A 115,343-nucleotide genomic window follows, 5' to 3' on the forward strand; every position below is an offset into this window, starting at 1 on the left:
GTCGGCCTCCTGCGCGGCCATCGTCCGGCGCATGTCAGCGAGGAGCTCGGGCGGATCCTGAAGGTCGGCGTCGATGATCAGGATCTGCTCGCCCGCGCACAGGTCGAGCCCGGCGGTGAGCGCCAGCTGATGGCCGTGATTGCGCGACAGGTTGATCGCGACGACGTGCCCGTCGGCGGCGGCGATCCGCTGCATGACGGGCCAGCTGTCGTCGCGCGAGCCGTCGTTGATCAGGACGATCTCGAAATCATCCCCCACCGCCGTCCGGGCGGCGGCGGCGACGCGCTGGTGCAGCGTGTCGAGGCACGCCGCCTCGTTGTAGCAGGGGATGACGACGGACAGCGCGGGACGGTGCATGGCCCGGTTGTAGCGCCGGCCCGCCGGGCCGTCATGCCCGTTGTGCGACGGGCCCTGTGGCGAGCGTCAGGACGCGACGACCAGCTTCACCAGCGTGCCCGGGCGGAGCGGCTGGTCGGAGGGGAGGCCGTTCAGCGTCAGGAACCGCTCCCGGCGGAGGTCGGGATAGGCCATGCGGGCGGACAGCTTGTCGATCGTGTCGCCGGCGCCGACGGTGACGATGCGGATCACCTTGCCCCGGATCGCGGCGGCGTCGGCGGCGGACAGCGGCGCGACGCTGGCGAGCAGGGGCTGGAACGGGCCGATGCCGCTGCCCGCCGGGGTCACCAGCGTGAAGGTGTAGATCGCGGCAGGAAAGCGATAGGCGACGACCGTCGCATCGACCGCGCGGCCGCCCGCGGCGGCGCGGACCGTGCGCCAGGCATAGCGCAGGCCGTTGGCGGTTCCCTCCTGCGTCTCTCCCTCCGCCGGCGCGCCCAGTGCCCGGAGGCGGGCGCCGACGGTCGCGGCGGGATCGGTGCCAGTCGCCGTCTGGAACTGGGCCTGGCCGCCATTGCCGACGATCGTGACGGCATCGTCGCCATTGGCGATGCGGTAGCCGGCGGGGGCCGCGAAGCGGACGCGCAGGCCGGGATGGCGGAACGTCTGCCCGTCGACGATCCCCTGCTGCGGATCGTCGTCATAGGGCAGGCCATCGAGCATGCGGAGGAAGGCGGTATCCTGCGGCGGCGAGCCTTCCGGTTTGCCGGTGGCGGCGGCGAGCTTCTCGGCGCGGCGGACGCGATCCTCGCTGTTGGGGTGGGTGGAGGCCCAGCTGGGCGTCGCGCTGGCGTCGCGCCCGGTCGCGCGGGCGGCGAGTGCGCTGGACGCACCGAGCGCGCTCAGCATGTCGGCGGCCGCATAGGGATCGTACCCGGCGGCGGCGATGTAGCGGACACCCAGCGCGTCGGCCTGATATTCCTGATCGCGGCCGTATTTGAGCGTGTAGAGCTGCGCGCCCTGACCGACGACCTGCGAGGCCAGGTTGCTGCCGGTCAGCAGACCCGCGCCGGCGGCCAGGATCGAGCCGATGGTGGATCGGGTGTTGCGGGATTGCGCGTGACGGGCGGCGACGTGGCCGACCTCATGCCCCAGCACCGATGCCAGTTCGGCCTCGGAATTCATCAGGCCGAGCAACTGGCGGGTGACGTAGACATAGCCGCCGGGGATGGCGAATGCGTTCTCCACCGACGAGTTGAGCGTGGTGACGGTGAAATCGCCGGTCGCATTCGACAGGCCCGACTGAACGGCGACCCGCTTGCCGACGCGTTCGACATAGGCGGCCTGCGGACCGGTGTAGCGGCCACCGAACTGCGCCACCAGCTGCGGGTTGGCCGCTGCGCCCTGCCGCTTGTCGGACGCCGAGATCGAGCGGGCCTGTTGCTGGGCGGCGAGCGGTGTCGCCGCCGTGGCGAGCAGGATCAGGCCGGTCAGGACGCGTGTCGTCATAAGCTTCATTCCCCTTGCAGCCGGAAAGCGCGGGAGCCGGGTTCGTTCCGGCCGGATGCGCCCCGGCGGCAGTGTGACATAAACAGGACAGTAACGTGGCGACACCGGTCAAGACCAGTGGCCGCCGCTAACCGCAGAAAAGGGCAGCAGTACAGCCCAATACTGTCGGGATACGGGGCATATGCGCAGCGGTACAGTAAACAGGTAACCGATGTTTACGTGTATCCGATCTGTCACAATGATTAGAATTATTCCGCGCCATTAGCACGCATATTGCTGCGGGTGCACAAAATGTGCTGCAATCCCAAATGGCTGTTCCGACACCGATCCTCGGGCGGGTGCAGCACATTGGGGGAATAATGAATGCGGAATAAGTTGCGGACGCGTCTGCTCGTATCGACGCTGTTCATCGCGGGAGGCATGGTCGGGGGCCACGCCGCCGCGCAGGTATCGCAGCCGGTCGAGGCATCGCCCGACGCACAGGCCGAAGCGACGCGGGACAATGAAGAGATCGTGGTCACCGGATCGCGCATCGGCCGGCCCGACCTGACCACCGCCAGCCCGGTCAACGTGATCGGCGCGGCCGAGATCGGTTACCGCCAGCCCGGCGCGGTCGAGGAACTGCTGCGCGACCTGCCGTCGGTACGTCCCGCGGTCGGCCCCGGCGTCAATAACGGTTCCGCCGGCGCGGCGACGATCGACCTGCGCGGCATCGGCGTCGAGCGGACGCTGATCCTGATGGACGGCCGCCGCATCGTGCCGTTCGGCCTGGACGGCATCGTCGATACCAACAACATTCCGGTCGGCCTGGTCGAGCGCGTCGACATCGTCACCGGCGGTGCATCGTCGGTGTACGGCGCAGACGCGGTCGCCGGCGTGGTGAACTTCATCACCAAGCGCGATTTCTCCGGCGTCGACCTTCAGGCGAACTATCGCATCTCCGAGCGTGGCGACGCGGCGCGCTTCCGTGCCGACCTGCTGGTCGGCGGCAATTTCGCCGACGGCCGCGGCAATGCGGTGCTGGGCATCGGCTATACCAAGGCCGATCCGCTGCTGCACACGCAGCGCTCGATCAGTGCCTTTCCGGTCAGCTCGGTCACCGGGCTGTTCTCGGGCGCGACGGCGGCGCAGGTGACGATCTTCGCCTCGCCGACCAACGCCGCGCTGGGCCTGCCGGCCGGTGCGAACCTGGGCGCGGTGGTGAACCCGACGACGGGGCGGTTGCAGACCGCGACGCCGGGCGACACGTACAACACCAACAACGGCACCTATTTCCAGACGCCGAGCAACCGCATCAACGCCTATGGCGCGGCGCGGTACGAATTCTCCGACGCGCTGGAGCTGTACGGCACCGCCCAGTTCACCCGCAGCGAGGTGCAGCTGCAGCTCGCCTCGTCGGGCACGTTCGGCAACACGTACCAGCTGCCGCTGAACAACCCGTACCTGCCGGCGGGCGTGCGCAGCCAGCTGTGCGCCGGTTTCGACACCGATACGCGCACCGCGGGCATCCAGCCGATCTCGGCGGCGGCATGCAGCGCGGCGGCCGCGGTCACGGGCGGGCCGGGCACGGCTGGCTATATCGAGATCCCGGTGGTCGCGCAGCGCCGCTTCACCGAGTACGGTCCTCGCCAGCAGAGCTATGAGTTCAACATGTTCCAGGTGCAGGGCGGCCTGCGCGGCACGATCCTGGGCGGCCTGAAGTACGACGTGTCGGGCCAGTACGGCGAAACCTCGCAGCAGCAGACCCGCGGCAACTGGGGTTCGTTCTCGAAGGTGCAGCAGGCGCTGCGCGCCTATCGCAGCGCGGCGGGTCAGCTGACCTGCTCGAACACGGCCAATGGCTGCGTTCCGCTGAACCTGTTCGGACCGAGCGGATCGATCACGCAGGACCAGCTGAACTTCATCGACTTGGATGCGATCATCAACCGCAAGGTCACGCTGGGCGTCGTCACGGGCAACATCGGTGGCGACCTGTTCGGCATCACCTCGCCGCTGGCGGATGCGCCGATCGGCTTCTCGGTGGGTGGCGAGTATCGCCGCCTGACCGCGTCGTCGCAGCCGGACAACCCCTCGCAGATCCAGGGCGAGGTGCTGGGCACCGGCGCGCGCACGCCGCCCGATTTCGGCGAGTACAACGTCAAGGAAGTGTTCGGCGAGATCATCATCCCGCTGGTCCAGAACGTGCCGTTCATCCACGACCTGCAGGCCGAGGGCGGCATCCGCCTGTCCGATTACTCCACGACGGGCAGCAGCACGACGTGGAAGGCGGGCGGCACGTACGAGCCGATCGAGGGCTTCAAGTTCCGCGGCATGTACCAGCGCGCGGTGCGGTCGCCGAATATCCAGGAACTGTTCCAGTCGCCCGTCCAGGGCCTGGGCAACCTGACCAGCGATCCGTGCCAGGGTACGGTGTCGGCCGCGCTGGGTGCGCTCTGCGTCGCGACGGGTGCACCGTCGGGCACGGTCGGATCGATCCCGGCGCCGACGTCGGGCCAGATCAACAACACCACGTCGGGCAACCGGAACCTGGATGTCGAACGGGCGACCACCTACACGCTGGGCGGCGTCATCGCGCCGGCCAACCTGCTGCCGGGCTTCTCGCTGACGGTCGATTACTTCAACATCCGGATCAAGCAGGCGATCACCCAGCCGGCACAGGGCGACATCCTGAACGGCTGCTACTCGACTGCGCTGAATCCCACCCAGACTCCGAATGCGTTCTGCGACCTGATCCAGCGTAACCCGCTGACGGGCAGCCTGAACGGCGCGGGCGAGACGCCGGGCGTGATCCTGAGCTACTCGAACCTGGGCGTGATCGAGACGGCGGGCATCGACATCGGCGTCAACCAGCGTGCCAAGCTGGACGACCTGGGCATCGCCAACGGCGGCAACATCGCCCTCGGCTTCAACGCCACGCGCCTGAACTACTACCACTTCCAGGCGACACCGAATGCGATCAACCGCGACTGCACCGGTTACTACAGCCCGTCGGGCTGCACCAACCCGCGTGCCAAGTGGCGGTGGAACGGACGCCTGACCTATGGCCGGGACACGTTCGACGTGTCGCTGCTGTGGACGCATGTCAGCCCCGTGTCGCTGGAGCCGTTCCGCGCCACCCGCCTGCCGGGCAACGTCGCCCAGCCGGGCGGCCCCAACCCGAACCTGACCGGCTCGGTCAACTTCGTGCTGGACGGCATCGCCTATACCAACCAGCCGACCGCGGGCGTGCAGCCGCGCTTCCGCTCGATCCCGGCATACGACTATTTCGACCTGGCGTTCCGCTTCATGCCGACCGACCAGATCGAGGTGTCGCTGACGGTCGACAACCTGTTCGACAAGGATCCGCCGCTGGTGGGTTCGGGCGTCGGCGGTACGTCGTTCAACAGCGGCAACACCTTCCCGACGATCTATGATCCGATCGGCCGTGCGTACACCATCGGTGCGCGCCTGAAGTTCTGATGCCGACCGGGGGAGCGGGCCATCCCGCTCCCCCGGCTATTTTCTCGCCAGCCCGGCCCGGCCACGGGCGTGGCGCTCCGCATGGGCGAGCAGCGCGTCGAGATCCTCGCGCGCAATATCGAAACTCTCGTGCATGTCCGCCAGCGCGGCGTCGACATCGCATGCCTGGAACGCCGACGGTGCGACCGGCAACGCGGGAGCCGGAACGTGCGGATAGGTGCGGGCGGTCGCGCGGTGCAGGAACATCGCGATCGACACCAGCGCCACCGAATTGATCCCGACCGGCGCGAAGGCGAAACTGTACCCCGCCGCATGGATGCCCTGGCTGCCGATCACCGCGGTCAGTGCCGCCGCCCCGCCCGGCGGGTGCAGGCACCTGAGCAGCGACATGACCAGGATCGCCGCGCCGACCGCGACGCCGGCGGCCAGCGTCAGGTTCGGGATCAGGTCGAACGTCGCGACCCCGACCAGTGTCGAGACCACGTTGCCGCCCAGCACCGGCCATGGCTGTGCCAGCGGACTGGACGGCACCGCGAACACCAGCACCGCCGATGCGCCCAGCGGCGCGACGATGATCGGCAGGTCGGCCGCGGTCAGCGGCAGTCCGGCACACACGACGATGGTCAGCGCGATGCCGATCGCGGCGCCGGCGCAGGCGATCAGGCGGTCGCGGAAGGTGGCGCCGGCGAGAAGGGGCTTGAAGAGAGACAAGGGCGGATCCGTTGCATGGCCGACGGCCGGGATCAGACCCGCTCGACGGCGTTGACCGCGTCGAGCGCGCGCAGGGCGGCCAGCAGGCGCATCAGCTGCTGTACGTCGTGCACCTCGACATCGATCGTGTTGGTGTGGAAGCGCATGTCGCGCGTGTCGAGGCGCAGGTTGATTATGTTGGCACGGTGCTGGCCGATCACCGTCGCGAGCAGGCCCAGCACGCCGGGTTCGTTCTTCACCGTGACCGAGATCCGCGCGACGGCACCCTCGGTCCGCTCGCCCCAGGACACGTCGACCCAGTCGGTCTCCTCGTCGGACCGGTCGGCCAGTTCTCCCAGCACGGCGCAGTCGATCGCATGGACCTCGATCCCCGCATCGGGACGGCGCAGGCCGACGATGCGGTCGCCGGGCACCGGGTGGCAGCACTGCGCCAGTTCATAGGCGACGCCGGGGGTCAGCCCCTTGATCGACAGGGCGCTGGACTGCGGCGCGAGCGCGGCGATATCGGCGCCGGCCGATCCGGGCATCAGCGCCTCCATCACGGCAACGTCGGACAGGGTGCGACGCGCGATCGCGACCATCAGCGCCGCCTCGTCCGGCAGCTTCAGCCGCTTCAGCGCATGGCCGAGCGCGTCGGCGCCGAGCTGCGCGGGCAGGCGCCGGATCAGATCCTCGTACAGCTTGCGGCCCAGCTCGATCTGCTCGGCCCGCTCGGTCTGGCGCAGGTGGCGGCGGATCGCGGCCAGTGCCTTGCCGGTGGTGGCGACGCCCAGCCACGCGGCCTGGGGCGTCTGCCCGGCGGAGCGCAGGATCTGCACCTGGTCGCCATTCTCGATCACCGTCGACAGCGGCACGACGCCACCGTTCACCTTCGCGCCGACCGCCTGGTCGCCCAGATCGGTGTGGACGGCATAGGCGAAGTCGACCGGGGTCGCGCCCTTGGGCAGCTGGATCAGCTCTCCCTTGGGCGTGAAGGCAAAGATGCGATCCTGGTACATCGCCATGCGGGTATGTTCGAGCAGCTCTTCCGGGCTGTCGGCGGTGTCGAGGATCTCGACCAGATCGCGGATCCAGCTGACCTGCGTGTCCGGCTGCGTCCCCTGCTTGTACGACCAGTGCGCGGCGAGGCCGAAATCGGCCTGCGCATGCATCGCGGCGGTGCGGATCTGGATCTCGACCCGGGTCTGCTCGGCGGTGATGATCGTGGTGTGGAGCGAGCGATAGCCGTTGCGCTTGGGGGTGGAGATGTAGTCCTTGAACCGCCCCGGCACCATCGGCCAGCGGCGATGGATCAGGCCCAGCGCGCGGTAGCAATCCTCCTCGGTCGGGACGATCGCGCGGAACGCCATGACGTCGGACAGCTGCTCGAAGCTGATGTGCCGCTCGCTCATCTTGCGGAAGATGGAATAGGGATGCTTCTCGCGCCCCGACACGTCCGCATCGATCCCGCCGCGCGACAGCAGCAGCTTGAGGCCCGAGGCGATCCGCGCGATGCGGTCGCCACCGCCCTGCTTCAGCTGTTCGAGCCGGCGGGTGATCGATTCGTACGCCTCGGGTTCGATCTGCTGGAAGGCGAGCGTCTGCATCTCCTTCATGAATTCGTACATGCCGACCCGCTCGGCGAGGGGGGCGTAGATGTCCATCGTCTCGCGCGCGATACGGCGGCGCTTCTCCGGCTTGGCGATGTGATGGAGCGTGCGCATGTTGTGGAGGCGGTCGGCCAGCTTCACCAGCAGGACGCGGATGTCGCCGGACATCGCCAGCAGGAACTTGCGCAGGTTCTCCGCGGCGCGTTCGTTATCGCTCTGTGCCTCGATCTTCGACAGCTTGGTGACGCCGTCGACCAGCCGCGCGACGTTGGGACCGAAGATGCGCTCGATCTCCTCGGGCGTGGCGACGGTATCCTCGACGGTATCGTGCAGGATCGCCGTCGCGATCGTCTCGTCGTCCAGCCGCAGGTCGGTCAGAATGCCGGCGACCTCGATCGGGTGGCTGAAATAGGGATCGCCCGAGGCGCGTTTCTGGCTGCCATGCGCGTGCATCGAGAAGACATAGGCGCGGTTCAGCAGCGCCTCGTCGGCTTCGGGGTCATAGTCGAGGACCCGGTCGACCAGTTCATATTGCCTGAGCACCGCCCTAGATGGCGGTGGGGAGCCGAGTTTGGCAACCCTATTGGTTCGATGGATGAAAGCGCCGGATCAAAAAGGTGGCGGCGCATCGCTCGCGGCGTCGGGCGGCAGGGTATCGCCCGGCCGGCCCATCGCGAAGCGGATCCGCTCGACGCACCCCGTGCTGCCGGTCTGCGACGCTGCCTTGCGTGCCGTGCGGAGCATCTGCATGGCCTGTTCGCCGAACGCGGCGGCGGGCTCTGCGGCGAGTACCCGGACATTGCCGACTTCTCCCCAGGGGGCGACGTCGAAGCCGACGATCGCCCAGCCCTCGATGCTGCGTCGGCGGAAGGGTTCGGGGTAGATCAGCCGCGGCGGCGTCGCCCAGGCGGCCTGACCGCCGGGGCACTGGCCCTGCGGCGTCGCGGCGGGATCGGCCATCGCCGGGGCAGGCATGATCTCGGGATTGCGATAATAGGGATAGAGGCAGCCGGTGCGCGCACCCTCGGTAAAGCGCGATTCCTTCATCGCCTTGACCGCCGCGGCGTCCAGCACGCGGTTGTGCGTGCCATAGGGGATGCGCACGGCGATCGGCCTGCCCCCCGCATCGGTGTCGTAGCCGATCATGGTCCACTCGCGCGCGCCCGGCGTACCGGCGAGCTTCGCGAAATCGGGGAGCACGCGGACGAGCGGCTGCGGCCGCGGTTCGTTCGCGCAGGTGCCGTCGGCGGGCATGATCCGGTCCCAGCCGGGCTTCGGCAGCGTACCCGCATCGGGGGCGAGCGTGTAGGAGATGAGATCCTCGACCGGCGTCTCGGCCAGCGGGGTGACGCGGAGGCGATAGCTGATCTCGCAGCCCTCACGCGGGGTGCCCGCGGCGAAGCGGCTGGCGGCGAGCGACGGGGCGACATCGCTCGGCGAGGGGCGGTTGGTATAGGTGCCGGGCGTGTCGGGCGCCTGCGCGATCGACAGCGGGCGGCCCTCCGCATCGATGCGGAACCGCAAAATTAGCGGTTCGGCCCTGATCGTGTCGGTCCAGCCGAGCGACACGAACGGCCGGCGCATCGCGGTCGGGGCGACGGGGGTGCCGTTGCAGGTGGCGGTATCCGCGATCCAGGCGATCATCGGGCGCTCCGCAACGACCGGTGGCGGCGGTAGTGGGGTGAGGGCGGCGGCGATCAGGAGCGGGAGGAGCATGGCGCCCATCCTGCGCGCGCGTCATGACGCCGGCAAGTCGATCAGCCGGTCGGCAGCGGTCCTTCGCCCGACTGGTCGGGATCGACGGGCCGGCGGCCCCAGTGGACCAGCGACCAGGCGCGTTCGTGGAAGTAGAACAGCGCGATCTTGGTGATCACCTCGGTGCCCGCGATGGCGCCGGCGACGTGCGCGTTGCCCGAGAAGATCATGCCGAGGATGAAGGTGTCGATCGAGCCGACGGTGCGCCACGACACCGCCTTCACGAAGCTGCGCGGATGGCTCTCGAGGCCGTTGAACAGGAACATCGCCGGGGGCACCTCTCGCGGGAATGGAGCAGAGGATAGGGCGCACCCCGGCGGCACGCGAGCAAAAGCGGCGTGGGTGGGGTGAAGTTTGGATTGTGCCGGCGGCCCGTGTGTTTGCCTCAAGATCCCGCTTCTTCCTTCGCACAGCGGGAAGAAGCCGGATCCCGGATCGAGTCCCGAAATATGAGGAGGGCAGCCCTTAGCCGGCGGCGCGGCCGCCGGGGGTGTTGACGCCCATCGACTGGAGATAGCGTTTCACGTTGCGGGCGGCCTGGCGCAGCCGCTGCTCGTTCTCGACCAGCGCGATGCGAACGAACCCCTCGCCGTTCTCGCCGTAACCGACCCCCGGTGCGACCGCGACCTTCGCCTCGGTGAGCATCTGTTTCGAGAATTCGAGCGAGCCGAGATGCGCCAGCGCCGGCGGCAGCGGCGCCCAGGCGAACATCGAGGCGCGGGGCGAGGGGATGTCCCAACCGGCGCGACCGAAGCTCTCGACCAGGACGTCGCGGCGCTTGTGGTAGAGCTGGCGGTTGCGCTCGACGATGTCCTGCGGGCCGTTCAAGGCGGCGCAGGCCGCCGCCTGGATCGGCGTGAACGCGCCATAGTCGAGATAGGATTTCACCCGCGTCATCGCCGCGATCAGCGTCCGGTTGCCGACCGCGAAGCCGATCCGCCAGCCGGCCATGCTGTACGTCTTCGACAGCGAGGTGAATTCGACCGCGACGTCCTTCGCGCCCTTTACCTGCAGGATCGAGGGCGTCGGATTGCCGTCGTAATACAGCTCCGAATAGGCGAGGTCGGAGATGATCCAGACCTTGTTCTCGCGCGCCCAGGCGACCAGCCGCTCGTAGAAGGCGAGGTCGACCGCCTCCGCGGTCGGGTTCGAGGGATAGTTCACCACCAGCACCGACGGGCGCGGCACGGTGAACGCCATCGCCCGCTCCAGGCTTTCGAAATAGGCCTCGTCCGGGGTCGTCGGCACCGCGCGGATCGTCGCGCCGGCGATGATGAAGCCGAAGGTGTGGATGGGATAGGATGGATTGGGCGCGAGCACGACGTCGCCCGGCGCGGTGATCGCGGTCGCCAAGCTGGCGAGCCCCTCCTTCGAGCCCATCGTCACCACCACCTCGGTCTCGGGATCGAGATCGACACCGAAGCGGCGGCCGTAATAGTTCGCCTGCGCGCGGCGCAGGCCGGGAATACCCTTCGACTGGGAATAGCCGTGGGCGTCGGGCTTGCGCGTGACCTCGATCAGCTTTTCGAGGACGTGATCGGGCGGCGGCAGGTCGGGATTGCCCATGCCGAGATCGATGATGTCCTCACCCGCCGCTCGCGCCGCGGCCCGCATGCCGTTGACTTCGGCGATGACGTAGGGCGGCAGGCGCTTGATGCGGTAGAATTCGTCGGACATGGCTTCCTCGCAAGTGAGGGGGTTCGTGTACGCCTTCGGCGGCGGAACGGCCATCCCTTCCCCAGCCTCATCGCCACTCCGGTTTCGTCATTTCCGCGCAGGCGGGGATGCAGAGACGCTGTCGTGTCGATCGTGCCGGAACGTCAGCGTGTCTGGATCCCCGCCTGCGCGGGGATGACGGACTCGGGAAACTAGCGCTTCGCGGCGATATAGGCGTCGACCTGCTCGCCCAAGACGTCGAGCGGCAGGGCACCCTGGGCCAGTACCGCCTCGTGGAAGTCGCGGATGTCGAACCTGGCGCCCAGTGCCTTTTCCGCCTTCGCACGCAGCTCCGCGATACGGATCTGGCCGATCATGTAGCTGGTCGCCTGACCGGGATTGTTGATGTAGCGGTCGACCTCCTTGCCGATGTCGCGCTGCGACAGGGGAGCGTTGGCGGTGAAGAAGGCGACGGCCTGATCGCGGCTCCAGCGCTTGGCATGGATACCGGTGTCGATCACCAGCCGGCACGCCCGCCACATCTGGAGCGAGAGCATGCCCATTTCCGCATAGGGATCCTTGTACGCCCCCATCTCCTTGGCGAGGCGCTCCGAATAGAGGCCCCAGCCTTCGGTATAGGCACCGTAATAGCCGAAGCGGCGGAACTTCGGCAGGTTCGGCAGTTCCTGCGCGCGGGCGATCTGGAAATGGTGGCCGGGCGCGCCCTCGTGATGGGCGATCCCCTCCACCTGCGGCTTCTGCACCTGCGTCATGTCGGCGAGGTTGACGTAGAAGATGCCGGGCCGCGAGCCGTCGGGCGCGGGCGGATTGTAGAAGGCGACCGAGGCGGTGTCCTGGCGCCAGGGCTCCACCGCGCGCACCTCCAGCGCAGCCTTGGGCAGGCGGTGGAAGTAGTGGGGCGCCGCGGCCATCGCCTGCGCGATCGCGGCGCGCGCATCGACCAGATATTGTTCGCGACCGGCCGCGGTGTTGGGATATTTGAATTTCGGATCGGTACGCAACGCGACGAACAGGTCGTCGAGCGATCCGGCGAAGCCCATCCGCGCCTTCACCGCCTCCATCTCGGCCCGGATCGATTTCACCCGGGCCAGGCCGATGTCGTGGATCTGGCCCGCGGTCAGGTCGGTGGTGGTGTAATAGGCGAGGCGCGCGTCGTAATAGGCGCCGCCGTTCGGCAGGCTCCAGGCGCCGTCGTTGCCCTTCGCCCTGGGCTCGATTTCGTCGAGGGCGGCGAAGAGGGTGTCGAAACCGGCGCGGAACGGACCCTTCAGCGCGGCGGTCGTGTCGGCGACCAGCGTCGCCTTCTGGGCGGCGGGGGCATCCAGCTTGCCGACCTTCGCCTTGAAGTCGGCCAGGAGCGTGCTGTCGGCCCCGCCGTCGAACGGGGCGCCGACCAGCACCTTCTTCGCGTCGGCGCGCGCGGGAGCGAAGACCATTTTGGGCGGCACGATGCCGAGGGTCGCCTGCTTGCGCATCCGTGCCGCGACTTCTGCCATCACGCGCTGCGAATCGCGCAGGCGGGCGATGTAGGCACGGGCATCGGCGACGCTGTCGACGCGGTGTTCGTTGATGAGGAAGACGGGGATGTTGCCCGCCGGGCTGCCGTTGGTCGAGACGGGGAAGCTGTAGTCGCGGAACGCGGCCTGCCTGCGGGCGGTGTCGACCTGCGCTTCGAACAGGCGGTAGCTGATCCGGCCGCCCGGCCCGAGCCGGTCCGGCGAGAAGCTGCGGCGCATCTCCGCCAGCTGTCGTTCCTGCAACGCCAGGCTGCGCGCGTCGGCGGCGTCGGTATAGTCGTCGAGACGGTCGTTGTCGGTCTTAAGTCCCAGGCTGGTCATGCTTTCCGGGCTGAGCGCGAGCGAGGCGTCGAACGCCTTGTCGAGGAAGGCGAGCAGCCGCGCATCCTCGGCCGCGGTGCCGGCGGGCGCGGCGGCGGCGGGAGCCTGCGCGGTGGCGGCGACGACCGGCGGCGCGACGGCGCCGAGCAGCAGCAGGGCGAGAGAGGTGCGCATGGTCAAGTGGCCGGTCCTTCGGTTCCAAGTCGTTGAAACGACGCTATCGGGCCGCGTCGGCAGCGGCAAGCCGCCCGGCCTCGAAAGCCGCTTCCGTGCCGGCGGCGGGCGGGGTACACCGGGCGCCACGACAGAAGAGGATGCCATGGCCGCTTCGCCGCCCGAGACCGACGCCCCCGCCGCCGGAACCATGCCGACGCTGGAGGAGATTCAGCACTGGACCTGGGTGGTCGGCCGTGCGCAGCAGATGATGATGGAGCAGGGGCTGGCATCGCTGCCGACCGTGCCCGGCGTCAACGATCCGGCGACGCTGGAGCGGCTGCACGATTTCTGGAGCGACAGCCTGAACCTGTGGCAGCGCTTCCTGACGCCGGGCGGCGATGAACCCGCCGCCGCCGCCCCCGCCGACAAGCGGTTCAAGGGCGAGGCGTGGCGCGAGCCGGCGTTCGACATGGTCCGGCAGAGCTATCTGACGATCGCCGATCACCTGCTGCGGGGCGTCGACGCGGTCGAGGGCGTCAATCCCAAGCAGAAGGAGCAGATGCGCTTCGCGACGCAGGCGTTCGTCGACGCGATGAGCCCGACCAATTTCGCGTGGACGAACCCCGAGGTGATCGAACGGACGATCGAGACCCGGGGCGAGAACCTGTTGAAGGGTTTGCAGCACATGATGGCCGATATCGGCCGCGGGCAGCTGACCCATACCGACGGCACCGCGTTCGAGGTGGGGCGCAACCTGGCGACGGCGCCGGGACAGGTGGTGAAGCGCACGCCGCTGTTCGAACTGATCCAGTATTCGCCGACCACCGAACAGGTGGCCACGGTGCCGCTGGTGATCTTCCCGCCATGGATCAACCGCTTCTACATCCTGGATCTGACGCCCGAGAAGAGCTTCATCCGCTGGGCGGTGGATCAGGGACTGACCGTCTTCATGGTGTCGTGGCGATCCGCCGACGCGACGATGAAGGACGTGGCGTGGGACGATTACGTTCGCGCGCAGCGGGAGGCGATCGACACGATCCGCGAACTGCTGGACGTGCCGTCGGTCCATGCGATCGGATATTGCGTTGCGGGCACGACGCTGGCGGCGACGCTGTCGCTGCTGGCCGCGCAGGGAGAGGCCGACAAGGTGGCGAGCGCGACCTTCTTCACCGCACAGGTCGATTTCGCCGACGCCGGCGACCTGCGTCATTTCGTCGACGACGAGCAGCTGAAGATGCTGGCGTCGCTGTCGCCGGATGGCTTTCTGGACGGCCGTTACATGGCGGCGACGTTCAACCTGCTGCGCGGGCGCGACCTGATCTGGAACTACGTCACCAACAACTATCTGCTGGGGAAGGATTATGCCCCGTTCGATCTGCTGCACTGGAACGGTGACACGACCAACCTGCCGAGCAAGTGGCACCTGTCGTACCTGACCGACCTGTACCGCGACAATCTGCTGGTGAAGCCGGGCGCGCTGAGCATCGACGGGACGCCGCTGGACCTGACGACGGTGCGCACGCCCAGCTATATCCAGGCGGGGCGCGAGGATCATATCGCGCCGGCGGAGAGCGTGTGGAAGCTGACCCAGCATTTCGCGGGGCCGCTGCGCTTCGTGCTGGCCGGATCGGGGCACATCGCCGGCGTCGTCAATCCGCCGTCGGCCGGCAAGTACCAGTATTGGATCAACGAGAGCGACGCCGCCACGCTGGCCGACTTCGTGGCGGGTGCGACCGAGGTGAAGGGCAGCTGGTGGCCGGACTGGCGGCGCTGGCTGGCGTCGACCGACGACGACACAAGGCCGGCGGACGGCGCGCGGATATCGGGCGCGGGATCGCTGCCCGCCTTAACCGCGGCGCCGGGCGAGTATGTGCGAATACGCTGAGTTATTGCTGCACCGCACAAAAAGCTTGAAACCACCCGATTGTCCATCTATGTTGCGCCGCAGCAGAGGTAGGAGACGGGTGCATGGCAGCATCAGGTAACAAGCGTCCGGGCCGCAAGGTGCCGCCGGCAGGTGTCGCGGAGATCCCCGGTATCGTCGCGCCGCTGGGCGACGCGTCGCCCGAGCCCATCGTTCCCGCCATCGAGCTGCCCACCCCGGTAGCGGCGTCGATCCCGCCTGCGCTGGCGAATACGGTCAAGCCGGCGTCGAAGCCGGTCCGCGTGAAGGCGCCGGCCAGGCCGGTCGCCGCGCCCGCGCCGGTGATGCCGGAGCCGGTCGTCGCCGAGGCGATCGAGCAGGCCGTCGAAGCACCTGCCGCCGCAGTCGCCACGAGCGCTCCCGTCGCCCAGAAGGCGATGGACGATCTGTCGACCGCCGCGACCGAGCAGACGCAGGAGCTGACCGGCCGGGCGGTGGAGCAGGTCGAGGCCGCTGCCGACACGATCACCGCTGCCGTCGAGGAGACGGCGGCCATCACCCACGACCCGGCATCAGCCGCCCAGACCCAACAGGAGAAGACGATCATGGACACGATTCAGACCGCCACCGACAAGAGCCAGGCGATGTTCGCGGACGCCAACGACCGCGCCAAGGGTGCCATGGAGAAGGGCGCGAAGTTCTTCCAGGAGATGACGGAATTCGGCAAGGGCAATGTCGAGGCCGTCGTCGAGTCGTCGAAGATCGCGGCCAAGGGCCTCGAGACGATGGGCCAGGACACCGCGGCTTACCTGAAGACCTCGTTCGAGGACGCGACGCAGGCGATGCGCACGCTCGCCACGATCAAGTCGCCGACCGAGCTGATGAAGTTCCAGGCCGACTACGTCCGCTCGGCGTTCGACGCGCTGGTCGCCCAGACCTCGCGCGGGACCGAGGCTTCGCTGAAGCTGGCTGGTGAGGTCGCGCAGCCGATCTCGAACCGCGTCGCGGTCGCGGCCGAGAAGATCAAGGTCGCGGCGTAAGCGGACCATCGATCGCCGGGGGCGACCCGGCGGTCGGGCAAGGGGGCGGCTGCGCGATTCGCGCGGTCGCCCCTTTCGCGTTGGCGATACGCGCGCCGATTATCGCCGGGCGGGGCGGCCGTTGCGCGGTCGGACCGGTCCGGCGGTGACCCAGGTCGCTTTTCGACGACGTCTGGGCGGATCGGGACTTGCCCGCCGCCGGTCCGATGCCATATTTCCACGACACATGCACAGGCAAGCGATCACCATGACCGAGCGCCGCGACGGCGACGGCAGCGACGACAATGGCGGCACCGGTGCCGGTCTCGCCACCAAGACGCGCACGCGGACCAAGCAGCCCACGCCGTATCGCGTGCTGATGCTGAACGACGATTACACGCCGATGGAGTTCGTCGTCCTCTGCCTGCAGCGGTTCTTCCGGATGGACATGGAAGAGGCGACGCGGGTGATGCTGCACGTCCATCAGCGTGGCGTGGGCGTGTGCGGCGTTTTCTCCTACGAGGTCGCGGAGACGAAGGTCGGGCAGGTCATGGACTTCGCGCGCCAGAACCAGCACCCGCTCCAGTGCACGCTGGAAAAGGCGTAAACCGGCCGCTCAGCCGGCGGACGTCGGCAGCCAGTTCAGGTCGAGCCGCGAATAGCGGTCGATGAAGTTGGCGGTTCGTGCCAGCCGCGCCTCGTTCAGCACGGTGAAGCGGCCGGTATCGCGGGCGATCATCCCCTCATCCTCCAGCTGACGCAGCATCCGGTTGACGTGGACCGCGGTCAGCCCGGTGGCGTCGCCCATCTCTTCCTGCGTAATGCCGGGCACGAAGCTGTCGCCGATGCCGGGATCGTTCGTGCGCAAGCGGTTGCGCAGTTCCAGCAACAGGGCCGATACGCGTGCCTTTGCCGAGGTGCGGCCGATCGCGGCCAGGCGATCGGTCATCGCCACGCGTTCCATCTGCTCGGCCGCCATGATCGCCAGCGCCAGTCGGGGATGGGCCGTGAACAGATCCGCCATCGCCGCGCGATCAAACGGGCACACGACGCTCTCGGTCAGCGCCATGATTGTCTCGGGCGAATGGGCATAGGCGAGCGCCGCGGTCGCGAGCAGGTCGCCGGGAAAGAGGAAGCGGAGGATCTGCCGGCTGCCGTCGTCGAGCAACACGTAGCTCATCATCATCCCGTGCTTCAGGATGAACATTTCGCCCAAGCGGTCATTCTCGCTGAGCAGCACGCCGTTACGGCGCACCCGCCGCTCGCGCTCCTCCAGCCGGAGAAGCGCTGCGCGTTCGTCGGGTCCAAGCGGGGTCAGGGCACCGAAACGGTCGGCAAAGCAGCTATCCGGCACGTTGTTGAATTTCCCCCAAAGTCTTGCAACTATGCGCGGGTTAAGGCGGGCCGCATTAAAATCGATCAACAAGCCCCGTCGCGACGCGCGTCTTTCTGGAGCTGACCGGATCGCGGGTCCTCTGCGGCTTGCGCCGCCCGCGGGAGGCGATAGGGACAGTCGGCATGGATCGTATCATCATCCGCGGCGGTAATCGCCTGTCCGGTCGCCTGCCGATTTCGGGGGCCAAGAACGCGGCGCTGACCCTGATGCCGTGCGCGCTCCTGACCGACGAACCGCTGACGCTGCGCAACCTGCCGCGGCTGGCCGATGTCGACGGGTTCGGCCATCTGCTGAACCAGCTGGGCGCGTCGACCGCGATCGAGGGGACGCGACCGGAGGATTTCGGGCGGGTGATGACGATCCGGGCCGGCAAGCTGACCAGCACCGAGGCGCCGTACGACATCGTGCGGAAGATGCGCGCTTCGATCCTGGTGCTGGGCCCGGTGCTGGCGCGCGCGGGCGAGGCGCGGGTGTCGCTGCCCGGCGGCTGCGCGATCGGCAACCGCCCGATCGACCTGCACCTGAAGGCACTGGAGGCGATCGGGGCAGAGCTGGAGATGGCGGCCGGATACGTCCGCGCCTCCGCACCCGGCGGACGGCTTGCTGGCGGGCGGTACCGCTTCCCCGTTGTGTCGGTCGGGGCGACCGAGAACGTCGTGATGGCGGCGGCGCTGGCCAAGGGCGGCAGCCGCATCGAGAATGCCGCGCGCGAGCCCGAGATCGTCGACCTGTGCCGCTGTCTGGTGGCGATGGGTGCCAAGATCGACGGGATCGGCACCGAGACGCTGGAGATCGAGGGCGTCGATCGGCTGCACGGCGCGACTTATGCCGTGATGCCCGACCGGATCGAGGCGGGCAGCTATGCCTGTGCGGCGGCGATCACCGGCGGCGACCTGACGCTGACCGGCGTTGCGGCGGACGACATGGGTGCGACGCTGGCCGCCCTGGTCGAGGCGGGCGTGACGGTCGAGCCGGGGCGCGACAGCGTCCGCATCGCCGCAGACGGCCCGCTGAAGCCGCTGACGCTGACCACCGCGCCGTTCCCCGGCTTCGCCACCGACATGCAGGCGCAGTTCATGGCGATGCTGTGCCGGGCCGAGGGCACCAGCGTGCTGACCGAGACGATCTTCGAGAACCGGTACATGCACGTCCCCGAACTGGCGCGAATGGGGGCCGACATCACCGTGTCGGGCCGGACCGCGGTGGTGAAGGGGGTCGACCGAATGGCCGGCGCGCCGGTGATGGCGACCGACCTGCGCGCGTCGATGAGCCTGATCCTGGCCGGGCTGGCGGCCGAGGGCGAGACGCAGGTCAGCCGCGTCTATCACCTCGATCGCGGATACGAGCGGCTGGAGGAGAAGCTGTCGGCAGTCGGGGCGGATATCGAGCGGGTCGGCGACGGCTGATGCGGACGGCCGCGACGCTGGTCGCTGCGGCGTTGCTGGCCGGGTGCGCGGCGCGGACGCCGCCACCCGGTGCTGCCGCGCAGGGGCCGATCGAGGTCCATGTCCTCGCCTTCAACGACTTTCACGGCAATCTGCAGCCGCCCGGTATCGCGATCGACGAGGTGCCCGCGGGCGGCGCGGCGTGGCTGGCGGCGACGATCGGTGGATTGCGCCGCGAGGCGCGGCACTCGATCACCGTGTCGGCAGGCGACATGACCGGAGCGAGCCCGCTGATATCGTCGATCTTCCTCGACGAGCCGAGCGTCGCGGCGATGAACCTGATCGGCGTCGACCTGAACGCCGCGGGCAATCACGAGTTCGATCGCGGTGCGCAGGAACTGCTGCGCCTGCAACACGGCGGTTGCGCCAGCGTGGCGGTGGGCACCAGCACCGCCAGGCCCTGCACGCTGGAGCCGTTCGCCGGGGCGGGCTTCACCTATCTGGCCGGCAACACCATCACCGCTGCGGGCAAGAGCCTGCTCCCCGCCACCGCGCTGCGCAGCTTTCGGGAGGGTGGTCGCACGGTGAAGATCGGCTTCATCGGGCTGACCACGCGCACCACCCAGACGCTGGTCAGCCCGGCGGGCATCCCCGGCATCCGCTTCGCCGACGAGGCGGAGACGGCCAACGCCGAGGCGGCGAAGCTGAAGGCGGCAGGAGCGGATGCCATCGTCGTACTGATCCACGAGGGCGGCGCGCAGGAGGCGGGGCCGAACGACTGCCGCGGGCTGTCGGGGGCGATCCGTCCGATCCTGGACCGGCTGGATACGCGGGTCGACCTGATCGTGTCGGGGCACACGCACCGCTCGTACATCTGCGATTATGCCGCCTATGCGCCCGGTCGCCCGTTCCTGCTGACCAGTGCCGGCAAGTACGGCACGCTGGTGACCGACGCGGTGCTGGCGATCGATCCGGCGTCCCACCGGGTAGTGGCGAAGCGCGCCCGCAACGTCACGGTCCGCAACCAGGGCGTGTCGGGCGAACCCCGGGTCGCGGCGCTCGTCGAGCGCTATGCCGCCGCCGCCGCGCCACTGGCCGCGCGGCCGAGCGGGCGACTGACGGAGGCGCTGCCCCGGCCCAGGGAGGGAGCAGGGATGGCGGAGACGCAGCTGGGCAACCTGATCGCCGATGCCGAGCTGGCGGCAGGCAGGGCGAGCGGCGCGCAGATCGCGTTCATGAATCCGTTCGGCATCCGCGCCGGCCTGACACCGGCGGCGGACCGGTCGGTGACATATGGCGACCTGTATGCGGTGCAGCCGTTCGGCAACACGCTGACCGTGCGCGCCTACACCGGTGCAGAGCTGCGCGCGGTGCTGGAGCAGCAGTTGGATCGCCGGATCGTGCTGAGCGTGGCCGGCATGACCTATGGCTATGATGTCGCCAAACCGGTCGGGTCGCGGATCATGGACGTGAGGGTGGGTGCCGCACCGCTGGATGCACGGGCGACGTACCGGGTGGTGCTGAGCGATTTCCTGGCGTTCGGCGGGGACGGGTTCACCACGCTGACGACCGGCCGCTACGTCGCGGGTGGACCGGTGGATGTCGAGGCCATGGCGGCGTATCTGTCCGCCGCCGGGCCGGTGGTGCCACCGGCGGTGGGACGGATCGAGGACCGGACTGCTCGATAATCGTCATCCCGCCCGTGCGCGGGTGACGATGTGAGGCGGGTGGGCGGGGCCTATCCGATCCGCTCCGGCACCTCTGCCGCATCCCGCTCGATCGCGACGGCGGGTGCCACCGCCTCCCAGGGGAAGACGAACCAGTCCTTCACCTCGCGCCGGTCGATGGTGCGATGGCGGTATTCGACCCGTTCCGCCGACGACACATTGTCGATCAGCGTCGCGAACCGGACCGCGCCCGCCACCGCGTCCGCCGCTGCCAGCGCGGCGCGCAGGTGGGTGATGGTGCGGCCCGAATCGTTGATGTCGTCGAGGAACAGCAGCCGCTCGCCGTCGCGGGTGCGGCGGGCGAGCTTGACCAGCGGTTCCTCGGCGAAATCCTCGACCTGGCTGGAATAATCGACCGACAGCATCGGCAGCCCGGCGGCATGGCTGAGGTACACGGCGGGAACCAGCCCGCCGCGGCCGATGCCGATGATGAAGTCCGGCCGCCACTCGTCCGCGGCGAGCTGCGCGGCCAGGTCGAGGATCGCGGCGACGAACGCATCCTGCGCGATGCCGGTGAAGACGGGCATCAGATCGCCGCGAGCGCCTGGTCGAAGTCGGCGATCAGGTCGTCGGCATCCTCCACCCCGATCGAGATGCGGACGAGGTTGTCGGTGATGCCCAAGGCCTTCTTGCGCGCGTCGGGTACCGACAGGTGGGTCATCGCGGCGGGATGGCTGGCGAGCGTTTCCGTGCCGCCCAGCGACACCGCCAGCTTGGCGATGCGCAGCGTATCGAGGAAGCGGAACGCCTCCGCCTCGCCGCCCTTCACCAGCAGCGAGAAGGTCGACCCGGCACCGGTGCAGTGGCGGGCGTAGATGTCCTGCTGGCGGGCATCCTCGATAAAGCCCAGATATCCCATCCGTTCGACCTTGGGATGCTGGCGGAGGAAGGCGCAGACCTTGGCCGCGTTCTCGCCGGCGCGGCTCATCCGCAATTCCAGCGTCTCCAGCGAGCGGAGCAGCATCCAGGCGGTGTTGGGATCGCAGATCGTGCCGATCGTGTTGCGCATCGAGCGGATGATGTCGATCTGCGGCTTCTTGCCCAGCACGCCGCCCGCGACGAGATCGGAATGGCCACCGGCATATTTGGTCAGCGAGTAGACGACGATGTCGGCGCCGTGGCGCAGCGGCTGCTGCCAGAGCGGCCCCAGGAAGGTGTTGTCGATCGCGATCGGCGGCTTTTCGGGCCGGTCGGCGAAGATCGCGTCGCGGCTGGCGGCGACCGCCTCGATATCGACCAGCGCGTTGGTCGGGTTGGCGGGCGATTCGAGATAGATCAGCGCGACGTTGCCGGTCGCCGCCTCTTCCAGCACCCGGTCGATCTCTTCACGGGTGGCGCCGGCCGGAAAATCGAGCCACTTGACCCCGAACTTGCCGAGGATGCGGCCGATCAGCGTCTCGGTCGCGGCATAGAGCGGGCCGGAATGAACGATCGTGTCGCCGGGCTTCACCATCGAGAGGAACAGGGTGGCGATCGCCGACATGCCGCTGGAGAAGGCGAGCGCGTCCTCCGCCTCTTCCCAGATGCCCAGCCGGTCCTCGAGGATTTCCTGGTTCGGGCCGTTGAAGCGCGAGTAGACGAGCCCCTCGGCGCCACCCGGCCGCTTGCCGGTGACCCCCTCGAAATGACGCTTGCCGGCGGCGGCGTTGGGGAAGACGAAGGTCGAGGTCAGGAAGATCGGCGGCTTCAGCGATCCCTCGGACAGGGCCGGGTCGAAGCCATGGCCCATCATCATCGTCGACGGCTTCAGCTTGCGGCCGGCGATCGTGTGCGGCTCGGCCTTGCGGGCCGTGCTGCCGGCCTGGGGTGCCGGTACGCCGCTCAGGTCGGCTTCGGTTTCGTCGGGCATGCGTTATCTCCTTGGATGCGGAGTGTAACGCATCAGCGTGCCGGAGGAAGCGGGCGCATGGGTCAACCCGCCGGCCGGGCGAGGCCGATCAGCGATATCTGCCGCCCGTAATCAGCCTCCGCGCGGTGAGTGGCACGGCGATAGCTGTAGAAGCGCGCTTCGTCGGCATAGGTGTCGAGGCCCATCGTCTCGATCCTCTCCACGCCGGCAGCGGCAAGGCGATGCGCGACATACGCCTCCAGATCGAAGCGGTGATGGCCGTCGCGGGCGGGGGCGAAGAAGCGCTCGTTGGCGGGATCGGCGTCGGCGAACCGGGCGAGGAACGCGTCGTCGACCTCGTAGCTGCGCCGGGCGATGCACGGGCCGATGGCGGCGGCGATCCGCCCCCGCCGGGCGCCGATCGCCTCCATGGCGGCGATCGTCGCGTCGGTGATGCCGGCGAGCGCGCCCTTCCACCCGGCATGCGCCGCCCCGACCACGCCGGCGTCGATGTCCGCGAACAACACCGGCGCGCAATCGGCGGTGAGGATGCCGAGCAGGATGTCGGGGCGGTCGGTGACCATCGCATCGGCACGGGGCCGGTCGCCATCGTCGGGGGCGGTCAGCAGCCGTGCGACACCGGTCGAGTGGACCTGGTACACGGTCGCCAGCGCCGCGCCCGGCAGCACCGCCGCGACGGCGCGGCGACGGTTCTCCGCCAGATCGGGCCCGATCGTGTCCTGCCCACGTCGGCCCAGGTCGAGGCCCGCGGTGACGCCGGTCGACACGCCGCCGCGCCGCCCGAGAAAGCCGTGCGGAACCCCGTCCAGATTTCGTGCGCGGACCACGTCGACGGTCACAGCGTCAACCTCATCAGCACGTCCTCGTCCCGGTGGTTGCCGACCATGAAGTCGTAGGAGCCGACCGGCTCGAACCCCTGCCGCCGATAGAAGCGCAGGGCACGGTGGTTCTCGACATAGACAGACAGGAACAACTCGTCCGCCCCGCGTCCGCGCGCGGTGTCGATCGCCCAGTCCATCAGCAACTGTCCCGCGCCGCTGCCATGATGCCCCGACAGGACATACAGCTGGCGCAACTCGGCCGAGCGGCCGCGACGCTCCACCGGCAGGGCGGGGGGACCCAGCTTGGCGAAGGCGACAGGCTCGCCCTCCACCTCGCCCAGCCGTACCGCGAAGGCGGGATTGGCGAGCTGGCTGATCCAGCCATAGGGGCCTTGCCCCTTCAGGAACATCGCCAGATCGCGCGAGTGATAGAGGTGCCCGAAGGTGTCGGTGAAGCAGCGCGCGAACAGTGCCGCCAGCTTGGGACCGTCGCCGGGCACGGCGTCGCGCCAGACGATCATGCGAAGGCGGCCGGATCGGGCCAGCCGGGCGCGGTGATGGCCAGTGCCTTGAACAGGTCGCCCATGCCGCCGATCAGCCGTTGACGGTCGGTCGCGATCTGGCCACCGCGCTCGGGCGCGGCGCGGGCGAGGGTGGCGGCGCGGGCGTCGATGCCCAGCTTCACCAGCCATTCGGCCTGATCGACCGGCCCCCAGGCGACGCATCCCGATGCCTGCGCTGCCGCCGCCAGCGTGGTGAAATCGACATGCGCGGTCAGGTCGTGCTCACCCGGGGCCTCGAACGGGTTGGCGAAGCCGTGCGCGCGCACCGCCTGCAGCGTCTCTCCGAGCAAGGGCCCCTCATGCCCGTAATCGATCGCCAGCAGCGCGCCTCCCTGTGCCGCGAGCCGCACGGCGAGCGACCGCATCACCGCGACCGCGGCCGGCGAAACCTCGAAGATCGCGCCGGCCGGCGCATCGCGCAGCGGGGCGGGGATGACCTGTTCGGGCACGGCACGACGGGGGATCGGCAGGAACAGCGTGTCTTGGCACGCGACCAGCCGCTCGTGCCAACCGTCCGGGCGGCGGATCAGCTGGCGGATCGGCAATGCGTCGAAGAACTCGTTGGCGACGACGATCAACGGCGCGTCGTCGGGCAGCGTGTCGACGGAATCGTGGAAGATCGCGTCGGCCACCCGGGCGGCCTGCGCAGCACGGAGCATCGGGCTGGTCTCGACGAAGTGGACCGTCGGCGCGAGCCCGGCCTTCGCCATCGCGCGCATCGCATCGACGGCGAGGGTGCCGCGGCCGGGCCCCAGCTCGACCCAGTGGATCGCCGGACGGCCGGCCCGTTCCCACAGGTCCGCGCACCACAGGCCCACCAGTTCGCCGAACATCTGGCTGATCTCGGGCGCGGTCACGAAGTCGCCGGCGGCACCCAGTGGATCGCGGGTGGCGTAGTAATGCGCGTTGGCGGCCGCCATGTACTGGGACAGCGGGATCGGTCCGGCGAGCGCAATGGCGCGCGCCAGCCGTTCGGGCAGCGCCTCGTCCTCCGCGGTGATCTGCGGGTCGGTCAGGCGACGCTCTCCGTGCCGGCGATCGGTTCCACCCGCACCCGGCGCCGCGGCGCGGTGGCGATCAGGTACAGGCCGCCGGCGATCATCGGCACGCACAGCCACTGGCCCATGTGGAGGCCCGTCGCCTCGGCAAAGGCGCGCAGCTGGCTGTCGGGTTCGCGGAAGAATTCGACCGTGAAGCGCGCCAGGCCGTAACCGACCAGGAACAGGCCGACGAGCTTGCCCGGTTCGTAGCGTGCCCTGGTGCGCCAGAAGGCGAACCACAGGAGCGCGAAGAGGAGAATGCCCTCCAGCCCCGCCTCGTACAGCTGGCTGGGGTGGCGGGCAGGGTCGGTCAGCGGAAAGGGGACGGTGCGGGGGAAGACGATCGCCCAGGGCACGGTCGCCGGCTTTCCCCACAGCTCGCCGTTCACGAAATTGGCCAGCCGGCCGAAGAACAGGCCGAACGGCACGACGCAGGCGACGTAATCGTGGATGCGCAGCCAGTTGAGCCCGTTCTTGCGCGCGAACAGGATGATGCCCAGCGATGTGCCGATGACCCCGCCGTGGAACGACATGCCGCCATCCCACAGCCGCAGGATCATCAGGGGATGCAGGAACATCTCGGGCGCGTAGAACACCACGTATCCGATCCGGCCGCCCAGGATGATGCCCAGCGTGGCATAGAAGACCAGATCGTCGGCATGGCGCCGCGCCATCGGCGCGCCGGGCTGGTCGAGCAGGCGCAGCAGGTACCACCAGCCGACGACGATGCCGGCGATGTACGCCAGGCTGTACCAGCGCAGCGTGAAGAAGCCGATCGAGAAGACGTCGGGGTGCAGCCCCAGATCGGTGAAGCGAATATGGTCGCCCGCGAGGGCCAGTAGGTGGATCAAGGCTTTCCCCTCGTCATCGGTGCCTGCATAGTGGCCCGTAACGACAAGACCAAGCGGAGAGAAGGATGCGGACCGAGCTCGATCGCCGGATGGACGAGACGATCGCCGGGCTGACCGCCACAGGCGGTATGCTGGCCACCGACACCATCGAACGATGGGGCACGACATTGCCGGTGATCGCCGCGGCGCCGCCGTCGTTGCCGCATTATTTCGCACATTACTGCAATCAGCATCGGGACGTGGAATTCCTCGTCTCCGGCGACGAGCGGCTGACTTTCGGGCAGGTGTACGAGGTGGCGGGTCGGGTCGCACGGGCGCTGGTCGGGCGCGGGATCGCACGCGGCGACCGGGTGGGCATCGCGGCACGCAACTCGCCGTCGTGGATCGTGACCTATATGGGCGTGCTGATGGCCGGCGGGGTCGCGACGCTGCTGAACGGCTGGTGGCAGGCCGAGGAGTGCGCCGCCGCGATCGCCGACGTCGATTGCGCGCTGATCGTCGCCGATGCCCCGCGCGCGGCACGGCTGGCGCAGATCCCCGGCCGCAAGCCGCCGGTGGTGACGCTGGACGACACGTTGCCGCTCGATCGCGCGATCGCTCCGCTGGTCGAGGGTGCCGCGGGCGAGCTGCCGGAAGTAGGGCCGGACAATCTGGCGACGATCCTGTTCACCTCCGGATCGACCGGGCAGTCGAAGGGCGCGCTGTCCGATCACCGCGCGGTGATCGCGGGCACGTTCAGCTTCCTGTCGCAGGCGCTGACGATGCTGAGCATCGCGACGCAGGACGGCAAGGCGCCCACCACCCAGCATGTCACGCTGCTGACCATCCCGCTGTTCCACGTCACCGCCGAGGTGCCGGTGTTCCTGCAGAGCTTCGCGATCGGGCGGCGGCTGGTGATCATCCCGAAATGGGACCCGGTGGAGGCGATGCGGCTGATCGAGAAGGAGCGCGTCACCTATTTCATCGGCGTGCCGTTGATGAGCTTCGAGATACTGAACCATCCCGACCGGGCGAACTACGACCTGTCGAGCGTCACCGATTTCGGCGCGGGCGGGGCGCCGCGACCGGTGGAGCATGTCCGTCGCATCGATGCCGAGATGGGCGGCCCAGCTCCGCTGATCGGATACGGGCTTACCGAGACGAACGCGGTCGGCACCGGCAACTGGCGGACCAACTATCTGGCGAAGCCCGATTCCTGCGGCCGCCCCTCGAAGCCGCTGGTCGACGTCGCCATCGTTGACGATGATGGGCGCCACCTGCCGCAGGGCGAGCGGGGGGAGATCGGCATCCGGTCGATCGCCAATTTCCGCGGCTACTGGAACCGCCCGGCCGCGACTGCCCAGGCGTTCACCGCCGACGGATTCTTCCGGTCGGGCGACATCGGCTATCTGGACGCCGATGGCTATCTCTTCATCGTCGACCGCAAGAAGGACATCATCATCCGCGGCGGCGAGAATATCAGCTGCCAGGAAGTGGAGGCGGCGCTCTACACCCATCCGGCGGTGAAGGAGGCGGCGGTGTTCGGGCTGCCCGACGAGCGGCTGGGCGAGGTGCCGGTCGCGGTGGTGCATCTGGACGGCGACATGGCGGTGAGCGACGACGGGCTGCGCGCCTATCTGGCCGACCACATCGCCGCGTTCAAGGTACCGACCCGCGTGTGGATCGCCGAGGCGCCGCTGCCGCGGCTGGGAACGGAGAAGATCGACAAGGTCGGGCTGAAGGCGGCGTACCGGGCGCTGGCGGTCACGGCTTGAGCATGTAGGGGCGGACGGTCGCCAAACCGGCTGTTCCGCTGATCGATCTTCCCGCGTACAGCCACGATCATGACGGCAATCACCAGGCGCAGGGTGCTGATCGGCGGCGGTATCGGCGTGGGGCTGGTCGCGGCATGGGGGCTGTGGCCGCGCACCTATGCGCCGACCCTGGTCGCCAATCCGGGCGAGCACGTCTTCGGGGCGTGGCTGAAGGTGGGGGAGGACGGGCGCGTCACGGTCGCGGTGCCGCAGGTCGAATACGGGCAGGGCAGCTGGACCGGGCTGGCGCAGGTCGCCGCCGACGAACTGGGCGCGGACTGGCGCACGGTGGGGGTGGAGCCCGCGCCACTGAACCCGCTCTATGCCAACCCGCTGGGCATCGACGACCTGCTGGAGGGGATGCCGGCGCGGCGACCGGCGGGCGATGCGCGCAGCGCGGCACCGGCGCCGATGCTGACGGCGGCGTCGAGTTCGATCCGGATGTTCGAGGAGCCGCTGCGTGCGGCCGCAGCCGCGGCGCGGGCGGTGCTGTGCATGGCGGCGGCGGCGCGCTGGGACGCGGACTGGACGCAGTGCTCCGCCGAGAAGGGCTTCGTCGTGCTCGGCAAGCGTAAATTGCGTTTTGCCGAGCTGGCGGCGGCGGCGGCGGCACTGTCGCCGCCCGATCCGCTGCCGGTCGGGGTGGCGGGTGCGGGCGCGCTGGCCGGGCAGCCGCTGCCCCGGCTCGATGCGCCGGCCAAGGTCGACGGATCGACCAACTACGCCGCCGACATCCGCCTGCCCGGCATGCTGCACGTCGCGATCCGGCAGGCGCCGCCGGGCGACAGCCGGCTGGTGGCGGCGGGCCGGGCCGCCGCGCAGGCGGTGCGCGGGCTGGTCAAGCTGATCGAGCGGCCGGGCTGGATCGCGGCGGCGGCGAACAGCGGCTGGGCGGCGATGCGCGCGCTGGACGCCGCACATCCGCGCTTCTCGACCAGCAGCGTGATGCCCGACGACGCTTCGATCGAGGCCGCGCTGGCGGCTGCGCTGGATGGCGAGGGGCAGCGGGTGGCGGCGGCGGGCGACCTGGCCGCCACGTTCCGCGGTGCGACGCTGTTCACCGCAACCTACCGGGCGGATGCCGGGGTGCATGCCGCGATCGAGACGCCGGCAGCTGCGGCGGTGATGCACGACGACCGGCTGGAGATGTGGGTACAGACGGTGGCGCCGGAACGGGTGCGGGCCGCCGCGGCGGCGGCCGCAGGGCTGGGGACGGACGCGGTGATCGTCCACCCCATGCAACTGGGCGGGACCGACGGGCAGGCGTTCGACACCACGGTTGCGGAACAGGCGGCGGTGCTGGCGATCGAGCTGAAGCGCCCGGTCAGCGTCACCTGGTCGCGCGGGGAGGCGCTGCTCCACGACCGATATCGCCCACCCGCAATGGCTCGCATGGCGGCAAGGCTGGGGCAGAACGGCACCATCCTGGGCTGGCAGGCCAAGATCGCCGCGCCGGCGATCGGGCGGTCGCTGGCGGCGATGCTGCGGCACGAGGCCGCAGCGAAGGCCGCACTCCGGCTCGATCCGACCGACCGGTATGTCGTCGGCGGCGCGGTGCCGCCCTACCGGGTGCCCGCCCATGCGATCGACCATCACGCCGCCGACATCGGCATGCCGACCGGGCACGTGCGTGGCGGAGCGCATGGCTATACCTGCTTCTTCACCGAATGTTTCCTCGACGAGCTGGCGCATGCCGCGCAGTCGGAGCCGGTGTCGTACCGGATCGGCATGCTGGGCGGCGAGCCGCGGCTGGCCCGTTGCCTGTCGACGGCGGCGTCGCTGGGCGGGTGGGACGGCGGCGTGCCGGGTAGCGGGCAGGGGATCGCCGCGCACGCCTTTCGCGGCAGCTACGTCGCCGTGATGGCGGAGGCTCATCGTGGCGATGGCGGTCGCATCGTCGTCGACCGGCTGGTCGCGGCGGTTGATTGCGGGCGCGTCGTCAATCCCGATCTTGTCCGTCAGCAAATCGAGGGCGGGCTGGTATTCGGACTGGCGCAGGCGCTGGGCGCGTCGACCGGGTTCGACCGCGGGCTGGCGACAACGCGCGGGTTCGACACATTGTGGCTGCCGCGGCTGGCCGACACGCCCGACATCACGGTCGAACTGATCCGGTCGGACGAGGCGCCCGGCGGGGTGGCCGAAGTGGCGGTGCCGCCGGTCGCGCCGGCCATCGCCAACGCGTTGCAGGCATCGACCGGCTATCGCATCCGGCGCCTGCCGCTAAGGGTGGGCTGATGGACCTTCCCCCCGACCATCCCCTTGTCCCCGCGCCGCGCGTCGGCGTGCTGCTGATGAACCTCGGCACTCCCGACGGGCCGGACGCGAAAAGCGTCAGGCGCTATCTGGGCGAGTTCCTGTCCGACCGCCGCGTCGTCGAGATTCCGGCGATCGCCTGGCAGCCGATCCTGCGCGGCATCATCCTCAACACCCGCCCCAAGAAATCCGCCCACGCCTACCAGCAGGTGTGGCGCGACGACGGCTCGCCCCTCGCGGCGATCACCCGCGCGCAGGCGGACCGACTGAAGACCGTGTTCGGCCCAGGCGTGCTGGTCGACTGGGCGATGCGGTACGGCCGTCCCGCCATCGCCGAGCGGTTGCAGGCGATGAAGGACGCCGGGTGCGAGCGCATCCTGCTGGCGCCGCTCTATCCGCAATATTGCGCGGCGACGACCGCGACGGCCAACGACAAGGCGTTCGCGCATCTGGCGACGATGCGCTGGCAGCCGGCGATCCGCACCCTGCCGCCCTATCACGACGATCCGCTGTACATTCGCGCGCTGAAGGCATCGGTCGAGACCGCGCTGGCCCAACTCGACTTCGAGCCCGAGGCGCTGATCGCCAGTTTCCATGGCATGCCGAAGCGGACGCTGCAGCTGGGCGACCCGTATCACTGCCATTGCCAGAAGACGGCGCGGCTGCTGGACGAGGCATTGGCACCCACGCTGGCGGGACGGCCGCTGACGATCGCGTTCCAGTCCCGCTTCGGCCCGGCGAAATGGCTGGGCCCGGCAACGGACGAGACGCTGGTGGCGATGGCGAAGGCGGGAACGAAGCGGGTCGCGATCCTGGCGCCCGGGTTCTCCGCCGATTGCCTTGAGACGCTGGAGGAACTGGCGATCCGCGGGCGCGAGAGCTTCATGGAGGCGGGCGGCACCCATTTCGCCTATTTGCCGTGCCTGAACGACGAGGATGGCGGGATCGCGATGCTCCGCGATATTCTGGCCCGCGAGCTTGAAGGCTGGGTGCGCGTGCCGTAGCGTCGGGCAAAACCGGCAGAGGAGAGACTGAATGGCACGGGTGGCGATCGTCACGGGCGGCACGCGCGGAATCGGCGAGGCGATCAGTCTCGCATTGAAGGATGCAGGCTTCACCGTCGCGGCGAACTACGCCGGCAACGACAGCCGCGCGCAGGAATTCACCGAGCGGACGGGGATCAGGGCGTTCAAGTGGGACGTGTCCGACTATGACGCCTGTCAGGCCGGTTGCGCGGAAGTGGCCGAGGCGCTGGGGCCAATCGACGTGGTCGTCAACAATGCCGGCATCACCCGCGACGGCACCATCCTGAAGATGACCTACCAGGCGTGGAAAGAGGTGATCGACACCAATCTGGGCGGCTGTTTCAACATGGCGAAGGCGGTGTTCCCCGGCATGCGCGAGCGCAAATGGGGGCGGATCGTCAACATCGGATCGATCAACGGGCAGGCGGGCCAGTATGGGCAGGTCAACTACGCCGCCGCCAAGTCGGGCATCCATGGCTTCACCAAGGCGCTGGCGCAGGAGGGCGCGCGTGCCGGGGTGACGGTGAACGCGATCGCCCCGGGGTATATCGACACCGACATGGTCGCCGCGGTGCCCGCCGACGTGCTGGAGAAGATCGTCGCCAAGATCCCGGTCGGCCGACTGGGCCAGGCGCACGAGATCGCGCGCGGCGTGGCGTTCCTGTGTTCCGAGGATGGCGGCTTCGTGACCGGATCGACGCTGAGCATCAACGGCGGCCAGCACATGTATTGATCGGCCGAACGTGCTTCGCAGCGCGGCGCTGCGGAGCACGTTCGGATCGTCGGTGCGCGATCAGGTCGCGGCGATCCAGACGGTCGTGCGGATGCCGGGCCCATAGTCCCGGAAAGCCGGCGCCGCATCCTCCGATGCCGCAACCTGAGACGCGCCGGGTGCATATTCGACGCCGGTGGTCTGGCCCGGGAACTCCTTGATCGTGCCGCCGTCGCGGTTCGCGCGGGCGAAGTTGGGAACGGCCAGCATCGGCGTGCCGTCGGCCCAGGTTCCGCGGATGACCATCACGCCGCCCAGCAGGTCGGCCCGCCACTCGGGGGTCAGCGGATCGCGCGACAGAGACCCGTCGAGGCGCGGCTGATCGACCCGCTCGACATTGTAGACCAGCGGTCCGTAGCGCAAGGCGACCTTGCCGCGGGTCGCCTCGATCCGCTCGTCCCCGGTCACGCGCTGCACCGCCATCGGCAGCTCGACCTCGATCCGGTCGCCGCGGCGCCATTCGCGGGTGATGACGGCATAGCCGTTCTCGATCACCGGCGTCACCGACGTGCCGTTGACCTTCAGGCCTCGCAGTCCCTGAACGGCGGGCGTGGCGGTATAGAGCGCGCTGGTCTTGCGGTCCGGCACCCGGACGCGGACGGAGAAGCGGCGCGGCTCGGCCGGGTTGACCGTGATCGCGACGGCGCCCTGCCACGGATAGTTCGTCTCCTGCACCATCTGGAGCCGGGTGCCCGCGACATCGCCGACATCGATGCGGCTGCCGACGAACAGATTGACGTACACGCCGCCCGAATCCTTCACATAGGTCCAGGTCGGCATCATCAGCAGGGTGCGCGGGATGTTGCCGACGCAGCATGGGCAGGTGTGCCACTTGGCCCGCTCGGTATTCTCCAGCGGGTTGGTGTAGCAGAAGCTCTTGCCGGCCAGGTCGGTCGCGCCCAGCAGCGCGTTGTACATCGTCTCCTCGTACAGGTCGGCGTACTTCGCGTCGTGATAGGACAGGTTCAGCTTGTACTGGAAGAAGATCAGCCCGCAGCTGGAACAGGACTCGCAATAGGCGTCGTTCCGCAAGGCGTAGTTGCCGCCGAACCCCTCCGACGTGTCGCCACTGCCGACGCCGCCGGTGACGTAGTATTTGCGGTTCACCATATTGTCCCAGAGCGACATCGTCGCGCTCTGGTAATCGCGATCGCCGGTCTCGGCGGCGATGTCGGCCATGCCCGAATAGAAGTAGACGGCGCGTACCGCATGGCCGACCGCCTCGTACTGCTGTTCGGGCGGCAGGTGGCTCTGGTCGTACTCCGACCCGCCTTCACGCGAATCGAGCAGGAAGCGGGCCAGCCGGATATAGGCATCGCCGCGGCCCTTGCCCTCCATGTCGTTGACGAAACGGCCGAAGCGCACCAGCGCCTGCTCCATCTCCTGATGGCCGTCGAACCATGGCTTCTTGCCCGGTCCGATGTTCGCCACCCAGCAATCGGCCAGCTTCTTGGCGGCATCGTAGAGGCGGAGATCGGTGCCGCCGGTCAGCGTATGATGGTTGATCGCCGATTCGATGAAATAGCCTGCGACATAGCCTTCGTGATCGGCGCGGTGATCGGGCGACCAGCGTTCCGGCCACTCGCGGCGATCGGCCAGCGTATAGGCGGTGTGGAGATAGCCGTCGGGCTCCTGCGCGGCGAGGATGATCGGGATCCAGCGCTCCAGCGTGGCGCGCATGCCGGCCTGCGCCGCCGTAATCTCCGCATCGCCCTGCGGATCGACCATCAGTGCGATGCACATCGATTCGACCGTCTGGTGAACCCAGGCGTTGGAGAAGACATAGCCCTTGTGACGGTCGTGGCGCTCGCCACGGATCGCCTTGGCCGCCTCGACGAAATTGTCGATGCCGCCCTGGCCGGTCTTCAGGTCGGTGCGCTCACAATAGGCGACGCAATGCGGTATCCAGTTGACGATCAGCGACTTGGCACGCTCGTTCCACAGCGGGCTGTCGATCGCGTAAGGGGTGGTGTAGACCACCTCCAGCCGTTTGGCCGGCGGCGGCGCGACGACGCGCAGGCCGACGGTGGAGACGGCATCCCGCTCTCCCGCATTCGCCGACAACCGCAGCACATACTCGCCCGGCTTGCTGGCGGTGGCACGGGTGGTCGACGCGGCGGCATCGGCGAAGATCACCTCGCCCGGGCCGCTGACCTTGGTCCAGCGCAGCCCATCGCCCGGCTGGCGCTGGAGCCAGTCGGCCTTTCCGGCGAGATAGGTCTGGCCACCCACCACCATCGCGCGGTCGACGCCGGCCGCGACGACCGGTGCGAAGGCGGGCACGGCGCCGGCGCTCCACACCTTCCACTGGAGGATGCCGACCGATTTCCTGCCGTCGCCCTGCATCTCCAGCTTGAGGCGCGTCGTCGTGACCGGATCGAAGCTGGTGCGGTTGAACCGGTCGGTCGCGACGCCGTTGCCGCGCGCATTGCGCACCGGCACGAAGGCCTGTCCGTTCCAGTAGAGCAGCCGTGCGGACCGCGGCGCCGCGATGCCCTGTCCGTCCTGCCACCAGTATACGTCGATGCCGTCAGTGGTGACCGGCCGATCCCACTCATAGGTCACCCACTGGCCATCGGTGCGCGGCCAAGTGCCATAGGCGCCGCCCTCCGCCGCGGCCGAACTGGCCGGCTCCGCGCCGCTGTTCAGCGCGCCGAAGCTGGTGTCGCCGGACACGTAGAGGCCGCCGGCCTTCGCGACCTTGGCCAGGTTGACCGGTTGGCCGGGGGCGGCTGCAATGGCGAGGGCGCTGTCCGTCATCGAAACAGCGACTGCCCCGATCGCTGCCGTCAGGACGTGGCGACGATGGAGGCCGCCGCAAGGCAGTGCGACGTCGTGGTTCGAAAATCGATCATCGGATTGCACGCATCATCTCCGTCATACCAGCGACTTGCCGCCTCGGGTCGGGCCGGCAGGTCAGCGCCCCGCGGCTTCGAATCCAAGGATCGTATACCAAACTCATTTGTCTGACTAGATATGATCCGCAACGTTTCCGGCAGCGGGCAGGCGTCAGCCACGCCGATCGGGCAGGCGCGGTCAATCAGTTTCGGTTTTCGCCAAGCGTGTAAAACGCGCTAGGGACAGGCGGATGGAGCGACCCGAGATACTGATGCCGGCACCCATGCCAGCCGGGGTGATCGATGCGCTGGACGCGCGTTTCGTGCTGCATCGATTGTGGGAGAAAGCCGATCCAAACGCGTTTCTGGCATCGGCGGGAGCACGCGTGCGGGGAATGGCGGTAAGTTCGCTTGCCGGCCGGATCGATGCCGCGATGTTCGATCGCCTGCCCTCGCTGGAGATCGTCGCCAATTTCGGCGTGGGTTACGACAAGGTCGATGCGGTAGGCGCGGCGGCTCGCGGCATCGTCGTCACCAATACGCCGGGCGTGCTGGACGAGGAGGTGGCAGACCTGGCGCTGGGGCTGTTGCTGGCAACGATCCGATGCATACCCCAGGCCGAGCGGCATGCGCGCGAGGGCCGCTGGCCAGCGGGATCTTTCCCGCTGTCGCCGACGCTGCGCGGACGGACGGTGGGCATTCTGGGGCTGGGTGCGATCGGCAAGGCGATCGCAAGGCGACTGGAGGGTTTCGACGTACCGATCGCCTATCATGGGCGATCGCGGCAGGCGCAAATCCGCTACGACTATCATGCCAGTCCGGTAGCGTTGGCGGCGGCGTGCGACGTCCTGATCGTCGTCGTGCCGGGTGGCGCGGCGACCAGACATCTGGTCGATGCCGAAGTGCTCGACGCGCTGGGGCCGCAAGGCGTGCTGATCAACGTCGCGCGCGGCAGCGTGGTGGATGAGTCCGCACTCGTCACGGCGTTGCAGTCCGGCACGATCTGGGGAGCAGGGCTCGACGTGTTCGAGAACGAGCCCAATATTCCCGAGGTGCTGCTGGCGATGCCGAGCGTGGTGACGTTGCCCCATATCGGGTCGGCCTCCGTCGATACCCGGGCGGCGATGGGCCAGCTGGTCGTCGACAACCTGATCGGCTGGTTCGACGGGCGGGGGGCGATATCACCGGTCGGCGATTTTCCTGCTTCGCCAAGCGGCTCCTCCGGCCAATCCCTGCCAGGTTGAGACCTTGAGCCGTTTGACGCGGCGGCGATCCGCGGGTTCAATGGGCGGATGCCCGATGATCTTTACGTTATGCCGTCCCGTCGGCAAGTCCTCTGGAGCGGCCTCGCGCTGACGGCGATACCCGTCGCGGCCCGGGGGGCGGCGTCCCCGTCCCTCTTCGCCGGCACCTACGCACGAAACGACGGGCCGGGACTCGTGCCCTTACTCGCGGACAAAGGGACATGGTCGGCGGGGGTCGCGATGCCCGCCATCGCCAATGCCTCGTTCGGCGTGACGATGCCGCGTCGAGGGTTGCGCTACCTCCTCGACGAGCAGCAGCAGGGCCGTGTCGGGGTCTATGATCGTGCGTTCAGGCGTGTCGCGAACGAGTCGACGCTGGGTGCCGATCCCTGCCACGCCGCGCTCGATCCACGCCAGTCGATGCTGGCGGTGGCGAACTACTCCAGCGGCGACGTCGCGCTCTGGCGGCTCGACGCCGCGACGGGTCTACCGACGGGCGAGGCCCAACTGATCCGTCACGAGGGCAGCGGCCCGGACCGGGGTCGACAGGCGGGGCCGCATGCCCACTGGGTGGGGTTCGCCGGAATCGGCGACATCCTGCACTCGGTCGATCTGGGGGCCGACGCGATCTTCGCGCATCGCATCGATCGACGGGCGGGGAAGGTCGCGGGGACCACCATCGCGTACCGTGCGGAGGCGGGTTCGGGGCCGCGCCACCTCGCCCGCCATCCACGCCTGCCGGTCGCCTATCTGGTGGCGGAACTGGCGAACACGGTGACGACGCTGCAGGCGAAGGCCGATGGCAGTTTCGCGGCGCGCGCGGTCGTCTCCAGCTTGCCGGCCGGCGTATCGACGGCATCCGCCGTGGCGCATATCGCGATCAACGGTGCGGGCACGCGACTTTACGTGTCCAACCGGGGGCACAACAGCATCGCCGTGTTCGCGATCGGCACAGACGGTGCGCTGACGCTCCTCCAGCACGCCGCCTGCGGCGGAAACTGGCCACGCTTCTTCCTGCTGCTGGAGGACCGGGGCGAGATGCTGGTCGCCAACGAGCGCTCCGGCACGCTCGTCACCTTGCGGATCGAACGGGACGGACGATTGAGTTCGACCGCGGGCAGCCTCCGCATTCCCAATGTCGTGTTCCTGGCGCCCTGACGCTATCCCGCCGCGAGCAGCCCGCGGCGCGCGAGGTTGCGCATCAGGTCGCCGATGCCGAAGGACCAGGCGGGCGCATCGCGCGAGGTGGTGACGGTGTTGACCAGCGTGCCGAGCCGGGCGCTGGCGATGGTGACGACATCGCCGGGCTTGTGGGTGAAGCCGCGCCCGGGCTCGTCGCGGTCCTGGGTCGGGGCGAACAGCGTTCCGCAGAACAGCACCAGCCCGTCGGGATAGTGATGCTCGCTCAGCGCCTGGCGCAGCAGTTCCTCGGGATCGCGGCTGATCTCGCGCATCGTGCTGGCGCCCTCCAGCACGTACCCGTCCTCGCCCTCGATCGTCAGCGCGATGTCGGCGCTGCGCACGTCCTCGATGCCGAACCCCGCATCAAACAGCCGCACGAACGGCCCCAGCGAACAGGACGCGTTGTTGTCCTTCGCCTTGCCCAGCAGCAGTGCCGAGCGCCCCTCGAAATCGCGCAGGTTCACGTCGTTGCCCAGCGTCGCGCCGACGATCGCGCCGCCCGCATCGGCGACCAGCACCACCTCGGGCTCGGGATTGTTCCAGGTGGAGTCCGACCGGATGCCGACCGCGGCGTTCCAGCCCACCGTCGAGAGCACCGGCGACTTGGTGAAGATCTCCGCATCCGGCCCGATCGCCACCTCCAGATACTGCGACCACATGCCGCTCGCGATCAGCGCCTCCTTCAGCGCCGCCGCCTCGGCGGTTCCCGGCACCACCGAGCGGATGCCGCCGCCCAGCGCCGCCTCCAGCCGCGCGCGCACCGCGCCGGCACGGCCATGGTCGCCGCGCGCCTGCTCCTCGATCACCCGTTCCAGCGCCGATACCGCAAAGGTCACTCCCGCCGCCTTCACGCATTGCAGGTCGATCGGGCTCAGCAGCGTCGCCGGATCCAGCGCCTCCAGCGGTCCTGCCGCCTCGCCGCCGTCGAACGTCCCGCCCGCGATCAGGTCCGCCACCGTCGGCGCCACCCGGCTCATGTCGTGCACGATCCCGCCGCGCACCACCACCGGCGTCGGCCCCTCGCCACGATCCACCCTGCCCACGAACAATCCGTCGCGCCAGTCCGCCGGCATCGATCCCGTCACGCTGCGTGTCATGGGTCAGCGCACCCGTGCCAGGAACAGCGGCGCTTCCACCAGTCTGGTGCCGATGAAGAAGGGGTGGCCGATCGACATGGTATGATGCTCCTTTTCGCACGACTGTGCACAAACATATCAAATTGTATACTAGAAATGGTTCGGAGCGCGGTTCGTCCTCGGGGAGGGAGCCCGGAGCGGGTAGATTGCCGTGGTCGCCGAGTGAGAGTAGGCTCCGCCGATGCAGCGGAAGATTGCCGAGACATCGAGGGGAACCGAGGAGCGTCCGCCCGCACGCAAGGGGGATCGACACCAGGAAGCCGTCACGCTGCTGCGACGCATGATCCTGGCCGGCGAACTCGCGCCCGGAGAGCCACTGCGCGAAGTGGCGCTGAGCGAGCAATTCGGCACGTCGCGAACGCCAGTCCGTGAGGCATTGCGCACCCTGGCGGCGGAAGGCCTGGTGACGCTGCTGCCGAACCGCACCGTGCAGGTCAGCCAGCTGGACGAGCAGGCGGCGTCGGAGGTCTTCACGGTTCTGGGCGCGCTGGAGTCGCTTGCGGCGCGCCTGGCGTGCGAGCGAATGCAGCCGGAGGATCTGGAGGTCCTGTCCGAGCTGCAGGAGGATATGGCCCGGTATTTCGCCAGCCGCGACCGGCCACGCTACCTCGAGGCCAATCGGCTGATCCACGAACTGATCGTCGAATCCTCGGGCAACGCGTCGCTGATCCTGGCGTGGCGGCTGCTGCTGCCGCGGGCGGAGCGCGCGCGGCACGTCAGCACGCTGGACCATGATCGCTGGGCTGCGGCGTTCGAAGAGCACAAGCTGATCGAGCAGGCCTTCCGCGAACGCGACGTGCCGGCGATCGCCGAGCTGATGCAGTCGCATTTCGACAACGGCGCCGACAGCATCAAGAACGCGCACCGCCGCGCCCGGCGCGAGGAACGGTCGCGCGCGTATCAGACCGCGGCGGCGTCCACCGCGCGCAAATAGGCCTCAGTCGGCGCGGGCGGTATCCGGCAGGTAGATCGGCCGGGATGCGTCGATGCGCAGGAACAGCAGTCCGCCGATCGCCGACAGCGCCGCGAGCACGTACATGGCCGCGTTCCAGCCGCTCCAGTGCAGGATGTAGCCGGTGATGACCGCGGCGAGCGCGCCGCCGATATTCCCGAAGGTGTTCATCACCGCCGACACCGAGCCCGCGAAGATGCCGCCCACGTCGAGCGTGAGCGCCCAGGAAACGCCGACCGTCAGTTCCAGCCCGAACACCGCCAGCGCGAACCAGGCGACGCTGGCGAGCGGCGACGCGCTGAGCACGCCGGCCGGGATGGCGATCGCCGCCAGCAGGAAGCCGACCACCGCGACGACGCGACGGGCGAGCGTGACATGGCCCCAGCGGTGGAGCAGCCTGTCCGACACCCATCCACCGGTGATGTCGCCGACGACGCCGGCCATCAGCGGCAGGCTGGCGAACAGGCCCATCTGCGCCAGATCGAAATCGCGGACCTCGTTCAGATACTTGGGAAACCACGTCAGGAAGATGTTGATCGAATAGGCGTAGCAGAAATACATTGCCGAGATCAGCCACAGCTGCGGCTGGGCAAGGATGAAGCGCCACGGCACCTTGGCGGTCACGGCACCACCGGCCGTACCCTGCGGCGCCAGCGCGTCGGCGATCAGCTGCCGCTCCGCCGCATTGGTCGATCCGTGCTGCTGCGGACTGTCGCGGTAGTACCAGAACCACACCGCTCCCCAGATCAGCCCCAGCACGGCGAAGATCAGGAACGGCGCACGCCAGCCGAAATGGAGCATCAGCCAGACGACCAGCACCGGCGTCAGTGCCGCGCCGAGGCGGGCGCCGGCATGGGTAAGTCCCTGTGCGAAACCGCGTTCGGACGGCAGCATCCAGCGGCTGAGCGAGCGGGTCGCGTTGGGGAAGGCTCCGGCTTCTCCGCAGCCGAACAGGAAGCGGCAGACGATCAGCGAGGACGCGTTCCAGGTAGCGGTGGTCAGTGCGGTGAAGGTCGACCACCAGATGACGATACCGGTCAGTACGCGGCGCGGGCCGAAGCGGTCGCCCAGCCAGCCGCCGGGTATCTGGAAGATGGCATAGCCGATCTGGAAGATGCCCAGCACCCAGCCCCAGGTACGGTTGGACAGCCCGTATTCCGCCTGGATCATCGGCCCGGTGACCGAGATGACCACCCGGTCCATATAGGTGATCATATAGGCGAGCACGGTCAGCCACAGCACGACATGGCGTACCCGCGTCGGCCGCATCCCAGCCGGGGCCGCGGCGACCGTCATGTCGCTCATTTGACCGACGGTACCTTGCTGCCGCCGATATAGACCGCGGCGATCTTGCGGCTGTTGAGGATGTCGCGGGTGGGATCGGCGTTCAGCACGACGAAGTCGGCGAGCCGGCCGGGGGCGATCAGGCCGCGATCGTTGGTGCCCAGCCATTCGGCCGAGCGGGCCGTGGCGGCGTGGATCGCCTGCGCGGGCGTGAAGCCGGATTTCACCAGCTGTTCCAGCTCCCAATGTTCCGAATAGCCGGGCAGGCGCCCCGGCGGGCCGGCATCGGTGCCGAAGCCGTACTTCACGCCGCCCTTGGCCAGGAGCATGATGTTGTCGCGCGCCTGCTCGTCGATGCGGGGCAGGGCGGGATAGATGCGGCTGGTGGCGATGGTCTTCTCGCGCTCCGGACTTTCCAGTCCGGCGATCGTCGCGGGATCGGCGGCCTGACGGAAGAAGGTATCGCGGGTGCGCGGGTTATCGGCACCGAACGCGTACACCGCTGCCTCGCGGCTCAGCGTGGCGGCGCCTTGCCACACGCCTCGCGCCTTCATCGCGGCGATCAGCTCGGCATCGACCGGCTTGTCGCGGACGCTGTGCATGAAGCCGTCGATACCCTGCGCGACCAGCGTCTTGGCATCGGCGAGATAGAAGACATGGGCGAGCACGCGCTTGCCGTTGCGGTGGCCGGCGTCGATGATCGCCTTGCTGATGGCGTAGGGCATCTTGGGCATCGCGCCCAATTCGTCGTCCATCCACAGCTTGATGTAATCGACGCCCTTCCTTGCCTGGGCATCGACCTCCGCCGCCGCCTCCTCCGGGGTGGCGACCGGATGATTGATACCGGGCACGCCGCCATAGCCGCCCTTGAAGACCAGGCCCTGCCCGGCGGTCAGCAGGCGGGCCATGTTCTGCGGACCGGTGCGGCCGGCATCGCGGATGGCGATGATGCTGTCCTTGTCCGTGCCCATCGACTGGACGGTGGTGACCCCGAAGGCGGCATAGGTGCGCAGATCGTGGCGCACGCTGTCGGGCGTGAAATATTCGGCCTTCTGTACCAGATCGCGAACTGTGCCGATGTGGATGTGCAGATCGACGATGCCGGGCATCACGAACTTGCGCGACAGATCCACACGGGTCGCACCGGGCGTACGCGGCGCCTGACGGGCCGGGCCGACCCATTTGATCACCGCATCGTCGACGACCATGGCCTGATCGGCCTTGGTCGCTCCACCGCTACCGTCGATCAGCGTGAAGCCGTGATAGACGACGGGTGCCGCCTGCGCGCCGCCGGCGGCCAGCGCCGTCACCCCCGCCAGCATTCCCCATCCAAGCCGCTTCAGCCGCGCCTTCATCCTCGTCCTCCCTGTCCCGGTCAGCCGACCCGCCGGATCGTGCCGAGCGTGGGTCCTGGCCGATCCGATGTCCGCCGTTGACCGCTGTACCACTATGCATGCAACTAGATGATAATGTATGCAACGTGAAAAAGTGCGGCAACGACCGACGGCGATCAGGAGAGTATGCGTGCGGCGGACGGGATGGAAGACGGCGATTCTGGCTCTGGCGACGGCCAGTGCCGCGACGGCGACCATCGCGCGGGTGGGCGACTGGACCGGGTTCGGCGGCGACGAGGCCGGCACGCGCTACACCAGCCTGGGCGAGATCACCCCCGGCAACGTCGCACGGCTGATCCCGGTGTGGACACTGGAGATGAAACCGGCCGGCAGCACCAGCAGCCGCTTGCTGGTGAGCAGCATGACCCCGCTGGCGATCGGCGGGAACCTGTACCTGGCGACCCCTTATGGCCGGGTCGTCGCGCTGGACGGGGCGACCGGTGCGGTGCGATGGACCTTCGCCCTGCCGGCGGACGACGGCATCGCGGGGCGGGGGATGGGATACTGGCCGGGCACGGGATCGTCGCCGCCGCGCCTGTTCTTCGGCACCCGGTCGGGGCAACTGCTCGCGCTCGACCTGGCAACGGGAAAGCCGCCGGCGGACTTCGTACCGATCCAGCTGCGCACCGCCGAGATCATGAACGGGACCAATGGTGGCGGCTTTCCGGCCGGCTATACCTATCAGATCAACAGTGCGCCGGCGATCGCGGGGAACGTCGTCATCACGGGCGCGCGCTTGCAGGAATCGCCGGTGCAGGGGCCGGCAGGCGACGTGCGCGGCTGGGATGCGCGCACGGGCAAGCTGTTGTGGACGTTCCATTCGGTGCCGCGCCCCGGCGAGCGCTTCCATGAAACGTGGCAGGGCTACAGCGGAGCGAAGCGATCGGGCGTAAATGCCTGGAGCAGCATGTCGGTCGACGAGAAGCGCGGAATCGTGTTCGTGCCGTTCGGCGCGCCGGCGTACGACCGGATCGGCATCGACCGGGCGGGGGCCAATCTGTTCGCCAATTCACTGGTGGCCCTGGATGCGCGGACGGGGCGGTACCTGTGGCACTTCCAGACGGTGCATCACGACATCTGGGATCTGGACATGCCCGTCCAGCCGACCCTGATGGAGGTGCGGCGGGGCGGGCGGACGATCCCGGCCGTCGCGGCGATGAACAAGACCGGGTACCTCTTCGTGCTGGACCGGGTGACCGGCAAGCCGCTGTTCCCGGTGCGCGAGATGCCGATGCCGGCCAGCAGCCTGGAGGGCGAGCAGGCCTGGCCGACGCAGCCGATCCCCGCCGCGCCACCGCCCATCGTGCGCCAGTCGATGACAGCCGCCGACATCGCGACGCTGACGCCGGAGCTGGCCGATCATTGCCGCGCGCGCGTGGCGCAGCAGGGCATCGGCTTCGCCGCCGCGTGGGAGCCGCTTCGCACCGACCGGCCCATGGTGCGTTTTCCCGGCAGCGGCGGCGGCCCGAACTGGGGTGGTGGTGCCTATGACGGGCGCCGTGGCCTCTACATCATCAACACCAGCGAACTTCCCTCGGTCGAGAAGATGGGGAAGGACGCAAAGGGCAACTGGTACAATGCCGGCCCGCAACCGTCCTGGTTCGGCATGGGTGGCACGCGGATGCCGTGCCAACGCCCGCCCTGGGGCAACCTGACCGCCATCGACGTGTCGAACGGCCGGATCGCGTGGCAGGTGCCGCTGGGCATAACTGACAGCCTGCCGACCGCGATGCAGAAGACCGGGCGGCCCAATGTCGGCGGGCCACTGGCGACGGCGAGCGGGCTGGTGTTCATCGGCGCCACCGACGACGCCCGCTTCCGCGCGTTCGATAGCGCCACCGGTCGCGAGTTGTGGACGTTCCGGATGGGTGCGTCGGCCCATGCCACGCCGATCAGCTATCGCGGACGCGACGGGCGGCAATATGTCGCGGTGGTGTCGGCGGGCGGATCGTATCTGGGCAGTCCCGGCACCGCGAGCCGGCTGGTGGTATTCGCCCTGCCGCGGCCGGGCGAGAGGCCGGCCGCGAACGCATCGGTCGCGCAGGCGGTCCCCGTCGCGGCGCAGGCGATCGCCGCCTCCGCTCCGCCGCGCGGCGATCCGACGTCCTTCGCACCGGGGCCGGAGAAGGCGTTCGCCGACAAGGCTTGTACCGCCTGCCACGTCGCGGCGCAGGTGACCAACCAGCGCAAGTCGCGCGCCGACTGGGCAGCAACGGTGGAGAAGATGGTCGGGTTCGGCGCGCAGATTCCCGACGCGCAGTTCGATCCGCTGGTGAACTACCTTGCCGCCAACTACCCGCCGGAGGGTTGAAGGTCGGCGACCAGCGCGTCGCGCGTCACGGCACGGACGTCGCGCTGGCCGGCGAGGGCCATGGCGACGGCGAGTTCGTGGCGCATCAGCGACAACATGGTCGTCACGCCCGCCCCGCCCTGTGCGGCGAGGGCGAAAGCCCATGCCCGGCCCAGCAGCACGCCGCGCGCACCCATCGCGAGCGCGCGGAGGATGTCCACGCCCGACCGGATGCCCCCGTCCATCAGCACGTCGGCCCGTCCATCAACCGCATCGACGACGGCCGGGAGCGCCGCGATCGCGGATGGCGCGCCGTCCAGCTGCCGGCCGCCATGGTTCGACACGATGATCGTCTCTGCGCCTGCCGCCACCGCGTCGCGCGCGTCGTCGGGATCAAGGATACCCTTGATCGCCAGGCGCCCGTGCCAATGCTGCCGCAACCAGTCGAGATCGGACCATGTCACGGTAGGGTCGAAGTTGCGGCCGACCCAGGCAGTGAACTGCGCCAGGCCGGCTCCGTCGGGCATCCGCGCCGCGAAGTTGCCCAGCGTGTGCGGACGCCCGCGCACGCCGACGTCCCAGGCCCAGCCGGGATGGCGGGCGATCTCGTACGAGCGGCGCAGCCGGGCGGCGAGGCCCTGATCGCCGGTCAGGCTGGAGCGCACGTCACGGCGGCGCGGCGAGTGGATGATGAGGTCGACGGTCAGGATGAGCGTCTCGACGCCCAGTGCGGCTGTCCGCGCCAGCAGGTCCTCCATGAACCCGCGATCCTTGATCATATAGAGCTGGAGGATGACGGGCTTCGTCACGCCTGCAGCAACCTCCTCGATCGCACAGCATGCCGAGGACGACAGGATGAAGGGCACCTCCGCTGCCTCCGCAGCGCGGGCGGCCTGCACCTCGCCACGGCGTGCGTACAGCCCGGCAAGGCCGATCGGCGCCAGCGCCACCGGAAAGCTGGCGGGCTGTCCGAACAGGGTGGTACCGAGCCGGACGTCGCCGACGTCACGCATCACCCGCTGGCGCAACTTCAGACGCTGCAGATCCGCCTCGTTCGCGCGTAGCGTTTCCTCGGCGAAGGAACCGCCGTCGATATAGTCGAACAGGAAACGCGGCAGCCGGCGGCGTGCCAGTTCGCGGAAGTCCTCGATGCCGGCCGGTGTCACGGTCGTATGCTCATCGGCCTGTCCATACCGGCTTCTCCTTGGCCAGGAAGCTGCGGACACCCTCAGCAAAATCGGCACTGCCGTAGATGGTGGCGATCAGGTCGTCGATATCGGGTTGGTTGGCGACGCTCAGGCGGTGGATCGCCTGCTTGCTGACCGCCATGGTCAGCGGCGCGTGGCCCAGCAGGCGTTCGACAAGGGCGTCGACTGCGGCGTCTACATCGCCGGGTGCGACGACGTCGTTCAGCAGTCCGAGCGACTTCATCTCGTCCGCACCGATGATCTCGGCACCCAGCAGCAGCCGCTTGGCGACGGCGATCCCGGCATGCTGAACCAGGCGCGCATAGCCGCGCGCGGACAGGCAGTTGCCGATGGTGCGGGCCAGCGGCGATCCGAAGCGGGCACCGGTCGCGGCGATGCGGAAATCGCTGGCGAACGACAGGGCCAGTCCGCCGCCTACCGCCCAGCCGTCGACGATCGCGATGGTCGGCTGCGGCAATGCCTCGACGGCGCCGACATAGGAGTCCATTTCCGCTTCGTACGCGACGCCCTGTTCGCCGTCGGTGAAGGACTGGAAGCCGGCGATGTCGGTGCCGGCAACGAACGCCTTGCCGCCGACGCCGCGCAGCGTGACCACGCGGATGTCGCGATCGGCCGCGATGGCGGCGCACGCCTCACCCAGCCCGCGCCACATGTCCCAGGTCAGCGAATTATAGGCTTCCGGTCGGTCGAACACGATGCGTCCGATCGGCCCGGCCTTTTCGTAACGGGTGGTCCCCTGGCTCATGCCGCCTGCGGCTGCGCGATCAGCCCCTTGTCGGCGAGTTCGCGGCGGATCTCGGCGCCATGCTCGTCGAGCAGCGGCGGCGGGAAACGGACGGCCTGCGGCGTCGCCGACAGTTTGACGGGGAATCCCAGCGCCTTGAAGCTGCCTTCCACCGGATGCGCGATGTCCTGCACCATGGCACGCGCATGGGTGTGCTCGCTGGCGAGGGACTGCTCGTAGTTGAGGATCGGGCCGGACGGGACGCCAGCGGCCAACAGCGCCCCGACCCACTCATCGGCAGTGCGGGTGCGGAAGCTGGGACGCAGTTCGTCGATCAACTCGCGCGCGTGGGCGACCCGGACGCTGTTGTCGCGGAAGCGGGGAGCGTCGGCCAGATCCTGGCGCCCGATCACTTCGAGCAGTGCCAGCCACAGCTTCTGGTTGGCGGCGGCGAAAACGAACCAGCCATCAGATGCTTCGACCGCCTGGTAGGGCGCGGACATGCGGTTGGCGCTGCCCAGCGGCTGCGGGCTCTTGCCGGTGCCCCACAATTCCGCGGTCTCCCAGATCGACAGGCCCAAGGCCGCCTCGAACAGGGATGCGGTGATCAGTTGCCCCTCGCCGGTCTTCTCGCGACCGATGATCGCCGACAGGATGCCATAGGCGGCAAAGAGCGCGGCGCCGAGATCGCCGACGGGCGTCGTGTTCTTGACCGGCTCCTGATCGGGAATGCCGACCGCGCTCATCAGTCCTGACATCGCCTGCGCGATCAGGTCGTAGCCGGGGCGCAGAGCCCATGGGCCGCCGGGACCGAAGCCCGAGATGCTGGCATAGATCAGGCGCGGGTTGAGCGCGCGCAGCGTGTCGTACCCGATGCCGAGGCGATCGGCGACGCCCGGGCGGCCGTTCTCGACCACCACATCGGCGGTCTTGGCCAGCGCGTAGAAGGTTTCGCGGTCGGCCGGGGTCTTCAGGTCCAGCACGATCGACCGCTTGTTGCGGTTCAATGCCAGAAAGCCGGGGCTGTCATCGCCCTTCAGGCGAAAGCCCATCGACCGCCGCGAACTGTCGCCGACCTGTGGCGGTTCGACCTTGATGACGTCGGCACCCATGTCGCCCAGCAGCATGCAGCAGAATGGGCCCGCCATGACTTGCGACACGTCGAGGACGCGGATGCCCGCCAAAGGCTGGTTGTTCGTCATCCTCCCAATCCCCCACTCACGGCTTGTTCCGGCAGCATGTATTCAATCGATATAACTTGCATACAACATGAAAGCGTTGCCGCAAGCCGTCTTTCGGCCACATCGCGGCGCAGAAGCCATGTGGCCGCTCAGCCGGCCGGCTTGGCGTCGGTGACGGTGATCGTCGACTGGCCGGCTGCATCCGCCGGCAGATCGGCCTGTCCCGCCGGGAAACCGTTGCGCGCCAGGATCATCGCCTCGATCGCCGACACGGTCGCGCCGCCGAGCGAGCCCGGATTGTCCATCGGCATCGTCGTCTTGATCCGGGTGAAGAGTGCGCCCGCATCCTGCCCGTTCCAGTTGGCGAGGAACGCGCCGCCCGCCAGTGGGGGCGCCTGATCGCCACCCGCAAGCGAGTCGCCGTGGCACGAGGCGCAGTGCTGGGCATAGGCGGCGGTGCCACGATCCGCCTGGGCCTTGCTATAGACGCCGCTCCACACGGAGCGACCAGCCGCGCCCTGCGACAGCGCGATCGAGGGCAGGGCGACCGCGGTGGCGGCAGCGAGGGCGAGGGGAGCGATACGGGCGATCATCGATCTGTCTTTCCAGCAGAGGGTCAGGCAGCGGGCACGCGGAACGCGATCAGCTCGGCGGGATAGCTGCCGCCGCCGACCGCGATCACGATGTGCTGCCGTCCGTTCAACATATAGGTCATCGGCGCGCCGGTTTGACCCGCCGGCATGTAGACTGCCCCCTTCTGCTCGCCGCTGGCCTTGTCATAGGCGCACAGCATGGCGCCGCGGCGTCCATCGGGCAGGGTGAACACGCCAGGCTCGCCGCAGATCACCAGCGTCTTGGTGACGAGCGGGCCGACATTGCCGGCGCGGCCCGTCTTGGGCAGTTTCATGCCCTTCAGCTTGGGATGGTTGCGGATCGCGTCGGGAGTCTCGCCATGCGCGACTTGCCAGACGTGGCTGCCGGTCTTCAGGTCGATCGCGGTGATCCGGCCATAGGGCGGCTTCAGCAGCGGCAGACCCTCGACCGTCAGCATGCCGTAGGTGTGATCGCCGCGCTTCGGCGCGGTCGGCATGCCGCGAACATTGATATAGGCGAAGTCGGACAGCTTGGTGTCGCTGTTCTTCACCTCGGTCATCACGTCGGCGACCGTCTTCGAATAGACGTAGACAATGCTCGTTTCCGGATCGGCGCCGCCGCCCGGCCAGTTGGTACCACCCGTCAGGTTGGGCGCCGTCAGCGTGCCCCAGGTGCCCTGCGGATCGAAGACCGAGGCGGGGGTGAACAGCCCGCCGGTGCGGTAGTTCTTCATCACCTCCAGCGCCTTGGCATGCAATTCCGGCGTGAAGTCGATCAGGTCGTCCGCCGTGACGCCCTGTACGTCATAGGCCGCCGGTCTGGTCGGGATCGGCTGGGTGGGTGCGTACCACTCGCCGGGCACGTCGCCCTTGGGCACCTTGCGCTCGGGAATCGGCCAGACCGGCTTCCCCGTCTCGCGGTTCAGGACGTAGAGGAAACTCTGCTTGGTGGGCTGGGCCAGCAGCTTCACCACCTTGCCCTTGATCGGCACGTCGAGCAGCATCGCGGCGCACGGCACGTCGTAATCCCAGATGCCGTGATGGACGAGTTGGTAGTGCCATTTGCGCTCGCCGGTATCGAGGTCGACTGCGACGATGCTCTCACCGAACAGGCCGTTGCCGCGGCGATACTGGCCGCCGACGTCGCCGGTCGGCAACTCGATACCCAGATAGGCGAGGTTGAGGGCGGGATCCGCCGAGATCTGGCACCACATGCCGGCATTGCCGATCTTGTCGGTTCCGTCGAGCCAGGTGTCGTAGCCGAACTCACCCTTTTTCGGGATGGTGTGGAAGATCCACTTCCGCTTGCCCGTGACCGGGTCGTATCCGCGGACATAGCCGCGCACGTTGTCATAGGTCTTGGGCACGTTGCCCGCCGTATGCGCCGCGCCGACGATGACGGTGTTCTTGACGACCAGGGGGGTCGAATTCAGCCCGACATCGCTGTCGACCGGGTCGAGTTCCTGATCGAAATCGGTCTTCAGGTCGACCACGCCGTCGACCCCGAAACCCGGGATGCGCTGGCCCGTCTTCAGGTCGAGGGCGATCAGGCGATAACCGATGGTGACGTAGAGCAGGCGTTCCTGCGTACCGTCGGTCCAGTAGGAGACACCGCGGCCCGACAGCTGGCGCGGTGCCTTTCGCGCGCGCTCGCCTTCGTCCTCACGGTGGATCCACAGGAGTTCGCCATTCTGCGCGTCGAGCGCGACGACGTCGCGCCGCGATCCCGCGGTCGAGTAGATCACGCCGTTCACCACCAGCGGCGTCGCCTCCAGCTGGTAATCCGCGCGTGCGCCCAGCTTGTCGGTCTGGAACGTCCAGGCCACCTCCAGCGAGTTGAAATTCTCGGCCGTGACCTGATCGAGCGGCGCGTAGCGGGTGCTGCCCGGATCGTTGGCGTAGTGCAGCCAGTCGGTGTCGCCCGGCGCCCGCTCACGCGGGGTGATCTGGGCCGTGGCCGGGGTGTGCGCCGCCAGCCAGGTGAGCGGCGGCATCGACAGCAGCGCACGTCGGTTCAATCGCATGGGGATCGGGCCTGTCGCGCGTTCAGTGCGCGGGTTCGAAGTTGTGAAGGATCACCGGGCGCGGGTTGATCGGGATGCGGGTAGACATCGGCGCGCTGGGATCGTTGCCCGCACGGTGCCAGCGACCCTTTGCGGCCGTCACCACGTCGCCGGGTTCCGACACGAAATAGGGATATCCCTCGATCTTGTAGCCGATCCGGCCTTCCATGATGAACCAGAACTCGGTCCAGTCGGTGTGGAAATGGCCTTTGTTGGTGTCGGGCGGCACCGCGTCCGCTGCCTTGCCGCGCAGGATGTTGGACGTGAAGTGGTCATCCCACACGAACTTGCCGTTGTACGGCTTGTCGCCGACCGCGATCGTCTTCATGAAATCGACATAGGTCGGATTGGTGTCGCGGTCCTTGGCCGGCCCGGGATTGCCGGTCACCTTCATATAGGTGCGGCCGGGATGCGGATCCGGCGTCTCGGTGGCGGGGTAGAGCGGCGCGGAGCCGGCCTGGTGCACCTCGAACCAGAGGGCGGGACGGTCTCCGATATTCTCGACCGTGTAGACATGGCGGAACGGCACGCTGACCATGAAGCCCTTGGTCGCGGTGAACGGCTCGGCACCCTCGATTGACACGCGGACCGATCCATCCCAGACGATGAACATCACCCGATCGTCGGCGTAGAACTTAGCCTTCGTCTTCTTGCCGGCGCCCAGCGATACATAGTCGCCGTCCTGCTCCTGATTGCGAATGATCGGCTGGACCCAGTCGGTCTTGCCGCGGTGGGCGGCCAGGATGTCCGACAGCTTCCAGTGCACGCGATTCGGCGCGGCATAGGCGGTCGCCTTGGTCGGCTTGGGCGCCCAATATTCGCCGCTCATCCGCGGCTGGGTCACCGGCATCGGATCCTCGCGACCGGAGAACTGCGCGGACGCCGCCACCGTGGTGCCGAGCACCGCCATCGCTACGCCAAGTTTCAGCACGCCCTTCATCCTGATCTCCTGTTCTCGGCGCGTGTTCGCGTCCGGTTTGCCGCCGACTTTGTATGGACAGTTGCAATCTTGTATGCGATCTGATGGGACGTCAAGTCGCAAAGCTGTGATAGACCGCTCGCACGATCGATGGGCGGACCGGCCGGACAGTGCAATGGGGAGGAAGCCGATGGGCAGGAAATTGCTGGCTTTTATCGTCGCGCTGGTCGTTGCCGCGCCGGCTATCGGAGCCGGTTACCAGGCCGATCTCGGCCCCATGCCGCTCGATGACGAGACCAAGGCGTTTATAGCGGGACGCGGCGAGGCGACGGCCGAAGTGGTGGATGGCCGGCTTGTCGTAAACGGCAGTTTCCGGGGCATGCCCTCCGCCGCCACCGCTGCTCATCTCCTAATCAGTCCCGCCATCGGAGTACCGGGTACTAAACTTGCCGCGCTGGACGTCACGGGCAGCGGCGAGGGTACGGTGTCCGGCCGATTGGTGCTGACACGGGCGATGCGCGACGCACTGCGCACGGGCCGCCTGTATATCCAAGTCGACAGCGAGAAAGCGCCTCCTGGCTATAGCTGGGGACCGAAGGGAACGCTGTGGGGCTGGCTGCTGCCGGCGCATGCCCGTGGCGAACAGGGGGTTCCGCAGCAGGGTGACTGGTTCATTCCGCAACTCGACACCCCCGCGCGCTGAAGGGATTGCCGTTTTCCATGAGCAACCGTGTCCGGTCCCACCTCCTGCTGGTCGCCGCGAGCGGCGCCTTCGCCACCAGCCTTGCCGTGGGGCAGGGCACCGTCGGGTTCTTCACGCCGCAGCAGGTCGAGGCCGGCCGCAACGCCTATGCCGAACAGTGCGCCGCCTGCCATCAGGGTGATCTTGCCGGAGCGACCGACGCACCGGCGCTGGCCGGCACCTCGTTCCTGAACGTTTGGGGAAAGCGCCCGGTCGCGGCGCTGTACAGCAAGATCCACGCATCGATGCCGTACGGCCGCGGCGGCTCGCTTGACGACGCGACCTATGACGCGATCGTGTCGTACGTCCTTTACGTCAACGGCGTGCCTTCAGGAGCGAGCCCGCTGGACCGGACCAGCCAGACCGTTCTCGGGCCGCTCGCCAGCGGCAAGGCGCCGGCGGACGCCTTCGCTGCCGCGCCACCGACCGGAACCGAGGCTGCCGGCCCCGCACCGGGCAGTGCCGCGTCCCAAAACGCGCAGATCGCGGGCAGCAAGGAGGCGGCGCCTGCCAACGGCCCCGGCGGCTCGGCCGCGCCCGCGACCTCGGCGGGCTTCGCGGCGCCGGGCCAGGCGGTGAAATATGCCGATCCCGGCCGCTTCGTGCTGCCGACCAGGCTGGGCCTGAGCCTGGAGGGAGCGATCAAGGATTACGTGCCGGTCACCGACGCGATGCTGCGCGATCCACCGGCGGGCGACTGGCTGATGTTCCGGCGCAACTATCAGGGGTGGAGCTACAGCCCGCTCAGCCAGATCGACACCGGCAATGTCGGCCAGCTGCAGCTGAAATGGATGTGGTCCATGCCGGAAAACGGGACGATGGAGGACACCCCCATCGTCCATGCCGGCATCATGTACATGTGGGGGGTGGGCAACACGATCCAGGCGCTCGACGCACGCAACGGCGAACTGCTCTGGGAGAACCGCCTTGGTCCGCTCCCGAAAAGTGCGGGGCCGGGGCCGTCGTCGGTGGAGACACGGTCGATGGGCCTCTACGGCACCAATCTCTACGTCAACACCCCGGAGGGCTGGGTCTATGCACTGGACGCGCGCAGCGGGCGCGAGGTGTGGAAGACCCATATCACGGACGAGAAGAAGGGCATCGGCTTCTCGACCGGCGGACTGATCATCATCAAGGGCAAGGTGGTGGTCGGCATGACGAATTGCGGGCGCAAGGGAACGCCCGACCATTGCTACATCAGCGCCTATGACGCCGCGACGGGCAAGCGCGACTGGAAGTTCACCACGGTCGCGCTGACCGGCCAGCCCGGCGGCGACAGCTGGGGCGGGATGGCCGACAATGATCGCAAGGGATCGGAGACATGGATCGCCGGTACCTATGACCCCGAACTCGACACCACCTATTGGGGAACGGCGCAGGGCAAGCCGTGGCGGCGCGACGAGCGCGGATCGGCAACCGGTGCCACCGATTACGCCAACTCCACCCTTGCCCTCGACCCGAATACCGGCAAGCTGAAATGGTGGTTCAACCATGCGCCGGGCGAGACGTTCGACCTGGACGAGGTGTTCGAGCGAGTCCTGGTCGACCATGGGCCAAAGAAGTCGCTCTACACGATCGGCAAGGTCGGCATCCTGTGGAAACTGGATCGCGAGACCGGCAAGTACGTCGATTCGGCGCAGACCGTGTTCCAGAACGTGTTCACCCGAATCGACCCGAAGACGGGGCGGCCGACATACCGCAAGGACGTCGTACAGCAGCAGTCGGACCAGTGGCTGTCCTCGTGCCCGGGGCCGGAAGGCGGGCACAACTGGCAGGCAATGAGCTATCACCAGCCGACCGACGCGCTGGTCATCCCGCTGAGCCAGAGCTGCGTGCTGATGCTGGGGAACGGCAGCCAAGTTTACTACGAAATGCCGGGGACCGGCGGTAATCTCGGTCGCCTGTCCGCCTATCGTGCCGCCGATCTGAAGCCGCTGTGGACGTTCCAGCAGCGAGCGCCCTTCCTCACGTCCGTGGTGTCGACGGCGGGAAATCTGGCTTTCGTCGGCGATTTCGACCGTGTGTTCCGCGCCATCGACGTCCGGAACGGACGGACGTTGTGGAAGACGCGGCTGGGCACGACGGTGCAGGGCTTCCCCGTGTCGTTCAGCGTGGACGGGAAGCAGTATATCGCGGTGACCACCGCCCTGGGCGGCGGTAGTCCGCAGTTGAAGCCGGGCACCATGCTGACCGAGGTCCACCGGCCGGTGACGGGCTATGCCGTCTACGTCTTTGGTCTGCCTTCCGCGGAATAATTCTGGGTGTTAGGCCGGCGCTCATGAGGCAGCCGAACGGCACGGTGTTGCAACAAGATTACATCTTGCGTCAATTCTGCACAATTTATGCACGCAAGACCATAAAGTTGTCGACAAACTGCAAAGGATCGTCGACAAAGTAGCTACGTATATGGAGAGGACATCCCGACGGGGCAGGGGCGTGGCCGAGCGGAAAGCCGCCGGGGCGCAGCAGGCGCGATGCGCCATTCCCACTTCGCGTCGACCCTCTCCGGATCATGTTTCGGAAGAGGGGGTTTCGTGATGACATCTGAATTCAGCACAGGCAGCGGTACGTCGATGCGGCGTCGGGCGATGGCGACCGCCAGCGGCGTGGCACTCGCGGTAGTGCTCGCGACACCCGCCTTTGCTCAGGCGGATCCCGCCGGCCAGTCCGCGCCCGCTCCGACGATCCAGCCCGGATCGGCCGCCAGCACGCCGTCTACCGCCGATCCGGCAAGCCCCCCTTCTGCTGCGACCGTCGATGCGCAGGAGGCGGATGACAGTGCCTCCGCAGCAGACATCGTCGTCACCGGATCGAGGATCACGGCGAGCGGCTTCTCGGCGCCAACGCCCACCCAGGTCATCGGCGCTGCCGACATCAACCGCCTTGCCCAGCCCAACATCTTCAATGCGGTGACGCAGCTGCCCTCGCTGCAGGGCAGCACCGGCCGCGCCACGTCGGTGGGCAGCACGTCGAGCGGTATTCAGGGGCTCAGCTCCTTCGCGCTCCGTGGCCTGGGTGCGATCCGCACCCTGACGCTGCTCGACGGCCAACGCTTCGTCGGTGCGAACTATTCCGGCGTCACCGACGTCAGCCAGTTCCCCCAGCTGCTGATCCAGCGGGTCGACGTGGTGAACGGCGGCGCATCGGCGTCCTACGGCTCGGACGCCGTCGCCGGCGTGGTCAACTTCGTCACCGACAAGCGCTTCAAGGGATTCAAGGCGAACATCCAGGGCAGCATCACCACCTATGGCGACGATGCGGGCGGCACCGCCCAAGTCGCCTGGGGTGACAGCTTCGCCGAGGATCGTCTGCACGTCGCCCTCAGCGGCGAATATGGCTATCAGGGCGGCGTGCCCAATCCGGGCTTCGGCATCACCGGCGCGAACGGTCGCGACTGGTTCGATTCGCCCGCTTTCGTGCAGACCGGCACCACCAACACGCCCGCCGGCCAGCCGCGGATCAAATATGTCGACCGGGCACAGCAGTACCAGTATTCGAAGTTCGGCCTGATCACGTCCGGTCCGCTGCAGGGCATCGCCTTCGGCGCGAACGGCCAGCCCTATCAGTTCCAGTACGGATCGAACGGCGTGCCGACCGGCACGGGCGCTGTGACGGGCTGTACGCCGTCCTTCTGCTCGGGCGGCGACACCAGCGGCGTCGTGGGTGCGGGCACCAGCCTCGCCAGCAAGCTCGAGCGGTTCAACGCCTATGGTCGCGTCGGCTACGACTTCGCGCCCGACAACGAGATCTACGCCACCTTCAACGCCTCTCGCGTGAAGTCGGAGAACTCGCCGAACCCGGGTTATGCGCAGCAGGCCAACCTGACGATCCAGTGCGGCGTGAACAATGCCAATGCCAACCCGTTCGTGCCTGCCGCCATCCAGCAGGCCTGCACCAATGCGGGGATTACGCAGTTTCAATACGGTTCGGCGCTCGCGCAGCTGGGCGACTTCATCAAGGTTCGTCCCGTCCGCACCAACCTGCGCGGTGTGCTGGGCGCGGCGGGCAAGTTCGAGGGGCTCGGTACGCAGTGGAGCTACGACGCCTACTACGAATACGGGCATAACTACACCGACCTGCATGTGTCGAACATGCTCAACATCTCGCGGTTCAGGGCCGCGTATCAGGCGGTGCGCCTGCCCAACGGCACGATCGCCTGCGCCAACGCAGCCGCGCGCGCGGCAGGCTGCGTCCCGCTCAACATCATCGGCGATGGCGGCGTGACGGAAGCGGCGTTGAACTACGTCAAGCCGGAAGTCGGGCCGTACCAGCACACCTGGTCGAGCCAGAATGCGGCGGCGCTCAGCTTCAACGGCCAGCCGCTACAGACCTGGGCCGGCCCGCTGTCGGTGGCGTTCGGTTACGAATTCCGGCGCGAGTGGTACCGGACCGAGGCGGATCCGTACGGCAACGGCGTCACCGCCAACAGCCCGAACACGGCCGATTACCCGGCGGATCCGACGCAGAACACGGTCAGCGGTGGCAACTGGTACGCCGGCAACTACAAGAACGGCACCGGCCGCTACAACGTCCACGAGGGCTTCCTCGAGCTCGACATCCCGATCTCGAACGAGGATCAGATCGGCCGCGCCAACATCAACGCCGGCGTTCGCCAGACGCGCTACAGCACGTCGGGCTGGATCACGAGTTGGAAGGTCGGTGGCACCTGGGATACGCCGCTCACCGGCATCCGCCTGCGCGGCGTGACCTCACGCGACGTGCGTGCACCGAACCTGTCGGAACTGTTCCGGACGCCGACCTTTGCGAACGCGACCTATCTGGATACCCGCGCACCCGGTCAGTCGCCAACGGCAGGGCAGTTCGTTCAGGCACCGACGAACACGATCGGCAACACCGCCCTGCAGCCGGAAACGTCGCGGAACACCACCGGCGGTATCGTCTTCAACGGCAGCGAGGCGGGCTTCCTGCCCGGCTTCAACGCCTCGTTCGACTATTACAACATCAAGGTGAAGGGCATCATCATCGCCTTCAGCGGACAGGCGGCGATCAACCAGTGCTTCCAGCAGAACATTTCCGTGTTCTGCTCGTCCTTTAACCTCGACACCGCGGCCGGCCCACTGTTCGTGAACGAGCAGCTGTTCAACTTCGCCCAGGTCCGCACCAACGGGTTCGACATCGAGGCCAGCTACCGTCGTCCGCTCAGCGGTCTTGGCCTGCCGGGCTCGTTCTCGATCCGCGGCCTGGCCACGCGGGTGCTGCACTACACCGAGACGTCGGGCCTGCCAGGCACCATCCCGACCGAGCAGGCCGGCAACAATCGTGGCGCCACGCCTGATTGGAAGGTGCTCGCGATCCAGAGCTGGGATACGGACAAGTTCTCGTTCTCGGTCACTGAGCGCTGGTTCTCCGATGGTGTCTACTCGAACGAGTATGTCGAGTGCACGCCGGGCAGCTGCCCGACGACGGATCCGACGGGCAACACCTCGACGATCGGCGACAACTCGATGCCGGGCGCATTCTATGTCGATATCGGTGGCTCGTGGAACTTCTCGAAGCAGCTGTCGGCCTATTTCAAGATCGACAATCTCGCTAACAAGGCGCCTGAGCAGTCACCACAGAATGGCGTGAGCTATGGTTTCAACCCGCTGCTCTACGACGTCCTGGGCCGCACCTTCCGCGTGGGTGTCCGCGCGAGCTTCTAACCACGTACGATCGGTCCGCCTCCCCGAAAGTGGAGGCGGACCGGCGACGCTGTCTCCGTGTTTGATGGTGCGCTTCCTTTCGTTGGCATGGAAGGAGGTCGCATGGGACATGTCCGTCGCGGGAGTGACACGATCACGCACGCCGTCCGAGCAGCGATACAGCGATCGCAGGCTGCGCTCGTGACATTGAGCCGGAACCGGGGATCGCCTGACGACTGTGGCCATGGGCGCAGGAGGAGCGACGGTCGAGGATCAGAAGACCCAGGGCTCCTCGTCCAACGACATCGTCCGAAGCCGAAGAGGCGGTGATCGTCGCGTTCTGGCAGCACGGCTCTCCCACAGAGGGCGACACGCCGACGCGTCGGCGTTTCCAGCGTCATGCAATTGGCTTCTTCCACATGGACATCGCCAAGGTGTGAACTGCTCATGGCGAAGCCGTACCTGTGCGTGGGCATCGATCGTACCGGCGATCTCGAATAGCACCTGCCCAAACCTAGCCACTAGCGGGTAAACAGACCGAGCCCGTCCGGGCTAAGGCTGGGATCAGCGGATGAAGCGCGCCATCAAGGCGACGATGCTCAACGTTTCCACCACGAAAGCCACGACCAGCTGCGAAGGCACCTTGTCGACTTCATGGTGGTCTGCGACTTTGCTTGCCCGTCGAGATGCTGAGCGGACTCACGCCCTACGAATACATCGCCAAGGTCTCGACATCAGAGCCGCACCGGATCCTCGTCGACCCGTTCGACCCGACGCTGGGAATGATCAAGTGGGCTGCCGAGAGACAGCGTCATGCGTCGCCCTGCGAAAGCAAGGCGACGCGTGTTGCCGTGATGAAGGGGGGAGGAGTGATCAACCTGTCGGTGCAGGTCCGGCGTCATATTCCCGACGATCGAATGTCCGACTGTCTTCCAGCGTTTCGAAGGATCAACGCACAATTCGTTGCTGGTATCGCATGTTGCAGGCGCCAAAAAGGGGCCGGCGATTGCCGGCCCCTTGTCTGTTCTACTTGCGTCCGAACTCGAGTGCGGCGCGTCGTTTGGGGGTTTGGGCGAGTGGCTGCCCGGCATATTCGCGCATGCCCCAGGCACCGTACTGGCTGATGCTGCCGGTGGTGTTGTACATCGTCATCAGGTCGCCGACGGTGTCGCGCCAGGCGCCGATGTAGCGCTTGTAGGCGTCGTACATGGCCGGGTCCCGGTTCAGATCGGCCATCAGGTTGTTGTCGCCGCCGACGATGTGCTGGCCGGCCTCGTAGGTGATGAGGCGCACGCCGTACTTGTTGGTGATGGCCTTTTGCGCGGCCATCTCGCCGAGCGACTTGTCGACGGCACGATTGAGCGCGGCGATGCGCTGGGTCCGGTCGGTGACGCCGGCCAGTTCCCTGGGCAGGTCATGGCCGAAATAGGGTGCGATCGCGACGGCATCGACCGAACCGGCGATCTTGCCCTCGTTGAACGCCAGTTCGGTATGCCACGGGCTGGGCGACCACGCGCCATAGACGCGGACCAGCTGGCCGGGCCGATCCTTGAACACGTCGGCGATCACCGCCATCGCCGCCTTGAACTTCGCTGCATAGGCGAGGTGGCCGGCGATCCACTCGTTGTCGTTGAGCTTGGCCGCCATGCCCTCCCGCCGTGCATCGGCATTGGCGCCGAACTGCGAATTCCAGACCTCGTTGGACAACTCGACATAGACTGGCAGGCTGGGGTCGAGGCGGTCATGGACCATCTGCGCGAAGCTGCGCAGATAGGCCGAGCTGGCGTTATACGGCAGCGTGAACCACGGCGACGACTTGTTGCTGTTGTTCAGGTCGACAAACAGTTCGTAGCTGACATGGCCGTTGCGCAGTTGATCAATCGACTCGGGACGAGTGCGGGTGTTCCAGACGATCTGATCGGCTCGCGGATTGCCGTTGGCCGGGCTGATGTCGAGGTTACGCAAAACCGAGAATGGCTTGATGCTCTCGCGGAACTCCGCGCTGAAGACCTGCTTCGGGTCCGCCTTGATGTCCAGGCACTTCAGATCGGCGACATTACCCTCCCGAAAGTCGATCCAGGTGTTGTTCCCGGCATCAGGGGCCAGGCCGTTCCACTCGAAGGTCAGCTTGCCCGGCACCGTGCTCCACGGCTTCGTGCCACGGTGCATGCCATCCAGGAAAGCCTTCGCACCGCCGTTCCATGTACAGACGATATCGACCTTGGCCGTATGGTTCAGCACCTCGACAGGCGGGTGCAGCAGGCGCCGCGCCGTCCGGCCGGCCGGGATGGTGATGTTGCCGAACTCGTCGGGATTGAACTCCGCTGCCCACTCGTCGGACGTCGCAAGGTTGGCGAACACCTGCTCGCCCGACCAGTACACCCCGCTCACCAGGTTCACACCCAGCTGAAATGGACGCGACACACCTGCCGTCGCTCCCAATACCTTCGTGCTCGCCCAGCACTGCTTGACCACCCCCGGCGCCGGATCCGTCCCGAACGCCGCGTTCGTGCACGCCATCGATCCGGTCGCCGTCGCCGTGATGTACTGCGTCGCCGTCCCGAAACGTACTGTTCCCGTACCCTCGAACTCGCACTTGCCTCCCTCGGCCGAACACCACGCGAACGTGCCCGATGGCACCGCGGTTGGTAGGGCAACGGGCGTCGTCGGTGCCGATGATGCCGGCGGCACTGGCTGAGAAACGGCCGGCTTGCCCGGTAATGACGTCACCACCGCACCGGTCAGAAGGACGGTCGTCAAGAGCAATCCAGCCTTGATCTTCGTCAATATCTTGGCAGAAGAAAGAAGCCTGCTGGCCAACGAGAGCACCATGTCGAGATCACTCCAAAACGTGCTCCACGAAATACGCTGGAATTGCTAGGAATTCGTTACGGAGACCGGGCGGCCTATGGCAGCCGCATTTTTCCGATCAAGCAGACTCTTACCAGACTCGCGCTCATCCGTGCCGTCAGGTCGCTGAGTGGAGGAACAGCGTTGATTGCCTTCTCGTGGGAAGGGTGAAGAGTGTCGCTGGTTGCGGGTCGGGTAGCTGTTGTTCGCCACCAGCACCTCACACTCGTTTTCAGGCGCGGATCCGCCATTCACTAAGAATTTGGCTTTGAGGCCTTCCACTGTACTCGTGACTGGTTTTAGCGGTGAACTTGTGCTCCGTACCTTAATTGGCAGACGGCCCCAATGATACTTCGGGGCGACATCCACGGAGGTCGGATCTGAGCTATGAGGTGTCGAGGCGATTTCGGCTTGGGGCGTTGCTCCTGCTCGATCCGGTAATGAGACCCAGCCTGATCGTCTCCGGATGTGCAGAGGCATGTGGGCCCGTGACAGCTTAAGGCCTGCTTCCGCCAAGCGGCGGCAATATTATGAAAATGGTGGTGCCGGTGAGGATTGAACTCACGACCTCAGCCTTACCAATTTGGGAAATACAGTTCGCTGCTGTACGCCATTCTACGCCAAACTACTGTTATTCAACACTTAGTTATAATTGAACCTACGCCATAAATCTCTCGAATACGCCCTGTTTTGATCGAATTTGCTGACAATATGCTTACAATTTGACCTCCCGCGCTATTGTCAGCAAAATACGCGGGAGGGTTGCTTATGGCGAAGCTCACCAAGACCCGGATCGACGCATTGCCGATCCCGGCATCCGGACAGGAAACGCACTGGGACAAGGAGTTGCGCGGGTTCGGCGTGCGGGTGCTGCCATCCGGCCTCAAGACCTTCGTCCTCCAGTATCGCAATGCCGACGGCCGCAGCCGCCGGCTGACGCTGGCCCGGTGCGGGGTGCTGACGGTCGAGCAGGCCCGCGTCGAGGCGAAGAAGCGTCTGGGCGACGTGGCACGAGGTGACGATCCGATCGAGACGCGTGATGCCGCGCGCGCGGCGCCGACCGTGGCCGACATCTGCGACTGGTATCTGGAGGAGGCGGAGAGCGGCCGACTGCTCGGCCGGCGGCGGCTGCCGATCAAGATGTCCACGCTGCGGATGGATCGCAGCCGGATCGAGCGGCACATCAAGCCGCTGATCGGCGCCCGCAAGGTGAAGTCGCTGGGGCCGCCCGACATCGCCGCCTTCCAGGCCGATGTGGCGCAGGGGAAGTCGTCGCGGTCACGCGGGGTCGGGCGCGGTCGCGATACGATCGGCGGCGTGGGGGCCGGCTCACGCAGCATCTCGACGCTTCATGCCGTGTTCGAGCACGCGCTGCGGCTCGGCAAGATCGACAACAATCCAGCGCGGGGTGTCCGTCGGCTGGCGAGCGGTCAGCGGACGCGCCGGCTGTCGGTCGCCGAACTCGCCGCGCTGGGCGAGGCGATGCGGACCGCTGCGGATCAAGGCGAGCATCCGGTCGGCCTTGCCGCGGTGCGGCTGATCCTGCTGACCGGCTTCCGCCGCAACGAGGCACAGGCGCTCCAGCGCGGCTGGGTCGACTTTGACGCTGACTGCGTGATGTTTCCCGACACCAAGAGCGGCGCGCAGGTCCGTGTCGTCGGCGCGGTGGCGATGGAGCTAATCGAGGCGCAAGCCGAGCAGCCGGGCAATCCCTATGTCTTCCCCTCGGACTGGACGGGAACCTGGTACAAGCAGGTGCCCGATCTTGTCGAACGGCTCTGCAAGGCCGCGCAGATCGAGGGCGTGACGCCGCACGTCTTCCGCCACACCTTCGCCAGCATAGCGGGCGAACTGGGCTATTCCGAGCTGACGATCGCCGGCCTGCTCGGGCACGGCAATCGCGGTGTGACGCAAGGCTACATCCATATCGATGATCTGCTACGCTCGGCGGCAGACGCGGTCGCGGCAAAGATCGCGGCCGTGCTGGATGGCAAAGAGCGGCGGATTGCGCCGAGGCGGCGGACTGTCTCTCAGGTGCCAGCGCGGCCGGTAAGCCGGTCGATGCCGGCCGAAGTGGATGACAACATGCTCATCGCGACGTTGGCCGCGCAGTTTGCGGGTGGCGGCATCGACGCCGATCAACTCCGGTCGGCAGTGGCGCGGCTTGCCGCAGGATGAGCAACAGTCTTTGCGGGCTGTTGAATAAGTCCATTATCGGGCGATGAAGGGATATTCATCGCGGTGACGGTAGCAGATTCCTGGCGTTCCCGACCGACATCGTGCACGCCGCGCTGCTGGGGCTGGCAGCGCGCGAGGGCTATCATCACGAAAGTCTTGCCAACAGCGTCGTCGTCCGGATCATCCGGCGCTACATTGCCGACCAACGGTCGATCTTCGATGATCCGGGGTGCCGTGCATAGCTTGTCTTGATCCTCGGCTTATTCTCTGACGTCGGCTGGCCTGATGCCCTGAAGCTAATGTACGAACTACCTGATTTGCTCTGCTGGCGACGTGCAATGTCTTGGCCAGCAGATGAGCAATGACCGTTTTGGCGGTCATAAAGGCATTTCGTGCCTGTTTTGCCGGTCATTACTTGTAAGTTCTACGAGGTCGGCGTAATGACCGAGATGGCAGGCACGAAAGCATTCTGCGCCTGCCATCTTGGTCACTGGATCATATATGGCAGAACATGTCCGCACCTATTCGCGCACGACACGCGAAGCCTTGACGCTCCTCGGTCGCGCGATCCGGCTCGCGCGCAAAGAACGCAAGATGACCGAAGCCGACCTGGCCGGGCGGATCGGCATTGCGCGCAGCACGCTCCAGCTGATCGAGAAAGGACAGCCGCGCGTCGAGATTGGCTTGGCGTTCGAAGCCGCGGCCCTGCTCGGCGTGCCGCTCTTCGTCGACGAGCCGTCGCGGCTCGCGCCCGAGGTCTCCCGCCTCAACGACAAGCTTGCGCTGCTTCCCCAGTCGGTCCGGCGGCCACGCCGGGAGACCCGCGATGACTTCTGAGGTCGATGCGGGCCTCCCGGCCGCTACCGAAGCGTTCGTCTGGATCTGGCTGCCGGGCGCATTCGAGCCGGTCGTCGCCGGGCGGATCGAGCGCGACGGCCGCACCCATGTCTTCACCTATGGCCGCTCATACCTTGAGCGGGAACGTGCCATTCCGATCTTCTCGCCCGAGCTAGAGCTACAGCGCGGGACGCTCCCGCCCAACCCTCCGCTCGATATGGCCGGATGCCTGCGCGACGGCGCGCCCGACGCCTGGGGTCGACGCGTCATCATCAATCGGCTGACCGGCCTCCATGGTGACGCGGCGCAGGATGTCGATTTCGACGAGCTGACCTTCATGCTCAATTCCGGGTCGGACCGTATCGGTGCGCTCGATTTTCAGCGCTCGCCCGATCGCTACCAGCCGCGCGAGCAGGACAATGCGTCGCTCGAGGAGTTGCAGGATGCCGCCGGCCATGTCGAGCGCGGCGAGCCGATCCCTGCGGGACTTGAGAAGGCGCTGTTTCATGGCAGCTCGATTGGCGGCGCGCGGCCCAAGGCGCTGATCGAGGATTGCGACACCAAGTTCATCGCTAAATTCTCTGCGTCGAACGACACCTATGCCGTCGTCAAATCCGAATATGTCGCGATGCGGCTCGCCGCGCGGGTCGGCCTCGACGTCGCGCCGGTCGTTCTGACGTCCGCGAACGGCAAGGACATATTACTCGTCCAGCGCTTTGACCGGGCGAAGGCCAAAGGTGGCTGGACGCGCAAGGCGATGGTGTCGGCGCTCACCATGCTCGGGCTGACCGAACTGCAGGCGCATTATGCGAGCTATGTCGACCTTGCGCAGATCGTGCGCGCGCGCTTCGTCGCGCCGCGCGAGACCTTGCGCGAGCTTTTCGCGCGAATGGTGTTCAACATCCTCGTCGGCAACACCGACGACCACGCCCGCAATCACGCGGCTCTGTGGGACGGCGCGAAGCTGGCGCTGACGCCGGCCTATGACATCTGTCCGCAAGGGCGCAACGGCCGCGAGGCGAACCAGGCGATGGCGGTGTTCGGCAACGATCGGCGCAGCCTGCTCGAACATTGCCGGCTGTCCGCGCCGTCCTTCCTGCTCAGCGACGTGGAGGCGCGCGACATTATCAATAGTCAGGCGAGCGTGATCGTCGCCGGCTGGCCCGAACTCTGCGACGAGATCCAGCTCTCGCAGGTCGACCGCGCCTATTTCTGGCGGCGGCAGATTCTCAACGATTATGCGTTTGACGGATATGCGGATGGGAAGCCGGCGGGATTGTGAGGCTGCGTGGTCAGCGGCATCAACGCTGATCAACTCCGGTCGGCAGTAGCGCGGCTTGCCGCCAGTCTTTGCCCGACTGCTTATGTCTAAATTTTATACATGTTTTTGGGACAACGTCTGACGTGCTCCCCTGAAACTCTGCCAGTTTGAGCTAGAGTCCGCCTTCGTGAGGAGACGGACGTGAAGAAGACCAGGTTCAGCGAGGAGCAGATCATCGCGGTGCTGCGCGAGCAGGAAGGTGGGATGAAGACCGCCGATGTGTGTCGCAAGCACGGGATCAGCAGCGCGACGCTGTACGCGTGGAAGGCCAAGTATGGCGGCATGGACGTGTCGCAGGCGCGCAAGCTGAAGGTGCTCGAGGAGGAGAACGGCCGGCTCAAACGGCTGCTGGCCGACGCCATGCTCGACAATGCCGTGCTGAAGGAAGTCGCGGCAAAAAACTGGTAAAGCCCGCCGCTCAACGGAAGGCTGTCGAGCATGCTCGGCAGTTGTTCGGCATCAGCGAGCGTCGGGCGTGTACCATCTTCAGCGTGGACAGGACGTCGGTGCGCTACGCGCCCCGGCGTAGTGATGATGGCGACCTTCGGTCGCGGCTGCGCGAGATCGCGGCGGAACGTCGGCGCTTCGGCTACCGGCGGCTGGGGATCATGCTGGCTCGCGAGGGTCTGGTCATGAACCACAAGAAGCTGCTGCGGCTTTACCGCGAGGAGAACCTGCGGGTCAGGCGTCGGCGTGGCCGCAAGCGAGCGATAGGCACCCGAGCACCCATGACGCTGCCACAGGGACCGAACCAGCGCTGGAGCCTCGACTTCGTCAGCGACACGCTGATCAGCGGCCGGCGCATCCGTATCCTGGCGGTGGTCGACGACTTCACGCGCGAGTGCCTCGCGCTGGTGGCGGACACCTCGCTGTCAGGCGCGCGTGTCGCTCGTGAGCTCGACGCCATCATCGCGCTCAGGGGCGTACCGCCGCTGATGATTGTCAGCGATAACGGCACCGAGCTGACCAGCCTGGCGATCCTGAGATGGACGCAGGAACGGCCTCTCGAGTGGCACTACATCGCGCCGGGCAAGCCGCAGCAGAACGGCTACGTCGAGAGCTTCAACGGTCGTCTGCGCGACGAATGCCTCAACGAGACGCTGTTCGTATCGCTCGGCCATGCCCGCTCGGTGCTGCGGCTCTGGCGCGACGACTACAACCATGTGCGGCCGCATAGTGGTGTTGGCGGGCTGACGCCCGCCGATGCTGCCAGGCGGGTTGTGCAACACCGCCCCGAGGGGCACCATACCAACCCCGGACTCCAGTTATGACTGGTAGGGCTTTGGGGAGCACGTCATTCTCGACGCGCTGCCTCCGATCGTCACTACCAGCGACGGAAGACCGACCTGTGCCGAACGGAACGGGATTTTCAAACACATAAAGCGGAAGTGGGAACCTCACAGGCACACTACTATGACACGACCCTGTCGCGCGCCCGAGGGCTTCGTGCCGCCATCTTGGCTACAAGCCCTTCGTCTCGCCATGCAGGCCAGAGGGATGCTTGCGGGTAAAATGGCCTCTCGACTCGGCGTCCGGATCACCCCGGGCAGACAGAAGGCACACCCCGAAAATCAAGCCACAACAAACTTTGCTGACAATGTGCTGACAATGGCCTGTTTTTACCCATTGTAAGCAGCCGCCCCGGCGGCCCTGCGCCGCCAAGCGGCGATAATATCAGGAAAAAATGGTGCTGCCGGTGAGGATTGAACTCACGACCTCAGCCTTACCAAGGATGCGCTCTACCACTGAGCTACGGCAGCACTCGCCCGTTCGGACGGAAGCGCGCCTAGAGCGGAGGTGGCGGTGATTGTCAAGGCGAATGGCACGGGGGTAGGACAAGATCATGGTGGACAAGGACGAACGCGCGGAACGGCTGGCGGCGCAGTTGCGGGCGAACCTGCGCCGTCGCAAGACGCAGGCGCGCGGGGTGGCGGATCAGGAGGGGAGCGGGGCGCACTTGGCCGCCAGCCACGCGGCGTCCGCCGACGACAGCACGGGCGACAGCGACGACGCCACGCCCGCGTGATACGCATCGACCCACTCCCGTTCGGCCCGGGTCAGTAGCGACGGATCGATCAGCGTCCGCTCGATCGGTGCCAGGGTGAGTGTGGTGAAACCGAGCATCGCCCGATCGGGATCGCCGCTCGGGATCGTCCGGGGTTCGACGAGGACGAGGTTCTCGATCCGGATGCCGTACTCGCCCGCCTTGTAATAGCCGGGCTCGTTCGAGAGCATCATGCCGGCGCGCAGCGGCTCCAGCGACTGGCCGCCGGGATAGTTGGGCGCGGCGATCCGCTGCGGCCCCTCGTGTACCGACAGAGAGGCGCCGATGCCATGGCCGGTGCCGTGGCCGTAATCGAGCCCCGCCTCCCACAGCGGCCGGCGGGCGAACGCGTCGAGGTGGCCGCCGACGGTGCCGTCGGGGAAGACCGCGGTGGCGATCGCGATATGCGCCTTCAGCACGCGGGTGAAGCGGTCGCGCATTTCGGGGGTAGGCGCGCCGATCGGCATGACGCGGGTGACGTCGGTGGTGCCGTCGGCATATTGGCCACCGGAATCGATCAGGAAGAGCTGGCCCGGCAGGATCGGCGCGTTCGATTCCGCGGTGACGTGGTAGTGCGGGATGGCACCGTGCGCGCCGGTCGCGGAAATGGTCGAGAAGCTGGTGTCGATCAGCAGCCCGGTCTCCTGCCGCAAGGCGAGGAGGCGGTCGGCGGCGGACAGCTCGGTCTCGGTACCGGCCGGGCAGGTGGTCTCCACCCAGTGCAGGAAACGGGTCAGCGCGGCACCGTCGCGCAGCGAGGCGGCACGGTGGCCGGAGACCTCGACGGGGTTCTTGATCGCCTTGGCCAGGAGCACGGGATCGCGCTGTGCCACCAGTGTCGCACCCCCCGCGGTCAGCGCGTCGCCGATCGCAGCGACCGCGCCGTTCGGGTCGATCGCCACGCGGCGGCCGCCGAAACGCCCGAGCGCGTCGGCGAAGGCGGCACGGTCGCGGATGCGCACCGAATTGCCAAGATGCTGGCGCACCGCGTCGCCGACCTTGCCGGGCGCGACGTACAGATCGGTCGCACCGTCGGCGTGGACGATGGCGAACGAGAGGGCGACGGGCGTGTGGTCGACATCGGCGCCGCGGATGTTGAGCAGCCACGCGATCGAATCGAGCGCCGACAGCACGATCGCGTCCGCGCCCTGTCGTGCCAGCCAGTCGGCAAGGTCGGCCCGCTTGGCGGCGGAGGTCGCACCGGCGACCGCGTCGCCCTGCACGGCGAGGGGGGCGGGCGAGGGGGCGGGTCGATCGGTCCAGATCGCGTCGACCGGATTGGCATCGACCGGCACCAGAGTCGCATCGCGGGCGACCAGTGCCTGCGTGGTGGCGGCGACCCAGGCGGCCGTGTGGAGCCAGGGGTCGTAGCCGATCCGGGCGCCGGCCGCGGCATGATCGGCGAGCCAGCCGGCGATCGAGTGTTCGGGAATGCCGACATAGTCCCAGTCGGCCGCCGCCACCTCTTCGCGCACCTGGATCGTGTAGCGGCCGTCGATGAAGATCGCCGCGCGATCGGTAAGGACGACGGCGGTGCCGGCGGAGCCGCCGAAGCCGGTCAGCCAGCCGAGCCGCCGGGCATAGCTGCCGACATATTCGCTGAGATGCTCGTCGGTGAGCGGGACGACGAAGCCGTCCAGCTGCTGGCGGGAGAGCTGGTCGCGAAGCGCGGCGAGGCGGGCGGCATGGTCGGTCATGACGGATCTTTCAGGCGCGAATGTTGAGGAAGTTGCGGAGTGCGAGGGGGCGAACGTTGAGGGTCGCGAATGTTGAGGCGCGGTCGCGAATGTTGAGGGAATTGCGAGTTGCGAGAGGTCGAACCCCGGGAGCGGCGAACGTTGAGGCGTGGTCGCCGCCCGCGCGAATGTTGAGGAAGTTGCGGGTTGCGACGGATCGAACGTTGAGGATCCGCGAATGTCGAGGGCCGTACCGGCGCTGCCGGACAACGAGCGCCGCGGGCGGGTGCGGTGATGACGAAGGGGCGGGCGCGGCCATGGTGCCGGTCATACCGGAAGCCCGCCGGGTAGGACAGGCGTCAGCCGGCGACCGCCTGGGGGTGGTGCGGTTCGAGGATCAGCGTATCGCCCTCCACCCGCCAGGATTTCAGGCGGGACAGGAAGTTCATGCCGATCACGTTGATGTCGCCGAACGACGCCGAGACGACCACCGGCAGGTCGCGCGCGACGATGTTGCCGAGGCGAAGCTCGTCGACGGTCGCGGTCTGCGCCTGGACGGTGCCATTGGCGGTGCGCAGCAGGACGGGCACGATGCCGTCGCCCGGGGTCAGCCCGGCGGCGGCGGCGGTGCCGGTCGAGACGGCGGTGACGGTGGCACCACTGTCCACCAGCATGCGACGGTCGATACCACCCATCCTGACCCGGACCCAGAAATGGCCGTCGGGGCTCATCCTGATCCGCATCGTATCACCGACGACGCGCTGGTCCTCCAGCTTCAGGAAGGTGGCGATGCGGGCGAGATAGGGATCGAACATCGCCCGCTCGCCCAGCACCGTGACGAGGAGCAGCGCCAGCGCCCCCCAGGTCGCGATGCGGACCAGCCCGCCGAGGAGCGGCACCCGGCGAGCGACGAGGATCACCGCCACGATCGCGGCGGCGATGATGTAGGGAACGGGGGCGGACCCGGGGGTGGGGAGCATGGTGCCGGTATAGCTGGGGCGGGCTGTACGGGATGTGAAGGGGGGCGTGGTGGCGCGCGGCGGGGATTAGGCCGAAGTCGTGGCAGCAGGCGGCGCAGGCCGGCGGAGGTGACCTTACCCTGTTGTCATCCCCGCGCAGGCGGGATCCAGAGACGCTGCCGTCGGCGCAGGAGCCTCGATGTTGGCGTGTATGGATTCGACGGATTCACGAAAGAAGTGCACCACCGATAGGGTGGCGGCGCGATGGGACAGGGATACAGGCAGCTCAGCCTCGATGAGCGGATAGAGATCGCCCGGCTTTGGGCGTCAGGATGGTCGTGGCGTCGTATCGGGGCGGCGATCGGACGCAGCCATACGACGGTGAGCCGAGAGGTGAGGCGCAACAGTCGCATGACCAGGATGTGGTCCGGCGGCTATGCGCCTGTGCGGGCGCAGGAACTGGCACAGCGACGGCGGCGATGGGATTGCCGCTTCAAGCTGGTGCGCCAGCCGGACCTGCGGGACCGCGTCAGGCAAAGCCTTGCGATGGGGATGATGCGGTCGGATCGCCTGCCGATCCGCAAACATGCCGGGGGCATGTTTGACGCATCGTCCGCCCGAGCAGATCGCCGGCCGACTGGCGCGCGAGGCTGGTCGCACCGTCATCAGTCATGAGTCAATCTACCGCTTCGTCTATCACCGCTCGGCGCAGAAGGATTACTGGCACCGCCTGCTGCCCCGCGCCAAGTCGCGCCGCGGACGACACCGCCTGCAAGGCGGCAGTCCCGCCAGCTTCATCAAGCACCGCCGCTCCATCCACGAACGCCCGCCCGCGGCACAGGACCGACGTCAGCCGGGCCATTGGGAAGCCGATTACATGCTGTTCTCGCGCTACGGCGACAACATCCTCGTCCTCCACGAGCGCACCACCCGCTTCACCATGCTCGACCAACCGCCTCATCGCAGGGCATCGATGACCGCTCGGCGCATCGCCCGGCAGCTCCGCGACATGCCCCAGCCGTTGCGACGGACCATCAGCTTCGACAATGGGACCGAGTTCGCAGAACACCATCGCCTGCGGCACCTTGGACTGCAGACCTTCTTTTGCGATGTGCGAAGCCCCTGGCAGAAGGGCGGGGTCGAGAACACCATCGGTCGCCTGCGGCGCCTGCTGCCCCGCAAAACCAACCTCGACACCCTCTCACCCGCCCAACTGCGCGCCTACGCCACCCGACTCAACGACACACCTCGAAAATGCCTCGACTTCCAAACACCCGCCGAGGCATTCCTCAACCTCTCAACCGGTGCACTTCAAACGTGAATCCACATTCCCGCCTGCGCGGGAATGACGGTAGGTTCTTCGGGGGAGGGTGGTTAGGCCGGGGAGAACGGCGGGTTCTTTGGGAGAGAACGGTTTTCGTGCGGACAATTGGGTTGGGCGTCGGGGAGGGTGTTGCAAGGAGTAATGGCTGGCGTTCGCCTTCACCGTCGTCGTTCATGGGCGAGAGTCGTCCGAGACCATCCGTCGTCATTCCCGCGGACGCGGGGATCCAGAGACGCTGTCGTCGGCGAGGGAGTCTCGACCTTGGCGTGTATGGATCCCCGCCTTCGCGGGGATGACGGTAGGTGGGCGGCGGGGGATGAGCGATGGACGGGCGTGGCGCGTGTTGCGGCGGTGGGGCGGGGAGAAGTGCGGCGGGTCGTCGGGCGGGCGCGGAAAGCGCTGTCGAAGTCGCGCGGGCGCGCTATGGGCGGGGTGATGACCGACTCCCCCACGCCCCCCGTCGCCGAGCGGCGGCCGCATGTCTTCACCGTTCACGGCGAGCGGGTGGAGGATCCCTATGCCTGGTTGAAGGACCCCGCCTATCCGGAGGTCACCGATCCGGCGGTGCTCGATTACCTGAAGGCGGAGAACGCCTATTTCGAGGAGGTGATGGCGCCCCACCGGCCGCTGGTCGACCGGCTGTACGAGGAGATGAAGGCGCGCATCAAGGAGGACGATTCCTCGGTGCCGCAGAAGGACGGGGACTGGCTGTACTGGACCGCGTTCGAGACCGGCGGCCAGTATCGCAAATGGTGGCGCCGCCCCGTCGGCGCGGTCGACGACGGCAGTGCCGACGAGCTGCTGCTCGACGAACCGGCGCTGGCCGAGGGGAAGGAATATTTCCGGCTGGGCGCGTTCGCGATCAGCAATGGCGGGCACCTGCTGGCCTATGCGATCGACGACAGCGGGGCGGAGCGCTTCACAGTGCGGGTCAAGGACCTGGCGACCGGACGGGACCTGCCCGACACGATCCCGGGCATGCTGTCCGACATCGTGTGGACCGCCGACGACAGCGGCTTCCTGTACGGTGTCGCCAACGACCAGTGGCGGACCGACAATGCGCGGCTGCACCGGATCGGCACGCCGGTGGCGGACGATATCGAGCTATATCGCGAGGCGGACGAGGGATACCGCGTGTCGGTTGGCGAGACGAGCGCGCGCAACTGGATCGTGATCGCGACGGGCGACCATAATACCACCGAGATCTGGCTGGTGCCCGCGGGCGATCCCACCGCGACGCCGATCATGGTCGCGCCCCGGCTGGAGGGGCGCGAATACGACCTGGACGAGCATGACGGCACGCTGTTCATCCACACCAACGACACCGATCCGCAATTCCGGCTGGTGACCGCCCCGGTCGGGCGGCCGGGCGAGTGGACCGAGCTGATCGCGCCGGACCCGCATTTCTACATGACCGGGGTGGAGTGTTTCCGCGACTTCTTCGTGGTCGAGGGGCGCGAGGACGGGCTCGACCAGATCGCCATCCACCGGTACGACGCGCCGGCGGCGGGGCGGCGGATCGCATTCCCGGAGGCGAGCTATGCCGCCGGGCTGGGCGACAATCCCGAATATGCGATGGACGTGCTGCGGCTGGGATACGAGTCGATGGTCACGCCGGGGACGGTGTACGATTACGACGTCGCCGCCGACACGCTGACGGTGCGCAAGGTGCAGGAGATCCCGTCGGGCTACGACGGGGCGAAGTACCGGACCGAGCGGGTGAAGATCGCGGCGCGCGACGGGACGATGGTGCCGGTGTCGGTCGTCTATCCGGCCGACTTCGTGCGCGACGGGACGCGGCCGCTGTATCTCTATGCGTACGGCGCCTATGGCCATGCGGTGGCACCGGGCTTCTCGACCGGGCGGCTGAGCCTGCTCGACCGCGGCTTCGCCTTCGCCATCGCGCATATCCGCGGCGGCGATGACCTGGGCCAGCAATGGTACCACGACGGCAAGCTGGAGAAGCGGACCAACACCTTCAACGATTTCGTCGACGTGGCGAAGGGGCTGGTGGCAGGCGGCTGGACCGGGGCGGGGCGGATCGCGATCGCCGGCGGATCGGCGGGCGGCGAGCTGATGGGCGCGGTGGCCAATTCCGATCCCGAGCTATGGGGTGCGGTGGTGGCCGACGTGCCGTTCGTCGACGTGCTGAACACGATGCTGGACGCCGACCTGCCGCTGACGCCGGGCGAGTGGCCGGAGTGGGGCAATCCGATCGAGGACCCGGCGGCGTTCGCGCTGATCCGGTCGTACAGCCCGTACGACAATGTCGTCGCGCAGGATTATCCGCCGCTGTTCATCACCGGCGGGCTGAACGATCCGCGCGTGACGTACTGGGAACCGGCGAAATGGGCCGCCCGGCTGCGCAGCGTGAAGACCGACGACAACCTGCTGCTGCTGAAGATCAACATGGGCGCCGGGCATGGCGGCAAGTCGGGCCGGTTCGAATCGCTGCGCGAGATCGCCGAGGAGCACGCGTTCGTGCTGTGGCAGCTGGGCGTCGGGGAATAGGGTGAGCGTCGAGGCGATCCTGGCGCAATACGGCCTGATCGCGCTGTTCTTCGGCGCGGGGCTGGAGGGGGAGACGGTGGTCGTCACCGGCGGCGTGCTGGCGCATCGCGGGATCGTGGCGCTGCCCGCGGCGATGGCGGTGGCGGTGGCCGGGTCGTTCGTGGCGGACCAGCTGTTCTTCCTGCTGGGCCGCCGGTACCGCCGGCATCCGCGCGTGCAGCGGATCATGGCGCGCCCGGCCTTCGCCCGCGCGCTGGCGGCGTTCGAGCGGCATCCGACGGTGTTCATCCTGGGCTTCCGCTTCCTCTACGGCGTCCGCACGATCAGCCCGATCGCGATCGGCACCACGTCGGTACGGCAGGGGCGGTTCATGGCGCTGAACGCGGTGGCGGCGACGGTGTGGGGCATCGGCTTCACCAGCATCGGCTACTGGTTCGGCAGCGGGTTCGACGCGCTCGTCGCGCGGTACCGGCCGAGCACGACGACGCTGGCGCTGTGCGCGCTGGCGCTGGTCGCAGGAGTGCTGGCGGTGGGGCAGGTGCGGCGGTGGCGGAGGAGCGCGTGAGCGGCTTCGCAATGACCTTCACCGCGGCGGCGGACGACATCGACGAGCTGGGCCATGTCAACAATGCGGTGTGGGTCCGCTGGATCCAGGACGTCGCGACCGCGCACTGGGCGGCGGTGGCGCCGGCGGCGCACCAGGCCGCCTATGTCTGGGTCGTGACGCGGCACGCGATCGATTATCGCGGCAACCTGACCGTGGGGCAGAGCGTGACGGCCGAGACCTGGGTCGGCGATCCGCGGGGCGCGCGGTTCGACCGGCACGTCCGCTTCACCGGCGCCGACGGGCGGGTGAAGGTGGAGGCGGTGACGACCTGGGCGCTGATCGACCGCGCGACCGGCCGGCTGCTGCGGGTGCGCGACGACATCGCCGCGCCGTTCCTGGCATGAGCGCCGCCTTCGCCACCATGGCATCGCCGGTCGGCGAGTTGACGCTGGTGGCGGAGGAGCGGGGGCTGGCGGCGATCCTGTGGCCGGCGGACGACGGCGCGCGCGTGCGGCTGGACCGCGGCGTCCACGATCCGGGCCGGCCGGTGCTGGTCGCGGCGATGCGCCAGCTGGAGGAATATTTCGCCGGCACCCGCCGCACGTTCGACCTGCCGCTCGCCCCGCGCGGCACCGCGTTCCAGCAGGCGGTGTGGGCGGCGCTGCTGACCATCCCGTGGGGCGAGACGCGCAGCTATGCCGCGATCGCGCGGGCGATCGGCCGACCGGCGGCGGTGCGCGCGGTGGGCGCGGCGAACGGGCGCAACCCGCTGTCGATCGTCGTGCCGTGCCACCGGGTGGTGGGCAGCAACGGCACCCTGACCGGGTTCGCGGGCGGCCTGGCGGCGAAGGCGCTGCTGCTGGAGATCGAGGGCACCGGGGAGGCGCCGCGCCTGATCTGAGCTGCCGTCGCGGGCGGCGCTATCCGGCGCCGGCGCGACGGACGGGCGGCAGCGCGTTGCAGATGTCCGCGCCCCCGGCGGGCACCACGAAGAACGGCGGCTGCCGGTTCTCCCGCCCGGCAATCCAGGCGGTGAAGCGCGGATTGTCGGTGCGCCGATACTCGTAGCGTGGGCGGCCGGCGGCGGGCAGCTCGCTGGCCAGCCGCACCGTGGCGATCGGCACCCGCTCCCCCTCGGTCTTGTAGAAGCCCAGGTCGCCGGTACCGCGGGGCAGGACCGAGAATCGCTCCATCCCCTCCAGCACCCGCCCGACCAGCGCGACGTTGCGATCCAGCGCGCGCGGGCCGTGGCCGATCGCCACGTACAGCTCGGCCCCGCTGCCGGTGCTGGGCGCCATGTCGCGACCGACGCCGACCATGCCGTAGCAGTGCGGCATCCACTCCGCCTGGAAATTGCCCGCCAGCGGCCAGCCCTCGCGGCTGTAGCCCGCCCAGTCGGCATAGGGATCGCGCCGCCCCAGCCGCGCCACCGCGCTGGTGCCCGGACGCTCGTATTCGGGCGGCGGATTGGCGACGATGCCGGCGGGCAGCGGCTTCTTCTCGGTCGCGTCGCCCCACTGCGCGACGTAATTGTCCTGCACCCGGTAGACGCTGGTCCCGTCCCACCAGCGATCCGCGACCAGCTTGCGGATATTGGCGACGTGCACGGGCGCCAGCGAGGGCGCGAGCCGGATCGCGATCGTGCCGCCGTTCGCGAGCGTGATGACCATCACCTCGTCGTCGGGGATCGCGACCCAGTCTTCGGGCAGCGGATCGGCGCGGGAGGAGCTGGCGGCGGCGGCAGGAGCGACCGCGGGCGGAACGGGGGCAGCCGCCTGAAGCAGCGCAGCGACGAGCAGACCTAGCATCGGCGCAGCCTGCCCCAGCTTCGTGCACGGCGCAATCGCGCGGAGGGAGGACGGCGGCCGGCCGCGCCCCGCCCATCGCGCAATCCCTTGCGTCCGCCCGCACTCCCGCCTAGGGCGCAACCCCCGGGTATGCGGAGCGGTGGCCGAGTGGTCGAAGGCGCTCGCCTGGAAAGTGAGTATACGCCAAAAGCGTATCGAGGGTTCGAATCCCTCCCGCTCCGCCAAGTAGTCCATGACTAGCGAATCCCGAGTCGGGAACCGCCGGCGAATGGCGCCATTCCGCGGCCTACAAAACACGCAATCGTGCTGAGGGAGAGGTTCTCCGGTCGTGGTCTTGCGCCATCGCGCAGATCATTCCCTGCCGGTAATCCAACCACTGCGGTTGGCCAGTCAAGCTAGGCCCTTGATCTCAGGCTCTGGATCTACAGGCGGGGCCCTAGTCCGCCACAGATGCCTATGTGCCCCGCTTTGGTTGCCGTGGCTTGGGTGACGGCAACTCTGCCGCCGTGATGCGCAGCAGGTCGCCGAGCCACTCGGCATCCTCCCATCGATCAGCTTTGATCAGCAGATTCAGTTTGGCGCCCGGGTAAGGCGGCGCTTCCGAGACCGGTTCGGCATGGAGGCGACCGGACGCTGTCGGCTTGACGTAAAGCTGATCATCGCAGACCGTTCCGATCATCTTGCCATCCACGTATACCCCGTACTCACCGAACATCGGCCTGGCCGAGACAGCGCCCGCTTCGGCCGCCTGTCCCATCAAATAGTCAATCGTACGCCGCTGGGTGGCCATGCACACAGCCTAACAGACGAGCGCCACGTCGAACAAGGAACGTCCATCGCCTGCGGCACCGACTGCGATGAGCGAGCGGGCGCTTTCGCAATTCACTCCCGTGTTGCTAAGTGACCGATTGTAGGTCGGGGCGCTGCGCGCGTTGCCGGGCAACCGCCGCATCGGCATGGTGGCCGACATGACACACGCATCGACGAATGCATCCGAAGCCGTGGATCTCGTCCTTAAGTCGATCATCCGGAGGCCCGAGCTCGGTAGCGGAGCCGGGAACTTCCACGTATCACGACCGCACAGCGGAACAGAAATCCATTTCGAGGGATCCGCGCTACTCGACGCGGCGCTTTTTATCCGGCGCAATGCGTCGGCGCACCTGCGATCACTGTCTGTCCATGATCTACAGCAGATGCTGGTCAAGTTCATGGTGGATGTGATGGACCTCTGGCGCTTTGACTGGTTGTCGCTTCCCGACGGCGCCTCGCTCGCGGATCATGTTACGGCCGAGGAACGTGCCGAACTTGCCTCGGCTATGGACCGCTCACCCATCTTCGCTCCTCCTCAGGTCCTTTTCCTCTACCCGGTGACGATTGCCACCGTCAGCGCGCCGTTCCGGAGCGATCACTTCTTTCTTCTTCCGCCACGCGAGCTACCACCGGAACTGGCCCGATGGTACGACGCCGACGAGGTGATGCCAGAGAAGCATCCGCCTATCCCGATGCGCGCAGGCATGACGCTGACCGACACCTCCTGCTGGCTCGGCGTACGTGCGCCGGTTGGCGAAATAGCCCTCCGGATGCGTAACGCGATCCTAGGTGCATTGGCTCTGCTGCCGCACTCGATGGAACGCTACACCTTCTCCATGCGCGCTGTGCCGCCTGGATATATGAGCTTCGGATCCACTGCCACCTATCACAGCGGAGCGGCTGCAACGCCGGCGTTGAGCGAAAATCTCGCGCTCGGCCCTGCAGATCAGGAATGGATGGAGACGCTCGCCCGGCTGCTTACATCCGATAATGGCCGCGACGGAAAGGCGCTCCTCTCACTTCAATACTTCTATCGGTCATGGGTCCGCGACCCCGCGGCCAGGGTCGGCCCTCTTTGCGGCGCGCTGGATGCCCTGTTTGGCGATCGAGATGCGGCCACTCAGGCGATGGTCGACGCTGTCGGAAGCCACCTCGAAGCTTCTTTCGATGCTACGCGAGCTCGCCGGCTGGCGAAGCTGCGGGCCGGTGTCATCCACGGTGGTGCGCCGAACATCTATGAGGCGTCCGTTTACCACCGCTACTACGTTGACTACCGTCAAGATCCGATTCGTGACCTCGAGATCGCCACCGCTGGCTGCTTGCGCACTACGATCTTCGGAGATGACATGTTAGAACGGCCACACACTCACGCGGATCTTATCCGGCAGTCCACCGGCGGGATCGTTTAACCGGGATGACTTAAAGCGAACGCGATTAACCAGCGGCTGGTTGTGGGAGCGCGTTGGCCGACCTAGGCTTCCAGTTTGGGTCCTTGCTGCCGTGCGCCACGATACTATCGCAACGGGAAGTGTGCACTTGCGGTCGGCATTGATCGACAACGGCAACGCCCGGAATACGAACTTTCCTGTGCCGGGCGGTCGTTCACGGCAGCGCGAACGGGTCTCTGCCCGGATCGTCGTTCCACACATATTCGGCTGTCTTGGCGGCCTGCTCCGCCGCGGCGCGGCCGTACAGGCGTTCCACCAGGGCCAATGCCATGTCCGTGCCGGCGGACACGCCCGAGGAGGTCATGAACGGGCCATCCACGACCCAGCGCGCCTTGCGCTGCCACCGTACGCGCGGCGACTGGCCGGTGGCCCAGTCGTACGCCAGCTTGTTGGTCGTCGCGCTGCGCCCATCGAGCAGCCCGGCTTTGGCGAGCAGCGCGGCACCGGTGCAGACCGAAGTGGTCCATGACGCCGTGGCACTGCGCGCGCGCAGGAATTGCAGCAGCACGGGATTGTTCACCTGCCCGCGCGCGCCCATGCCGCCCGGAACCATGAGTATGTCGAGCGCCGGTGCATCCCGGAACGAGTGGGTCGCGACCGTCATGATGCCTTGCGAGGATCGGGCGGGGCGCCCGTCCTGCGAGATGATGACAAGCTCGTGGTCCGGCAGGCGACCCCACATCTGGACCGGCCCGAAGACGTCGAGCGTCTCGAAGTCATCATAGATGACGATGCCGATGCGCTTCGACTTCACGGTGGCGCTCGTCTGCTCTCCGGCCATTCCACGACTCCGCTCCGGTGAGGATGCGGCAAATGTCGGGGCCGCCATGACCATGCAGAGGATCAGTAGCAGCCGGGCGACGATGTTGCCTCTTCCAACGTGAACCATTCCGCCAGCTCCGGCCGATTAGCGATCCGCTGCTCCAAACGCGCCGTTGACGAATAGTTGCCCGTCCGGATGCGTGGGCCTTGCCGTTGGCTTGCACCGGTCGCGCCTTCTGGTGTGTACGAAGGTCCGTTGCCGGGACGTGACCTTATGCCTCCGGGCGTCCGCTTCGCAGGCCCTGTGTTCAATGGAGTGAATGCGCGTTCAGCCACGCTCCCAGCAGGGCGAAATAGGCAGGTGCGTCTGGCGCGGCTTGCGTGGCGAAGTGCGTATCCAGCTGGCGGGCAGGCGGTACGTCCAGCATCATGGCGTGATCGGCGCCGTCGATCACCTGCACGGTGACCTGCCCGAAATCCGCCGATCGCGATCGAAGGGCAGCCAGTGACGGGGCGACCGGTACCCAGGGATCCGCCTGCCCGAACAGGATGAGCGTCGGCACGCGAGAGCCGGTCAGCGCCTTCAGCGGGTCGGCCTCGATCTGCTGCTTCCACTCAGGATCGTCGATGTTACCCTTCAGCCACAGCTTGTCGTACCATGGCTCGTTACGGACGCTCGCTTCGGCTGCTGCAGCGTCGCTGCGGCTGCGTTGCCCCCGGACGTAATCGTCCACCGCGGTGCGGGCACGGATCGCACGGTCGATCACGGCCTGGGGCTGTCCGCCCACGCGCAGGATGTTGGCCACCGCGAAGTTCATCTGCACATCCGCGCTCGCCATCGGCGCGGAGACAGCCACGGCAAACGCGGCACGCTGCTCCTTCTTGGCGGCGAGCAAGGTCAACCATCCGCCTTGCGACAGCCCCCAGAAGCCGACACGGGCCGGATCGATGCCCGGCTCGCGCCGGATCCGGCCGAATGCGGCCACGGCATCCGATGCGAGAAGATCGAAGTTGCCGGGCGCTGCGCCACCGCTGGTGGAAAGGCCCGAGCCGCGCCGGTCGTAGACGAACAGCGCCATTCCCAGTCGTGGCACGATCTGGACGAGATGACGGTAGAGCGGATCGGTGCGCAACGGTACCTGTGCGCCATGCAGCGCGATGACCGCAGCGCGAGGCCGGTAGCCGGCTGGCAGGAACAGCGTTCCGACCAGACGGGCACCCCTGTTCTCGACCACAATCTCGCGGCGTTCGACTTCCATGTCGGATGGTACCGCCCACGGCACCCGACCGGCGGTCGCGGGAAGCGCCGCGAACCCGAGGATGATCGTCAGAACGCCGAGGCCGGCGACCAACCATCCAAGACGATCCATCTTCCGCTCCCGTCGATTTGCCCGGTGCTTATAGGTCGTCTGCGATCCGGATGAACAGCCGTTCGTCAACGGGACTTTCGACCGCTGGACGAAGGATCGTGAGTCGCGGTTGTCGAGTTGCCTCTGCTTGCGCTCGCCCGCGTACAGAGCGAGGATGCGGTCGTCTCGCTTTCTCCGGAGTCTCATGATCGTGGCCGACGACGCTGTCAAAGGACCCGCCTCCTACTTCCCCTCGATCGAGAAGAAGTACGGCAAGCCGATCGGCGAATGGCTGGATCTGGTTCGCCAGCGTCTTCCCGCGAAGCATATGGAGCTGGTTGCGATGTTGAAGGACGAGCACGGGATGGGGCATGGTCACGCCAACGCCGTCGTGGCGCATACCCTGGCCGAGAAGAGCTGACGCCCTCGACGTCCTGGTGGTCTCAAGCTGCCAGGCCGGGGTCGTCCTTGAGGAACAGCACGAACTGATCGGTCGATAGCCGCAGATTGCGCGCGCTGCTGGCCAGATCGCTGGCGCTGGTGCGAACGGCGACCGACAACGTCGATGCTACGCCCGCGGCCTGCGCGACGCCGCTCATGCGGCATTCGACCTCCTCGGCGGAGCGGGTCACGCGTTCCGCCCCCGTATCGACGCCTCGTGCGGTGGTTCGTTGTTCGTCGACAACGTCGGCGATGCTGGACGCCGCCGCCGATACTTCGCCGAGTGCGCCGTTTACGCTGCGCAGCTTCTGGGCGGTATCGGCGACGCCCTCCCGGATCGCTTCGATCAGCGAGCTGATGCGATCGCTCGCAGACTTGGTTTCGACCGACAGCGACTTCACCTCTCCGGCGACCACGACGAACCCCCGACCCGCATCGCCGGCGCGCGCCGCCTCGATCGTGGCGTTCAGTGCAAGCAGGTTCGATCGCGTCGCGATGGCGCGGATCGTGTCGAGAAAGCCCTCGATCTCCAGCGCCTGTTCCTCGAGCATGGCCACGGTCTGCACGCTGCGCTGTGCTTCGTTGCTTGCAGCGAGCGTCAGCGCCGTCTGGCGATCGGCGGCGCTGCCGACGGTCTGGATCGATCGCGACAGATCGCGGATCGAGGAAGCCACTTGCGCGATCTCCAGTGCTGCCGTGCTGGCCGTCGATGCCACCTTGCTCGCTTCCTGCGTGGTATCGCCGGTGAACGTCTCGAGCTGGACCGCGGCGGTCTGCAGGTGCTCGGTCGCATCGCCGATGATCTTCACCATCGACGTCACCGAAAACTCGAATTCGTTCGCCAGGGTGACCAGCTCTCCACGTCGCTCGACGGCCATGCGCGCCGTCTGCTCTTCCCGGCGCTGGCGTTCCCGGGCCGCCTCGGCCTCGGCGGCGCGCGCCTGCTCCATCGCCTGCTCCGTCCGCTGGCGGCCTTCCTCGGCAAGCAAGGTGAGATCCTGCGCGTGCCGCAGCGTCTCTTCCTGCGAGGAGAACAGGTGCTGCAGCTGGATGGTCAGCGCGGTGAGCACCCCGAACTGGAGCCCGACCGCCACGACATGGAAAATGACCCGTCCCAGATTGCCGGCACCGGTGAACACCCATTCCGGTGCGAGCCATTCGAGCGAGAGGTGATGGACGGCGGTGAGGGCGGTGGCGATGGCGATCGGCCGCCAGTCGGCGAGCACGACCAGCGCGGCCATGGCGACGAAGAAGTACATGTGCGCGTCCATCTGCCACGGGTGTCCCTGGAGCAGGAAGACGAGCATCGCCGGGATCGCCGCCGCCAATGTCCCCATGACCGCTCGCGCCGCGCCGTCATACGATCCGCGGATGGCGAAGATGGTCGGCGCGATGTTCAGGCTGCCGCCCAGAATCAGCAGCGGTACGGCGGCATCCGCCCGCAGCGCCGCGTCGCAAACCAGCAGAAGACCGAGCGACAGCCAGCCGATGGCGGCCCATGCCCGCACGCCGCGTCTGCGAAGGGTATCCAGCGCGTTCCGCGGGCCTTGCCGAAGCGCGCGCGACCGTCGATGTCCCGTCATCATGGATGTTCGCGTCACGACGGAGATCCCCCTGCGCCGCAGCCCGCGGGTGGGGCCGCCATGACGATGATGTTCCACGACGTAATCTCTTTCGCGATCGTCGCTCGCGCGCCGACGACCACGAGAGAGCCGGGAAACGGACCTGGTCCCAGCAATGCCGCACCTCCTGCCAGCGCGGTCCTGGCGACGGCACCGCCGCTCTGACCACCAATGGGGACCAGGAGCAGCTTGCCGGAGGATGGCGGCCACAGGGTCAGCGCTGCGCAGGCCATCGCCGCGATCGCCATCTGGAGGAGGACCAAGGGGTGGGAGAGAGCGCGCACGACCAGCGGCGTACGCCCCGTTGGTTAACAGGCGATCAATTCGCGCCATTCCGTCGGCAACCAAGCGTCCCCCGGTCGGACGATGGCCGGTCCCGAACCTCACGGACGGCGCAGACGCGGCCATGCTTCGCCGGAGGCTAGCAGCATCGGCGGCGAGATCACCCGCCTTCGCTGTTCGGGACATGCATCTGGAGGATCTGGCCGCCCGCACGATCGATACCGTACAGATCGCCGCGCTCCGCTTCGTCCCAGTCGATCGCCTGCCCGGCCGCCTCGATCGGGATCGTGGCGACATGGTCGAGCACTGCTCCTCCCTTCGGCAGCGTGATCGCGTAGAGTTCGGGACGGTCGTGGCCGGTGACGTAGAGCCGGCCGTCCGGACCCCAGCCGCCGCCCGAGATGCTCATCGGGGCGATCCGTTCCAGGATCGACGGCGGCAACAGCCAGCTCTGCGTCGCGCGCCATTCATCGTCGTAGCGGACCAGCATGGTATAGCGGTGATCGCGGTTCGGTTCGCCGCCCCTGGCATCATAGTTGGCGAACATCGCCCACCAGGCGCCGTCGTGCCGGTCGACCCAGGTCAGCGAGCCCGGCGCATGGGCGAGCGCGATGGTGCGACGGTGGACCAGTGTGCCCGGATCGAAGAACTCGACCGAGCTCCACTGCGGGACCGCCGGATAACTGGACGAGGCGCACACCAGATCGCGCGCGATCACGGCGCAGCTGTTGATGTGCGGATAGCGCGTCTTGTCACCCTCCCAGCTGGCGCGCCTCTCGCCGGTGCGCTTGTCATAGCGGGCGATCCGGTAGTTCGCGATCGCGTAGATGTCGCGCGCGCCCACCGCCGCGCCCTGTCGTGCCTCCGGCGCGGGCAGCCGCCGGATGGTTTGAGCGAAAGGGGCGGCGATGATCGCCGGGGCGAGGAGGAGCAGGATGCGCATCACAGGCTGGCCGTTACGCCAACCCAGAAGGTCCGGCCATATTCCGCTGCTTCCTGCAAATAGGTGCGCCCCGGCCCGGTCAGCTCGCGCCGGCCCGCGTCCGACAGGTTCTGCCCCTCGGCATAGAGGGTCAGGCGGGGCGTCAGCCGATAGCTGATATTGGCATCGAAGGTGGAGCGGTGTTTCCAATACTGGTCGGCATTGGGGATGGTGTCGTTGATCGTCTCCAGGAACCCGCCGATATAGTTCCACGACACGCGTCCCTCGAATGCCCCGCGCTGGTAGAAGACGGTCGCGTTGGCGGTCGCGTCGGGCTGAAGAAACAGCCCGGTCTCGCGTGGACCGGCCGCGGTCAGGAAGGTGAACCGGGTGTCGAGGAAGGTGGCGTTGGCGCTGACTCCCAGCCCCGAGAGCGCGCCGGGCAGAAAGGTGAGCGCCTGCTGGACGTTGAGCTCGACGCCGCGGATCGTAGCGGTGTTGGCGTTGCGCGGCGTGGTGACGATCACCGCCTCCGCCCCGCGTCCGACGTCGAGCGTCTGCACGGCGGTGAGCGTAAAGATCTCGTCGCGGATATCCTTCGAGAACAGGCCGATCGAGACGACCCCGTCGCGCGGATACCATTCGACCGTGCCGTCGAAGCCGCGGCTGCGGCGCGGACGCAGGTCTGGGTTGCCGCGCGAAAGCGTCGGCTGGCTGCCGTCGAACGACAGGTTTTCCGACGCGGCCAGCGAGGCATAGTCGGGGCGGCCGATCGTGTTGGTGTAGGCCGCACGCACGACGACGTCCGGCAGCGCGTCCCATCGCAGATGCACCCCCGGCAGCCAGTTGCCGTAGCTGCCACCGTTCTGCACGGGAGTCAGGACGCCGCGCAGCGTCCGCACCGCCTCCGACTCGATCTCGGTACGCTCGTAGCGAAGTCCCGCGAGCAGGGTCAGCGCACCGATCCTGTAGCTGCCCTGCAGATAGCCGGCATATACGTCCTCCTGCAGCCGATAGTCGCCGGTCGGCGGCGTCACGGTCGTGACGAACCGGCCACGATTGGCATCGAAGAACGCCATCGCCTGACCGACATCGATCCGCGGGGTGAGCAGGTAGCGATCCTGGATCAGCTTTTCCGGGCCTGGTGCGTCGACCTCCGCCAGCGTGTAGGTGAAGCCGGAGCCGGCGGTATAGTTGATCTGGCTGTTGTCGTAGCGCCGCCGGGTGGTGCGCGCGACGCCGCCCGCCTTCAGCTTGATCCGATCGCCATCGTCATAGGCGGCGTTGAGGCGCAGCTGTCCGCTCTTTTCGAAGGTCCGCACCGCCGCGTCGCGCTGTTGCTGGAGAAAGAAATTGGCGGGATCGCGATTGGCGGTGGGGTTTGCGGGGGTGAAGATCGGATAGAAGTCGCTGGTGTCGTAGCTGAACGCATAGTTGGCGCCCTGCGCGTCGCGTGTGCGAAACTCGATCGAGGTGTTGGGTGTGTAGAGCCGCCCCTGCGAATAGATCGCGTCGCCGTCGACGGTCCAGGCGTCTGCCGCCTTCCAGTCGAACGCGGTGCGGCCGACGATGATCTCGCGATTGGTGATCGGCTGGTTGAGCTGGACGATGTTGCGGCCGCGCGCGAAACTGCCGCTGGTCGAGGTCTGGTTGGCAACGGTGCCGAGCGGCTCGGTGCGGAACTCGATCCGCTCCTCGTCGTCCTGGGTCTTGGCGTAGATGCCGCTCAGCTCCCAGTGAAAGGTATCGGCGACCCGGTATTCCAGCTTGGCGTTGCCGCCGTAGCGCTTCTTCGAATTATTGTACCAGAACAGGCGCACCTGCGTGGGCACCTGGATGCCGTTGCCGTTGACGCTGCCGGAGTCCACCGGCGAGCCGGCGGTGACGCCGGCGATGCCCGGGCGGGCATATTCGCGCACCGACGGGGAGGCGGACTCGACCTGCGGAATGTCGTAATCGAGCTGCTCGTAGCTGCCGCCGATCACGATCCCCCATTCGTCGGCCGCGCCGAAGGTGCGCCCCGCGGCGAAGGCGGTGCGCAGCGATGGCTTGTCGTGGCGAACGTCGCCGTGCTGCTCGTAGACGCCGTAGGAGGCGAGGGCGTTCAGGAAGGGGCGCTTCGCCTCGAACGCGCTGCGCGTCTTGATGTTGATGACGCCGCCGATCGCGTTGGCGTCGTTCTCGGGCGTCACCGTCTTGATGACCTCGACGCGGCTGGCCATCACCGAGGGAATGATGTCGAGCGGCACCGTGCGCCCGCCCTCGTCGACCGAGGACACGATCGCACCGTCGACGGTGGTGCGGTTGTAAGTCGACTGAAGGCCACGCAGGACGGGAAAGCGCGGCTCCCCCTGATCCTCCTGCACCGACACGCCCGGGATGCGGCGCAGCGCGGCGGCGGTATTGTGGTCGGGCAGCTTGCCGATGTCGTCGGACGAGATCGCATCGACCACGGCAAACGCCTCGCGCTTGGTGGCGATCGATTCTCTCTGGGCGCGGCGCTGGCCGGTGACGACGATGTCGCCATCGGTCGGTGTTTCGCCCTCCGTGCCGGGTGTCGCGTCGCGGGCGGTGGCGTCCTGCGCGATGACGGGCGGCGCCAGCATCGTACCCGCGGCCAATGCGACGAGAATGGAAGCGCGCGAGCGGCGATAGGTCATGAACATTCCCCCAAATGATGATCGCGCCGCTAGAAAATGCGGGTGACGATCACGCGTCGGCACCGGGTCAGTTCGATGACGGTCGTCGCTGTCTCGCGCCTGCAACCTCGGTCCCCGCCCGGCCGGTCAAATCGACCACGGCACGCGCTTGAAGCGGCCGCTCGGCAACAAGCCTCGGTGCGCTGCTTCAGCGCTGCGCCGCCGCGAGATCCGGTTCGCCAAGCGTGGGGAACGCCTCGGGGGAGGCCCTCGTGGCGATACCTGTCTGCCACTTCGGGCTCAATCCGGAGAGGAACTGGTCGGTGCAACGCTCCCAATCGAACGTTTGGCCAGCGGCGGCGCAGGCGGTGCGATCGGCGGTGAGTGCCCGGACGATGGCGCTGCGCAGATCGTCGTCGAGCGCACCGATGTTCGTTCCGGTCACCACGTCGATCGGTCCCGGCACCGGGAAGGCAGCCACCGGCACGCCACTGGCCAATGCCTCGGCCATGACGAGCCCGAACGTGTCGGTGCGGCTCGGGAAAACGAAGCAGTCGGCACTGCGATAAGCCGCGGCCAGGCGATCGCCGTGGAGTGCCCCCATGAAATGGACGTCAGGGAAGCGCTGTTGCAGGGCAGCGCGCGCGGGGCCGTCGCCGACCACCACCTTGCTGCCCGGCAGATCGAGCGACAGGAAGGCATCGACATTCTTCTCCGCCGCCAGCCGGCCGACGTGGAGGAGGCGCGGGGCGGGCAGGGACGTGATCTCGGGCAGCCGCGGGCCGTGCGGGGTGAAAGCGGACACGTCGACACCGCGCCCCCAGCGGTGCGTGAAGGCATATCCCCGCGCGCGCAGTTCGGCCTCGAGTGTCGGGGTTGCTGCAAAGACGCGGGCGGCAGGCCGATGGAAGCGGTCCAGGGGCGCCCAGAACAGCGCCGGCGACAGGCGGGTACGGATCGCCATGTAGTCCGCGAAACGCGTGTGGAACGAGGTGGTGAAGGCCCGGCCTTCGCGCAGGCACCACCGTCGCGCCGCCCAGCCGAGCGGCCCTTCGGTGGCGATGTGCACCGCGTCGGGCGCGATACCGCTCAGCATGTTCGCCACCCGCCGGAAGGGCGTGAGCGCAAGCCGGATCTCCGGATAGCCGGGGCAAGCCACGCTGCGGAATTGCGACGGAACGACGAGCCGCACGTCGTGTCCGCGCTCCGCCAGGCGCGCGACGGTGGTCGTCAGGGTGCGCACCACGCCGTTGACCTGCGGTGCCCATGCGTCGCTGACCAGCGCGATGCGCACAGCCGTCAAGCCGGATCGGGCACCGCGACCAGCGTGCGGCGGCGCGCATCCGCGGTGGCGGCCTCGGTATCCGCACGTGTCTGCTCGGCCCAGTCGACGATCGACAGGGTGCCGTCCGCCGCCTCGACCAGCGCGGTGCAGCTTTCGACCCAGTCGCCGTCGTTGTAATAGGTGATGTCGCCGAAGCGGCGGATCTCGGCCGAGTGGATATGGCCGCACACCACGCCGTCGACACCGCGATCAGAAGCGGCATGCGCCACCACTTCCTCGAACCGCGAGATGAAGGCGACCGCGTTCTTGACCCGCTTCTTCATGTGCGCGGCGAGCGACCAATAGGGATAGCCGAACAGGCGGCGCACCCGGTTGACCCAGCCGTTGCTCTTGAGGAGCAGCGTGTAGGCGCCGTCACCGAGGAAGGCGAGCCACTTGTGATAGAGGACGACATTGTCGAACTGGTCGCCGTGGATCACCAGCAGGCGGCGGCCATCGGCGGTGACGTGAACATCCTCCGGCAGCAGTTCGATGCCGCCGAACTCGAGCCCGACATAGTCGCGGAAATGCTCGTCGTGGTTCCCGGGGACGTATACCACTCGCGTCCCGTGCTTCGCCATCTTCAGCACCGCGCGCACGACGTCGCTATGCGCCTGCGGCCAGTACCAGCCCTTGCGGAGCGCCCAGCCGTCGATCATGTCGCCGACCAGGTACAGGGTCTCGCATTCGTGCCGCTTCAGGAAGTCGAGCAGCATCGCCGCGCTGGAACCCGAAGTGCCAAGATGCGCGTCGGAGACGAAGATGGTGCGATAGCGGCGGCGCTTCGCCGCCGGCCCATGGTCGGCATCGTCCATTTCGGTCAGCCATCGCGGCAGCGATGCCGTCAGGCGACGTGAAGCACCGGCCGGGCGCGTCCGCGCGACCGGCGAGGATACAGGCAGCGAGGCCATGTCTTTTCCCCATCCCACGAGCCGGCAAGGCCCTTCCCATACAGTCCACGCCTAATCGAGCTTTGCGTAGGTTCGATGTTGTCGCGATGACAATTGCGTTGCATCCTCGTCGATCGTCGCGGAACTGACGCGGCGATGTCGTAATTCGGCAACCAAGGCTTGCGACACGCACGACATCGTCTCTCATCGAGGAATCGCGCGACGTGGCCATCGAAATGAGCACCGCCGGCGTGACACGCGCCTATGATCGCTGGTCGCCGATCTACGATCTCGTCTTCGGCCCGGTGTTCAGGCAGGGCCGCTCCGCCGCGGTCGCCGCGGCCGACCGGATCGGCGGGCGGATCATCGAGGTTGGCGTCGGCACCGGCATCTCGCTGCCCCAATATGCGCGGACCAGCCGGATCGTCGCGATCGACCTGTCCGATCCCATGCTGGACAAGGCACGCGAGCGGGTGCGCCGGCTGAACCTGGCCAATGTCGAAACGATCGCCGTGGGCGATGCCGAGGCGCTGCATTATGCGGCTGCCAGTTTCGACGTGGTGGTCGCGCAATATGTCGTGACCGCGGTGCCGCATCCCGAGCGCGCGCTGGACGAGTTCGCGCGCGTCTGCCGACCGGGCGGCGAGATCGTCATCACCACGCGCGAAGGGGCGGGCGCCGGGCTGCGCGGAGCGATCGAGCGCACGCTGATGCCGGTTACCAGCCGGCTGGGGTTCCGCACCGACTTCCCCTTCAGCCGCTATACCGAGTGGGAGGCGACCCGCGACGATGTGACGCTGGTCGAGCATCGGCCGCTGCCGCCGCTCGGCCATTTCTCGCTGATCCGCTTCGCCAAGACCGCCCAGAAAGGATGACCAGCATGACGGGTTTCCGCGCGCAGCTCGCCGAACAGCGGTGGGACGATCACCGCTTCTACCACCACAGCCTCGTCAACCAGAGCCTGCATTTCGTCAGCGCCTGTACCTTCATCGTGGCGTATCTGATCCTGCTGGTCGATCCGGCGGCGGCCAGCCTGCTGGCCTGGGGCGTCGCGATGACCAGCCGGCAGGCCGGCCACTTCTTCTTCGAACCCAAGGGATTCGATCATGAGAACGGGGTCAGCCATCAGCACAAGGAGGAGATCAAGGTCGGTTACAACCTGCTCCGCAAATGGGTGCTGATGAGCCTGTGGATCGCGGTGCCGGCAGTGCTGCTGGCCGAGCCGACCCTGTTCGGCACGCTGGTCCGCCCCGACGGGATCGAGGCGTATCTGCGCCATGTCGGCATCGGCTGGCTGTTCCTGGGGATCGGCGCCATCGCGTTCCGCACGGTGCAGCTGTTCGTCATCCGCGACGTCGGGACGGGGCTGGTCTGGGCGACCAAGATCGTCACCGAGCCCTTCAGCGATTATCGGCTCTATCGCGGCGCGCCCGCGCGGTTGCTGAGGGGCGAGCGGATCGACACGCAGCACGCGGGTTGAGCGGTCGCCTCACCCGCGTCCCAGACGTACGCTGAGGGCCTGCCGCAGCATCGCGCGGCGCAGGCTGCGGTCGGTGACGCCGACGGGCACGTCCCACCAGCCATCCGCCGCCATCGCCCGTCCAGCCGCGACAAAGCGGCGGACGATCTCCGCGAACAGCGTATCGTCGATGTCGAGCGAGAAGATCAGCCGGCCGGTGCCCACCCAGCTCAGCGCCAGTCCCTCGGCCCGGAGGTAATATTGCAGCATCCAGTTATATGCCGCCGGCCGGGTATAGAGGATCGTCCAGATCGACTGGAGATGCGCGGTGCGGACCGGCACCTCCGCCGCCGCCAGTGCGGCGTTGAACGCAGCGGCGCGGGCATCCCATCGCGCATCGAGCCCCTCGTACAGCGCCTGTGTTTCGGGCTTTTCCAGCCGGCGCAGGAACGCGTCCATCGCACCCATGACATAGGGATGCGCGTTGAAGGTGCCGCGCGCGAAGCAGATGTCGGCGGGCCGATCGTCGCGATATCGCTTCATCAGCGCCGCACCGCCCGCCAGCACCCCGACGGGCAGGCCGCCGCCCAGCGTCTTGCCATAGGTCACCATGTCGGGCCGCACGCCGAAATAGGCAGCGGCCCCGCCGGGTGCGAGACGGAAGCCGACGAATACCTCGTCGAAGATCAGCACCACGCCCGCCGCGCGGCACGTACCGGCCAGCCGGTGCAACCAGTCGCGATAGGCGGCAAGGTCGGCGCCCGCGGCGCGGCCGCTGTCGGTCAGCTGCCCGTCGGACGGCGCCGGGCGGTTAAGGTGAAGCGCCTGGAGCGGATTGACCAGCACGCAGGCGATATCCCGCCGGCCGGCGAGTACCGCCAGCGTCCGCTCCGACAGGTCGGCGAGCGTCAGCGTGCGGTCGGCGGATACCGGGTTGCCGATGCCGGGCTGCACCTCTCCCCACCAGCCGTGATAGGCGCCGGCGAAACGGACGATGCGATCTCGGCCGGTGTGATAGCGGGCGAGGCGCACCGCCTGCATGACCGCCTCGGTACCGGACATGTGGAAGGACACTTCGTCCATCCCCGACAATGTGGCCAGACGGCGGACGTTGTCGGCGACGACGGGGTGATAGCTGCCCAGCACCGGCCCGAGGGCGGCGGCGGTCGCCGCGCCCTCGGCGATCATCGCCTTGTACGCCTCGTGCCCGAACAGGTTGACGCCATAGGAGCCGGTCAGGTCGATCAGCCGGTTGCCGTCGACATCCTCGACCCAGGGGCCATCCGAGCGGGTCAGGAATGCGCCCGTTCCCAGCGCCTCGCGCACGCGTGCGCAGAACGGGAAGGGGACGCGGTAGGCGCCGGTGAATTGCAGATCGGACAGCCGGGCACTTGCCTCGCGCGTCAGCGCCAGCGTCTTGGCGAACCGTTCGGCATACAGGTGGCCGAGACGCGCGAAACCATCGCGTCGCCGGTCCGCGACGGATCCGTCCACGCCGTCGACCGCGAAGAAGCGATCCTCATCGTACGCGAAATAGGGGATCTGCCCTGCGATCCGCCTGGCCATGCGGACATGGCCGCCGAGCGACGGATGTTTGGCGCGCGACAATGCGAGGCGGCGGCGGCCCTTGGTCAAAGCGAGGGCTCCGGCGGACAAGGCGGCAAGGCCGGCGACGATCGGGATCATGGCTCCATCCACTCCAACGAGGTGACAGGGCGATGACAGCGATCCGCACCCTGCTACGCCTGCTGCAGCAGGAGGACCTGAACTTTCTGCTGACCAACCGCCTGCCGCGGCGCTGGGCGACCCGGATGGTCGGCCGGATCGCGCGGGCCGAGCATCCGCTGGTCGCGCGGCCGGCGCTCGCGCTGTGGCAGTTGTTCGCGGGTGTCGACCTGTCCGATTCGGCAACGGTGCGGTTCGCATCCCTGCGCGACGGCTTTACCCGGGCGCTGCGACCAGGTGCGCGACGCTTCGACCCGGACCCGCGCGTCATCGCCAGCCCCTGCGATGCCATCGTCGGCGCGCATGGACCGATCGAGGGCGACCGGTTGTGGCAGGTGAAGGGTTTTCCGTATCGCCTGTCCGAGCTGATGCCCGATACGGCGGTCGTCGCGCGCTTCGCGGGCGGCCGCTTCGTCACGTTGCGGCTGACCGCGGGCATGTACCATCGCTTCCACGCGCCCTGCGACCTGACGGTGGAGGCGGTGACCTATATGTCCGGCGACTGCTGGAACGTGAATCCGATCGCACTCAAGCGGGTCGAGCGCCTGTTCTGCCGCAACGAACGTGCCGCTATCGAGGCACGACTGGCGGACGGTATGCCGCTGCTCATCGTTCCCGTCGCAGCGATACTGGTGGCATCGATACGGCTTCACGCCATCGATACGGTGGCGACCTTGCGTGAGTTGGGCCCGGGCCGGGTCTCCTGCGCCGCCTCGTACCCGAAGGGCGAGGAGATGGGCTGGTTCGAACATGGCTCGACGATCATCGTCTTCATGCCGGCAGGCGTCACGCTGGAACCCGACCTGCGTGAAGGTGGCCCGATCCGTGCAGGTGAAGCGCTTGCGACCCTTTCGGTTTACGACCAGTAGCGATGCGGGCCGGTTGCTTCATGCGCATGCCAGGCATCCATCGACAGCGGCGCCTCATGGAACGGCGGACCGAACGCTCGGTCGTGGTACCGGGCTTCAGAGGCTCACCCCCAGGCGGACGAAGACGGATCGGCCATTGAAGCCGAAAGGCGAGATGGCGTTGTACGGCTGTGTCCCGGCATTGTCGGCGCCGTTCGTGCCGGCTGCGACGCTGGCGACGGTGGAGGCGATGTTCCTGTCCGGATAGACGTCGAACAGGTTCTGTGCCCCCGCGCTCAGGCGCAGGGCGCTCGTCGCCTGCCATGACAGTTCGACATCGGTCAGCACCTTGGCCCCGAACGTCTGGATGATGTCCGAGTTGGCAGTGGTGCCGACGCGGACCAGACGCGTGTCGAACCCCGGGATGAGCGCGGCGATCTGCGCGGGCGTGCGATTGACGAGCGCCACCGTGGAAACCTCGCCATAGCGCGTGTTGGTGACCGAGAAGGTCACGGCTCCGCGCGTGTAGTTGAGATCGAGCGTCACCTTGTCGCGCGGCAGACTGTCGGAGAAGCGCAGCTGCTGCGTGAGGTCGAACAGCGGCGTGGCGATGCCGAGCGCGGCGATGGGCGCAGGGGTGCCGGCGATGCGATCGAAACCGGTCTTGTTGTAGTTGCCCGCGAGCGTGCCGGCGAACAGGCTGCCGTCGGAGAAGCGGTGGCGCGCGTTGATGACCAGGTCGATCCCGCGGGTGGTCGTGTCCACCGCATTGGTGAGGTAGGACAGGGCGCTGAAGCCGGCCTGACCGTTCGCGGCGAGGAAGCTGGTGAGCCGGGCATCCTGGAACGTGGACGAGATGGCGATGCGATCGCGGAGCCTGATCCGGTAGCCATCGAGCGCGGCGGTGACGCCGCCGGCGGCGAAGACGATGCCGGCGGAGAGATTCCGCGACGTCTCGGGCTTCAGATCGTCCGCGCCGGCGAGCCTTGCCACGGCGCTGTCCACCGCCGCCACGCGCACGATGGCCTGCGCGCCGTTGAGGATCAGCGTGTTCGATGCGTTGTAGCCCGATTGCGCGAGAGCGGGAGCGCGGAACGCGGTATTGTACGAGCCGCGCACGGCAAAGCCGCCGATCAACTCGACCCGGCCCGCCAGCTTGTAGTTGGTGGTGTCGCCGAAGTCGGAATAGCTCTCGTGCCGTACGGCGCCGGAGAGGAGAAGCCGCCCGAAGAACCGTTTCTGTACCTCGCCGTACAGGGCGTAGCTGTGCCGCGACAGCGAGGCACGATCATCCGGCCCGTTGCTGGGCCCGGGCTGCGCGCCGATGATGGCGGGGCGGCCGGCATTGGGGCCGTCAAGGATCGGCACCCCGCCGTTGCGGGATCCATCGGGGCTGCCCGAGAAGAGGCGGTAGGTCTCCTCGCGATACTCCAGCCCCGCCGCGAGCTGCAGCGGAGCGTCATCGCCGACCTCGATATCCCGGGTCAGATCGAGATTGCTGGTCCACTGGTAGAAGTCGGACCCGAGGCGATAGAAGCGCGTCGGCGACGCGGTGCCGAGCGAGACGTTGACGCTGTTTTCGTATGTCAGGTCCTGCGTATTGACGCCGTAGACGGTCGACAGGTCCCAGCCGAAGCCGGCGAGATCCTGCCCCCGCAGGCCGATCGCGGTGGAGAGATTCTCAATCCGGGAATCGAGCCGCGGCCTGTAGCCATCCGGGTAGAAGGCGCGCAACGTCTCGTCCTGGCCGGCGCGGCGAAAGAAGTACTCGATATCTCCATCGAGCCGGTTGTAGCCGCCGAACGCGTAGAGTTCCGTCCCGCCGGGCAGGGGAGCGACGAGGTTGTAGAACAGCTTCTTGTTGGTGTTCGGCTGATCGCCGAAGCGGAAGACGCGGCGGTCGATCGTCGCCTCACGCGGGTCGAGCGCGCCGTTCGATGTGGTAAGCCCGGTGCCCGAGCCGAAATTGCCGGAGGGGGCGACGGGACGTCCGGCCGCGTTGATGCCGAAATACTGCTGCCGCGTGTCGGGCCGTGATCGATCGGTGGCGTTCTGGCCGGTGATCTCCGCGGTCAGCCGGAAGACGCCGCCGGCGCCGATCGGCGCGCCCGACGATACGCTGACCTGATACCCTTCGCCGTCCCCGCGGGTGGTCTGCGTGTACGTCGCCTGCGCCGCGGTGCCGACCGAGCGATCGAGCATCAGGTTGATGACGCCCGAGATGGCGTCCGAGCCATATTGCGCGGCAGCACCGTCACGCAGCACCTCTGCCCGGTCGAGCGCGAACGAGGGCACCGCATTGAAATCGACCGACACGTCGCCGCGGCCCACGCCGTTGCTGGCGTTCAGATCGCTGGAGGTGTGGCGTCGCTTGCCGTTGATCAGCACCAGCACCTCACCCGGGCCGAGGCCACGGAGCGATGGCGGCAGGAGATAGTCGCCGACGCCGGAGCCGAGCGGGCGGGGGATGTTGAAGCTGGGTACCTGGACGCGCAGCTGTTGCAGAAGGTCCACCCGGCCGCTCTGCTGCAACTCCGCGCGGGAGATGGCGTCCACCGGCGTCGAGGACTCGGTGGCGGTACGCCCGCCGAAGCGGCTGCCGGTGACGATCACCGTCTCCGCGTCGCCGACATCCATGGCTGGCGTGGGTTGCGGATCGGCGGCCTGACCGGCCACGGGCATGGCGAAGACGGTCGCGAGCAACGCACTCGCGAGCGAACAGAAGCGTGACATGAAATCCCCCCGGCTTGTGCGGTCAGTTGGTCGTGCTGAGATCCTGAAAGACCGGCGCCCTGGTGAAGTCGGCCTTGCCGAAGCGTCGGTCGCGGAAAAGATAGGTGTAGAAGAAGGTGCGCAGGCGACGGTGATAGGCGCGGATCCGATCCTGATAGGCGAGGTGCGCCGTCAGATCCGTCCGGGCCATTCGGGTAAGCAGCCCCTGTACACCGACCGAGGGCAGCATCCAGCCGAGGGCACGGCCGGCGGCGTCGCGTCGTTCGAGCCCCCGACGATAGGCGCGCACGCGGGCGGCCACGCTTTCGTCGCCGTTCTGATGGAAGGCGAGATACCATTTGTAGTGGAATTCGGCGCCGAGCGGGGCGGAGCCGGCCCATTCGGGGTGGCGCGCATAGAAACGGCGCATCGTGTCCTCGCGCGGAATGTCCCATGCCCCGTTGACCATCTCGCGTTGAGCGAGCGCGATCTCGGACCCTTGAGCGATCGGAAGGGCGGCATTGATCGCGACATGGGCGAGGGTCGGCACGACGAGGACGAGGACGAGCCATGTCGCCGCCAGGGTCGCCGCGTTGGCCACCGAGCTCCAGCGCAGCCGGGAGACGAGCGCGGCGAGCCCGACCCAGAACGCGAGGTAGGCGGCGATCACGCCCGTCACGATCAGGATGCCGGCCGCCCCCACGCCGGACGCGACCGCGGCGACGCAGAAGGGCAGTGCCAGCGCCGCCCACAGAAGCCCGGTCCGCAGCAGCGTGCGGCGGCGGAACAGCGCGCGACCGCCGCCCGGCAATGCCTCCAGCACGCGCAGCCGCCCCGCCTCGCGCTCGCCGGAGACGAGATCGTGGAACAGCGCGATCACGAACAGGGGCGACAGGAACACGAGGACGAACGCGAAGTCGAAGCGGCCGGGTAGCGCGAGTTCGGGATTGAACACGTCGCCGTCATAGATCTGCGCCTCGAGCCCGAGTGCGCGCACCCGCAGGATGTAGGGCGAGACGTCGCGCATGCCGAGCGCGGCGAAGGCCAGCGGCGCGGGCGCGTTCCAGGTCGGGAAAAAGCTGTAATAGGCGGCGCTGCCGGCGTCCTTGCTGCGGTCGACATAGTCGGCCACCGCGTGGATGTCCTCCGCCTGGGCCGCCGGGATCGCGGCGATGGCCGCTCGCTGACGCGACACCTCCGCCATGCCGGCCAGGAGCGCGGCGATCGTCAGCCCGGCGAGCAGCGTCAGCGCGATGGTGGTCAGTCGGGCGCGCCGCAGCAGCCGGATTTCCTGCATCCACAAGGTCATCGGCGATCTCCCAGCCGCTGCGTCGCGCGGGCGAGCAGCAGGGCGGCGGCGCAAAGCCACCCGAGGATGACGAGCAGGGCCGGTGCGGCGCCCGCCGCCAGGATCGTCGCCGGCGGCGCGCGGTAGCGGAAATCGGGCATTGCGCCCCAGTTCTGGCCGGAGACGCGCTTGCGACGGTCGGCGCCGGCGTCCTCCGCCGTGTCGTCGGCATAGGTGACGTCCTCGGCCTGCATGCGGTTCAGGCGCTGTACGAGGGCGTAGCGATACGCCTCCGCCTGTTCGAGGAAGCGGCGATGGCCGGCGAAGTCCGTACCCGCGGCGGCCATCGACAGCGAGCGCAGCGCGATGGCGGGACTGAGCAGCCCGGCGACGCGAACGAGCCCGTTCTGTCGATCCTGCGCGGCGAAGCTCTGTCCGGCATAGCGGTCGAAGAGCGCGGCGGTGAGCCGCTCGCCCTCCAGCGCCAGTACGCCCTTGTAGTTGACGGGCAAGTCCTCGACCCGGTCGACACCGTAGCGCCGGAGCGTGGCCTGCTTGAAGGCGGTATAGTGCGGATCGTCGGGATTGTGGGTGTCGCCCAGCGTGCGCAGGTCACGCGCGATGGCGATATCGGTCTGGAGCTTGTTGCGGAGCGGCACCGCCGCGCCGGCCAGGTCGGGCGCGACGCGCGGCAGCAGGACGATGGCGACCGCCCATATGGCGACCAGCACGAGCAAGGCGTCGCGGCTGCGGCGCACCAGTGCCGAGACGAGCACGATCAGGACCATCCACAAGGCGAGATAGGCGAGATAGCCGAGGGCGATGACCAGCATCGGCAGCGGGAGGGCGCCGGGCTGGGCGGCGATGGCGACGAGCCCGAGCATCGCCGGCAACCCGGCGAGCAGGGCCACCGTGCCCAGCGCCATCAGCTTGCCGACAATAACCTGCCGGCGCGTCGCGCCCTGCAGCAGCAGGAGGCGCAGGGTGCGGCGCTCCGTCTCGCGAGAAACCGTGCCGAAGCCGAGAAAGACGAGGAGCAGCGGCGCGACCACCTGAAGCACGAAGGCGGGGGTCAACTGGCCGAAGCGCACGAGGAGCGAACTCTGCTGCACATCGCCGAAATTGGCGGTGTTCTGGCGATGCCCCTCGAGGAACATGCTGTTGCCGGTGAAGGCATCGACACCCGGGTCGAACGCGGCAAGTGGCCCGAGCGGACGGTAGATGAAGGTGCCGTAATGCACCATGCGGTGCGGATGGCGATCGGGCTGGGCATCGAAGGCGGCCTCCGCGCGGTGCTGCTGACGATCCCGCAAGGCGGCGATGGCGTGCTGGTGCGACCAGGAGCTGAGCACGGCCGCCAGGGTAAGCAGGACGAGCAAAATCAGGGCGATCACCGCCACGCGGTTGCGCGCCATCAGCCGCAGCTCGTCGCGCGCGATCAGGCGGGCGGGGCTCATGCCGCCAGCCTGCTGCCATCCACCTCGAAGCGGGCGTGCAGCGCCCGGATGTCGAACCGCTCGGGCCCGGTCGCGGCGACGTGCTCGACGAGACGTCCCCCCTCGAGAAAGCCAATATCGTCGGCGACCTCGGCGGCGGAGAGCAGGTCGTGCGTGACCATCAGTACCGCGGTGCCCCGCTCGCGCACCTGGCGGAGCAGGGCGTTGAAATCGGCGGTTGCGCGCGGATCCAGACCAGAGGTCGGCTCGTCGAGCAGCAGCACCGGCACCTGCCGCAGCAATGCGACGGCGATGGCGACCTTCTGACGCATGCCCTTCGAGAAGCCGCCGAGCCGCTGGTGCCAGGCGCGCTCCTGCAAGCCGGCGGCGGCGAACGCATCCGTGATGTCGCCACGCGCCTTGCGCTCGCCCGACAGGGTCAGGAGGTAGTCGGCGTTTTCGACGGCGCTGAGATGTTCGTACAGGGCGACGTTCTCGGGAAGATAGGCGATGCGCCGCCGCGCCGCGTCCGGATCCTCGCCGGGATCGATGCCGCAGACGGCGATCTGGCCGCCATCGGCGCGCACGAAGCCGAGCAGCGCCGCCAGCGTCGTCGACTTGCCTGCGCCGTTGCCGCCGAGCAGCGCCGTGATGCTGGCGGCCGGGACGGACAGGGTCAGGCCATCAAGGACGCGGTGCCGACCATAAGCGAGCGTCAGTGCGTCGATCCGGATCGGCGGGATGGTGTCGGTCATGCGTGCTCCTTGCTCGGTCGCGATCTGGCTTCGTTGGGCGCATAGGTCAACAGATATGTTACAACATATCACAATTGATGCGCGCTGCCCGAACGGATGGATGCTCGGGATCGATGCGCAGGCAGCGAGGCGTTGAAACGTCGATCCGGCGCAGATGCGTGAGCCGGATAGTCGCTCGCTAGCGGTGGTCCGCCGCAGTCCGCAGGGAAGCCTGATGGGCACCGATGCCTGCCAGAACTCCGGCCGCCGACGCGAGCGTGGCATTGTGCATGGGCGTGGCGGCGTCCCCCGCTGCCCAGACGCCCGGCACGGATGTCGCGCCCCACTGGTCTACCTTGACGTAAGGACCCGTCGGTCCGTCTTCGTGTTCGCAGCCGAGCATCGTCGCCAACGGTGTGGCAGGTTTGGTGCGCGGCGCGGTGAACAGCGCACTCACCTCCACGAACCGACCATCTGCCAACCGGACGCCATCCAACGCAGGCGCGTCGCCCAGCAGTTCGACCACCGGCGTTCGCTCCACCACGATCCCGCGTGCGGCGAAGGCGCGGACGTCGGCGGGATCGGGTTCGAAATGTCCCTGGGTGAAATAGGTGGTCGGGCCCCAGTCGGGAATCAGCATCGCCTGATGAGCCGACAGGGGATGAGCAGCCAACACGCCGAGCGGCTGGTCGCGCACCTCGTAACCGTGGCAGTAGGGGCAATGGAGCACGGTCGCTCCCCAGCGTTCGGCCATGCCCGGAACGGCTGGCAAGGTATCCGCGACACCCGTCGCCAGAACCAGCCGATGCGCGTGCAGCTGTCCACCGTCGGCGAGTTCGACGGCAAAGCCGCCGTCGACCGCGACCGCGCTGCTCGCCTCCCCCGACCGGATCTCCACCGTGGGGTAGCGAAGCAGCTGGCACCGCGCCTCGCGCATGATCGCCGCAGGCGCACGTCCGTCCTGACCCAGAAAGCCGTGTGCCTCGTCCGCGAAGCGGTTCCGGGGCAGTCCCGCGTCGATGACCAGCACGGTGCGTCTTGCGCGCGCCAGCTGGGTCGCGGCGGACAGGCCCGCGAAACTGCCGCCGATCACGATAACGTCGTACACGCACTTTTCCTTTCACATAACAGCAACTATTACATGAATGTTCATGGCTGCATTTGCAACAGCGAAAGTGGCATGATAGGTTGCAAGCGTGCTGTCGGGAGGATCGAAGCTTGGACGCGCGCCTGTCGAGAATGCTGCACCTGCTCATCCACATGGGACGGATGGAAGGACCGCTGACATCGGAGTCTGCCGCCACGATGCTGGGGACCAATCCCGTCGTGGTGCGCCGAACCATGGCGGGTCTGCGCGACACCGGTTACGTCACCTCGGTCAAGGGGCATGGCGGCGGCTGGTCGCTTACGCGCGGGCTGGACCGCATCACCATGCTCGATGTTCATCGCGCCTTGGGTGAGGGCCGCGTCTTCGCGCTGGGCCCTGCGGATCCGGCACCCGCTTGCCTCGTGGAGCAGGCGGTCAACGGATCGCTGGAAGGCGCCCTGCACGAAGCCAAGGCACTGCTTCTCCGTCGCCTGGCCGACGTGACGCTGGCCGATATCGCCGCGGATTACGATCGACGTATGGCGGACAACGAGGCAGTGAAACCGGATGGGCGAACGACCGTTTCGACCGGCCAGGCAAAGGCCGTTCGACATTCAGGAAATCGACCATGAACACCCAGCATGACAAACTGTTTCGAGGCGCATTGGCGGGGCTCGTCGCCGGCGCGGTGGCGTCGTTCGCGATGGATCGGTTCCAGGCGGCCTTCGCGGCCTTGTCAGCCGGCGATGACGATAACGACAGCGAGCCCTCCACGGAGAAGGCCGCCGATCGCGTCGCCACGCTGCTGACGGGGCAGGCGGTGGTCGACGCCGACAAGCCGCTCGCCGGGCAGGCGGTGCACTATGCCCTCGGGATCGGCCTGGGCGTCGCCTATGGGATCGCGGCGGAGTTCCGGCCTGCCGTGACGGCCGGGTTCGGTAGTGCGTTCGGTATCGCAACGGCAACGCTGATCGACGAGGCTGCTGTACCGGCCGTCGGATTGGGCGAGGCTCCCTGGAACGCCGGGCTGTCGAGCAACCTGTATTCCTACGCATCTCATCTTGTGTTCGGCGGCACGGCTGAACTCGTCCGAGCGCAGGTCGCTGGAACATTGAAGCCGTAAGGCCGGTCCGCGGTTCCGGCGTCGTCCCGCCGGCGCAGCCGGGCCCAGTTCAGGCGCCGGGCGGCGCGATCCGGCTGGCGATAGTGGCCAACGTGGCCAGGATCGCCATCGACGGCAGCGCGGCAGCCTCCGGGAACATGGGCATCGCGACCGGCGACATCAGGATCGGCTATCGCGGGTCGGGCGTCCGGGTACCTGTGGCGTCAATGGTCATGCCGCTGCCCCGACGATGTCCAGCAGCCATGCTTCGGCCTGCTCGACCGAATGGAAATACTCAGCGCCTCGTTCTGCGGCAGCGCGCTTGATCTGTGTGCGGGCGAGCGAGGCGGACACCACCATGGCGATCCGGCGACCATGGTAACGGGAATCGGCAAGCAACTCCTGAAAGGCGGCGACGCTCTCCTGGGACTGGATCTTCATGTCGCGGATGTCGACGATGGTAAGATGCTGGCCCGGTGCGCACAGCAGCAGGCGATGCGCCTCGTCGCGCGCCTGCCGGAAGCGGGCGACATCGGCCGGGGCGTAGAACCCGGCCAGGGTGAAATGCATCAGGTCGCGTGACGCGTCGACCGAGATGTAGAAGGACGGCTGCATGGATCGACGATCTCGCCGAAATGTTGCGACTTCCTTGCCACTTCGACCAAGGTCTAAATCGGCGAGGTGAGCCTCGCGTGGGACAAGAGGCCACCCCGGTCCGGTTTGTGCCTAGATCACGGCACTCAGCATCATCGTGAATATAAGGCCGAACACGCCCACCAGCGTCTCCATCAGTGACCAGGTCCGGAACGTCTGCTTCAGGGTCAGGCCGAAATACTCCTTGAACATCCAGAAGCCCGAGTCGTTGACGTGACTGAACATCAGGCTGCCGGCGCCGATCGCGAGTACCATCAGGCTGCCATCGGCCTGATGCGCGGCGACCATCGGCTGCATGATGCTGGCGGCGGTCAGGCCGGCGACCGTGGCCGATCCCAGCGCCACGCGGATCGTCATCGCCAGCATCCACCCGAGCAGCAGCGGCGGCAGCGGTATGCTGTTCAGCTGCGTCGCCAGTGCCACGTCGGCACCACCCGCGACGAACACCTGCTTCAGCGCGCCGGCGCCCGCGATGATCAGCAGGATGCCGCCGATATCCGTTACCGCCTGTGCCTGACCGCGGCCGACCTGCGCCAGCGTGTGGCCTTGGGTCGTCGCCAGCAGGATCGTCGCCACGATGAGGGCGATCAGCATGACGACGGTCGGATTGCCCAGGAGCGTCACCGCCGCCTCGGCCGAACCGCCCGCGGCTCCGTTCTGGACGATGGTGGCAAGGGTCAGCAGCGCGACCGGTAGCAGCGCGCAGGTGAAGCTGCGCAGCGCGCTGGGCTGGGCGACCGGGTCGGCCGGTTCGGTCGGCGTGAAGAGGGCGGGTGGCCGGGCGATGACGCCGCGGATCGACATCGCGAACAGCGGTCCCGCGATCGCCAGCGTCGGAATGCCGACGATCAGGCCGAGCACCAGGGTTCGGCCGATATCGGCGCCGAACTGCGCCACGAGCGCGGTGGGAGAGGGATGCGGCGGCAGGAAGCCGTGTGCGATCGACAGCCCGGCCAGCATCGGAATGGCGAGGTATACGACCGGCATCTGCGCGCGGTGCGCGATCGAGAAGATCAGCGGCACGAGCAGCACGAAACCGACATTATAGAACAGCGGGATGCCGACCATGAAGCCGGTCGCGGCCATCGCGATGCTGATGAACCGCTGGCCCGACCAGCCGAACAACGTGTCGGCGATCCGCCGCGCCGCCCCGCTGTCCGCCACCAGCTTGCCGAACATCGCGCCCACCACGAGGATGATCGCGATCGGCCCCAGCATCGCGCCGATGCCCGCCTCGATCGTCGGGACGATCTTCTCCAGCGGCAGGCCCAGCAACAAGGCGGCGGTGATCGACGCCGCGACGAAGGCGATGAAGGGGTGAACCCGACCGACCGAAATGGCGATGATCAACAGCAGAACCGCTGCGAGGATCGCGATAAGCGTCATGTAACCCGGCTCCTTCAGGCCGACAGGTGTGGCATCGGCGTGGCTTGCGGCACCGTCATGACAGGCGGACCGTGTTCCACAAGGCCTCTCGAACAGCGACGATGCAAATTGCCGGAGCGGAGACGGGCCATGGAGGGCGGAGGCCCTCGTTTCTCGTGCGACCGCCGCTGCGGCGCCGGGCAGCCTAGCGGGCGGTCGTCAAATCTGCTTAAGCGACAGCGTGTTGACCCATGATGCAACATGGGCCGGACGAGACGAGATATGCTCGCGACAGATCAGGCGAGCCCAGGAGAGACCCGATGCGACGTTCATCGAGACTGCTGACGTGCCTTTTGCTGACGATCGCGTCGTCACCGTCGATAGCCGCGCCGCGAGAGCCGGCGAACAACGTGCTGACCGCACAGGAGCGTGCAGCGGGTTGGCAGTTGCTGTTCAACGGCCGCGATCTCGGCGGATGGCGGTCGTTCCGGGGTGGCGCTCCTGCTCCCTTGTGGAAGGTACGCGACGGGGCGCTGGAACTGACATCGACCAGCGGCGAGATGAGCGGCGGCGACCTGGTGACCGCGGGTGAGTACGGGTCGTTCGAGCTGACGCTCGACTGGAAGGTCGCTCCCGGCGGCAATAGCGGCGTGCTCTATCTGGCGCGCAACCTGCCGCAGACCAAGCAGGTCTACGAGACGGGGCTGGAGATGCAGGTCCTCGACGATGCGGGTCATGCCGACGGCAAGATCCCGTCGCATCATGCCGGCGCGCTGTACGACATCACCGTGCCGCCCGCAGGTGCGTCGCGTCCGGCCGGGCAGTGGAACCACGCGCGGCTGCTGGTCGAGCGCGGCCGCATTCGCCAGTGGCTGAACGGCGTCGCGACCGCCGATGTTTCCTATGGCGACGATGCCTGGAGGCGACGGGTGGCGCAGTCCAAGTTCGCGCGGATGCCGTTCTTCGGCACCTTTCCCAGCGGCGTGATCGCGCTGCAGGACCATGGTGAGCCGGTCGCATTTCGCAACATCAAGCTGCGCCGGATCGGCGCGAGCGCGAAGGGAGCGCAGGAGTGAAGGGCGAAGCGAAGACACCGGCGGATGCCGTGGCCGACGTGATCATCGTCGGATCGGGTGCGGCGGGCGGCATGGCGGCGTTCAGCCTGACCAAGGCGGGGCTGCGCTGCCTGATGCTGGAGGCGGGCCGTGACTACGACCCGCAGTCCGAGGTCAACATGTTCGCACCCGAGAGCGACGCACCGCTGCGCGGCGTGGGGACGCCCGACAAGCCGTTCGGCTATTTCGACGCGACGGTCGACGGCGGCTGGCAGGTGGAGGGCGAGCCCTACACGATGCGGGAGGGATCCGATTTCCGGTGGTACCGCCCGCGGATGCTGGGCGGGCGCACCAATCACTGGGGCCGCCACGTGCCGCGACTGGGCCCGTACGACTTCAAGCCCTTTTCGAGGGACGGGTTGGGAGTGGACTGGCCGATCGGCTATGACGACGTCGCGCCCTTCTATGACCGGGTCGAGCGGATGATCGGCGTCAATGGCGGCCGGATCGATCTGGAGAACCATCCGGACTCCCCGGCCGACTGCCTGATGCCGCCGCCGCCGCCGCGGGTGCCGGAGATGCTGATCAAGGCCGCCGCGGAGAGCCTGGGCATACCGGTGCGCCCGGCGCATACCGCCGTGTTGACGCGCGACATGCCCGACGACGTGGCGCCGCGCAGCGCCTGCCTGAACGCCACGCCCTGCACGCGCGGCTGCACGATCGGAGCGATGTTCCAGACGACGACGTCGCTGCTGCCGATGGCGAAGGCGACCGGGCGGTTGACGGTGGTGACGGACGCGATGGTGTCACGCGTGACGATGGCCGCCCCCGGCCGCGCCGCCGGCGTGGAGTATGTCGATCGCAAGACGGGTCGACGCCATCAGGTGCGCGCGCGCGCCGTGGTATTGGCGGCCGGTACGGGCGAGACGACGCGCCTGTTGCTGAATTCCGGCGAAGGCGGACGCGGCCTGGCCAACTCGTCCGGCGAATTGGGCCGCAACCTGACCGATTCGACCGGCGCGTCGTTCCGCGCCTTCATCCCGGCGCTCGCCGATCGGCCCCGGTATAACGAGGACGGGATCGGTGGCCAGCACATCTACATCCCGTTCTGGCTGTACCAGCAGCAGAAGCGCGGCGAGCTGGACTTCGCGCGCGGCTATCATTTCGAGATCGGCGGCCGGTTCGGCGTTCCGTCGGCGGATGCATTGCCGCGGGTATGGGGAAGCGAATTGAAGAAGGCGGTGCGCCACGCGTCGGGTGCCACCATCGGGCTGACGTTGCGCGGCGAGATGATCCCCAACAAGGATACGTTCTGCGAGATCGATCCGACCGTGAAGGACCGGTTCGGCATCCCCGTGCTGCGCTTCGCCTTCCGCTGGTCGCAGAACGAGGTGAATCAGGTTGCGCACGGCCGACGCAGCGCGCATGCCGTGTTCAAGCGATTGAACGGCACGATCCTGGATCCCGATCTGCCGCCCGAGAAGATCATGACCGCCGGTGGCGAGATCATCCACGAGCTGGGAACTGCGCGGATGGGCGCCGACGCGCGATCGTCGGTGGTCGACGGTTACGGGCAGACATGGGACGTCGGCAATCTCGTGCTGATGGACGGGGCGACCTTCGCCTCCGGCGCTCACAAGAATCCTACCCTGACGATCCTCGCGCTGGCGCTGCGCGCATCGGAACGTCTGGCCGTCCGCTTCAAATCGGGAGCTTTCGCATGACCCTGTCGCGGCGCGCCACGATGCAGTGGATGATGACAGCGGCGCTGCTGCCGCTGGCGCGGTGGTCGCCCGCGGAAGCCGCCGTCGGGGCAGACGGCAGCGCCGCTGCGCCGTTCGATACCGTCGCCGGCTGGCCCGAGGTCCCGGCTGCCGTACCTGCGCAGGGTTATGGCCGCGATCCGGCGCTGACCGAGCCCAAGGTGACGTGGCCGCTGACCCTGAGCAAGGCGCAGCGATCGACGGTCGACCTGCTGGGCGATATGATTCTGCCCCCCGACAACGTGTCGCCCGGGGCCGGTGCGCTGGGCGTCGGCGCATTTATCGACGAGTGGATCAGTGCGCCTTATCCTGCCCAGCAGGCCGATCGGGCCAAGGTCCTCGGCGGTCTGGGCTGGCTGGATGCACAGAGCAGGCTGATGCACGGCAAGTCCTTTGCGGCGATCACCGTGCCGCAGCGGACGGTGATCCTGGACGCCCTGGGCACCGCGACGCCGGCCGCGGCGATGACCGCGCCGGTCGCGTTCATGGACACGATACGCAAACTGTTCGTGCTCGGCTTCTACACCCTGCCCGAGGGCAAGGCCGACATGGGATATATCGGCGATCAGCCGACGCCCGGCCCCTATCCGGGCCCCTCGAAGGAGGCGCTGGCTCATCTGGCGACGGTGCTCGCCGGGCTGAAGCTGACGGGGTCGTCCGCCTAGCCCGTGGGGTGTTTCGTCCGTTGGGCGCTGTCAGCTGTCGATCAGCGCACCGTGTACGGTACCGACATGGTGAAGCTGGAGCCCGCGGCCATGCTGCCCCTCGGTTTGAAGCGGATGGTGGTGACCGCCGCCTGGCTGGCCATATCGCCGGCAACGGGCGCGTAGGTGAAGGTGGCGCCCTGATCCGACGAGAACTCGACATCGTCGCTCGAGGCCGCCGGACCGGCATAGGACAGGAGCAGCCCCGAACTGCCCGTGCTGCTCTGGATCACCTGGCCGTTGGTCCCGTCGCCGTCCAGGGCGATCTGCGTTCTGCTCGCAGTGGGCAGATTCACCACCAGCGTCGCCGCATCCACGGCGACGATGTCGGGATTGTTCAGGGTGATCGTCACCCGTCGCTTGGAGAGCGGCAGCGCCTTGGGGCTGTTCGTGCCGGATACCGGATCCCAGGTGGTCTGCGAGGTGATGATCGCCGTCACCGGTTTGGCGGCCACGGTCAGCGTGAACTTGATGGTCGCGGTGGCGGCACCCTGTTTCAAGACGCCCAGTGTGCATGACGAGCCGACCCAGGTGCCGCTGCAGAACTTCCACACCCAAGCGATCGTGAACGTGCCGGTGTAGCTGCCAGCGGGAGCCGGGTTCGTACTGGACGCCTTGACGTAGACGGGAATGTTGCTGGGGCTGTTGCCGAGCAGGCCGACCAGGTCGATCACCTGCGGGTTGAGGAAATTGGTCGCAGTGGCGGGGCTCATCTGCCGGGTGGCGGCTTGGTCGAGATAGATCTTGAAGGTGACCGGCTCGCCGCCGTTTACCGGCATCATCCGGTAATTGTCGGCACTGCCCAGTGTGCCGGTCAGGGTGTTGCCGCCCAATAGCGAGATCGCGGTGCCCGTGCAGTTGATCCCGCCCGACAGCGTGCCGACCGGCACGGCGTTTCCCTTCACCTCGGCAGGCGAGAAGCTGCCCAGATCGGGATTGGTGGACGGATTGGTAACGGTGCACCCCGCCGCATCCGCGGACCAGAGGGCACCGGCGGCGACCAGCGCCAGTCGGAGAGCAAGGACGCCGCGATGGCATCTGCGGTCCGGGCAAGCTGGAACACGTTCCATGCTCGCGACCGGAATCAAGTGCTCACCCATGCCCGGATGGATGGATAGGACGGGTTGATGATTGGTGAAATCGGGCGATCGACGATCGCCAGTTAGACCAATGGCGTAGGCGGGGGGCGGACGCTGCGCCGGCGCTTCAGGGTGTGCCGGACGCGACAGGCACCGGTGCCGTGGTGCCGCGAAGCTCCAGGCATGCCGGCACGATGACCGGATCGACCGGCGGCGGCTGACCCTGGCGATCGGCGATGATGAGGCGGACGGCGCGGGCGGTCACCTCGGCGACGGGTTGCGATACCGCGGTCAGGGGCGGGTCGGCGAAGCGGACGGCAGGGGTATCGTCGAAACTGATGATCGACAGATCGTGCGGGATGCGGAGCCCACGCTTTCGCGCGGTTTCCAGCGCGCCCAGCGTCATCTGGTCGTTGCTGGCGATGATCGCGGTGGCCGGCTCTGCAAGATCGAGGAGTTGACTGGCGGCGGCCCTGCCGGACGAGCGGCTGAAGTCTCCCGCGATCATCAGGCCCTTCGTGGGGCAGCCCGCTGCCGCCATCGCGGTCCGCCAGCCGTCCACGCGCCAGCCGCTGAGTTCGTAATCTGCCGGGCCGGCGACGAAGCCGATGCGGCGATGGCCGAGTTCCAGCAGATGCTCTGTGGCGACGCGTCCCACCCGCTCGTCGTCCATCACCAGCTTGATGCCGCCGCCCGGCGTCGTCGATCCGATCCGGGCGAAGCTGATGCCATGGGCCTCCAGCAGGTCGATGATGAGGGCGTTGCCCGAGTGGGGCGGGGTGAGGATAATGCCGTCGGGCTGGACCGCCGCGATCGCGCCGAGCAGTTCGCGCTCGATATGGTCGCTATGCGTATCGATCAGCTCGACGATCAGGCGATAGCCATGTTCCGCACAGGTCAGCATACCGCCGAGCAGCATCTGGTCCACCCAGTCCGTTCCCTGGCGCGAGCGCCAGTCGGCGATGGTCCGCTCCCGATCGTTGAGCGCCAGGATCAGGTACGAATGTGCGCCCGCCAGCCGCTGGGCCGCCAGCGAGGGGACATAGCCCAGCCGGTCGATTGACGCCTGGACGCGCTGCACCGTTTCCGACCGGACGCCCACGGCCTTGTTGACGACGCGGCTGACCGTTTGCAGCGACACGCCGGCATCGGCCGCGACGTGCCTGATGGTGACGGTCTGCTTCCGTTTTGCCATCCCGATCGCGATCAGCCGGCCGCGCCCGGTCGCGGGCTGCCGCAGTAGCGGGCGACATAGGCGGCATGGTCCGGCAGGCCGGCGACGGTCCGGCGCATCGTATCGCGTACCGTGGCGAGAAGCTTGTCGAGTTCGTCGTCGCGCAGCTTGCCCGCGATCGGATGCCAGCCGCGAGGCATGATCCCCTGACCCATCATCACCTGCACCCAGCTGTTTTCCGCGAATAGTTCCTCGTTGCGGCGGAAGACGCGGCCGGTCTCGCGGAACAGTTCGATCTTCTGTTCCAGCGTGTCGGGGATCGGCATCGTCCCGCAATAGCGCCAGAAGGCGCTGTCGCGCCGTTCCGTCGCCTTGTAGTGGAGGATCAGGAAGTCACGGATCTGCAGCATGTCGGTGTGCTGCTGGTCGTTGAATTCGGCCACGTCGCGCTCGCTGACGCCGTCCACCGGAAACATCCGGATCAGTCGCAGGATCGCGCGCTGGATCAGGTGGATGCTGGTCGATTCCAGCGGCTCCATGAAACCGCCAGACAACCCGATCGCGATGCAGTTGCGATACCATTGCCGCCGACGCGCGCCGGTGACGAAGCGGATGACATTGGGCTCGGTCAGCGTCCGCCCCTCGACATTGCCGAGCAGCCGGGCGAGCGCCGCCTCGCGATCGAGATAGCGGTTGCAATAGACGATGCCGTTGCCGGTCCGGTGCTGAAGCGGGATCCGCCACTGCCAGCCGGCATCGTGCGCGATCGCGCGGGTATAGGGGAGGGCGGGGCCGATACTTTCCGTCTGCACCGCGATCGCCGAGTCGCAGGGCAGGTAATGGGCCCAGTCGTCGAACCCGGCATGCAGCGCCTGCTCGATCAGGAGCGCACGGAAACCGGTGCAGTCGACGAACAGATCGCCCTCGATCCGCTGCCCCGACTCGAGCACCAGCGCGGCGATGTCGCCGCTATCTCCGTTGAGGTCGACCTGCGCGATCCTGCCCTCGATCCGCTCGGTCCCGTCCGCTTCCGCCATCCGGCGCAGGAAGCGGGCGTAGAGCGTCGAATCCAGCTGATAGGCATAGTTCATCTGGTCGTCGGGCAGGTGCGCGAACTTTCCGTCCATCGCCGCGAGCAGTTCCAGGCAGTAATCGGCATAGGGCTGCTCGTGCCCCTTGTGCCGGCCATAGAGCCAGAAGTGCTGGAAACCGGCCGACCAGTGATCCTTGCCGGTCAGGCCGAAGGAGTGGAAGTACCGGTCGCCGACCGTCTTCCAGTTGTCGAACAGGATGCCCAGCTTGAATGTCGCCTGGGTGGCGCGCATGAAATCGGCCTCGTTGATCCCCAGCAGCCGGTTGTAGGTGACGAGTGGGGGGATGGTCGATTCACCGACCCCAACCGTACCGATCGCGTCGGACTCGACGAGGATCAGCTCGATCGTGCTGCCCATGGTTCGGGCGATCGCGGCCGCGGTCATCCAGCCCGCCGTGCCGCCACCGGCGATGACAACCCGCCGGATGCTCATCGGCCCAGCGCCCGGAGCAGGAACGCCCGCAACCTGCCCGCGCTCTCCGGCACCAGCGGCGCCAGAACGCTGCGTGCGGCGGAGGGGATATGCGCCGTCACCTCCGGATCGTTGTCGAACACGTAGTAATCGAACATGTCGCGCCAATGCTTCTTCTGGTCTGCCGGCAGGTCGCGAACCGACAGGATCGCATGGTTCAGCGCGTCCTGCGGCTGGCCGAGCCAGCGCGGGCTGGTGCGCCACCAATAGTTCACCAGCACGTTGAACGGTGCCAGCCCCTCGACATGATGCCACCACATCGCCGGGATGTAGAGCGCGTCGCCTGCCTCCAGTTCGGCGACCAGTGCGTGATCCAGCGCATCGCGGAAACGCGGATGTGCCGCGAAGTCCGGCGCGTGGAAATCGACCATGCTGACCGCCCGTCCAGCGGGGGTGTTGTCGACCGGGCCCAGGTAGAGGTTGCGGAACTGTTCGCGCGGGAACAGCGTGAACCGCCGCCGCCCAACCGCGACGCAGGCGAGGTTGTCCGGCACGTCGTTGTGCGCGGCTATGCGCGTCCGCGTGCCCATCCAGATGCTGGCGAGCGGCGTCCGGTCGCCGAGGTCGACATGGTTCGCCTCGTGCAGGCCGGTGAAGAACTCCTTCATGTCGATCGAGGCGAGATAGATCGGCCGGGCGTCCGGCGCGGTCTCGTTCGCCTCGATATGGCCGAACACCTCGGCCAGGCTCGACGGGAAGGTGGCGAAGTTCATCCCCATCGCCTCGTCGTAGAACAGGCGCCCGTCGCTGCCGCTTGCGCCCACCGATACGGTGAACGGCACGTCCCGCCGGTGTGCAAGGATATATTCCCGCGCGTCCGCGGCGGATCGGCGGCCGGCGCGGACCAGCGGCCAGTCGTTCACCAGCCCGCGCACGACGAAGGGCTCCGTCGCGGAGCGCAGCACGGCATCGAGCGCGCCCGGCCCGTCGATCGTCGCTTCGTCCACTCGGGGTAGGGCGGCGAAGATGGAGGGTGACGGATCAGCCATGGCGCAGCGTCGCGTTCTTGCGCGCGATCAGCGCCGGCAGGTTGCCCTGCGATGCCAGAGCCATGAAGATCGGCATCAGGTGCCCGTGGCGGTGCAGATCGTCGAGCGTGGCGCCGTCCAGAGCGCGCAGCCGGTCTTCGTCGATTACCTGGAACCCGACCAGCCGGTTGACCGATCCGTCGTCTAAGGTGATCTCCAGCGTCAGCGGCTCCAGGAGATCGTACCGCCGCAGGGCCGCGAAGAACGCGGCGCCGGATCGATACCCGGTATCCAGCGCCCCGAGCTTTTCCACCACGCCCTCCAGAAATGGCGTGGGCTGGCCATCGATGTCGAACAGGCGTGTTCCCTCCGCAGCGTCGACGCGGGGGCTGGCCATGTCGATATGCACCTGTGCGCCGGCCTCGTCGTCGTCCTGCGCGCCGCGCCCGATCAGGAACGGCTGGATGTCCATCGCGAGCGGCAGGTAGCGGGCATCCCAGCCACCAGGTGTCAGGTACAGGTTCTCGCCCGTCTCGAACCCGAACAATGCCACCGCGATCGTCGTATCGTCCTCGATGTTGCGGCGGAACAGGATGAGATATTCCTGCTGTACGCGCCGGAACTCGTCGGGGACGACCAGGCAGCTCATCAGCGCATCGCCCATGTCCACCCCGCGATCGTGACGAACACGCGTCGTCGCATGGGCGGCAGGGGTCAGGACGGCGTGTTCCGGCATGTCAGCGACTTTCCATCATGGCCGCAGCGGCCGGAGCATCCCGGCGCAGCGTATCGAGATAGGCACGATGCGTCGGCAATCCCGCGACGAGCGCGCGTTCCCGCTGGCGCAACTGGGCAAAGGCCGCCGCCATTGCCGGATCGGGCCGGGATGCCGACAGCGGCGCGGGGTAGCCCATGCCGTAGAGCACATACTGATAGCTGGCCGGCGGAAACACCTCGTCCGCATGGGGCAGGTCGTATGCCGACGGCGGCTGATCGCGCCACACCGCCAGCAGCTCCGTCAGCCGGTCGGGCATCGTCGCCGGATCGCGCTGGTCGCGCCAGTACGGTTCCTGCCTCTCGCTGAGTACGTAATGCAGCTTCAGGAACTCGACGATACGATCCCAGCGATAGCGGAACAGCGTGTTGAAGCGCGTGGCCCGAATATCCATCGCGCTGCGCGTTCGCGGAAAGTTGGCGATCAGCGCATCGAGCGACAATTCGATCAGCACGATGGCCGACGCCTCGAGCGGTTCGAGGAACCCGGCGGAAAGGCCGATCGCCAGGCAGTTGCGGATCCAGAACCGGTCGCGATGTCCGGACCGGAACGACAGTCGTCGCGGCGACGATGCCGCCGGATCGACCTGCGGCGCGGTGCGTGCCAGATAATCGCGCAGCGTCGCCGCCGCCGTATCGTCGTCCATGTAGCGCGCGGCATACACACAGCCGACACCGCGTCGCCCCGGCAGGCCGATATCCCAGATCCATCCCGCGGCATGCGCGGTCGCGATCGTCTGCGCAGCGATCGGGCTGTCCGGATCGACCGGAACCTGAACGGCCAGCGCGCGATCGTTGAACAGTTCCGGTGAACGATCGACCAGGTCGGCACCCAGGGTCCGTCCGATCAGCAGCGCCGCCTGACCCGTACAGTCGATGAACAGGTCGCCCGCGATCGTCGCGCCGCTGCGGGTCTGCACTGCCGCGATATCGCCGGCGTCATCGCGCACGATCCTGACGACATGGTCGCGCACCACATCGACGCCCAGACGATCAGTCGCGTGCGCCGCCAGCATCCGGGCGAACTTGCCGGCGTCGAGGTGATAGGCGTAATTCAAGGCGCCGGCATAGGCGGGCATCTGCCGTTGCCGCGGAGCGAGGTCGAGCGCGCAGATCTGCGGCTGGATGCCGACTGCGGCGGCGAAGGCGCTGTCCGGCGCATGGGTCTGCCAGCCGCCGACCACCTCGCGCGGTTCGCCGGCGAGCGGCGGGACGAAGGGGTGGTAATAGCGATCGTCGGATGCGCCGGTGCGCCACCCGTCGAAGCGCGAGCCCTGCTTGAACGCTCCGTCGCAGGCCAGCAGGAACGCGGCCTCGTCCAGTCCGATCCGCTCCAGCGTGCGCCGCATCGTCGGCCACGTTCCCTCGCCCACGCCGATCGTGGGCACGTCGGGCGATTCGACCAGCGTGACCTTGATCGGCCGACCTGCGACGGCACCGGCCTGCGCGGCGATCAGGCAGGCCGACAGCCAGCCGGCCGTGCCGCCGCCGACCACCACGACGCTGTCGATTGTCCGTTCCGCCGCCACGATCCCGCCCTATCCGCTGCGCCGGGTTCGGCAACCCGGAAATGGCGAGCCGATGGCCGGCTGCCGTTTCCGGGTCGCCGGATCGGTCAGAAGCTGAACCGCACGCCGGCCGAGTAGCGCGCGTCCTGCTTCACCACGAAGGTGACGTTCCGATCCGACCGGCGATGCCCGCGGCGGTCGGCACCGGTCAGGTTGATCGCTTCGACGAACGCGGTCAGGCCCGGAATGAACTCGTAGCTGGCGGTCGCATCGACCTGGCCATATCCCTCGACATAGTTGGGATTGATGCCGCCGCTGGCCAGGAACTCGGCCCGCCAGTTGTACGATACGCGCGCCTGCAACCCGTTCTTGTCGTAATAGGCGCTGGCATTGGCGCTGTCGGACAGGCCGTTGACCGCGAACTGCGAGGTGCTGGCGGGCAGCGTGTTGTCGAAATCGCGATTGCCGTCGACCTTGGTGTAGTTCAGCTGGGTACCGAAGCCGGTGTCCCAGAAGCTGTGCTGGATCGCGAATTCGAACCCGTCGATCGTTGCCGTCTCGTCACTGTTGAACGGCGTCGAGATGACGAAGTTGACCGGCGCATCCGCCGCCGTGCCCAGGATTGTGCCGTTGACCACGCTGCCCGGGAAGTTGGCGCCGATATAGTCGCGGATCTGCGCAAAGGTGGCGTTGGCACCCAGTGCCGCCAGCGCCGCCTGATAGCGCGGGCCATTGGCGGGGTTGGTCAGGCCGAAGGCCGGCGTGTTGACCTGGGTCGATCCGATATAGTTCGACACCTTCTTTCGGAAATATCCGACCGACATGTAGCTTTCGGGCGTGTAGTACCATTCGGCCGACAGGTCGATGTTCTTGGACTTGAACGGAACCAAGTTCGGATTGCCCTGCGCACCGGTACCCCCGCCGACGCGGAACAGCTGGTCTACGGTCAACCCGCCCTGCAGCGAGCCGTAATCGGCGCGCGTGATGGTGTGGCTGTACGATGCGCGAAGCTTCACGTTGCGGATCGGCTGCACGTCGAGATCGACCGAGGGCAGCCACTCGTCATACTGGCCCGCGAAGGTCGTGAAGCTGCTCTGTCCCGAGTAGACGACGTTGAACTCGTTCTGCGAATTCTGCCGCGTACCCGACGGGATCGGGACCAGCGCCGACGATTTCACGCTCGTGTGCTCGTACCGGATGCCGGCGATCAGATGTGCCGGATTCTGGAACAGGTCGAACGTGTTGTTGATCTGCAGGTACGGCGCCACCGTCTTCTCGCGAATACGGCGGTCTGTGTTGAACGGGATCAGGCAGTCGCCGTCGCCACCGCAGATGCCGTAGGTCTGGTCCAGCAACGACACGACCCGTTCGAAGTCGTAGCCGTAGAATTGCTGGACGATCGCGGGGTTGCTCGCGCCGCTGACGCCCTCGAACTTGCCCGGCACGCCGATCAGCTTGAAGATGTCATCGGGCAACAGGGCCGCCGCTGCCGCCCGCTGGGCCGCACTGTCGCCCCCCGTTCCACCCCAGGTGTCGTTCTGGAGCACGCTATAGGCCGATCGCACCTTGTTGTCGGTATAGGCGAAGCCCCAGTCGAGCGAATCCAGGAAGCTGCCGTCGTGGTCGTAATGACCCTTCAGCTGCACCTGATTGATCCGGTCGCGGAAATAGGAATTGCGGAAGGCGTTGCCGGTCGGCGTGATCAGCGCGGCGTTAAGCGGATCGATACCGGGCTGCATCGCGAACGAGATGACCGGCAGGTCCTTCTCGAAGTTGATCGTCTGGGTGGCGACGCCGAAGATGGCGGTGCCGAGCGAGTTGCTGTTGCCGTACTTGTTGGTCGGCTTCGACTCCGCGGTCGAATGATGCGCGTCGAGCGCGATCGTGACGCCGCCCGGCGCCTCCCATGTCAGGTTGCCGCCCAGCGACTTGTTCTGGGTGCGGTACGCGGTCAGCGCGCTGGAGTAGGAGAGGTCCTTCGCCTCCGCCGCGGTGAAGCGCTCGGTGTAGAAGTCCGGGCCGGCGACCGGGCCGTCTGTCCAGGCGGACGACGTGTCGTTGTGGTTGAACCAGATGCCGACATTGGCATTGCGCGTCTTCACCTCGTTGCGCGAATAGGTGAAATCGGCCGTCGCGGTCAGGCTGTCGGTGGGACGCGCCTGTAGCACGAGCTGGCCGTTGATACGCTCACGGGTGAAGTCGTTGACGTCGTAGGACGCGTTCTGCGGCACCTCGTACACGTCGGTCGGGCCGGGACGATTGGTGATGTTGGCTGCGCGCGGGGTGCCAGGCTGAGCCAGCGATCCCCAGTTGTTCTCGGAGCCCAGATATCCGTCGCGCCAGCCGACATTGGCCTGGTTCACCGATGCGTGGCGCTTCTGGTAGACGCCGTTTACCAGGATGCCGAAGCGGTCGCCGCCGAACGTGGTCGAGAAGATGCCCGACACCTCTGGCGTGATGTCGTTCTTGCCGTTCTGCGAGGTGTCGATCACGCCGCGCGCCGCGATCGAGCCGCGGGTGCCGATCTTGTCCAGCGGGCGCGGGGTGCGGATGTTGATCGTCGATCCGATGCCACCCGACGGCACGGTCGCGCGGCCGGACTTGTAGACCTCCAGCGCGGCGATGCCTTCCGATGCCAGATTGGCGAAATCGAACGCGCGCGACGTCGGCGCACTGTTGCCATCGCCGATGACCGAGGTCGGCAGCTGACGACCGTTCAGCACGACCAGGTTGTATTCCGGGCCGAGGCCGCGGACCGTGACGAACGATCCTTCGCCGTTCGACCGGTCGATCGACACGCCGGTGATGCGCTGGAGGGATTCGGCGAGGTTGGTGTCGGGGAATTTGCCGATGTCCTCCGCCGAGATCGCGTCGACGATGCCCTGCGCGTCGCGCTTGATGTCCGCCGATGCGCGCAACGATGCGCGGATGCCGGTGACGACGATATCCTCGCTGGGCTCCGTCGGATTGGCCTGGGTTGTGGTCGGGGGCGCTGCCTCGGGCGCGATCTCGGAGGAGCC

General features: G+C 67.6%; 87 protein-coding genes, 2 tRNA genes and 1 pseudogene (2 of these 90 only partly in view). 37 read left to right on the forward strand and 53 right to left on the reverse strand.

Annotation, left to right across the window (positions count from 1 at the left end):
- Positions 1-357, reverse strand: the start of a protein-coding gene (locus tag ABC319_RS13240) for a glycosyltransferase family 2 protein (RefSeq protein ID WP_413070678.1). Its footprint begins 726 nt before the window's first position; only the first 357 of its 1,083 coding nucleotides appear in the window; its start codon is at positions 355-357; its stop codon lies off the left edge, out of view.
- Between the two features lie 66 nt (positions 358-423).
- Positions 424-1,854 carry a M48 family metalloprotease gene (locus tag ABC319_RS13245; RefSeq protein WP_413070679.1) on the reverse strand — a complete coding sequence of 477 codons (1,431 nt, stop codon included), beginning with the start codon at positions 1,852-1,854 and terminating at the stop codon, positions 424-426.
- A 354-nt stretch (positions 1,855-2,208) separates the two neighbouring features.
- Here ABC319_RS13245 and ABC319_RS13250 point away from each other — a divergent pair, with 354 nt between their 5' ends.
- Positions 2,209-5,304 carry a TonB-dependent receptor domain-containing protein gene (locus tag ABC319_RS13250; protein ID WP_413070680.1) on the forward strand — a complete coding sequence of 1,032 codons (3,096 nt, stop codon included), beginning with the start codon at positions 2,209-2,211 and terminating at the stop codon, positions 5,302-5,304.
- A gap of 36 nt (positions 5,305-5,340) precedes the next feature.
- On the opposite strand, the gene ABC319_RS13255 is transcribed toward ABC319_RS13250, so the two are convergent.
- The 6 genes from ABC319_RS13255 to ABC319_RS13280 all read right to left on the reverse strand — a co-directional run bounded on the left by ABC319_RS13255 (position 5,341) and on the right by ABC319_RS13280 (position 13,054).
- Complete coding sequence (locus ABC319_RS13255) at positions 5,341-6,015, reverse strand: HPP family protein (protein WP_413070681.1); 675 nt, start codon at positions 6,013-6,015, stop codon at positions 5,341-5,343.
- A gap of 32 nt (positions 6,016-6,047) precedes the next feature.
- Positions 6,048-8,147 (reverse strand): RelA/SpoT family protein, encoded by a 2,100-nt coding sequence (locus ABC319_RS13260; protein ID WP_413070682.1) that lies wholly within the window; start codon positions 8,145-8,147, stop codon positions 6,048-6,050.
- 66 nt (positions 8,148-8,213) lie between these two features.
- Positions 8,214-9,320: a TonB family protein gene (locus ABC319_RS13265; RefSeq protein WP_413070683.1), complete on the reverse strand. Its 1,107-nt coding sequence runs from the start codon at positions 9,318-9,320 to the stop codon at positions 8,214-8,216.
- A 41-nt stretch (positions 9,321-9,361) separates the two neighbouring features.
- A complete protein-coding gene (locus tag ABC319_RS13270) occupies positions 9,362-9,625 on the reverse strand; it encodes a DUF2061 domain-containing protein (RefSeq protein ID WP_413070684.1) in 264 nt (87 codons plus the stop codon).
- A gap of 199 nt (positions 9,626-9,824) precedes the next feature.
- Positions 9,825-11,036, reverse strand: coding sequence for an LL-diaminopimelate aminotransferase (locus tag ABC319_RS13275; protein ID WP_413070685.1), 1,212 nt, complete (start codon positions 11,034-11,036; stop codon positions 9,825-9,827).
- A gap of 191 nt (positions 11,037-11,227) precedes the next feature.
- Positions 11,228-13,054, reverse strand: coding sequence for a DUF885 domain-containing protein (locus ABC319_RS13280; protein WP_413070686.1), 1,827 nt, complete (start codon positions 13,052-13,054; stop codon positions 11,228-11,230).
- Between the two features lie 139 nt (positions 13,055-13,193).
- Between ABC319_RS13280 and ABC319_RS13285 the strand changes: the two genes are divergently transcribed.
- The 3 genes from ABC319_RS13285 to clpS all read left to right on the forward strand — a co-directional run bounded on the left by ABC319_RS13285 (position 13,194) and on the right by clpS (position 16,520).
- Positions 13,194-14,915 (forward strand): PHA/PHB synthase family protein, encoded by a 1,722-nt coding sequence (locus ABC319_RS13285; protein ID WP_413071694.1) that lies wholly within the window; start codon positions 13,194-13,196, stop codon positions 14,913-14,915.
- Between the two features lie 83 nt (positions 14,916-14,998).
- Positions 14,999-15,934: a phasin family protein gene (locus ABC319_RS13290; protein ID WP_413070687.1), complete on the forward strand. Its 936-nt coding sequence runs from the start codon at positions 14,999-15,001 to the stop codon at positions 15,932-15,934.
- Positions 15,935-16,181: 247 nt separating this feature from the next.
- Positions 16,182-16,520, forward strand: a complete 339-nt coding sequence (clpS, locus tag ABC319_RS13295; RefSeq protein WP_413070688.1) for an ATP-dependent Clp protease adapter ClpS — start codon at positions 16,182-16,184, stop codon at positions 16,518-16,520.
- Positions 16,521-16,529: 9 nt separating this feature from the next.
- Here clpS and ABC319_RS13300 read toward each other — a convergent pair whose 3' ends face one another.
- Positions 16,530-17,267 carry a Crp/Fnr family transcriptional regulator gene (locus ABC319_RS13300; RefSeq protein WP_413070689.1) on the reverse strand — a complete coding sequence of 246 codons (738 nt, stop codon included), beginning with the start codon at positions 17,265-17,267 and terminating at the stop codon, positions 16,530-16,532.
- 164 nt (positions 17,268-17,431) lie between these two features.
- Here ABC319_RS13300 and murA point away from each other — a divergent pair, with 164 nt between their 5' ends.
- Both murA and ABC319_RS13310 read left to right on the forward strand, forming a co-directional pair.
- Entirely contained in the window at positions 17,432-18,715 is a 1,284-nt protein-coding gene (murA, locus tag ABC319_RS13305) for a UDP-N-acetylglucosamine 1-carboxyvinyltransferase (RefSeq protein ID WP_413070690.1), read from the forward strand.
- A complete protein-coding gene (locus ABC319_RS13310) occupies positions 18,715-20,382 on the forward strand; it encodes a bifunctional metallophosphatase/5'-nucleotidase (protein ID WP_413070691.1) in 1,668 nt (555 codons plus the stop codon). Before murA ends, ABC319_RS13310 begins: the two co-directional genes overlap by 1 nt.
- Positions 20,383-20,432: 50 nt before the next feature.
- Here the strand turns inward: ABC319_RS13310 and ABC319_RS13315 are convergent, their stop codons facing one another.
- The 6 genes from ABC319_RS13315 to lgt all read right to left on the reverse strand — a co-directional run bounded on the left by ABC319_RS13315 (position 20,433) and on the right by lgt (position 25,545).
- Complete coding sequence (locus ABC319_RS13315) at positions 20,433-20,948, reverse strand: phosphoribosyltransferase (protein ID WP_413070692.1); 516 nt, start codon at positions 20,946-20,948, stop codon at positions 20,433-20,435.
- Positions 20,948-22,270: a cystathionine gamma-synthase family protein gene (locus tag ABC319_RS13320; protein WP_413070693.1), complete on the reverse strand. Its 1,323-nt coding sequence runs from the start codon at positions 22,268-22,270 to the stop codon at positions 20,948-20,950. Before ABC319_RS13320 ends, ABC319_RS13315 begins: the two co-directional genes overlap by 1 nt.
- Positions 22,271-22,332: 62 nt before the next feature.
- The gene (gene pgeF / locus ABC319_RS13325) at positions 22,333-23,109 is read right to left on the reverse strand and encodes a peptidoglycan editing factor PgeF (protein WP_413070694.1); all 777 of its coding nucleotides are present in this window, start codon (positions 23,107-23,109) and stop codon (positions 22,333-22,335) included.
- Positions 23,106-23,612, reverse strand: coding sequence for a GNAT family N-acetyltransferase (locus tag ABC319_RS13330; protein WP_413070695.1), 507 nt, complete (start codon positions 23,610-23,612; stop codon positions 23,106-23,108). Before ABC319_RS13330 ends, pgeF begins: the two co-directional genes overlap by 4 nt.
- A complete protein-coding gene (locus ABC319_RS13335) occupies positions 23,609-24,670 on the reverse strand; it encodes a class I SAM-dependent methyltransferase (RefSeq protein ID WP_413071695.1) in 1,062 nt (353 codons plus the stop codon). Before ABC319_RS13335 ends, ABC319_RS13330 begins: the two co-directional genes overlap by 4 nt.
- Positions 24,667-25,545 (reverse strand): prolipoprotein diacylglyceryl transferase, encoded by an 879-nt coding sequence (lgt, locus tag ABC319_RS13340; RefSeq protein WP_413070696.1) that lies wholly within the window; start codon positions 25,543-25,545, stop codon positions 24,667-24,669. The genes ABC319_RS13335 and lgt overlap by 4 nt, the downstream gene beginning before the upstream one ends.
- A 65-nt stretch (positions 25,546-25,610) precedes the next feature.
- Here lgt and ABC319_RS13345 point away from each other — a divergent pair, with 65 nt between their 5' ends.
- From ABC319_RS13345 to phbB, 4 genes are all read left to right on the forward strand, one after another.
- Positions 25,611-27,299 carry a class I adenylate-forming enzyme family protein gene (locus tag ABC319_RS13345; RefSeq protein ID WP_413070697.1) on the forward strand — a complete coding sequence of 563 codons (1,689 nt, stop codon included), beginning with the start codon at positions 25,611-25,613 and terminating at the stop codon, positions 27,297-27,299.
- 69 nt (positions 27,300-27,368) lie between these two features.
- Positions 27,369-29,573, forward strand: a complete 2,205-nt coding sequence (locus ABC319_RS13350; protein ID WP_413070698.1) for a molybdopterin cofactor-binding domain-containing protein — start codon at positions 27,369-27,371, stop codon at positions 29,571-29,573.
- Complete coding sequence (gene hemH, locus ABC319_RS13355; protein WP_413070699.1) at positions 29,573-30,595, forward strand: ferrochelatase; 1,023 nt, start codon at positions 29,573-29,575, stop codon at positions 30,593-30,595. The genes ABC319_RS13350 and hemH overlap by 1 nt, the downstream gene beginning before the upstream one ends.
- A gap of 31 nt (positions 30,596-30,626) precedes the next feature.
- A complete protein-coding gene (gene phbB, locus ABC319_RS13360; protein ID WP_413070700.1) occupies positions 30,627-31,349 on the forward strand; it encodes an acetoacetyl-CoA reductase in 723 nt (240 codons plus the stop codon).
- 60 nt (positions 31,350-31,409) lie between these two features.
- Here phbB and ABC319_RS13365 read toward each other — a convergent pair whose 3' ends face one another.
- Positions 31,410-34,148, reverse strand: coding sequence for a glycoside hydrolase family 127 protein (locus tag ABC319_RS13365; RefSeq protein WP_413070701.1), 2,739 nt, complete (start codon positions 34,146-34,148; stop codon positions 31,410-31,412).
- A gap of 328 nt (positions 34,149-34,476) precedes the next feature.
- Here ABC319_RS13365 and ABC319_RS13370 point away from each other — a divergent pair, with 328 nt between their 5' ends.
- Both ABC319_RS13370 and ABC319_RS13375 read left to right on the forward strand, forming a co-directional pair.
- On the forward strand, positions 34,477-35,469 hold the full coding sequence (locus tag ABC319_RS13370; protein ID WP_413070702.1) for a 2-hydroxyacid dehydrogenase: 993 nt from the start codon (positions 34,477-34,479) through the stop codon (positions 35,467-35,469).
- A gap of 69 nt (positions 35,470-35,538) precedes the next feature.
- A complete protein-coding gene (locus ABC319_RS13375) occupies positions 35,539-36,627 on the forward strand; it encodes a lactonase family protein (RefSeq protein WP_413070703.1) in 1,089 nt (362 codons plus the stop codon).
- A 2-nt stretch (positions 36,628-36,629) separates the two neighbouring features.
- Here ABC319_RS13375 and ABC319_RS13380 read toward each other — a convergent pair whose 3' ends face one another.
- A complete protein-coding gene (locus ABC319_RS13380; RefSeq protein WP_413070704.1) occupies positions 36,630-37,748 on the reverse strand; it encodes a fumarylacetoacetate hydrolase family protein in 1,119 nt (372 codons plus the stop codon).
- A 220-nt stretch (positions 37,749-37,968) separates the two neighbouring features.
- Here ABC319_RS13380 and ABC319_RS13385 point away from each other — a divergent pair, with 220 nt between their 5' ends.
- The gene (locus ABC319_RS13385; RefSeq protein WP_413070705.1) at positions 37,969-38,721 is read left to right on the forward strand and encodes a GntR family transcriptional regulator; all 753 of its coding nucleotides are present in this window, start codon (positions 37,969-37,971) and stop codon (positions 38,719-38,721) included.
- Positions 38,722-38,724: 3 nt separating this feature from the next.
- Here ABC319_RS13385 and ABC319_RS13390 read toward each other — a convergent pair whose 3' ends face one another.
- Positions 38,725-40,044 carry an MFS transporter gene (locus tag ABC319_RS13390; RefSeq protein WP_413070706.1) on the reverse strand — a complete coding sequence of 440 codons (1,320 nt, stop codon included), beginning with the start codon at positions 40,042-40,044 and terminating at the stop codon, positions 38,725-38,727.
- The gene (locus tag ABC319_RS13395; RefSeq protein WP_413070707.1) at positions 40,041-41,378 is read right to left on the reverse strand and encodes an amidohydrolase family protein; all 1,338 of its coding nucleotides are present in this window, start codon (positions 41,376-41,378) and stop codon (positions 40,041-40,043) included. Before ABC319_RS13395 ends, ABC319_RS13390 begins: the two co-directional genes overlap by 4 nt.
- A 169-nt stretch (positions 41,379-41,547) precedes the next feature.
- Here ABC319_RS13395 and ABC319_RS13400 point away from each other — a divergent pair, with 169 nt between their 5' ends.
- Positions 41,548-43,728 carry an outer membrane protein assembly factor BamB family protein gene (locus ABC319_RS13400; RefSeq protein WP_413070708.1) on the forward strand — a complete coding sequence of 727 codons (2,181 nt, stop codon included), beginning with the start codon at positions 41,548-41,550 and terminating at the stop codon, positions 43,726-43,728.
- On the opposite strand, the gene ABC319_RS13405 is transcribed toward ABC319_RS13400, so the two are convergent.
- The 6 genes from ABC319_RS13405 to ABC319_RS13430 all read right to left on the reverse strand — a co-directional run bounded on the left by ABC319_RS13405 (position 43,710) and on the right by ABC319_RS13430 (position 50,416).
- Positions 43,710-44,873, reverse strand: coding sequence for an L-lactate dehydrogenase (locus ABC319_RS13405; RefSeq protein ID WP_413070709.1), 1,164 nt, complete (start codon positions 44,871-44,873; stop codon positions 43,710-43,712). The two genes, ABC319_RS13400 and ABC319_RS13405, sit on opposite strands and share 19 nt — an antisense overlap.
- 10 nt (positions 44,874-44,883) lie before the next feature.
- Positions 44,884-45,660, reverse strand: coding sequence for an enoyl-CoA hydratase (locus tag ABC319_RS13410; RefSeq protein ID WP_413070710.1), 777 nt, complete (start codon positions 45,658-45,660; stop codon positions 44,884-44,886).
- Positions 45,657-46,841 carry a CaiB/BaiF CoA transferase family protein gene (locus ABC319_RS13415; RefSeq protein WP_413070711.1) on the reverse strand — a complete coding sequence of 395 codons (1,185 nt, stop codon included), beginning with the start codon at positions 46,839-46,841 and terminating at the stop codon, positions 45,657-45,659. The genes ABC319_RS13410 and ABC319_RS13415 overlap by 4 nt, the downstream gene beginning before the upstream one ends.
- Before the next feature lie 128 nt (positions 46,842-46,969).
- Positions 46,970-47,413 carry a c-type cytochrome gene (locus ABC319_RS13420; protein WP_413070712.1) on the reverse strand — a complete coding sequence of 148 codons (444 nt, stop codon included), beginning with the start codon at positions 47,411-47,413 and terminating at the stop codon, positions 46,970-46,972.
- A 23-nt stretch (positions 47,414-47,436) separates the two neighbouring features.
- Entirely contained in the window at positions 47,437-49,437 is a 2,001-nt protein-coding gene (locus ABC319_RS13425; protein ID WP_413070713.1) for an outer membrane protein assembly factor BamB family protein, read from the reverse strand.
- A gap of 22 nt (positions 49,438-49,459) precedes the next feature.
- Positions 49,460-50,416, reverse strand: a complete 957-nt coding sequence (locus ABC319_RS13430) for a cupin domain-containing protein (protein ID WP_413070714.1) — start codon at positions 50,414-50,416, stop codon at positions 49,460-49,462.
- 169 nt (positions 50,417-50,585) lie between these two features.
- Here ABC319_RS13430 and ABC319_RS13435 point away from each other — a divergent pair, with 169 nt between their 5' ends.
- The 3 genes from ABC319_RS13435 to ABC319_RS13445 all read left to right on the forward strand — a co-directional run bounded on the left by ABC319_RS13435 (position 50,586) and on the right by ABC319_RS13445 (position 56,800).
- Entirely contained in the window at positions 50,586-51,098 is a 513-nt protein-coding gene (locus tag ABC319_RS13435) for a CHRD domain-containing protein (protein ID WP_413070715.1), read from the forward strand.
- 17 nt (positions 51,099-51,115) lie between these two features.
- Positions 51,116-53,392, forward strand: a complete 2,277-nt coding sequence (locus ABC319_RS13440) for an outer membrane protein assembly factor BamB family protein (RefSeq protein WP_413070716.1) — start codon at positions 51,116-51,118, stop codon at positions 53,390-53,392.
- A 282-nt stretch (positions 53,393-53,674) separates the two neighbouring features.
- Entirely contained in the window at positions 53,675-56,800 is a 3,126-nt protein-coding gene (locus ABC319_RS13445) for a TonB-dependent receptor plug domain-containing protein (protein WP_413070717.1), read from the forward strand.
- A 1,005-nt stretch (positions 56,801-57,805) separates the two neighbouring features.
- Here ABC319_RS13445 and ABC319_RS13450 read toward each other — a convergent pair.
- On the reverse strand, positions 57,806-59,539 hold the full coding sequence (locus ABC319_RS13450) for a hypothetical protein (RefSeq protein ID WP_413070718.1): 1,734 nt from the start codon (positions 59,537-59,539) through the stop codon (positions 57,806-57,808).
- An 858-nt stretch (positions 59,540-60,397) separates the two neighbouring features.
- Here ABC319_RS13450 and ABC319_RS13455 point away from each other — a divergent pair.
- The 4 genes from ABC319_RS13455 to ABC319_RS13470 all read left to right on the forward strand — a co-directional run bounded on the left by ABC319_RS13455 (position 60,398) and on the right by ABC319_RS13470 (position 65,236).
- Entirely contained in the window at positions 60,398-61,807 is a 1,410-nt protein-coding gene (locus ABC319_RS13455; RefSeq protein WP_413070719.1) for a site-specific integrase, read from the forward strand.
- A 501-nt stretch (positions 61,808-62,308) separates the two neighbouring features.
- On the forward strand, positions 62,309-62,644 hold the full coding sequence (locus tag ABC319_RS13460; protein WP_413070720.1) for a helix-turn-helix transcriptional regulator: 336 nt from the start codon (positions 62,309-62,311) through the stop codon (positions 62,642-62,644).
- Positions 62,634-63,926 (forward strand): type II toxin-antitoxin system HipA family toxin, encoded by a 1,293-nt coding sequence (locus ABC319_RS13465; protein ID WP_413070721.1) that lies wholly within the window; start codon positions 62,634-62,636, stop codon positions 63,924-63,926. The genes ABC319_RS13460 and ABC319_RS13465 overlap by 11 nt, the downstream gene beginning before the upstream one ends.
- Positions 63,927-64,106: 180 nt before the next feature.
- A protein-coding gene (locus ABC319_RS13470; protein ID WP_413068384.1) for an IS3 family transposase occupies positions 64,107-65,236 on the forward strand; the annotation gives its coding sequence in 2 pieces (ribosomal slippage) (positions 64,107-64,359 and positions 64,359-65,236; 1,131 coding nt in all).
- Between the two features lie 414 nt (positions 65,237-65,650).
- Here the strand turns inward: ABC319_RS13470 and ABC319_RS13475 are convergent.
- The 3 genes from ABC319_RS13475 to ABC319_RS13485 form a co-directional block, all read right to left on the reverse strand.
- Positions 65,651-65,725, reverse strand: a tRNA-Thr gene (locus tag ABC319_RS13475).
- Positions 65,726-65,900: 175 nt separating this feature from the next.
- The gene (locus tag ABC319_RS13480) at positions 65,901-67,706 is read right to left on the reverse strand and encodes an aminopeptidase P family protein (RefSeq protein ID WP_413070722.1); all 1,806 of its coding nucleotides are present in this window, start codon (positions 67,704-67,706) and stop codon (positions 65,901-65,903) included.
- Between the two features lie 338 nt (positions 67,707-68,044).
- The gene (locus ABC319_RS13485; RefSeq protein ID WP_413070723.1) at positions 68,045-68,665 is read right to left on the reverse strand and encodes a retropepsin-like aspartic protease family protein; all 621 of its coding nucleotides are present in this window, start codon (positions 68,663-68,665) and stop codon (positions 68,045-68,047) included.
- A 243-nt stretch (positions 68,666-68,908) separates the two neighbouring features.
- On the opposite strand from ABC319_RS13485, the pseudogene ABC319_RS13495 reads away from it, so the two are divergent.
- From ABC319_RS13495 to ABC319_RS13515, 5 genes and pseudogenes are all read left to right on the forward strand, one after another.
- Positions 68,909-69,965, forward strand: a pseudogene (locus ABC319_RS13495) (IS30 family transposase).
- Between the two features lie 438 nt (positions 69,966-70,403).
- Positions 70,404-72,479 (forward strand): S9 family peptidase, encoded by a 2,076-nt coding sequence (locus ABC319_RS13500; protein ID WP_413070724.1) that lies wholly within the window; start codon positions 70,404-70,406, stop codon positions 72,477-72,479.
- A 1-nt stretch (position 72,480) separates the two neighbouring features.
- Positions 72,481-73,044, forward strand: a complete 564-nt coding sequence (locus ABC319_RS13505) for a DedA family protein (protein ID WP_413070725.1) — start codon at positions 72,481-72,483, stop codon at positions 73,042-73,044.
- An 11-nt stretch (positions 73,045-73,055) separates the two neighbouring features.
- Positions 73,056-73,430: an acyl-CoA thioesterase gene (locus tag ABC319_RS13510; RefSeq protein ID WP_413071696.1), complete on the forward strand. Its 375-nt coding sequence runs from the start codon at positions 73,056-73,058 to the stop codon at positions 73,428-73,430.
- Entirely contained in the window at positions 73,427-73,927 is a 501-nt protein-coding gene (locus ABC319_RS13515) for a methylated-DNA--[protein]-cysteine S-methyltransferase (protein ID WP_413070726.1), read from the forward strand. Before ABC319_RS13510 ends, ABC319_RS13515 begins: the two co-directional genes overlap by 4 nt.
- 19 nt (positions 73,928-73,946) lie before the next feature.
- Here the strand turns inward: ABC319_RS13515 and ABC319_RS13520 are convergent, their stop codons facing one another.
- Positions 73,947-74,834: a peptidylprolyl isomerase gene (locus tag ABC319_RS13520; RefSeq protein ID WP_413070727.1), complete on the reverse strand. Its 888-nt coding sequence runs from the start codon at positions 74,832-74,834 to the stop codon at positions 73,947-73,949.
- Positions 74,835-74,967: 133 nt separating this feature from the next.
- Between ABC319_RS13520 and ABC319_RS13525 the strand changes: the two genes are divergently transcribed.
- A tRNA-Ser gene (locus tag ABC319_RS13525) sits at positions 74,968-75,058 on the forward strand.
- Between the two features lie 230 nt (positions 75,059-75,288).
- Here ABC319_RS13525 and ABC319_RS13530 read toward each other — a convergent pair.
- Entirely contained in the window at positions 75,289-75,624 is a 336-nt protein-coding gene (locus ABC319_RS13530) for a TfoX/Sxy family protein (protein WP_413070728.1), read from the reverse strand.
- A gap of 142 nt (positions 75,625-75,766) precedes the next feature.
- Between ABC319_RS13530 and ABC319_RS13535 the strand changes: the two genes are divergently transcribed.
- The gene (locus ABC319_RS13535) at positions 75,767-77,053 is read left to right on the forward strand and encodes a hypothetical protein (protein WP_413070729.1); all 1,287 of its coding nucleotides are present in this window, start codon (positions 75,767-75,769) and stop codon (positions 77,051-77,053) included.
- 193 nt (positions 77,054-77,246) lie between these two features.
- On the opposite strand, the gene ABC319_RS13540 is transcribed toward ABC319_RS13535, so the two are convergent.
- Entirely contained in the window at positions 77,247-77,873 is a 627-nt protein-coding gene (locus ABC319_RS13540) for a DJ-1/PfpI family protein (protein ID WP_413070730.1), read from the reverse strand.
- A 289-nt stretch (positions 77,874-78,162) separates the two neighbouring features.
- The gene (locus ABC319_RS13545; RefSeq protein WP_413070731.1) at positions 78,163-79,224 is read right to left on the reverse strand and encodes an alpha/beta hydrolase; all 1,062 of its coding nucleotides are present in this window, start codon (positions 79,222-79,224) and stop codon (positions 78,163-78,165) included.
- A gap of 184 nt (positions 79,225-79,408) precedes the next feature.
- Between ABC319_RS13545 and ABC319_RS13550 the strand changes: the two genes are divergently transcribed.
- Positions 79,409-79,624, forward strand: coding sequence for a DUF4287 domain-containing protein (locus ABC319_RS13550; RefSeq protein WP_413070732.1), 216 nt, complete (start codon positions 79,409-79,411; stop codon positions 79,622-79,624).
- Between the two features lie 22 nt (positions 79,625-79,646).
- Here ABC319_RS13550 and ABC319_RS13555 read toward each other — a convergent pair whose 3' ends face one another.
- The 5 genes from ABC319_RS13555 to ABC319_RS13575 form a co-directional block, all read right to left on the reverse strand.
- A complete protein-coding gene (locus ABC319_RS13555; protein ID WP_413070733.1) occupies positions 79,647-81,614 on the reverse strand; it encodes a methyl-accepting chemotaxis protein in 1,968 nt (655 codons plus the stop codon).
- A gap of 94 nt (positions 81,615-81,708) precedes the next feature.
- A complete protein-coding gene (locus ABC319_RS13560; RefSeq protein ID WP_413070734.1) occupies positions 81,709-82,491 on the reverse strand; it encodes a hypothetical protein in 783 nt (260 codons plus the stop codon).
- On the reverse strand, positions 82,491-85,130 hold the full coding sequence (locus ABC319_RS13565) for a TonB-dependent receptor (protein WP_413070735.1): 2,640 nt from the start codon (positions 85,128-85,130) through the stop codon (positions 82,491-82,493). Before ABC319_RS13565 ends, ABC319_RS13560 begins: the two co-directional genes overlap by 1 nt.
- A 187-nt stretch (positions 85,131-85,317) precedes the next feature.
- Positions 85,318-86,403, reverse strand: a complete 1,086-nt coding sequence (locus ABC319_RS13570; protein WP_413070736.1) for a glycosyltransferase family 4 protein — start codon at positions 86,401-86,403, stop codon at positions 85,318-85,320.
- Between the two features lie 5 nt (positions 86,404-86,408).
- On the reverse strand, positions 86,409-87,344 hold the full coding sequence (locus tag ABC319_RS13575) for a UDP-2,3-diacylglucosamine diphosphatase (protein WP_413070737.1): 936 nt from the start codon (positions 87,342-87,344) through the stop codon (positions 86,409-86,411).
- Positions 87,345-87,547: 203 nt separating this feature from the next.
- On the opposite strand from ABC319_RS13575, the gene ABC319_RS13580 reads away from it, so the two are divergent.
- On the forward strand, positions 87,548-88,198 hold the full coding sequence (locus ABC319_RS13580) for a class I SAM-dependent methyltransferase (RefSeq protein ID WP_413070738.1): 651 nt from the start codon (positions 87,548-87,550) through the stop codon (positions 88,196-88,198).
- 5 nt (positions 88,199-88,203) lie between these two features.
- Positions 88,204-88,803, forward strand: coding sequence for a hypothetical protein (locus tag ABC319_RS13585; protein ID WP_413070739.1), 600 nt, complete (start codon positions 88,204-88,206; stop codon positions 88,801-88,803).
- A 9-nt stretch (positions 88,804-88,812) separates the two neighbouring features.
- Here the strand turns inward: ABC319_RS13585 and ABC319_RS13590 are convergent, their stop codons facing one another.
- Positions 88,813-90,468: an aminotransferase class III-fold pyridoxal phosphate-dependent enzyme gene (locus ABC319_RS13590; protein WP_413070740.1), complete on the reverse strand. Its 1,656-nt coding sequence runs from the start codon at positions 90,466-90,468 to the stop codon at positions 88,813-88,815.
- Positions 90,469-90,500: 32 nt separating this feature from the next.
- Here ABC319_RS13590 and asd point away from each other — a divergent pair, with 32 nt between their 5' ends.
- On the forward strand, positions 90,501-91,376 hold the full coding sequence (asd, locus tag ABC319_RS13595; RefSeq protein WP_413070741.1) for an archaetidylserine decarboxylase: 876 nt from the start codon (positions 90,501-90,503) through the stop codon (positions 91,374-91,376).
- Positions 91,377-91,472: 96 nt separating this feature from the next.
- Here asd and ABC319_RS13600 read toward each other — a convergent pair whose 3' ends face one another.
- The 5 genes from ABC319_RS13600 to ABC319_RS13620 form a co-directional block, all read right to left on the reverse strand.
- On the reverse strand, positions 91,473-94,088 hold the full coding sequence (locus tag ABC319_RS13600; protein ID WP_413070742.1) for a TonB-dependent receptor plug domain-containing protein: 2,616 nt from the start codon (positions 94,086-94,088) through the stop codon (positions 91,473-91,475).
- 22 nt (positions 94,089-94,110) lie between these two features.
- Complete coding sequence (locus ABC319_RS13605) at positions 94,111-95,376, reverse strand: DUF3526 domain-containing protein (RefSeq protein ID WP_413070743.1); 1,266 nt, start codon at positions 95,374-95,376, stop codon at positions 94,111-94,113.
- Positions 95,373-96,812 (reverse strand): ABC transporter permease, encoded by a 1,440-nt coding sequence (locus tag ABC319_RS13610; RefSeq protein WP_413070744.1) that lies wholly within the window; start codon positions 96,810-96,812, stop codon positions 95,373-95,375. Before ABC319_RS13610 ends, ABC319_RS13605 begins: the two co-directional genes overlap by 4 nt.
- Positions 96,809-97,546: an ABC transporter ATP-binding protein gene (locus ABC319_RS13615; RefSeq protein ID WP_413070745.1), complete on the reverse strand. Its 738-nt coding sequence runs from the start codon at positions 97,544-97,546 to the stop codon at positions 96,809-96,811. Before ABC319_RS13615 ends, ABC319_RS13610 begins: the two co-directional genes overlap by 4 nt.
- 178 nt (positions 97,547-97,724) lie before the next feature.
- Complete coding sequence (locus ABC319_RS13620; RefSeq protein WP_413070746.1) at positions 97,725-98,633, reverse strand: NAD(P)/FAD-dependent oxidoreductase; 909 nt, start codon at positions 98,631-98,633, stop codon at positions 97,725-97,727.
- A gap of 110 nt (positions 98,634-98,743) precedes the next feature.
- Here ABC319_RS13620 and ABC319_RS13625 point away from each other — a divergent pair, with 110 nt between their 5' ends.
- Both ABC319_RS13625 and ABC319_RS13630 read left to right on the forward strand, forming a co-directional pair.
- A complete protein-coding gene (locus tag ABC319_RS13625) occupies positions 98,744-99,244 on the forward strand; it encodes an RrF2 family transcriptional regulator (protein ID WP_413070747.1) in 501 nt (166 codons plus the stop codon).
- A gap of 32 nt (positions 99,245-99,276) precedes the next feature.
- Complete coding sequence (locus tag ABC319_RS13630) at positions 99,277-99,735, forward strand: DUF1440 domain-containing protein (protein WP_413070748.1); 459 nt, start codon at positions 99,277-99,279, stop codon at positions 99,733-99,735.
- A gap of 210 nt (positions 99,736-99,945) precedes the next feature.
- On the opposite strand, the gene ABC319_RS13635 is transcribed toward ABC319_RS13630, so the two are convergent.
- Both ABC319_RS13635 and ABC319_RS13640 read right to left on the reverse strand, forming a co-directional pair.
- The gene (locus ABC319_RS13635) at positions 99,946-100,329 is read right to left on the reverse strand and encodes a hypothetical protein (RefSeq protein ID WP_413070749.1); all 384 of its coding nucleotides are present in this window, start codon (positions 100,327-100,329) and stop codon (positions 99,946-99,948) included.
- A gap of 111 nt (positions 100,330-100,440) precedes the next feature.
- Positions 100,441-101,754: a GntT/GntP/DsdX family permease gene (locus ABC319_RS13640; protein WP_413070750.1), complete on the reverse strand. Its 1,314-nt coding sequence runs from the start codon at positions 101,752-101,754 to the stop codon at positions 100,441-100,443.
- A 299-nt stretch (positions 101,755-102,053) separates the two neighbouring features.
- Between ABC319_RS13640 and ABC319_RS13645 the strand changes: the two genes are divergently transcribed.
- The 3 genes from ABC319_RS13645 to ABC319_RS13655 are packed head-to-tail and all read left to right on the forward strand — an operon-like array spanning position 102,054 to position 105,216.
- The gene (locus tag ABC319_RS13645; RefSeq protein WP_413070751.1) at positions 102,054-102,809 is read left to right on the forward strand and encodes a 3-keto-disaccharide hydrolase; all 756 of its coding nucleotides are present in this window, start codon (positions 102,054-102,056) and stop codon (positions 102,807-102,809) included.
- Entirely contained in the window at positions 102,806-104,512 is a 1,707-nt protein-coding gene (locus ABC319_RS13650) for a GMC oxidoreductase (RefSeq protein WP_413070752.1), read from the forward strand. The genes ABC319_RS13645 and ABC319_RS13650 overlap by 4 nt, the downstream gene beginning before the upstream one ends.
- On the forward strand, positions 104,509-105,216 hold the full coding sequence (locus tag ABC319_RS13655) for a gluconate 2-dehydrogenase subunit 3 family protein (RefSeq protein WP_413070753.1): 708 nt from the start codon (positions 104,509-104,511) through the stop codon (positions 105,214-105,216). The genes ABC319_RS13650 and ABC319_RS13655 overlap by 4 nt, the downstream gene beginning before the upstream one ends.
- Positions 105,217-105,257: 41 nt before the next feature.
- Here the strand turns inward: ABC319_RS13655 and ABC319_RS13660 are convergent, their stop codons facing one another.
- The 7 genes from ABC319_RS13660 to ABC319_RS13690 form a co-directional block, all read right to left on the reverse strand.
- Positions 105,258-106,325, reverse strand: a complete 1,068-nt coding sequence (locus tag ABC319_RS13660) for a spore coat protein U domain-containing protein (RefSeq protein WP_413070754.1) — start codon at positions 106,323-106,325, stop codon at positions 105,258-105,260.
- A gap of 136 nt (positions 106,326-106,461) precedes the next feature.
- Positions 106,462-107,529: a LacI family DNA-binding transcriptional regulator gene (locus ABC319_RS13665; RefSeq protein WP_413070755.1), complete on the reverse strand. Its 1,068-nt coding sequence runs from the start codon at positions 107,527-107,529 to the stop codon at positions 106,462-106,464.
- Positions 107,530-107,540: 11 nt separating this feature from the next.
- Positions 107,541-109,034, reverse strand: a complete 1,494-nt coding sequence (locus ABC319_RS13670; protein ID WP_413070756.1) for a tryptophan halogenase family protein — start codon at positions 109,032-109,034, stop codon at positions 107,541-107,543.
- On the reverse strand, positions 109,031-110,062 hold the full coding sequence (locus ABC319_RS13675) for a cupin-like domain-containing protein (protein ID WP_413070757.1): 1,032 nt from the start codon (positions 110,060-110,062) through the stop codon (positions 109,031-109,033). The genes ABC319_RS13670 and ABC319_RS13675 overlap by 4 nt, the downstream gene beginning before the upstream one ends.
- Entirely contained in the window at positions 110,055-110,777 is a 723-nt protein-coding gene (locus ABC319_RS13680) for a SapC family protein (protein WP_413070758.1), read from the reverse strand. The genes ABC319_RS13675 and ABC319_RS13680 overlap by 8 nt, the downstream gene beginning before the upstream one ends.
- 1 nt (position 110,778) lies before the next feature.
- Complete coding sequence (locus ABC319_RS13685) at positions 110,779-112,344, reverse strand: tryptophan halogenase family protein (RefSeq protein ID WP_413070759.1); 1,566 nt, start codon at positions 112,342-112,344, stop codon at positions 110,779-110,781.
- 86 nt (positions 112,345-112,430) lie between these two features.
- On the reverse strand, positions 112,431-115,343 hold the 3' portion of the coding sequence (locus ABC319_RS13690) for a TonB-dependent receptor (RefSeq protein WP_413070760.1). It continues 120 nt past the right edge of the window; 2,913 of the gene's 3,033 nt are visible here — the last part of the coding sequence; its start codon lies off the right edge, out of view; the stop codon is at positions 112,431-112,433.

Source organism: Sphingomonas phoenicis (assembly GCF_047238005.1).
Classification (GTDB): Bacteria; Pseudomonadota; Alphaproteobacteria; order Sphingomonadales; family Sphingomonadaceae; genus Sphingomonas.

Excerpts from the sequence above, each read along its gene's own strand:
- ABC319_RS13245 (WP_413070679.1), bottom strand. The coding sequence starts at position 1,854 with ATGAAGCTTATGACGACACGCGTCCTGACCGGCCTGATCCTGCTCGCC.
- ABC319_RS13250 (WP_413070680.1), top strand. The coding sequence starts at position 2,209 with ATGCGGAATAAGTTGCGGACGCGTCTGCTCGTATCGACGCTGTTCATC.
- ABC319_RS13265 (WP_413070683.1), bottom strand. The coding sequence starts at position 9,320 with ATGCTCCTCCCGCTCCTGATCGCCGCCGCCCTCACCCCACTACCGCCG.
- ABC319_RS13270 (WP_413070684.1), bottom strand. The coding sequence starts at position 9,625 with ATGTTCCTGTTCAACGGCCTCGAGAGCCATCCGCGCAGCTTCGTGAAG.
- ABC319_RS13275 (WP_413070685.1), bottom strand. The coding sequence starts at position 11,036 with ATGTCCGACGAATTCTACCGCATCAAGCGCCTGCCGCCCTACGTCATC.
- ABC319_RS13285 (WP_413071694.1), top strand. The coding sequence starts at position 13,194 with ATGGCCGCTTCGCCGCCCGAGACCGACGCCCCCGCCGCCGGAACCATG.
- ABC319_RS13290 (WP_413070687.1), top strand. The coding sequence starts at position 14,999 with ATGGCAGCATCAGGTAACAAGCGTCCGGGCCGCAAGGTGCCGCCGGCA.
- clpS (WP_413070688.1), top strand. The coding sequence starts at position 16,182 with ATGACCGAGCGCCGCGACGGCGACGGCAGCGACGACAATGGCGGCACC.
- murA (WP_413070690.1), top strand. The coding sequence starts at position 17,432 with ATGGATCGTATCATCATCCGCGGCGGTAATCGCCTGTCCGGTCGCCTG.
- ABC319_RS13310 (WP_413070691.1), top strand. The coding sequence starts at position 18,715 with ATGCGGACGGCCGCGACGCTGGTCGCTGCGGCGTTGCTGGCCGGGTGC.
- ABC319_RS13315 (WP_413070692.1), bottom strand. The coding sequence starts at position 20,948 with ATGCCCGTCTTCACCGGCATCGCGCAGGATGCGTTCGTCGCCGCGATC.
- ABC319_RS13320 (WP_413070693.1), bottom strand. The coding sequence starts at position 22,270 with ATGCCCGACGAAACCGAAGCCGACCTGAGCGGCGTACCGGCACCCCAG.
- ABC319_RS13330 (WP_413070695.1), bottom strand. The coding sequence starts at position 23,612 with ATGATCGTCTGGCGCGACGCCGTGCCCGGCGACGGTCCCAAGCTGGCG.
- ABC319_RS13345 (WP_413070697.1), top strand. The coding sequence starts at position 25,611 with ATGCGGACCGAGCTCGATCGCCGGATGGACGAGACGATCGCCGGGCTG.
- ABC319_RS13350 (WP_413070698.1), top strand. The coding sequence starts at position 27,369 with ATGACGGCAATCACCAGGCGCAGGGTGCTGATCGGCGGCGGTATCGGC.
- hemH (WP_413070699.1), top strand. The coding sequence starts at position 29,573 with ATGGACCTTCCCCCCGACCATCCCCTTGTCCCCGCGCCGCGCGTCGGC.
- phbB (WP_413070700.1), top strand. The coding sequence starts at position 30,627 with ATGGCACGGGTGGCGATCGTCACGGGCGGCACGCGCGGAATCGGCGAG.
- ABC319_RS13365 (WP_413070701.1), bottom strand. The coding sequence starts at position 34,148 with ATGACGGACAGCGCCCTCGCCATTGCAGCCGCCCCCGGCCAACCGGTC.
- ABC319_RS13370 (WP_413070702.1), top strand. The coding sequence starts at position 34,477 with ATGGAGCGACCCGAGATACTGATGCCGGCACCCATGCCAGCCGGGGTG.
- ABC319_RS13375 (WP_413070703.1), top strand. The coding sequence starts at position 35,539 with ATGCCGTCCCGTCGGCAAGTCCTCTGGAGCGGCCTCGCGCTGACGGCG.
- ABC319_RS13380 (WP_413070704.1), bottom strand. The coding sequence starts at position 37,748 with ATGACACGCAGCGTGACGGGATCGATGCCGGCGGACTGGCGCGACGGA.
- ABC319_RS13385 (WP_413070705.1), top strand. The coding sequence starts at position 37,969 with ATGCAGCGGAAGATTGCCGAGACATCGAGGGGAACCGAGGAGCGTCCG.
- ABC319_RS13390 (WP_413070706.1), bottom strand. The coding sequence starts at position 40,044 with ATGAGCGACATGACGGTCGCCGCGGCCCCGGCTGGGATGCGGCCGACG.
- ABC319_RS13395 (WP_413070707.1), bottom strand. The coding sequence starts at position 41,378 with ATGAAGGCGCGGCTGAAGCGGCTTGGATGGGGAATGCTGGCGGGGGTG.
- ABC319_RS13410 (WP_413070710.1), bottom strand. The coding sequence starts at position 45,660 with ATGAGCCAGGGGACCACCCGTTACGAAAAGGCCGGGCCGATCGGACGC.
- ABC319_RS13415 (WP_413070711.1), bottom strand. The coding sequence starts at position 46,841 with ATGACGAACAACCAGCCTTTGGCGGGCATCCGCGTCCTCGACGTGTCG.
- ABC319_RS13420 (WP_413070712.1), bottom strand. The coding sequence starts at position 47,413 with ATGATCGCCCGTATCGCTCCCCTCGCCCTCGCTGCCGCCACCGCGGTC.
- ABC319_RS13425 (WP_413070713.1), bottom strand. The coding sequence starts at position 49,437 with ATGCGATTGAACCGACGTGCGCTGCTGTCGATGCCGCCGCTCACCTGG.
- ABC319_RS13430 (WP_413070714.1), bottom strand. The coding sequence starts at position 50,416 with ATGAAGGGCGTGCTGAAACTTGGCGTAGCGATGGCGGTGCTCGGCACC.
- ABC319_RS13435 (WP_413070715.1), top strand. The coding sequence starts at position 50,586 with ATGGGCAGGAAATTGCTGGCTTTTATCGTCGCGCTGGTCGTTGCCGCG.
- ABC319_RS13440 (WP_413070716.1), top strand. The coding sequence starts at position 51,116 with ATGAGCAACCGTGTCCGGTCCCACCTCCTGCTGGTCGCCGCGAGCGGC.
- ABC319_RS13445 (WP_413070717.1), top strand. The coding sequence starts at position 53,675 with ATGACATCTGAATTCAGCACAGGCAGCGGTACGTCGATGCGGCGTCGG.
- ABC319_RS13455 (WP_413070719.1), top strand. The coding sequence starts at position 60,398 with ATGGCGAAGCTCACCAAGACCCGGATCGACGCATTGCCGATCCCGGCA.
- ABC319_RS13460 (WP_413070720.1), top strand. The coding sequence starts at position 62,309 with ATGGCAGAACATGTCCGCACCTATTCGCGCACGACACGCGAAGCCTTG.
- ABC319_RS13465 (WP_413070721.1), top strand. The coding sequence starts at position 62,634 with ATGACTTCTGAGGTCGATGCGGGCCTCCCGGCCGCTACCGAAGCGTTC.
- ABC319_RS13480 (WP_413070722.1), bottom strand. The coding sequence starts at position 67,706 with ATGACCGACCATGCCGCCCGCCTCGCCGCGCTTCGCGACCAGCTCTCC.
- ABC319_RS13485 (WP_413070723.1), bottom strand. The coding sequence starts at position 68,665 with ATGCTCCCCACCCCCGGGTCCGCCCCCGTTCCCTACATCATCGCCGCC.
- ABC319_RS13500 (WP_413070724.1), top strand. The coding sequence starts at position 70,404 with ATGACCGACTCCCCCACGCCCCCCGTCGCCGAGCGGCGGCCGCATGTC.
- ABC319_RS13510 (WP_413071696.1), top strand. The coding sequence starts at position 73,056 with ATGACCTTCACCGCGGCGGCGGACGACATCGACGAGCTGGGCCATGTC.
- ABC319_RS13515 (WP_413070726.1), top strand. The coding sequence starts at position 73,427 with ATGAGCGCCGCCTTCGCCACCATGGCATCGCCGGTCGGCGAGTTGACG.
- ABC319_RS13520 (WP_413070727.1), bottom strand. The coding sequence starts at position 74,834 with ATGCTAGGTCTGCTCGTCGCTGCGCTGCTTCAGGCGGCTGCCCCCGTT.
- ABC319_RS13530 (WP_413070728.1), bottom strand. The coding sequence starts at position 75,624 with ATGGCCACCCAGCGGCGTACGATTGACTATTTGATGGGACAGGCGGCC.
- ABC319_RS13540 (WP_413070730.1), bottom strand. The coding sequence starts at position 77,873 with ATGGCCGGAGAGCAGACGAGCGCCACCGTGAAGTCGAAGCGCATCGGC.
- ABC319_RS13545 (WP_413070731.1), bottom strand. The coding sequence starts at position 79,224 with ATGGATCGTCTTGGATGGTTGGTCGCCGGCCTCGGCGTTCTGACGATC.
- ABC319_RS13550 (WP_413070732.1), top strand. The coding sequence starts at position 79,409 with ATGATCGTGGCCGACGACGCTGTCAAAGGACCCGCCTCCTACTTCCCC.
- ABC319_RS13560 (WP_413070734.1), bottom strand. The coding sequence starts at position 82,491 with ATGCGCATCCTGCTCCTCCTCGCCCCGGCGATCATCGCCGCCCCTTTC.
- ABC319_RS13565 (WP_413070735.1), bottom strand. The coding sequence starts at position 85,130 with ATGACCTATCGCCGCTCGCGCGCTTCCATTCTCGTCGCATTGGCCGCG.
- ABC319_RS13575 (WP_413070737.1), bottom strand. The coding sequence starts at position 87,344 with ATGGCCTCGCTGCCTGTATCCTCGCCGGTCGCGCGGACGCGCCCGGCC.
- ABC319_RS13585 (WP_413070739.1), top strand. The coding sequence starts at position 88,204 with ATGACGGGTTTCCGCGCGCAGCTCGCCGAACAGCGGTGGGACGATCAC.
- ABC319_RS13590 (WP_413070740.1), bottom strand. The coding sequence starts at position 90,468 with ATGATCCCGATCGTCGCCGGCCTTGCCGCCTTGTCCGCCGGAGCCCTC.
- asd (WP_413070741.1), top strand. The coding sequence starts at position 90,501 with ATGACAGCGATCCGCACCCTGCTACGCCTGCTGCAGCAGGAGGACCTG.
- ABC319_RS13600 (WP_413070742.1), bottom strand. The coding sequence starts at position 94,088 with ATGTCACGCTTCTGTTCGCTCGCGAGTGCGTTGCTCGCGACCGTCTTC.
- ABC319_RS13605 (WP_413070743.1), bottom strand. The coding sequence starts at position 95,376 with ATGACCTTGTGGATGCAGGAAATCCGGCTGCTGCGGCGCGCCCGACTG.
- ABC319_RS13610 (WP_413070744.1), bottom strand. The coding sequence starts at position 96,812 with ATGAGCCCCGCCCGCCTGATCGCGCGCGACGAGCTGCGGCTGATGGCG.
- ABC319_RS13615 (WP_413070745.1), bottom strand. The coding sequence starts at position 97,546 with ATGACCGACACCATCCCGCCGATCCGGATCGACGCACTGACGCTCGCT.
- ABC319_RS13635 (WP_413070749.1), bottom strand. The coding sequence starts at position 100,329 with ATGCAGCCGTCCTTCTACATCTCGGTCGACGCGTCACGCGACCTGATG.
- ABC319_RS13640 (WP_413070750.1), bottom strand. The coding sequence starts at position 101,754 with ATGACGCTTATCGCGATCCTCGCAGCGGTTCTGCTGTTGATCATCGCC.
- ABC319_RS13645 (WP_413070751.1), top strand. The coding sequence starts at position 102,054 with ATGCGACGTTCATCGAGACTGCTGACGTGCCTTTTGCTGACGATCGCG.
- ABC319_RS13655 (WP_413070753.1), top strand. The coding sequence starts at position 104,509 with ATGACCCTGTCGCGGCGCGCCACGATGCAGTGGATGATGACAGCGGCG.
- ABC319_RS13660 (WP_413070754.1), bottom strand. The coding sequence starts at position 106,325 with ATGGAACGTGTTCCAGCTTGCCCGGACCGCAGATGCCATCGCGGCGTC.
- ABC319_RS13665 (WP_413070755.1), bottom strand. The coding sequence starts at position 107,529 with ATGGCAAAACGGAAGCAGACCGTCACCATCAGGCACGTCGCGGCCGAT.
- ABC319_RS13670 (WP_413070756.1), bottom strand. The coding sequence starts at position 109,034 with ATGAGCATCCGGCGGGTTGTCATCGCCGGTGGCGGCACGGCGGGCTGG.
- ABC319_RS13675 (WP_413070757.1), bottom strand. The coding sequence starts at position 110,062 with ATGGCTGATCCGTCACCCTCCATCTTCGCCGCCCTACCCCGAGTGGAC.
- ABC319_RS13680 (WP_413070758.1), bottom strand. The coding sequence starts at position 110,777 with ATGCCGGAACACGCCGTCCTGACCCCTGCCGCCCATGCGACGACGCGT.